Source organism: Sphingomonas sp. (genome assembly GCF_041661825.1).
Taxonomy (GTDB): Bacteria; Pseudomonadota; Alphaproteobacteria; order Sphingomonadales; family Sphingomonadaceae; genus Sphingomonas.
On sequence record NZ_JBAZTU010000003.1, the window covers coordinates 169250 to 281877 of the forward strand.

A 112628-nucleotide genomic window follows, 5' to 3' on the forward strand; every position below is an offset into this window, starting at 1 on the left:
GCCATGGCCGTGCAGGGAGCCCGTCCGGAGCAGCGTTTCCGCGAAATCGCCGCACTGCAGAAGTCGACCCTGGAGAACTGCCTGACCTCGCTCGGCTATGTCCGCTTCCGCCTGACCGAGGAGCAGCGGGACCACCTGTCGAAACTGCGGTCCGGCACGCCCGAACGCCATGCCTATCTCCACTCCCTTGCCAGCGACCCGAAAATCCTGTCGACGCAGCACAGCTGATCGAGAGGAAGAATGATGATCAATGTCGGGGTGATCGGGTTCGGGCTGGCCGGCAAAAGCTTCCATGCGCCGCTGGTCGATGCGGTCGAGCGGCTGAAGCTTGCAGCAATCGTTACGTCGCGCAGCGACGAAGTCGCCGAGACCTTTCCCGGCGTAACCGTGGTGCCGACCGCGGAAGCGCTGATCGCCGACCCCTCGATCGATCTGATCGTGATCGCCACGCCCAACGAACTGCACGCGCCGCTTGCCAAAGCCGGGCTGGAGGCGGGCAAGCATGTCGTGATCGATAAGCCCTTCGCGGTCGACCCGGCCGACGGCGCAGCGCTGATCGAACTTGCGGCCGCGCACGGCCTGGTGCTGTCGGTGTTCCACAATCGGCGCTGGGACGCGGACTTCCTGACGGTGCTCGACGTGCTGGGCGGCGGCGCACTGGGCGAGGTGATGCTCGCCGAGCTACGCTGGGACCGGTTCCGCCCGGCGATCAAGCCCGGCTGGCGCGAGGCGACGGTGGAGCAGGGCGGCGGCATGCTCGCCGATCTGGGGCCGCACCTGATCGACCAGGCGCTGCAATTGTTCGGCACGCCGGAGGCGATTACCGCCGATATCGCCGCGCAACGCCCGGATGTGGTGGTCGACGATTATTTCGAGCTGACCCTGCATTACGGCGCGCGGCGTGTGATCCTGTCGGCTTCAACGCTGGTGGTGGCGCCGCGCCCGCGTTTCTCGCTGCACGGAAGCGCGGGCAGCTTCGTGAAGTTTGGCCTCGATCCGCAGGAAGCGATGCTGCGCGCCGGCGCGAGTGCCAATGACGCCGGCTATGGCGAGGAAGCGCCCGAGGCGTTCGGCACGCTGACCGTCGCGGACGGCCAGCCCGAGCTGGTGCCGTCGATCCGCGGCGACTGGCGGCGTTATTATGAGGGCGTGGCCGATGCGATCCTCGACGGTGCGCCACCGCCGGTCGATCCGGCCGATGCGCTGATGGGGCTGAAGCTGATCGCACTGGCACGGCGGAGTGCCACGGAGGGGCGCAAGCTGGCCGTCTGATCCAGGTCGTGAACCATCGACCGGAATGACGGGATGGGCGGAAAGCACGCATTCGAACGATTGTTGCGATCTCCCTTGAGAACGTTCACAAAGGCGCCTCGTCCCTGCCGACATTGGATGAACATGACGATAAGCGCCACCGCCGCCTCGACCAACGCCACGGCACCGGCGAAGAGTCACTATGTTATTCTCGACGGCCTGCGCGGCGTCGCGTCGCTTCTGGTGGTCGTCTTCCACCTGTTCGAAGCCTATGCCGGCAACAATCCGCAGAAGCAGATTATCAATCACGGCTACCTGGCAGTCGACTTCTTCTTCCTGTTGTCGGGCTTCGTGATTGCCTACGCCTATGACGATCGCTGGGGGCGCATGGGACAATGGGAATTCTACAAGCGGCGATTGGTCCGGCTCCAGCCGATGGTGGTGTTGGGCAGCGTGATCGGCGCGGCATTGTTCCTGTTCCAGGATTGGACCATCTTCCCGAAGATTGCGGGTAGCTCCACCTGGCAGGTCATCCTCGTCATGTTGATCGGCTGCACGATGATCCCGCTGCCCAAATCGGCGGACATCCGCGGCTGGGATGAAACCTACCCGCTCAACGGCCCGGCATGGTCGCTGTTCTACGAATATTGCGCCAATATCCTGTACGCGGTCGGGCTGCGAAAACTGTCCAATCGCGGCCTCGGCGTGCTCGTTGCGCTGTCCGCGGTTGCGCTGCTGCTCCTCCTCGTCCTTGGCAAGCGGGGCGATCTGATCGGCGGTTGGTCGCTCGACGCCGCCGGCCTCACGATTGGCTTTACGCGCGTGATGTTCCCGTTCTTTGCCGGCGTCCTGCTGATGCGGCTCGGCAAGCGGATCCGGCTGCCCGGCGCTTTCTGGCTCTGCAGCCTGATGCTGATCGTCGCCCTGTCACTGCCTCGCTTCGGGGGCACAGAGCGGCTCTGGGTCAACGGGCTCTACGAGGCGGGCTGCGTGATCGTGCTATTCCCGTTGATTGTTGCGATCGGCGCTGGTGAGAAGCGGATTGACGGGACGTCGGTACGGGTCGCGCGGTTCTTCGGTGACTTGTCCTATCCGCTCTACATCACGCATTACCCGCTGATCTATATTTACACTGGTTGGGTGATCGATCGAAAGGTCCCGCCCTTACAGGGGGCATTGGCTGGACTGGGCGTGTTCGTCGTTGCCGTCACGCTGGCGTACGGGTCGTTAAAGTTATTCGATGAGCCGGTCAGGCGCTGGCTCGCGTCGAGGTTTTTGACCAGGCGAACCTAGGTCGCAATGCCCGCTATCGGGCGGCATGGCCCCATCGGTTCTCGAAAATCGGCATCGCGCTAGACCAGTCGTGCGGCCTGCTTCCGGAAGCGGATCCGTTACGTGGCTATTTCGTGCCGCCCGGAGACCATCCGACCGGCAATGTGCGTGCAGGGAGCCGAATGGCCCGTTTTTGCGCCACATCGCGCGCGGAAGCGCCAAGTACTACATCGTAACGTCCGGCCGCGATGCGCCATTGACGCCCGGCCTCGTCCCAGGTCGCGAGCAGGCGCGGATCGACCTGCACGGTCACCTGCTTCGAGGCGCCCGGCGCCAATGCGACCTTGGTGAAGCCGCCAAGCCGTTTCGGCGCCTCCCAGCCGGCACCCGCCACATAGATCTGCGGCACTGCCTTGCCCGCGACCTTGCCGGTGTTGCGCACCGTGAAGCGCACGCTGACGCCGTTGCCGGAGGGCGCTGCGCTGAGCCCGGTAAAGGAGAAGCTGGTGTAGGAAAGCCCGTGACCGAAGGCGAATTGCGGATCGAGGCCCCTCGCATCATACCATTTATACCCGACCGCAGCGCCCTCGGTATAGGTCGTGTCGCCCTTGTTGGGCTCGGCCGGGTGGGGCAGTTGATCCAGGCTGCGCGGGAAGGTCGCGGGCAGGCGGCCCGACGGATTGACCTTGCCGAACAGCAGGTTGGCGATCGCCGTGCCGCCCTCGGTGCCGGGATACCAGGCCGCCAGCGCCCCCGCGACGCGGTCGATCCAGGGCGTGAGGACCGGTCCGCCCGTTTCCATCACCACGACGGTCTTCTGGTTCGCAGCGGCGACTGCGTCGACCAGCGCATCCTGATTGTCGGAAAGCGTCAGCGGCACGTCGAACGCTTCGCCGGCCCATTGCGTGACGAAGACGATTGCGACGTCGCTGTCGCGCGCCAGCGCCGCGGCTGCCGTCGGATCGCTGCCGTCAGCGAAGCGAACCGTTGCGCCCGGCGCCAGCTTCGCGATCGCGGCGAGCGGGGAGGACGGGTAATACATGATCGGGCCCGGCCAGCTTGTAGGCTTGAGGCCGGGCACCGCATTGCCGCCTCGGGGATAGACCAGCGACGATCCTCCGCCCGCAAGCACGCCCTTGTCGGCATGGCCGCCGATGATCGCGATCCGCTTCGTGGAAGGCGACAGGGGGAGGACGGTGCCGGCGTTCTTGAGCAGGACAGTGCCTTCCTCGGCGTCCTGCCGCGTCACCACGGCATGCGCGGCATAGTCGATCGGGGCTTCGGCGACAGGATGCTCGAACAGGCCGTGCGCGATCATCGAGCGGAGGATGCGCGTCACCATCGCATCGAGCTGCGCGTCGCTCACTGCGCCGCTGGCGATCGCCTTGGCGAGCGGCTCGCCGAAATAGGGCGCGTCGTCGAACGGGAAGCCCGATTCCTGGTCCAGGCCGGCCTTCACCGCGCTGGTCGTGCTGTGCGTCGCACCCCAGTCGGACATGACGTAGCCCGGCCATTTCCAGTCCTTGCGCAGCACCTGGTCGAGCAGGAAGTCGTTCTCACAGGCGTATGTGCCGTTGATCCGGTTGTAGGAGCACATCACCGAGCCGGGATTCGACCGTTCGATCGCGAACTGGAAGGCGAGCAGGTCGGAGGTGCGCATCGCCGCTTCGCCGAGGATCGAATTGCCGGCGAAGCGATCGGTCTCCTGATCGTTGATCGCATAATGTTTCACGGTCGAGATGATATGGTTCGACTGGATGCCGGCGATCTGCGCGCCGACCATCGTGCCGGCGAGCAGTGGATCCTCTCCGCCATATTCGAAGTTCCGGCCGTTGCGCGGCTCGCGCATCAGATTGACGCCGCCCGCCAGCATCACGTTGAAGCCGGATTTGCGCGCTTCTCTGCCGATCATCGCGCCGCCGGCAAAAGCGAGCTCGGCGTTCCAGCTCGCCGCGGTAGCGAGGCCGGACGGCAGGGCAGTCCGCTCGCGCTTCACTGCCGCGCCGCCCTGGGTCGCGACGCCGACTCCCGCGTCGGTCTGCCATTGCGGCGGAATGCCGAGGCGCGGGATGCCGGGAATATAGCCCGCGGAACCGGGGCGCGATTCCTTGGGCGTCAGGAATTTTTTCGACGGAAAGTCAGTGCCGAAATAGCCGAACACCAGGGTCAGTTTCTCTTCGCGGGTCATTCGCCTGACCAGCGCGGCGGCGCGGTTGTCCGGAGAGGGCGCGGCCGCTCGAACCTTTTTCGGCGCGGCGGCGATCGGCGTGCCTGCACTCGTCAACAACGCGACCATCAGGGCCGCTCCACAGGCACGCTTCATCGTCTCTTGTCCTCAGTTCTTGGGAAGTTTGGCCGGATCGTAATTCTGGCCGAAATCGAGCACGAACACCGGCCCGAGATCGATCACCTGCTTGTCCGCGGCGAGATGAGCGGTGGCGCGCATGGTCCCGCCGGCAAAGGCCTTTGTCGCCTTGCCGGAGGCGTAATAGAGCTTCCATTCCTTGTTGATCGTCACGCCGTTGCCGACGAGGTTCTCGTAAGGCGCCGCCACCCCATTCGCACCGATATAGGGAATGGAGGCGGTCTCGCCGTCCTTCAGTTCGGGTGCGCGCAGGTACATCGCGACCAGGATCGTGTCGCCGGCCGCGATCGGTTTCTGGATCGGCGAGCTGGAGCCGACGTCCCAGGCATTGGTGCCCTTGGCCGACACCGTCACGCGGATCACCTGGCCGCCCGGCACGCCGCCATCGTTCAGTGCCTTGGCCTTCTGGTTCGGGCCATAGACCTGCCAGTTGGTGCCGGGCTGATTGACCGCCTTCTTCATGATGTCGTCGGACGCATCGCTTTTCGCCGCCGGGGCCGCCGCCTGTTGCGCGAGCGCCGGCTGGGCCAGCATGGCCGCGCTGCCGGCAAGAAACATCGTCAAAACCTGTCGCATATTGCTCCGCTCCTTTTTGGCCGCCTCGCGCGGCTCGTGTCAGGTCCGCGCCGGTGCGGCCGCGAACGCCTCGGCGAAGGCGGTGCGCATCGGTTTTGGCTTGAAATCGCTGTCATAAGGGCAGGGGCGGCGTTTCGCCCCGTCGCTGCGCGGCTCGAATCCCTCGATCCAGCTGTACCGGTCGCACATGCCCCAGACGAGTACGTCCGAAAGCTGGGGATAGGCGAACATCACATCGAGATAGGCGCGGCTGTAATCGGCCACCGCCCGGTCCCGCGCAGCTATGTCGGCCGGCAGATTATTGTCGCGCACGTCGAACTCGGTGATCAGCAGCTTGTAGCCCATCGCCACGACCTGATCGAGGAAGCGCCGCCAGTCGGCCTGTTGTGTCGAGACGCTGGCGGCGGTGTCGGCCCTTTGCGTGATCAGATGCGACTGGACGCCAAGCGCATCGACCGGAGTGCCGCGCGTCCTGAAGCCTTCGAGCAGGCGGAGCACGCCGGCGCGGTGGTTCGCGTTACCGGGCTCCCAGCTCATATAATCGTTATAGACGAGCTGCGCGTGCGGCGCGGCGGTGCGGGCGGTGTGGAAGGCGAGGTCGAGCGTCGCCGTCGCCCCGCCGATCGCGCGCGACAGTGCCGTTTCGTACAGGCTGGCATCGGCCGGGTTCACGGCTTCGTTGACCACGTCATAGCTGCCGATCTTCGCGCCGTAGCGGGCGCAGACGGTGCGGATATGCTCGGTCAGCACGCGATCGCCCTCGATCGCGGGGTTGGGGCCATAGTCGTGGCTCTCCGCCCAGGCCGGCATCCATTTGGGCTGGTGCCACAGCAGATTATGGCCGCGCACGGCCAGCCCCTTGCTCTCGGCATAGGCGATCATCGCGTCGGGCCGGGTGAAGTCGAACGCCGTCGCGCTCGGGCGGAGGAACTGCCATTTCATCTCGTTCTCGGGAACGAGGATGCCGCAATCGGCCTCGAGCAGCGCGGCATAGGGCGGGTTGGCAAAGGACCCGCGATCGGCGCCGGGCGTGCTCCATGCGTAGGTCGACCCGAAACGCATGCCCCTGGCGCGCGCCGCACTGTTCAGGGAGGCGGTCGGCGATGTCGGGCTCGTGGGTGTCGGCGCGGGCGTTGGGCTGGGCCCGGTCATGGTGCCGGTGGCGGAGGAGGGGCCGCTGCCGGCGCAGGCGGTGAGCACCATCCCGGCCGCGATCATCAGCCCCTCGCGACGCGATATTCCGCTCATCGTCCCTCTCCGCTGCCCCGCCGCAAAGGTCCTGGCGGCCCTGATAGCGGTATCATGATGGCGGTTTGACCAACCTTGTCAATAGGACGTGCGACCCCTTCAGGATGGCGGAAATCCGGGGTCGCGGGGCGCCGGATACGATCTTGCATGCAGATATGGTGCGGAATCGAAATAATAGGCTATTAGCGGACAAGAGGAGACCCAAACTACCGTGAACGAGAAGAACTCCCGCCGCCGTAGAACGGCACCGACGATCAGAGACGTTGCTCGCATGGCCTCGGTTTCGTCCATGACCGTTTCCCGAGTCATCAATGGCGAAGCCAATGTCCGCCCGACGACGCGCGATGCGGTCAATGCCGCCATTGCTGCGCTCAGCTATTCGCCCAACCCCGCCGCACGCAGCCTTGCCGGCGCGGCGCCGGTTCGGATCGGCCTGCTCTACAGCAACCCGAGCGCTGCCTATCTCAGCGAGTTCCTGGTCGGCAGCCTGGACCAGGCGAGCCGCAGCGACGTGCAGCTGATCATCGAGAAATGCGAGCTCGGCGACCACGAGATCGAGGTCGCCAAACACTTGATCGACAGCGGGATCGACGGACTGATCCTGCCGTCGCCGCTGTGCGATTCCCCCAAGCTGATCAAGACGATCGCCGATGAGGGCGTACCCGCAGTGCTGGTCGGCAGCGGCCGTCCCGCCGAGGAGTTGAACGCGGTCAGCATCGACGAATATTCGGCGGCCTATTCGATGACGGGCCATATCGTCGCGCTGGGGCATCAGCGCATCGGGTTCGTCGTCGGCAATCCGGAGCAGACCGCCAGCGACGAGCGCTTGCGCGGCTATCGCGACGCCCTGGCCAAGGCGCATATTGCGGTCGACGACGCGCTGATCGTGCAGGGGCTGTTCACCTATCGGTCGGGCCTGGATGCGGCAGAGAAGCTGCTCGATGTGGTCGATCCGCCGACCGCGATCTTCGCCAGCAACGACGATATGGCGGCCGCCTGCGTTGCCGTGGCGCATCGCCGCGGGCTCGACGTGCCGGGCGACCTGACGGTGTGCGGCTTCGACGACACGACGCTCGCGACCGCGATCTGGCCCGAACTGACCACGATCCACCAGCCGATTGCCGACATGTCGCGCGCGGCGGTGGAGATGCTGGTCTCGACGATTCGCCGGCCGCGCGCGAACGACGACAGGCAGCAGCATGTCGTGCTCGATTTCACGCTGGTCCGGCGTCAGTCGGACGCGGCACCGCGGCGTCGGCCGCCCTCGCGATCGGCCCGCCCGGCCTGATTTTCCGTTAGCGGTAACAGTCCTGCGCTTGCGGATGGTGGCGCGTTGTCGAGCTTGGAGCTAACAGGTTGCCATGTCTTTCGATGTCAAACCTGTGACCGACACCCGCGTTGCCGAGCGCCCGGCGGTCGATGCCGAAACCTTCGCCCAGGAGATCGCGCCGAGCTACGCGCCGGTCGTGTTGCGCGGGCAGGTGGCGGATTGGCCGGCGGTTGCGGCCGGCAGGCGCGGCGAGCGGGCACTGGCCGAATATGTCGCCGGCTTCGCGGGCGGCAAGCCGCTCGAGGTGCTGCTGGGACCGCCGGAGATCGCGGGCCGCTTCTTCTACCGCGACGACATGCGGGGCTTCAACTTCACCCGCCAGCAGGTGCCGCTGGGGGCATTGATGGGGCAACTGCTCCACCTGGCCGAGGAGGGGGCGGCTGATCCACCGGCCATCTATGCCAATGCCGCCGCGGCGCCCGATCATCTGCCCGGCTGGGGCGAGGCGAACCAGCTCGACCTGCCCGCGACCGGCGCGACGCCGCGGGTATGGATCGGCAATGCGACGCGCGTCGCGACGCACTACGACGCGTCGCCCAACCTTGCCGCGGTGGTAGCGGGGCGGCGGCGCTTCACCCTGTTCCCGCCCGAGCAGGTGGCGAACCTCTATGTCGGCCCGCTCGACCGCACCCTGGCGGGGCCGCCGGCCAGTATGGTCGACCCCGACGAGCCCGATCTGGAACGCTATCCGCGCTTCGCCGAGGCGTTGCGCCATGCCCAGGTGGCCGAGCTCGGGCCGGGCGACATGCTCTTCATCCCGGCGATCTGGTGGCACCATGTCCGCGCGTTCGATCGGATCAACGTGCTGGTCAATTATTGGTGGGCCTATGACACCTCGGCCACGCCGTTCGTCGCGATGGTCCATGCGTTGATGAGCATTCGCGATTTGCCGCCGGCGGAGAAGCAGGCGTGGAAGGCATGGTTCGACCATCTCGTCTTCGGCGAGGACGCCGCACGGGCAGGCGATCATTTGCCCGAGCATGTCCGCGGCGTGCTGGGCGCGCCGGGCAAGGAGCGGACCGAGCGGATCCGGGCCTATCTGCTGGGGATGTTGTCGGCGCGGAGCTAGGAATGTCGCTACGGGCCCTCTCGCCACCAACCCTGGGCCGGCCTAGTCTGCGAGGATGCTAAAACATCTTCTGGCTGCCGGCGCGGCTATCCTCTGCCTGTCAGCACCCGCAGCGGCGCAGCAGATCGCCGATCCAGCCTATGCGCCAAAGCTGGAGGCCCCCGCCTATACCGAACAGGGACCGAGCGTCGCGATCGACGACGCACACAGGAATTTCCATACGCTGGAAGGGCGGTACGCACCGTTCGGCAAGCTGCTGGAGGCAGACGGTTACAAGGTTTCCGCCCTCACGATGCCGCTGTCGGCCGAGGCGCTGGCGACGGTGACTGTCCTGGTGATTGGCAATGCCCAGTCGGCACCGCCCGAGACGTCGGCCTTCACGCTGGAGGAGATCGCCGCGACTCATGCTTGGGTCGAGGCCGGGGGATCGCTCCTGTTGCTCGCCGACCATGCGCCGTATGGCGGCGCGGCCGCCGATCTGGCGCGCAGCTTTGGCGTGGAGATGGGGCAGGGCTATGTCGCCGCGCATCAGGAGGGGAAGGTTACCTTTGCCATCGATTATTCCGGTCAGCAGCTTGGCGACCATGTCATCTTCCACGGCCGCAGCGAGAAAGAGGAAGTCCGCCAGGTGCGGACCTTTACCGGCCAGTCCCTCAGCGTTCCCGATGGCGCCGTCGCACTGCTCGGCTTGCCGGCGGACGCGATCGAGGTCGCGACCCCATTGGAAGCAGGAGCGCTATTGAAGGGCGAGACGCCACCAGGCAGGGCGATGGGCGGAAGAGCTCAGGCGGTCGCCATGACGCTAGGCAAGGGCAGGGTAGTGATTGCTGGAGAGGCAGCGATGTTCTCGGCCCAGACGGTATCACGTCCCAACCAGCCGATCAGGTATATGGGCCTGACGGTCGCCGACGATCAGCAGTTCGCGCTCAACACGCTGCACTGGCTGTCGCATCTCATCGACTGACGCTCAACGATCGAGCAGGAAGCGATAGCGACCGGTTAGTTGGTGCGTGAACAGCGCGTCCTCCTCGCGCGCGCCGGCGCCGATATTGTGGATGACGGCCCAGCTCCCGCTCCGGCCGCGCCGATCGGAGACGAGGCCGATATGCGGCAGGGTCCCGCCGATCAGGCAGGTGAAGATATCCCCCGGCCGCCAGCCTTCAGCCGATACGGGCAGGGGCAGGCGCGCACCCTTGCGGGCCAGGAAGGTCTGCAGATTGGGGACGCGGCGATGGTCGATGTTGCGATCGGGCCCGCGCAGGCCCCAGCGGCGCGGATAGGCGGAAAAGGCCGCGCGCATATCGGCATTGACCAGCGCCTGCAGATCGATGCCGAACGCATCACGATAGGCGCGGATCAGCACATCGGTGCAGACGCCCCTGGTGCGCGGTACATCGCCGCCCGGAAAACCGAGGCGGCTATACGCCGAGTCGTACTGCAGCGTGACGCCGATCTGAGCGCGCGCCGCGCCGATCAGCATCGCTGCTGGGCGGGCGGGCGGTTGCGCTTGCGCCGGTACGGCGGCGAAAGCACCCAGCCCGAGCAGCATGGTGCGGCGGTCGAGGGTAAAATTCATGTCCAGAGGATACGCCCAATTCCGGCGGCGTCACAGTCAATCGAGCGACTGCAGCTCGATCTTCTTGAACTCGACCGGGTTACCCTCACTCTGCAGCGCGATATAGCCACGACGCAGCGTCAATATTCCTCCCGCCGCCGCGACGAGCGGCTTTGCGTCCGCGTCGTCAGGGTCGAGCTGGGGATTGGCGTAGCGCAGGACGATTTTTCCGTTGATGCGATGCGTGATCTGCCCGCTCGGAAGAACCTCGAGTTCGGCGTGGACCCAGCGCCCGAGAGGTATCAGCGGCGAGGACGAAAGGATGCAATGCCGGGGATCCAGCTTCCCGGCTATCTCCACCGTCGTGCCAGGCGTGCAGACATTGGCGGTTGGCTCCCGCACGGCGCGCGGAACGGCAAGCAACTGCATCTCGAGGCTGACGGGGAATGCCTGATCGCGCCGCATCGTTTCGGGCGCCTGGGCGTGGAACATCAGGCCGCTGTTTGCCTGCTGCCATATCTTCACACCCGGCAGGGGCTCGCCGAACAGGCGATACTGGAAGCGCAGGCGATAGGCATGCATCGGCGCCCTCCAGAACAGGTGGCCGAACTCGCCCTCGAAACGCGGATAGCCGGCATGGGACACGCGAATCGCGCCGTTCTTCACGATGAACATGCCGCGCGGATCCTCCCCGACCGCGCGGCCGGTAATCTTCGGCGTCCAGCCATCAAGTGTCCGGCCGTCGAAGATCGACTGCCATCTGGGCTCAGGCGCTGCTCCGGCCAGTGCCAGCATCGGCAGCAGCAACCATGCCTTTGCTACGGGTCCGATCGGATGTGCCCTGTTAGTCATCGACGTTCCTCGTCCAAATAAGCGGACACCCAGAACAAAGGGGCGTTCCAGTTGATCGCCACTTCGTTCAGCGCATAGGCGTGCACATCGTCGCGCCAGCACCGTTGCGGCGCACATTTGCCCTTCAGCGTCCTGGCGACGTCGTCCACCAGCGACGTCGAGTTCGGCCCGCCGGAGAGAACGCCTGGCGGCGGCCCCGGCAGTTTCGGGTCGAGCGAAGGTGCCCAGAAGCGATGGTGCGGGTTGCGCATCGGGTTGGCGCCAAAGCCGCTGACATAGCTCTGGTCGAGCGGGTTGCGGCCGAGGATATAGTCCATCGCATCGACCACCCCGGTCCGGTAACGCGCCTCGCCGGTGAACTGACCGGCGAGCGAAAGGAGGATCGCCCGGTTGAGGATGTTGGAGTTGGAGCCCCAGGGATAGGCCATGCCGCCAAAGGGAATGCGGTAGCCCGAGCCCTTTTCTTCGGCGAGGAAGCGGTCAGCCGCCGCGACGATCAGGGCGCGTTGCGATCCGAGTTCCTTCGTCGTCAGCGTGTTGGGCACGGTCGCCAGCGTGATCGTGCCGAGCGCTGCCGTATTGGGCCAGCCCGGTTCGCTGAGCGGGGCGGAAAAGGGTGCCATGCGAGTCGCCGCGTCACGATATGCCGGCTTGCCGGTGGTCACGAACAGCTCGGCCGTTGCCCAATAGAATTCGTCGGCCAGGGTGCGATCGCCATAGCCGCCGCTGCCGGTGAAGGTGTCGGGCGCGTATACGTCGGGATTGCGCAATGCGGCGTTGAAGGCGCGTTCGCTGGCGCTGAGGCAGCGCGCGGCGAAGGCCGGGTCGATCTTGCGCCAGATCCGCGCACATTGCGCCGCGGTTGCGGCGAGGTTGAGGGTCGCGCCGGTGCTGGGCGGATAGAGCAGGCGGGGCTGAGGATCGTCGGCCGGCTGCATCGGCAGGCCGGTCCATGCCCGGTCGGCGACCTTGTGGTGCGCCATGCCGGATGCGTCGATCTCGGTGAAGGCGAGCTTCGCGCCGGGCGCCTGCGGGCCAACGGGGACGCGGATATGCTTGCCCTCGGGCACCTGCATGGCGAGCATGAAGCGCATCTGCCAACGCGCTTCGTCGAGCAGGTCGTTCACGCCGTTGCCGGCCTCGGACAGCCTGGCCTTGCCGTCTGCGAAGGGGGAGGGGCCGGTCTTCGCCGCCTCGCGCTCCGCGACATTTTGCAAGGTCCACAGCGCGATGCCGCCGTTGACGACATATTTGCCGTGGTCGCCGGCATCGTACCAGCCGCCGGTCACGTCGAGGCTGTAATCGCAGCCGGGCCAGTCATTGCCCTTGTCGTCCTTGCCCGAGAAGCAGGGGGCGATTTCCTTCGGATGGCCCGCAGGGCGTGCCCAGGGCGCACCTCCGGCATAGCGCGCCTCGATCGGGATTCCGGCGCGGGTCTGGTAGAAATAGTTGAGCGCGGCATATTTGAGCGGGGCGTAGATACCGCGGGCGATGGGAAAGGGACGGCTGTCGGTGTCGCCAACCCTGAGTCGATAGGTGCCGGGCGCCCTGACGCTGCCGAAATCGACTTCATGGACGTGATCGCCCGAGGCGGCGTCGTTGCCGGTGACCAGGGTCTGGCCTTGCGCGACGGTGGCGCCGCTTGCGTCGAGCAGGCGCCAGGGCAAGGGTGTGATTGCCGGATCGGCGACGATTGCGCGTTTGGGCTCGTCGGGTTCGAAGCCGAGCTGGTTCAGGTGGATTCCGTTGGGCGGGGCGTCGGCCGATAGTGACGGGCTCGCGACTACAAGCGCGGCTGCTGCTGCCGCATGGATCATGGCCCGCACCTCAGGCCGCGGCGCAGTGGCGATTGATGAAGTCGCGGTGGCTCGGCATATAGCCGACCGAGGCGGCGATGGTCTCCTGGATGTTGGTCAGCCGAGCCCGCAGCACCTCCGGGCTCAGCGTGTCGGCAACCGGATCGTGCGTCGCGGCTTTCATGCACTGGCCATTCATCACGGCGAACCAGCTCGTCTCGTTGAACAGCTCGTCATCGTCACGGAAGGTACGGCCATATTCCTCGAAGCAGCGCATCTTCTCGTTCAGCCGATCGGGGATCTCCATCGTCCGGCAATAGTTCCAGAAGGGAGAATCATCGCGTTCCGTGGCGTGGTAATGGAGGATGATGAAGTCACGGATCTGGCGATACTCGTTGAGTAATATGCGGTTGTAACGGTCGATTGTGCCTGGCGCGAAGCTGCGGTCGGGGAACATGCCCATCAGCCGGGCGAGGCCGCTCTGCACCAGCCAGATACTGGTCGATTCGAGCGGCTCCATGAAGCCGGATGCGAGACCCAAAGCGACGCAGTTCTTGATCCACATCTTCTGCCGGTGACCGCTCTGGAACGGGATCGCGCGCGGCTCTGCCAGCGCCTCGCCGTCGAGATTGGCGAGCAGGATCGCGGTCGCCTCATCCTCGCTCATATAGTTGGTCGAGAAGACATGGCCGTTGCCGATGCGGTGCTGCAACGGGATGCGCCATTGCCACCCGGCGGTGTGAGCGGTCGCCCGCGTATAGGGGCTGAAATGCGATCCGTGCGCGCAGGGCACAGCGACGGCGCGATTGCAGGGCAGCCAGTGCGACCAATCCTCGTATCCGCCGCCCAGTGCCTGCTCGATCAGAAGGCCGCGGAAACCGGAGCAGTCGATGAACAGTTCGCCCTCGACGCGCGTGCCGTCCTCCAGCACGACCGCTTCGATGAAGCCGTCGCTGCCGCGAAGCGCAACATCGACGATCTTGCCTTCCTGACGGACAACACCGCGCGCTTCGGAATAGCGCCGCAGATAGGGGCCATAGAGCGACGTATCGAAATGATAGGCATAAGCGATCTCGCTAAGCGGCGAGTTCTTGCCATTGTCGATCGAGCGCATGAACTTCGCCTGCTCGCCGGCGAGTGCCTGGAGCGAATATTCCTCGATCGGCCTGGCGTCGCCGGCATGGTGCGCGCGCAGCCAGTGAGCGTGAAACGATACCCCCGCCATATCCACGCCGAACTTGCCGAACGGATGGAAATAGGTGCGGCCGAGCTTGCCCCAATTCACGAACTCGATGCCGAGCTTGAAGCTGCCTTGAGTCTCGCGCAGGAACTCGTCCTCGTCGATGCCGAGCATGCGGTTGAAGATCGCCATTTGCGGGATCGTCGCCTCGCCCACGCCGACGATGCCGATCTGGTCGGACTCGATCAGGGTGATCTCGGTATAGTCAGTGCTCAGCAGCTTGGCGAAGGTCGCGGCGGCCATCCAGCCGGCGGTACCGCCGCCGACGATGACGATCTTGCGGATGCGATTGTCGGTCATGCGGTCTTTCTCGTGACGGAAGCGGTGGGAGCGGGGCAGTTGCGCGCGAGCCAGTCCTCGTGGCGCGGCATTGCCTCGGCGGCGCGGCGGAAGACCTCGCGGATGCGGTCGAGCCGCTGGCGGACCAGCGCCGGATCGACGGCGTCGGCGAGCGAATCCCAGCCGGCGGGCATCACATTCTGGCCGAGCAGCACCGCGATCCAGCTCGAATCCGCGAACAGCTCGTCGTCGTAGCGGAAGAAGCGGCCGCGGTTGCGGAACAGGTCGATCTTGCGCTGGAGCGTCTCGGGGATGTCCATTTCGCGCACGCGCCGCCACAAGTCGCCATCGGTACGTTCATTGGCGTGATAATGCAGGATCACGAAGTCGCGAACCTGCTCCATCTGGATTTGAGTCTGGCGGTTATATTCGTCGCGTTCGACGGGCGAAAAGTCCCGATCAGGCAGCAGCGCCATCAGCTTCGATACGCCAGTCTGGATCATGTGGATGCTGGTCGACTCCAACGGTTCCACGAACCCGGACGCGAGGCCGAGCGCGACCACATTGCGGTTCCAGGCCAGCTTGCGGCGGCCGGCCTCGAACCTGATCAGCATCGGATCGCGCAACGGTTCGCCGTCGAGATTGGCCATCAGCGTCGCGGCCGCCTCGTCGTCGCTGATATCGTCGCTGCAATAGACATAACCGTTGCCCACACGGTGCTGCAGCGGGATGCGCCATTGCCACCCAGCACGACGTGCGGTCGACCTGGTATAGGGTGTGATCTCCCTGCCTGGGTTTGCAGACGGCACCGCCCAGGCCCGGTCGCATTGCAGCCAGTGCTTCCAGGATTCGAAACCGGTCTTGAGCGCGCCCTTGATCAGCAGCCCGCGAAAGCCGGTGCAGTCGATGAACAATTCGCCCGTGATACGGCGGTCGCCCTCAAGCGCGATCGCATCGACATGACCGTCTTCGCTGCGCAGCAATACATCGACGACCTTGCCTTCGGTCCGCACCACCCCGCGCGCCTCGGCATAAGCGCGCAGATAGGCGGCGTAGAGCGACGCGTCGAACTGATACGCGTAGGTGAGGCGCGACAGCACTGAGGCGGGATCGGCGACCGGCGTGGTGTACCGCCCGAGCTTCTGCGCAGTGGCGCAGAGATTATAGTCCTCGATCCAGCTCGCCTTGCCCTCGGCATAGAGCTTTCGCCAGTAATGGTGGAATTTGACGCCCTCGATATCGAAGCCGAATTCGCCGAACGGATGCGTGTAGCGGTGCCCCTCGCGCGTCCAGTCGATGAAATCGATGCCGAGCTTGATCGTACCCTGAGTCTTCGAGAGAAAGTCGTTCTCATCGATTCCGAGCAGGCCGTTGAAGTTGCGGATCGGCGGGATCGTGGCCTCGCCCACGCCGATCGTGGCGATCGCGTCGGATTCGACGAGGGTGACCGAAACGCCGGTGCGGACAAGTCGCGACAGGGCGGCGGCCGCCATCCAGCCGGCAGTGCCGCCGCCGACGATGACGATGCTGCGGATCGGTTTCGGCGCACTCATGCGGCAGCGCCACGCGGCGGGGCGCTATAGGCACGACGGAGATACTCGCCGTGTGGCGGCATGGCCTTCACCCCGGCGATGATCGCCTCGCGCAAACGCGCGAGATGCTGTTCGATACGCTCGACCGGTATGCTGCCCGCCAGCGCGTCATGGCGGCGCGGGTGGAGGCCCTGGGCGTCGAGCAGGCCGATCCAGTCCGCTTCCTCGAACATGTCGTCGTCAAACATCGGCATGCGCCCGGCGCTGGCGAATTGGGCAACCTTGTAGGCAAGGCGGTCGGGCGGGCGGATCGAACGAACCGCATTCCAGAAGGGGTCGGCAAGGCGGCCGTTGGTGGCATATTGCGCGATCAGGAAGTCGCGGGCGCTTTCGGTCTCGTTGATCGTCATGCGATTATATTCGGCTGACTCGACCGCTGCCTCCGGTGAATCGGGGAACAGGGTGACGAGCCGTGCGAGCGCGCTTTGCACGAGGTGAAGCGCGACCGGGTGTAGCGGCTCCAGGACGCAGGCGGCCGCGCCGATAGCGACGCAGTTGCGATACCAGGGCGCGGCACGGCGGCCATTCTCGAATGCAATAAGATGCGGCAGCTCGCCGCCCTCGACGCCGAGGGCTGCGGCACCGCCTGCATCGCCGAAAGCGCTGCTCCAGCACAGCAGGCGCCCGGCCTCTCCCGCAAGCGGCGTACCGCTGCGCCAGCCATTGGCCAGCGCCTCGACATGGCCGAGCGGCGGCGGATCCGACGGATCCGGGACCAGAACGGCCATTGCCTGATCGCATGGCAACCATTGCCGCCAGCTTTCGAAACCGACGCCGAGCGCGGCCTCGCTCAGCAATGCGTCGGAACCGGTGGCATCGACGAACAGCAATGCCGCGAGGGAGTCGCCGTTGGCGAGTTCGAGCGCCGCTATCTCGCCCGAGGTGCCCAACAGCGCCCGGCGGAAAGGCGCGGCGGCGGCGCGGGCGCCATGCGCCTCAGCGGTCGCGCGCATCGCCGCGAGATAACCCCAGGCGTCGAGATGGAGGCCATAGGCATAGTGCGATGATATTGAGTGCTGGTCAGTCGAGGGGCGCGCGAAACGCCCCGCTTGGGCGGCGATCGCGGCGATCGCATAGTCCGCCGCCCTGACCGGGCGACCCAGTTGCCGCAAGCGGGTCAGCAATTGGTGGAAGGCGACCGGACCGAGCGGCGCGCCGACCGTGCCGAAGGGGAGGAAATAGGCCGAGTCTCGTTCGGCCCAGCCGGCAAAGGCGACGCCCAGGGAAAAGCTGCCGCGGGTGGCGCGCAGGATGAGGTTCTCGTCGATGCCGAGGGAGTCGTGGAACGGCCTGATCGACGGCAGCGCGGTCAAGGTCGTGCCGAAATCGCCAAGGCCATCACCATCGCGATCTGTCTCGACGACGATGACGCGATAGTGCCGGCGCGGCAGGCGACGGGCGAGGGTGGCGGCCGCCATCCAGCCTGCAACGGTACCACCCAGGATCGCGACCGTGCGCATCTCGCCGACCGTCATGCGCGCACCGGATCGGCAAGGCCAGAAAGCTGACGGAGATAGGCGGCATGATCGGGCATCGTCTCGGCGGCGTGGCGGAATGCGACCATCATGGCCTCGGCGCGGGCGGCGACCTCATCGATCGGCAGTGCCTCGACCAGCGGGCTGACTCGTTCAGGTTCGATGCGCTGGCCATAATAGACGGCGAGCCAGCTCGGCTCGAGGAACATGCCCTCGCGATATTTCACGACGACGCCGCGCTCCCGGAAGGCTGCCATTTTGTAGATCAGCGAGTCGGGCAGGCTCATCGTCCGGCAATGGTTCCAGAAGTCGGTGTCGGTCCGTTCCGTCGCGCAATAATGCAGGATCAGGAAGTCGCGGACCCGCTCATATTCGACCCCCATCGAGCGATTGAACTCCGCGGCGTCGAGCGGATCCCAGCCGTCGAGCGGCAGCAGTTCGATCAGCTTGGTGATACCGAGCTGGATCAGATGGATGCTGGTCGATTCCAGCGGTTCCAGGAAGCCTGAGGACAGGCCGATCGCGACGACGTTGCCGAGCCACTGCGCCTTGCGCTTGCCGGTGGCGAAGCGCAGCAATTTGGGCTCGGCCAGCGCTTTGCCCTCCAGGTTCGTCATCAGGATATCGCGCGCCGCATCGACGTCCGTGAACGCAGTGCTGAAGACATGGCCGTTGCCGACGCGATGCTGCAGCGGAATGCGCCATTGCCAGCCGGCGTCGCGTGCCGTGGCGCGGGTATAGGGGGTGAGCGGCCCGCCATGCACGCAGGGCACCGCGAGCGCGGCGTCGCAGGGCAGCCAATGAGTCCAGCTCTCATAACCGGCCCTGAGCGTGCCTTCGATCAGCAGGCCGCGAAAACCCGAGCAGTCGACGAACAGGTCACCGGCCAGCTCTTCGCCGCTTTCGAGCGCGACCGAGCGGATAAAGCCGGTTTCACCGTCCTGGCCGACCGACATCACCTTGCCCTCGACCCGTCGTACCCCGCGCTGTTCGGCGTAGCTGCGCAGATAGGCGGCGTAGAGGCCAGCATCGAATTGATAGGCGTAGGAGAAGGTCGACTCGATCGTCGACGGATCGGGCGAGGGCGGCGCGAAGCGATCGGCGCGGGCCGCCATGATCGGGAGCGAGAAAGCCTCAAGCGCGGCATTGGTGCGTCCGGCGCGTTTTAGGCGGAGCCAATGCTGGTGGAAGGGCAGCCCGGCGATGTCGCGGCCGAAATCGCCGAACGGGTGGATATAGCTGTCGCCGATCCGCGCCCAGTCGCGGAATTCGATGCCGAGCTTGAAGGTGGCGTTCGTGCGCCGCATGAAATCGGCTTCGTCGATGCCGAGCCGCTGATTGAAGAAGCGGATGTGCGGGACGGTGGCTTCGCCGACGCCGACGGTACCGATCTCTTCCGACTCGACCAGCACGACCTCGATCGGGAGTGCCGAAAGCGCCCATCCAAGCGACGCCGCGGTCATCCAGCCAGCGGTTCCACCGCCGACGATGACGATTCGACGGAGTCGCCTGTCCGAGTCGGCCCGTGCCGCCTGTGCTTCGATCATTGCCCCTCCCTGTGCGTCCGCCGCGACAGATGTGTGTTTCCGATCACACTATCTGTAACAAATGTCCCACGTGAGACTTTTTGCGGGGCGCCTCTTGCTTTTTATATCCGATACGGCATCATGACCGCAGCTACGAAGATAGCCAAGAACAAATCGCACCAAAAATTGGTAGCGGTACCATAACAGGGGGGTGACCTGATGAGGTATGTTTCACGCACTGGTGGAATCGTGAATCGCGGCGGAATCGGCCGTTCGCTGAGGGGTGGCGTGTCGATGGTGGCGCTTTGCGCTTTCTCGATGGCCACGCCTGCATGGGCAGATGAGGTCGCTCCCAAAGTCGCGGATTCGGCTCAGCCGGTATCGGGCTCACAAGATGCGACCGGCCAGACAACGTCGGACACGCCGGCTCAGGATGATGCGGATATCGTCGTCACCGGCATCCGCCAGAGCCTCAAGACGGCGCAGGCGCTGAAGCAGAACGCTGAAATCGTCAGTGACTCGATCTCGTCGGAAGATATCGGCGCGCTTCCCGATCGCTCGGTCACCGAGGCATTGCAGCGCGTGCCGGGCGTGGCGATCAGCCGCTTCGCGGCGGGTGTCGATCCCGATCACTTTTCGGTCGAGGGCTCGGGCGTCGTTGTCCGCGGCCTGACCTACACCCGCTCCGAACTGAACGGGCGCGACACCTTCACCGCCAATAACGGCCGCGGTCTGAGCTTTGCCGATGTTCCGTCAGAGCTGCTTGCGGGCGTCGATGTGTTCAAGAGCCCCTCGGCCGACATGGTCGAAGGCGGCATTGCCGGTACAGTCAACCTGCGCACACGCGTGCCCTTCGATTCGAAGGGACTGCTCGTCGCGGGTACGCTTGAGGTCAATTACGGCGACTTCATCCACAAATCAGCGCCGACCGTGTCGCTCCTCGCCAGCAATCGTTGGCAGACAGGTATCGGCGAGGTGGGGCTGATGGGCAGCTTCGTCCGTTCCGAACTGGTCTCGCGTGCGGACGGCCTTCAGATTTCGAATTGGGGTCAGCGCACACGGCACGTGGATGCCCAAGGCGTGGTGAGCTATGGCCAGCCATCTCCGACCAATACCGACCCGATCGTTTATATTCCCCGCGGTGCCGCGATCCGCAGCCAGGAATTCGACCGCGTCCGTTACGGATATTCGGCAGCGGCGCAGTGGCGCAGTAACGACGAATCAATGTCAGCGACCTTCCAGTTTTTACGGTCGGATTCGCGGGAGACCTGGACCGAGCATGCAGTCGAGATCGCGACGGACAACGTCACCAGCAATGGCGATTCTCAGCCGCTGCCCGGCACCAGCTTCAGCTTCGACAGCCAAGGCATCTTTACTGACGGCACAATCACGGCGCCCAATGGATATCGCGCCGATCAATGGGGTGATGCCGCCAACAGGCGCACGCCCATCAATGGGTTACAGAGCAACAATATCACTCGGGCAGTCGATCAGCGATATCTGACCGACGATTACGGTGCCAACTTCAAGTGGAAGGTTACCGACCGGCTTGGTGTCAACGTCGACTATCAGCACACCAAGTCGCATGTGACGAACACCGACTTCGGCATCTGGACGTCGACCTTCCAAAATGCGGAGATTCACCTGAATGGCGACGACCCCGCCAAGGTGAACTTCCTCGCGCCATCCAATGTTGGGGGGCCGCTGTTCATGAACGCGCAGCATTCGAGCTATCTGGACCCCTATAACAGCTATTATCGCTCGGCGATGGATCACATCGAAGACAGTGATGGCAATGAGGATGCCGCCCGTATCGACCTCGATTATTCCTTTCCTGAGGATAGTTGGCTAAATTCGATCCGTGCAGGTTATCGTTTCTCCGATCGCGAAAATACCGCACGCTTTTCGACGTACAATTGGGGTGTTCTGAGTGAAATCTGGGGTGGGGGTACCGACGCCACACCGCCATCGGGTGTCAGCATCGGTCGCGGTGGGCCGGTATGGCTCGATACCCCCGTCAATGGCAATCCAGCATCGGCTTCCAACGGTGGGTCGCCAGGGCCGAGCGAACCATTCTCATTCGCGAACTTCTTTCGCGGCAGCGTCAACCTGCCTACGGGCGCCGGTCGTTTGTTTGTGCCCGACGAACTGATCAGGAATTATGCCGCCGCTAGTACGGCCGCGCTGGCAATCGGTGACGAATGGCGCGCGCGCGCCATTACCGGTCAATGCCCGCAGAACTGGGTGCCGCTCGCCATGCGCTGCGGTGTGGTCGCCGGGACGCCCTTCCTGCCAGGCGAGATCAATCCGGTGCACGAGCGTAACAACGCCGTCTACGCTCAGATCCGTTTCGGCAACCCGATAGGCGAGGGTGGCTTGAGGCTCAGCGGCAACGTCGGTGTCCGGTATTCCAAGACAACGCGGGAGGCGCAGGGCTTTTTCTCTTATCCCACCCGCAGCTTCACCTGCGCGCCCCTGGTGGATGGCAATGGTAATCCGATCATCGATCCTAACACTGGCCTCCCCGTAGTTCCCACGCCATTCTGCGCGTTGGGGCCGACTGTCGTGGCCAATGCAAACAAGTTTCAAAATGGTGCACTGACGCCAATCAGCGCGAAACTGGACTATCATTACTTTCTGCCGAGCGTTAATTTGAAGCTGGAAGTGGGCGGTGGACTACAATTTCGTGCGGCGTTCAACCAGGGCGTAGCTCCACCTGATTTCGGCCTGACTCGAGCCTTTTACAACATCACGCTCGATACGCTGGACACCACGATCAGGACGAATGGCGCGCCGATTGCGATCTTCAACGTCGGTAATCCGTACCTCAAGCCGATCAGGTCCAATAACTATGATGTCACGGCGGAATGGTATTTCTCGAGCGTGGGCCAGCTGACACTGTCGTTGTTCAAGAAGGATCTGTACGGCGTGCTTACCAACGGCACGCAGCGCCTGACCTTCACCAATAACGGCGCGACGTTCGGGGCGTTGGTGACCACGCCGTTCAATTCGCCCGACACGGGGCGAGTGAAGGGACTCGAGGTCGGCTATCAGCAGACCTTCACCTTCCTGCCCGGTTTCCTCAGCGGGTTCGGCTTGTCTGGCAACTTCACCTATGTCGACTCCAAGGGTGTGAAACAAAGCACGCTCTCCGCCACCGACCCCGATGTGGCAGCCGGGCGTGTTGCAAATGTCGACACCAGCAAATTGCCGTTGCAGGGACTGTCGAAATATACCGTCAACATTGCGCCTTTTTATCAGGCACATGGACTGGAAGTCCGTGCCGCTTATTCTTGGCGCTCGCGTTATCTGCTGACGGTACGCGATGTTATTGTGCCCTATGCTCCGGTGTTCAACGAAGCGACCGGACAGCTGGACGCCTCCGTGTTCTACAACGTCACGCCCAACATCAAGATGGGCTTCCAGGGCGTGAATCTGCTCAACGAGACGCTCAGGACATCGCAGGTGATCAACAACGATCTTACACGGCGGCCGCGGTCCTGGTTCATGAACGACCGGCGCATCATCTTCTCGTTGCGCGCCAAGCTCGGGGGTTAGGGGGCCCGCCTTCGGCAATGCCTCCGCTGCGGGAGGCAACGCCATCGGCGGAGAATCATGGGGCTCCAATCCAAACGGGATTGGAGCCCCTTTTTTCGGCCCTGGCCAGTGCTTGCCGGATATTGGCAAGCGCCATAGACCTTGCGGATGAGATCGCGATGACGCCCGCTCCGGCCCCCACCTACGATCTGAGCGTCAATCCGCGCCCCCGGGTGACGCTCGACCGCGTCGGTGCGGTGCAGGAGCCAGTGCTGATCGTCGACGGACTGCTCAACGACGCGGCCGGGTTGATCGACTATGCGACGTGGGAAGTGGCGTTCACACCCGCTGGCAACCCCGAGGGCGGCTATCCCGGCGTCCGCGCGCCGGCGCCGCTCAACTATGTCGAGGCGGTAGTGCGGGCGCTGAGCCCGTTGATCGAGCGGGCGTTCGGCCTGGGCGATGTCGTGCTGTCCAATGCCGAATGCAGCTTCTCGCTGACGACGACCCCGCCGGAGCAACTCACGGTGCAGCAGCGCACGCCGCATATCGACACAGTCTATCCGCTGCAGTTCGCCCTGCTCCACTATCTGTGCGATCCGGACTATGGCGGCACATCCTTCTACCGCCATCGCGCGACCGGCTATGAGACGATCGATGAGGAACGCGCTGTGATCTATGACGCGGTTCGCGCGCGCGAACTGGCCGAGGAGGCACCGCCCCAACATTATGTCGGTGAGGACACCGGCCATTACTCCAGGATCGGGGGGTGTGAGGCGGTGTTCAACCGGATGGCGATCTATCGCAGCTGCCTGCTCCATTCGGGCCATATCCGCGAGGAGAAACCGCTTGTCGCTGATCCGCGCAATGGGCGGCTGACGGCCAATATCTTCGTCAATTACCGGCCGCGCTGAGATGGGCGAGCCCGAGCGGCTAAGCAGCATCGTCATCGCCGGAGGCGGCGTGACCGGGTGGATGGCGGCAACCGCGCTGGCGCGCTTCGCGCCGATGATGCGCGTCACCGTGATCGATTGCCCGGTGGATGACGTCGCGGTTCAGGCCACGCTGCCGGCGTACAAGGATTTCCACGCTTTGATCGGCGTGGACGAGCATGAGATGCTGGCGCGTTCGGGCGGGACGATGCGGCTGGGCACGCGCTTCGCCGACCTCGCGCGGCCAGGCGGCTATCTGCATGCGTTCGGCGATTTCGGGCTCGAGGTGGGCGGGGTCGCCTTTTATCAGCTGTGGTTGCGTGCCCGGGCGGCCGGTCAGCCGGTCGATCTCGACGACTATAACCTTGCGGCCATCGCAGCGACGATGGGCCGTTTCGCGAGACCCGCTGCCGACAAGCGGGCGATGATGGATTATGGCTATCATCTCGACACGGCACTGTACGCGGCGTTTCTCAGATCGCTCGCGCTGGCGCAGGGCGTCGGCTGCGAGGCTGGGGAGATCGGTTCCGTCACGCGAGACGGAGAGAGCGGGCGGATCGCCGCAATTCTGCTCCGGGACGGGCGCTCCATCGAAGGGGACTTCTTCGTCGATTGCACCGGTGCCCCTGCAGTATTGATGGAAGCGCTCGATATCGGGTTCGAGGACTGGAGCGGCTGGTTTCCCTCCAGCCGTGAGGTTGCGGTCGACGCCGGTGTCTTGCCCGACCTGCCGCCCCTGTCGAGCGCGACCGCGCATTTGTCCGGCTGGGAGCGACGGTTGCCGTTGCAACATCGGACCTGGCACAGCTTCAGTTTCGCGCCCGGCGAGACCGCGGAAGAGGCCGTGCCCGAGGCTTTAGGCGATCGCGGGGAAGGCGACCCGCGCTTCACGACGCATCGCAGGGGGCGGCGGCAGCGCTTCTGGGCAGGCAATTGCGTTGCCCTGGGGGCGGCGGCCGCCTCGATCGAGCCGATCGAGGCCGGCGAACTCGACATTGCGAGCGACGGTATTGCCGCTCTCCTGTCGCTGTTTCCTGATCGCGGCGACGCAGACGCGGAAGGGGACGAGTTCGATCGCATCATGTCCGCGTCGATCGAGGCGCAACGCGACCTGACGCTGCTCCATCATGTCGTGATCCTAGAGGGGAAGGCGGTCCTGCAAATGAGCGGGGAGGCGCGCGCATTGCCCGACAGCCTGGCTCACCGGATCAAGTTGTTCCGCGGAAGGGGGCGGCTGCGGCCCCGCGATGCGGGCGGTTTCGGCCCGGCGGACTGGCTCGCCGTCCTGATTGGACGGGGTGCGATTCCCGCGTCTTGGGCCCCGCTGGCCGACACGATCGACATTCCGCGCGCTCAGCAGAATTTCCTGCGGCTGGCCGGGCTGTTCCGGCAATCAGCCGAAACCATGCCCGGTCACGCCGCCTATATTGCCCGCCATTGCGCTTACCGGCCATAGGTACGGCGCAAACAGGACGTTCGACGGGCTGGCGAGATGGTATAGCGACCGCGCCGACGTCCGGCGCTGAATGCCTCGATTCGTCCCACAGGAGTTCCCGGTGCCCTATCCCATGCCCTATACCGCCGATCCCGCCCGCTATGATGGACGCATGCTTTATCGCCGGTGCGGCAGGAGCGGGCTGGACTTGCCGGCGATCTCGCTGGGCTTGTGGCAGAATTTCGGCGGGGCGGACGTGTTCGAGACTGGCAGGGCGATGCTTCGTCGCGCGTTCGACCGCGGCGTCACCCATTTCGATCTCGCGAACAATTACGGGCCGCCCTACGGGTCGGCCGAGGAGAATTTCGGCCGCGTGCTCGCCGCCGATTTTGCCGGCCACCGTGACGAGCTGGTCATCTCGACCAAGGCCGGGTGGGACATGTGGCCCGGGCCGTATGGCGATGTCGGCGGATCGCGCAAATATCTGATCGCGAGCTGCGACCAAAGCCTCAAGCGCATGGGTCTCGACTATGTCGACATCTTCTATTCGCACCGCGTCGACCCGAAGACTCCGCTGGAGGAGACGATGGGCGCGTTGGCGCACCTGCACCGCCAGGGCAAGGCACTCTATGTCGGTATCTCCTCCTATTCACCTGAGCTGACGCTCAAGGCTGCCGCGATCCTGCGCGAGGAGCGGGTGCCCTTGCTGATCCATCAGCCAAGCTATTCGATGCTCAATCGCTGGGTCGAGAACGGGCTGCTCGATACCTTGGGCGAGCTGGGCACGGGCTGCATCGCTTTCTCGCCGCTCGCCCAGGGGATGCTGACCAGTAAATATCTGGGCGGGGTACCCGAAGGCGCTCGGGCGACCAAAAGCGGCTCGCTGGGCCAGCGGATGCTGTCCGACGAGAATCTCGGAAGGATTCGCGCGCTGAACGCGATCGCCGGGCGGCGCGGCCAGACCTTGGCGCAAATGGCGATTGCGTGGGTGCTGCGCGATCCGCGCGTCACCTCTGCCCTGATCGGTGCGCGGACGGTGCAGCAGCTCGACGATTCGCTCGATGCGGTCAATCGGCTGGGGTTCGACGAGGCCGAGCTGCGTGAGATCGACCAATATGCCGGAGAGGGTGGGATCGATCTGTGGAAGGTCTCCTCGACGCTCGGAAGCGAACAGGTGGACTGATCGTCGATCGCAAGGGGCGCCCAAACGAAAAGGGCGCCCCCGAAGGGACGCCCTCTCGAAACAACCGACCGGGCCGAGACCCGATCGAGCCGATTACATGTTCGACGTCACGGCGTCGGCTGCATTGTGCAGGCCATCCGCAGCGTTCTCGAGCGCGTCGGCGGCAACTGCGTTCGACGTGTTGTCGGCAACCTCATCAATGTTGTCAGCGACTGCTTCCAGGTTGTCCCCAATCGCTGCCGTGTTGTTTTCAGCAGGAGTGGGCTTGGTGCAGGCGGCGAGCGACATCAGGCCGGCGGCGGCGAGAACAAAGGCGATCTTCTTCATGCGGATGCTCCCAAGCATAGCAAACTTCGCGGCCAGCCCGATTGCTACCACGAGCCGCTTTTCATAACGAAAGGTGCAGGTGCGTCAATCGCAATTCATCTTGCAGAAAGGTTCGGTCACGGTTTTCCGTCATTTCTTGATCGGAACCGGCCCAATCTCCTCCGGCGCGTTCGCAACCACGGCAAGCATCGTCGTCCAAGCGGCGACATTCTGGCGGAGCTGACCCAAGTCGATGATGTCGATCGTGTCCTCCGGCGTGTGGTGATAGTCGAAATACCGCAGGCCATCCTGGTTGAGGTCGATCCCCGCAACCCCGGTCGCCAGCACCGGTTCGACATCGGTGCCGCCGTTGGCGACGCCCGGACCGCGGATCACGCCAATCGGGGTAAGTGCCGCCGCCAGCCGGTCAGCGACTGGCTTGGCGCTGTCGGGCAGGTTGGTCTGGAAACGCCAGACCCGGTCAGCGCCGAAATCGGATTCGGTCGCGATCGCGTGGCGTTCGCCGGCATGGGCCTTGGCATAGGCCGCGCCGCCGAAGCCACCCGTTTCCTCATCGCCGAACCAGACGACGCGGATCGTGCGGCGTGGGCGGGTGCCCGAATCCAGCAGCATCTTCGCCGCCGCAGTGGTGATGCCGACGCCGGAGGCATCGTCGATCGCGCCGGTGCCGAGATCCCAGCTATCGAGATGGCCGCCGATCAGGACGATCCCCGCGTTGGGATCGGTGCCGGGCACTTCAGCGACGACGTTGCCGGATTCGCGCAGGCCGACCCGCTTCGGCGTGAGCAGCAGGTGGAGCGTAACGGGTTTGCCGCGCTTGACCATGCGTTCGAGGTTCGCGGCGTCAGCCACCGAGAGCGCGGCGGCCGGGATCGGGGTGACGCCCGCTTCGAAATTGGTGACGCCGGCGTGCGGCCCACGGCCGTGATCGGTGCCGATCGAGCGGATGACGATCGCGCTCGCGCCCTTCTTCGCGGCGATGCTCGGCCCCTGGCGCCGCGCGGCGCCCTGGCTGCCATAGCTCGAGCCATCCATGGTGCGCTGCATGGTGTTGGAGACGAAGGCGATCTTGCCCTTCAGGCTGCCGTCAGGGGCGGCGCGCAGGTCGTCGATGCTGGGGAAGAAGACGATCGGCAGGGTCAGGCCTTCGGGCGGCGTCGCACCCGAATTGCCGAGCGCGGTGAGGCGCAGCGGCTGGGGAAAGGGCGAGACGACCTCGGCGCTCTCGAGTCCGCGGACCCAGGTGTCGAGCTGGTAGGTCTCGATGCGAACATTCTGGAAGCCGAGGCTCTTGAGCCTGGCCACGGCCCATTCTCGCGCCTTGGCCTGTTGCGGCGATCCGTCCGGTCGCGGGCCGATCTCGGTGGTCAGGCCTTCGACGATATCCCAGGCGACATCATCGTTGAGCGCTGCGTCACGCAGCTTGCCGATAGCGGGATCGAGCGGCGCCTGTTGCGCAGCGGCCGGAAGAGCGAAAGCAGAGGCGGCGAGTGCCGCGACAAGGGAGACATAACGCACGATCGGGTCCTCCGTTCGCCCCGAAAAGATGCAGGGCCGTCGCATCGTCGCTTAGAAGCAAGCATGGTGTTTCGACAAGCGCCGTGCGCGCCGATTTTCGGACATGATCCGGTTTGCCAAGCGGCCCCGCAATCACTACATGCGCCAGCGAAATTCCCCGCATTCAAAGACGGAGCCAATCGGCGATGGCCGTGCAGTACAGCTATGTGATGAAGGGTCTGACCAAGACCTTCCCGGGTGCCGCCAAGCCGGTGCTCAACAATATCCACCTCCAGTTCCTTGGTGACGCGAAGATCGCGATCATCGGTCCGAACGGTTCGGGCAAGTCGACGCTCATGAAGATCATGGGCGGGATCGACCCCGATTTCACCGGTGAGGCCTGGGCGGCGGAAGGCATCAAGGTCGGCTATCTGCCGCAGGAGCCGCAGCTCGACCCGACCAGGACGGTGCTGGAAAACGTCAAGCTGGGCGCCGGGCCTGTCGCGACGATGGTCGAGCGCTTCAACGCGATCAGCGCCGAGATGGGCGATCCCAAGGACGACACCGATTTCGACGCGCTGATGACGGAGATGGGCGAGCTGCAGGAAAAGATCGACGCAGCCGATGGCTGGGCGCTCGACAGCCAGCTGGAGCAGGCCATGGAGGCCCTGCGTTGCCCGCCCGGCGACAGCCCGGTCACCAATTTGTCGGGCGGTGAGAAGCGCCGTGTCGCGCTGTGCAAGCTGCTGCTCGAAAAACCCGATATCCTGCTGCTCGACGAGCCGACCAACCATCTCGACGCGGAGAGCGTCCAGTGGCTGGAGAATTACCTCAAGGAATATACCGGCAACGTCATCCTGGTGACCCATGACCGCTATTTCCTCGATAACGTGGTCAACTGGGTGCTCGAGCTCGATCGCGGCCGCTACTATACCTATGAGAGCAACTATTCGGGTTATCTCGAAAAGAAGGTGAAGCGGCTCGAGCAGGAAGAGCGCGAGGAGCAGGGCAAGGCCAAGGCGATCGCCGACGAGCTCGCCTGGATGCGCCAGACCCCCAAGGCCCGCCAGACCAAGTCCAAGGCGCGTATCCGCGCGTTCGACGAGTTGATGGAGAAGCAGGAGAATCGCTCGGTCGGCAAGGCGCAGATCCTGATTCAGCTGCCCGAACGGCTCGGCGGCAAGGTGATCGAGGCCAAGGGGCTGACCAAGGCTTATGGCGACAAATTGCTGTTCGAGAATCTCGATTTCGTGCTGCCGCCCGGTGGTATCGTCGGCGTGATCGGCCCGAACGGCGCGGGCAAGTCGACCCTGTTCAAGCTGATCACTGGCCAAGAACAGCCCGATGGCGGCACGATCGAGGTCGGCCAGACGGTCAAGCTCGGCTATGTCGACCAGAGCCGCGACGATCTCGACCCCAACAAGAATGTCTGGGAGGAGATTTCCGACAAGCTCGAGGTCTTCCGCTTCGGCAAGCAGGAACTGGGCACGCGGGCCTATGTCGGCGCGTTCAACTTCAAGGGCCAGGACCAGCAGAAGAAGGTCGGTCAGCTGTCGGGCGGTGAGCGCAACCGCGTCCATCTCGCCAAGATGCTGAAGGAGGGTGGCAACGTTCTGCTGCTCGACGAACCGACCAACGACCTCGACGTCGAGACGCTGCGCGCGCTCGAAGAGGCGCTGGAGAGCTTCGCCGGCTGCGCCGTGGTGATTAGCCATGACCGCTTCTTCCTCGATCGCCTCGCGACTCATATCCTCGCTTTCGAGGGCGACAGCCATGTCGAATGGTTCGAGGGCAATTTCGAAAGCTATGAGGCGGACAAGCGCCGTCGCCTGGGCGATGCGGCGGACCGGCCGACGCGGCTGGCATACAAGAAGCTGACGCGCTGAATCCTGGGAACTTCTCGTCGGCCCGCGTGATGGCGGGTCGACGATCCCCGAAGCGCTAGCGAAGTGGGTTTGTCTCGATGACGAGCCCGGCGATCGAGGCTGCCTCGATGGGATTGCCAAACGCAGTCGCGCGCCTTTCCGCATAGGTATCGCCTCGGGGATGCCACATCTGGTGGATCACCTTGGCGTTCACGTCCGCGACCCAATATTCGGGCACGCCGGCTGCGGCGTAGATGCACAGCTTTTCTTCGAGGTCGAACGCAAGTGTTGCGTCGGACACTTCGATGATCAGCCGCACCGACGCGAGCGGGATGAGGCCATCGCCTTCCGCTTCCATCGTCAGCACGATGTCGGGTTCCGGCGCGTTCGTGGGCGGTATCGCCACCGAACCTTCGACCACGGCCTCGATTCCGGGATTCGTCTGCGCCAGCGCGCCCGCCAGCAGCACATGAAGGCGCGACTTGATCCGCGCATGCGGTCGATGCTGGGCGTTCATGAAATAGACGTCCCCCCCGATCAATTCGGTCTTGCGATAGGCGTCGAACGCGCCGGCGTCGTCGAGAAGCAGATAGTCCTCGACACGCAGCTTCACGGGAAGGGGCGAGATATTGAGGGGCAGAAGCTCCGTCATGGCAGGAAGATATCACGGAAGGCGTGATTTTCCACCAATGGTTGATTGGTCACAGCGTAAACCGCTTGGTGAACCCCTTGGGCGGGCGTTCGCTGTCGGCATGGGCCTCGATATGCTCGACGCGTGCGAGCGGCGGGCCCTCGCGGCATTTGTCGATCAGGGCCGTGGAGGCGTCGCTGTCGCCGATGACCAGAACCTCGACCCGGCCGTCGGTACGGTTGCGGACCCAGCCGATCAGGCCGAGCGCCTTGCCGTGGCGGACCACCCAGTCGCGGAAACCCACGCCCTGGACCTTGCCGGAGATGAAGACGCGTTGAGTCGTGCTGGTCATTGGCTCATTCCCTGAGGGCGGGCGCTGACGGCGGCGATCCTAGCATGATCAGTCCGCAAGGTCGGCGCCGGTTGGGGCAGATATCGGAATCGAGGCAGTTTTCGTCGCGCTCTCGACCGGGCCACCGGACGGCGATAGCCTGCGCCGATGAGCGACCTGCATGCCCCTTTCGTCACCCGTTGCTTCGAGCTGGCCGACCAGGGGCGCTCCGAGGGCGGCTTGCCGATCGGATCGGTCCTGGTCGGCGACGGGCGGATTCTGGGCGAGGGCTATAACCGGCGCGTTCAGCAAGGCGATCCGATCGCGCATGGCGAGATGGATTGCCTGCGCAATGCCGGCCGCCGGCCGCATTATCGGGGCACGATCCTCTATACCTCGCTCAGCCCCTGCATGATGTGCGCGGGCACGATCGTGCAGTTCGGCATTCCTCATGTCGTGATCGCCGAGAACCGGAATTTCGGCGGCAACGAGGACTTCCTGCGCGAACGAGGGGTGCGCGTGGACGTGATCGACGACCCGCGCTGCATCGAGCTGATGGCACGCTTCATCGCCGAGCATCCGGCGCTGTGGAACGAGGATATCGCCGAGGGCTGAGGCAGCTATGCCTGGATCCCGAGGCGCTTGTTGAAGCCCTTGAGGTGGATTTCACCGACCGGCTGCACCTCGATATCGTCGACCCGGGCAAGCTGCGGTCCCTGGCGGCAAGCCTCGACCAGTGCGTCGAGCGCCTGATCCTCGCCCGATGCCATGATTTCGATGCTGCCGTTCTGGACGTTGCGGACCCAACCCGTCACGCCCAGCGCATTGGCCGTCCAGATCGTCCAGTTCCGGTAACCAACGCCCTGCACCTTGCCGCTCACGATCATTCTCTGTGTCGCGCTCATTTGTCGTTTCTCGCTTTACACGACCGTGCGACCCCCGCCCGGCCAGACGCAAACCCTAACAGCGGCCGATCCGGCCAAAAGCCGGGCACAAACGGATTCACCGCGATTCCGGCAGCTTCCGGCGTGAGATGACTGATTTTCGAGACGGTTAGCGGAGCCTTCTCACATCCCGATGCTCGACCTGGCCGCGCCTTGCGAAATCAGGCGCGTGGCGTATTGCCTGAACAACACGGTTCGATCGGGGAGGAATGCCGCCATGATTCTGGTAACGTTGATGGCGGTTGCGCTCGCGGTGCAGGCCAACCCGACACCCGCAGTGCCGCACGAGAATGCGGCGGTTGTGGTGACATCCGCAGATTTCACCTCCCATACCGCTGCCTTCACGGCGTTTGTCGACGAGACCGCGACAATGCCGGAGGCAGAGCGAGTCCGGCTGTTCCGCGCGCGCTTCAATGCCCTGTTCCCCGGCTTCTACCAGCCCCATGGACGGACCGAGGCGGAGTATGACGCCACCGTCGCGGCGGCCTTGATCGGTTTTCCGGCCATTCGCGAGAAATATACCGCCGCATCCGATGCGTTCGCCCAGGCCTTCACGACCGGCCAGACGCGCTTCCTCAAGACCTTCCCCGACTACGAGCTCAACATGCCGGTCTATCTGGTCCACTCGCTCGGCCAGATGGATGGCGGATCGCGCACCATCAACGGGCGCAACGTGATGATCTTCGGCGCTGACGTGATCGCCAAGATCCATGACGAGACGACGATCGCACCGTTCCTCGATCACGAGCTGTTCCATCTCTATCACGCCACCTGGTTTCCCGACTGCGACGCGCTCTGGTGCTCGCTGTGGCAGGAAGGGATGGCGGTGTACGTCGCGTCGCGGATGAACCCGGGGGCGAGCGAGCGTCAGCTCCTGCTCACTATTCCCGAGCCGCTGCCCGCCGCAGTCAATCCGCGGCTCCGCGAGGCGATGTGCCTGGCACATGCCAAGTTCGACGCCACCGAGCAGGCGGATTATGCGCCCTTCTTCTTCGGTCGGCCGAGCGGCGGTCCGTTCCCGCCGCGTTTCGGCTATTATCTCGGCTATCTGCTGGCGCAGAAGATCGGCACGACGATGCCCCTGACCGAGATGGCGCATATGCCGCCGGCCATGGTCAGGCCGCTGCTCGAAAAGGCGATCGCCGAGTACGGGGCTTGCCCGCCGCCGGCCAAGGGGTGATCACGCCTTGGTGCGGGCGGCGTCCGCGCTCCATGCACCACCGCCGGCGGCAGCGAGGTACAGGAAGATGAAGCAGTAGAGCATCGCTGCTTCACCGCCATTGGCGGCCGGGAAGAAGCCCTGTGGGAGATGCGCCATGAAATAGGCGATGGCCATCATGCCGGAAAGGACGAAGGCGACCGGCCGGGTGAAGAGTCCAATCACGATCAGCGTGCCGCCGACCAGTTCGAGTCCGCCGGCAACGTAGAGCAACGGGTTGAGCGGTGCGGGGAAGGGCGGGATGCCGAAGAACTTCGAGACGCCGTGCTGGAGAAAGCCCAGGCCAGCGACAATGCGCAGGATGCTGAGGAGCTGGGAAGACCAGGTCGCGGGGATCGGCATGACGGTTCCTCTCGGGTCGTTTCGTCGCGCGATCGTTTCATGACGAGTGGGTGCCGTCAATCTGTCCGCAGGAAACGCTAGGTTGCCGGGTAGGCGATGCCGGTGACCTCATATTCGCGTTCGCCCGCGGGCAGGGTGACCCGACGCAGGTCGCCGATGGCTGCACCGCGTAGCGCGCGGGCGAGGGGCGCGCTCCAGCCGATGCGGCCAGCGCCAGCGTCGGTCTCATCGTCGCCCACCAGGGTGAGGACCCGCTCGGTATCGTCTTCATCAGCGATGGTGACGGTGGCGCCGAACCACACGCGCGAGCGGTCGGGCTGGGCGGCGGGATCTATCACCACCGCTGCCTTCATCCGCTTGGCGAGCCAGCCGAGCCGGCGGTCGATCTCGCGCAGGCGTTTGCGGCCATAGATGTAGTCGCCATTCTCGGAACGGTCGCCATTGCCGGCGGCCCAGGAGATCACCTCGACCAGCTTGGGGCGTTCGTCGCCGAGCAGGGCGCGGTATTCGGTGCTGAGGGCGTTATAGCCCGAGGGGGTGATGTAGTTTGGGCGGTCCATGGGCTTCCGTCATGCCGGGCTCGTTCCGCAGACGCGGCGAAGAATGTGTGTGCGGCACGATGGACCCCGGGACAAGTCCGGGGTGACGGATCCAGCTCAGCCCGGTGTGCTCTTGCCGAGATACCAGCTGATCCGCCGGTTGCCGCTGGAGCGCGAGCGGGACGGGTTCATCAGATCATAGACCACCGCATTCTCCAGCACGCGCTGGACGTAGTTCTTGGTCTCGTAGATCGGGATCGCCTCAATCCAGTCGATCATGTCGACGCCCGGCGTACGGGGATCGCCATTGGCGCGCAGCCATTTGTTCACATTGCCGGGGCCGGCATTGTACGCCGCCACGGCCAGCGGATAGCTGCCATAGAGCCGGTAGATCCGTTCGAAATAGCTCGAGCCCAGCATGATGTTGTAATCGGTATCGTTGGTCAGCGAGCCCGGATCGTATGACATGCCGAGCTTGCCCGCGGTCTCGCGCGCGGTGCCCGGCATGAGCTGCATCAGCCCGCGCGCGCCGGCATGGCTGACCGCGGCGCGATCGAACTGGCTTTCCTGCCGTGCGATGGCGTGGATCATCGTCCAGCTGTCCTGGCTGGAGGCCGGCACGCGGACATTGGGGAAGCCGACGGTGCTGTATTCGCTGAGACCGTTCTGCAGCGCGCTGCGCCCGACCATCACGCCGAGATCGGGCCGGCCGAGGCTGCGCGACAATTCCGTCGCGAGGACGTGGTCGCTGTCGGTCTTCGCATCGATCGCGATCTGGCGGACGAACGCGGTCTGGTCCTGCCACGCGCCGACCGTACCGAGATATTGCGCGGCGCGCACCGTCTCGCGGCCGTAAAAGGCAGCGCGGAGGGCTGGATCGACCGGCTTCATCAGCGGGTCGCCCGGCGGGGTCAGCGCCATGCCGAGCCGTTCGGTCGCGAGCTGGCCGTAGAACAGGTCGCGGAAGCCCGCGGCGCGCGCATAATAGCTGTTGGCTTCATCGCGGCGCCCGGCCGCCTCGGCGGCCCGGCCGGCCCAGTAAAAGCCCTTCGATTGAGTCGTCGGGGTCTTCGAGGCGCCGGCATAGCGGGTGAACATGCCGATCGCTTCGGCAGGCCGCCCGAGCTGTTTCATCGCAGTCTGCCCGGCGAGCCAGGCGAGGCTCGTATAATCGTCGCGCTCGCCATAAGGCTTTTCGCTGACGTCCGTCCCGGCGGGATAGGCATCGTCCAACAGGTGGGCGATATCGAAGGCAGTGGAATATTGCGCATCGGCGGCGGCGCCGCGTGCGTTGGTGAGCAGCGTCTCGAACCATTTCTCCGGGCTGCCGGGACGCGAGACGAGCGCCTGGCGCCGGGCGAGCAGGCTGCGCGCGCTGGGCGAAGCATTGTTGGTGCGGAACCAGGCCGCGCGGTCGGCGAGATAGCCGGGGTCGCCGGCGCCAACGCCATTGCTGTCGGCGGCGAGATCCGCCGCGTTCGGCGCGTTGGTGCGAAGGGCTAGTCGCGCCTCGAACAGCGGTCGCTTCGATGGGCTGACCAAGGCAAGTTGCCGCTGGGCCGACGGGATCGAGCCCTGCCAGAGCAGCATGTCCATCCGCGCGTCGTGATCGGCCGGAGTCAGTGCGCCGGAGAAGCTGCCGATCAGCTTCGCCTCATCGAGCGCCGAGAGGGTGCCGGACACCCAGGCCTTTTGGGCGGCCAGGTTTGCTTCGTCGCGCGCGCCGGTCGCTGCCAGCGCCTCGGCAAAGCGGGTCTTGCCCGCGCCGGTGAGCGGTGCGTAGCGGCGGAAATAGGTGACGGCGGTGCTGGGCGACCAGTTGCCGACAGACAGCGCATTCTCGGCGCTGCGGCGCATCGCCATCTCGCCGGGCCAGCCGGGATGCGCGAGCAGGAAGCGCGCATAGGTCTCGAACGGATAGCTCGCGCTGTCCTGAAGCGATTTCCATTCGGTGATCGTCGCGGAGAGCGCGCTGTTGGCGGCGGCGGAGCCCTGCAGCACCTGCTGCGCGCGGCCCCAGCCGAGTTGATCCTGTGCTACGCCTGACGTGACCGCGAGGCCCGAAACACCGGCGAACAGCAATCCCGACTTGATCAATGACGGTATCATGTGGACAGGATATGGGAGCCGACCTTATTTGTCGCTGAACAATTTACGAAAATGCGACGGAATCACCGTCCCGCAGGAGCACATCAACCATGTTTTCGGGTTCGATCCCGGCGCTCGTCACGCCGTTCGAGGAAGATGGGCGTTTCGCCGAGGGCGCCTATCGCGATTTCATCGAGTGGCAGATCGCCGAAGGGTCAAGCGCGCTGGTGCCCTGCGGAACGACCGGCGAGGCCGCGACCATGTCGGCGGAGGAGCATTTCCACGCCGTTCGGGTGTGCGTCGAGCAGGCCGCGGGCCGGGTGCCGGTGATCGCCGGTGCGGGTTCGAACGACACGCGGGTCGCGATCGAGAACATCAAGGCCGCGAAGGAAGCCGGCGCCGAGGCGGCGCTGATGGTGCCGCCTTATTACAACCGCCCCAATCAGGAGGGCATCTTCCGCCACTTCGAGGCGGTGGCGAACAGCTGCGACCTGCCGATCATACTGTACAATGTGCCCGGGCGCACCGTGACCGACATCGCAGTCGAGACGATGGGCCGGATCGCCAAGGCCTTTCCGAGCGTCGTCGGCGTCAAGGATGCGACGGGGATCATCCAGCGCGTCTCCGCCCAGCGCGACGCGTGTGGACCGGATTTCTGCCAGATCTCCGGCAATGACGACATGGCACTGGCGTTCAACGCGACCGGGGGCAGGGGCTGCATCTCGGTAACCGCGAATGTCGCGCCGAAGCTCTGCGCCGAATTCCAGGCGGCGTGCCACGCGGGTGATTACGCCAAGGCGCTCGGCTATCAGGACCGCCTGTTCCAGCTCCACGTCTCGCTGTTCACCGACGCGTCGCCCGGGCCGGTCAAATATGCGCTGAGCCGGGTTCGTCCAGGCTTCCCGCAGGCGCTGCGCTTGCCGATGACCTGGCCGGGCGAGGCGAGCCAGCGGGTGGTGGACGCGGGGCTGGCACGCGCTGGGCTGCTGTAGGACGCGTCACGGCGGACGAAATTCCCTGTTATTCGATAACAGGGAAATCTCGCGGGTTATCAGGGGAAAATCCGGCCGGAACAGGGATTCCGCGTCGCGCCGGTCCTGCGTTCCTTTAGTAGGCCCGCCCGTGAGAAACAGCGAACCGCGGCGCCACCGACACCTCGACCGTCACGGGATACCGCGGTTCTTCCTATGGTTGAATCGATCGGCACTGAGGCGCTCGATCCAATAGCCTAGCGGCTGGACGCTGCGAAGGTTGGCAGCTGCGGCCCGCCATTCGCGGTTGCGCTATAGTCGATCACGCACATGTAGCGCACCGTCGGATGCGCACCGCAGCCGACGCCGGCGAAGCGGTTGCTGGTTGCGAAGATCAAAGCGCGGTGGCCACGGCTGGCCACGCCGTCATCGATGACGAGCTGCCGGACCACGGCGTGGTGCTCGCTATAGCCATAGGAGATGGTCTCGCTCACGAAGATGTCGCCGCCGTGGCGCTTCACCCGGTCGCCCGGCATGGCGCCATCGGCCGAGCGATGGCCGTTGCGGCCCGTTTCGCCCTGCTCTTCGGCAAGGTCGTGTGCGGCACGCTCGAGCAATGCGCCGCGAGCGAGCGGGGGCAGGGGTTTCTGGCGGTCGAGAAAGGCGATCGCTTCGTCGACCGCATAGGCGCCTTCACGCGTCATTTCGCCCACCGGATCGCCGGGGAGGCGCACTACGCGGCCGTCGAACAGATCGCGATACTGGCGCAACTCGTCGGCATATTTCTGGGGGTTGGCGCGGACATAGTTGATCTCGTCGAGGACCGAGTCCTCCAGCGATTCGGGCCCATCAGCGGCGACCAGGGCGAGCCAGCCCAGGCCAAGCGCCGCAACGGTGCGACCGATCCCCATCTTCCGAAGCCCCCAAGGCGTGATCGCGACATGATTGCAGCGACTATCAACGACTTAGGGATGCTAGCTTGTCGAATGGGAAATGCAATTGGCTGACGTGGCGGTAACCGTATGTGGGCGTTGCCGGGCGCCCGACAGAGGCCCGAATTCTGTCCATTTGCTGAACGGATCTGGCCCCGGGGATGTCGAATTCCCGCCCCACGAATCGGTTCGTCGCTGGAAAGTTCCGCTTCGCCGTAAAAATATTCCCGTTCATCCTGTTGAAACCTTCCGGCCTCGTGCGCATTTCCCCTTTCAAGTTCCACGAACACGAAACGAACCAGGCCATGAAATCCGTCGTTCCGATCTTCCTCGCCCTGATCCCGCTGGTTGCGGTGGTGGGTGCGTGCGTCGCAGCGCCGTAACGCCGAAACAACCCGTTACCCGCTTCAGGGCGGGGCAAAAGAAAAGGGCCGCCCGGAGAAACTCCGGACGGCCCTTTTTCTATGCGAACCTTGCGGTCGTTCAGCCTTCGGCCGACTCTTCCGCTTCGGGTGCCGCGTCGGCCTGGACCTCGGCGGTCGCGCCCGGCTCGGCGTTCGGATCGTACGCCTCGACAAAGCCCGCTTCGTCCTTCTCGAACATCGCGGACATCACGTCGACGCCCTTCGCCTGCATCTCGGCCTCTTCAGGCGAGCGTGCGACGTTGACCTTGATGGTCACGGCGACTTCGGCGTGCAGGGCGACCTTCACGTCATAGACGCCGATGGCCTTGATCGGCTTGTTCAGCACGATCGCCGACTTCGGCACCTTGTGGCCTTCGGACTCGAGCAGCTCGAGCAGATCGCGCACCGCGACCGAGCCGTAGAGCTGGCCGGTGTTGGACGACTGGCGGATCAGCGTCAGCGTGATGCCGTCGATCGTCTTGGCTTCGGTCTCGGCTTCGCCACGACGCGCGGCGTTGTCGGCCACGATCTTCTCGCGGTTCTTCTCGAAGACCTTGCGGTTGGCTTCGTTCGAACGAAGCGCCTTCTTGTTCGGCAGCAGGAAGTTACGGGCGAAACCGTCCTTCACCTTCACCACGTCGCCGATGTTGCCGAGCTTTTCGACTCGTTCCAGCAGGATCACATCCATGAGTCCGGCTCCTTACTTAACGATGTAGGGCAGCAGGCCCAGATGACGGGCGCGCTTGATCGCCTGGGCGAGCTCGCGCTGCTTCTTGCCGCTCACCGAAGTGATGCGGCTCGGGACGATCTTGCCGCGCTCGGACACGAAGCCCTGCAGCAACCGGACGTCCTTATAGTCGATCCGGGGGGCGTCTTTCGCGGAGAACGGGCAGCTCTTGCGGCGGCGGAAAAATGGGCGTGCCATTGTCTATATGCTCCTTATTCGCCGTCGAAGTCGCGACGCGGGCGCTCGGGCCGGTCACCACGGTCCGGACGGTCGCCACGGCCCTCGCGGTCACCACGACGCTCACGGTCACGATCGCTCTTGCGCATCATCACCGACGGACCCTCTTCGAGGGCGTCGACCTTGACGGTCATGTAGCGGATGATGTCTTCGTTGATCTGGGTCTGGCGCTCCAGCTCGGCGACAACACCGGCCGGCGCGTCGATTTCGAGCATCACATAATGCGCCTTGCGGTTCTTCGCGATCTTGTACGCGAGGCTGCGCAGGCCCCAGGACTCGGTCTTCACGACCTTGCCCTTGTTATCTTCGATGATCTTGGTGGCGGTTTCCGCCAGCGTGTCCACCTGCGCCTGTGCCAGATCCTGGCGCGCAAGGAACACGTGCTCGTACAGAGCCATGCTGCTTTCTCTTCTCTTGGCCGATCGCTGACGTACGCACCATGCGCAACGCCCCTCCGGCTATCGTCTCTCAATGCAACCGGGGCGGAAAGCTGGCGCTTCCCACCCCGATGGCGGTCCCTTAGCGGAAATCGGGCGAAAGGCAAGCCTTCCGCCCGATCTTTGGGTGTTAGCGGAGCGCGCCGGCCAGGATGGCCGCGATCACGCCGCTCGAGATGCCGACCAGCAGCGCGTCATTGCCCGACTGGACATAGCGGTAGCCGCGGGGCGGGGCCTTCAGATGGCGACCGCGATAATCGTTGATCACGCGGTAGTTGCGTGCCTGGCGATAGTCGAACCGCTCGCCCCGGCGCCAATCGTTGCGATAGTTGTTCCGGTACTGAGGGCGGCTCTGGTGATAATCGCGCTGGACGATCGTGGTCCTGCCCGGCTGATGACGGACGACTGTCTCATGGCGCTGCTGGGGCTGGTACTGACCGGCCGAAGCGGCGGTGGCGGCAAGCGGGCTTGCGACCATCGAGACGGCGATCGCGCTCAGGATGAACTTCTTCATGATACTCACTCCTCGGTGTCGTTACGGCGCCTCGCTTGGCGTCGAACACCTATCTAGGAGTCGCTTGTCGCAGGCCCGTGCCGATAAAGGGCCGAAATGGTCGCCATTTGTCGCGGCTTGCCTAAGTCCGTTCAGCTTTCTAGTCCCACCCGCCTGATCTCACAGGAGCCGGCCCATGCGTGCATTCATCTTTCCCGGACAGGGCAGCCAGGCGGTCGGCATGGGCCGTGCGCTCGCCGAAGCCAGCGCCGTCGCCCGTGCGGTGTTCGAGGAAGTCGACGAGGCGCTGGGCCAGCATCTCTTCAAGCTGATGAGCGAAGGGCCGGAGGACGAGCTGCAGCTCACCGAGAATGCCCAGCCGGCGATCATGGCGAACGCCATCGCGACGCTGCGGGTGTTGGAGAAGGAAGGCGGCATCCGCCTGGCCGACAAGGCCGATTATGTCGCGGGCCATTCGCTCGGTGAATATAGCGCCTTGTGTGCAGTGGGGGCGATCGACCTGCCGACCACGGCGTTGCTGCTAAAGCATCGTGGGCTGGCGATGCAGGCGGCGGTGCCGGTTGGCGTCGGCGCGATGGCCGCCCTGCTCGGCGCCGACCTCGAAAAGGCGCGGATCATCGCCAACGCTGCGGCGGAGGGCGAAGTCTGCACCGTCGCCAACGACAATGATCCGAGCCAGGTGGTGATATCGGGCCATCGCGGCGCGATCGAGCGGGCTGTCGCTATCGCCAAGGAATATGGTGCGAAGCGCGCGGTGTTGCTGCCGGTATCGGCGCCGTTTCATTGCCCCCTGATGCAGCCGGCGGCCGACGCGATGGAGAAGGCGCTGGCCGAAGCGCGGATCGATTCGCCGCTGGTGCCGGTGTTCGCCAATGTGACGGCGACGGCGGTCGGCGATGTCGACACGATCCGTCGGCTGCTCGTCGAGCAGGTGACCGGCATGGTGCGCTGGCGGGAATCGGTGCTGGCGATGTCGGATACCGGCGTCGAGCGTTTCATCGAGTTCGGCGGCAAGGTGCTCGCCCCGATGGTCAAGCGCATCGTGGCCGATGTCGATGCATCGAGCGTGATCTCGATGGACGACATCGAAGCACTGGCGAAGACGCTTTAAGTTTTGTTCGCGCAGAGGCGCGGAGGCGCAGAGGAGTCGCGGTGAAGGATATCGATACGATCTCCGGGGACGTGATCGACGTATCCTTGCGTCTGCATCGCGACCTGGGTCCGGGATTGCTTGAGACCGTCTACGAAACCGTCCTTGCTGCGAAGCTAGCTGCGATGGGTTACGAAGTTGCTCGACAGGTGGCCGTACCTATCGAATTCGAGGGCCTGCGGTTCGACGCCGCTTTCCGGATCGACCTGTTGGTAGATCATCGTTTGATCGTGGAAATCAAATCAGTTGAGCAGTTGAATCCGGCGCATGCGAAGCAATTGCTGACATATCTCCGTTTGACCGGGCAGCCCGTTGGGCTGCTTCTCAATTTCGGTGGCGAGACGCTAAAGGAAGGCATCCGACGGCTCGTCAACAACCATAAATCCTCTGCGCCTCCGCGCCTCCGCGCGAACAAAATTAATGGAGAATAAGATGTTCGACCTGACAGGCATGACCGCGCTGGTGACCGGCGCTTCCGGGGGAATCGGTTCGGCGATCGCGCAGGCGCTGGCGGGGCAGGGCGCGCGGCTGGCGGTTTCGGGGTCCAATGCCACGAAGCTCGACGCGTTCAAGGCGAGCCTCGGCGGCGATCATGTCGCCTTGCCATGTGATCTTTCCGATGGGGCCGCGGTCGATGCCTTGGTGCCAAGCGCGGTCGAGGCGCTCGGCAAGCTCGATATCGTCGTCAACAATGCCGGCGTTACCCGCGACAATCTGGTCATGCGGATGAAGGATGACGAATGGGATCAGGTGATCCGCGTCAATCTGGAAGCGGCGTTCCGGATCGCGCGGGCTGCCGCTCGGCCGATGATGAAGGCCCGGTTCGGGCGAATCATCTCGATCACTTCGGTGGTGGGCACCACCGGCAATCCGGGTCAGGCCAATTATGCTGCATCCAAGGCGGGGCTGGTCGGCATGTCCAAGGCGCTGGCGCAGGAACTCGCCAGCCGCGGCATCACGGTCAATTGCGTGGCGCCGGGCTTCATCACCTCGCCGATGACCGACGCCTTGCCCGATGCGCAGAAGGAGGCGCTCAACGCGCGCATTCCCGCCGGCCATATGGGCCAGGGCGGCGATATCGGCGCGGCGGTCGTCTATCTCGCCAGCAAGGAGGCGGGTTATGTCACGGGCCAGACGCTGCACGTCAATGGCGGCATGGCGATGATCTGATCGTTCGCGATACCGGTTCTCGCACCTGCGCCCCCTTGCAAGGGCACAAAGCGCGTTCTACGTGCGTTCAGGAAATGAAACCCCCAGCGATAGAGGGACGATAACAATGAGCGAGACCGCAGACCGGGTTAAGAAGATCGTCGTCGAGCATCTCGGCGTCGAAGCCGACAAGGTCACCGAAGACGCGAGCTTCATCGACGATCTGGGCGCGGACAGCCTCGATATCGTTGAGCTGGTGATGGCGTTCGAGGAAGAGTTCGAAGTCGAAATCCCTGATGACGCCGCGGAGAAGATCACGACCGTCAAGGACGCGATCACCTTCATCGACGAGCATAAGGACTGATCAGGCCGATGGCGCCCCGGCGCCTCGCCTGGCCCTTTTCGGGCAGGAATGCATGAACGGCTCCCCGTCCCAGGGCAACCAACAGGGGCGGGGGGCCGTTCCTATTTGACGAATGAAGAACGGAGATGGCCATGCGCCGTGTTGTCGTAACCGGGCTCGGGCTTGTGACGCCGCTGGGTGCCGATGTGGAAACCGCCTGGGCGAACATCATCGCCTCCAAATCGGGCGCAGCCACGATCACGCGCTTCGACGCGACCGACTATGCCTGCCGCATCGCCTGCGAGGTGAAGCCGCCGGAGCATGAATATGGCTTCGATCCGGGCAAGCGCGTCGACCATAAGGTGCAGCGCCAGGTCGATCCATTCATCATCTACGGCATCGATGCCGCCGGCCAGGCGCTCGAGGACGCCGGCCTGACCGACATGACCGAGGAGGAGCGCTTCCGCGCGGGCTGCTCGATCGGCGCGGGCATCGGCGGTCTGCCGGGCATTGCCAGCGAATCGATCGTGCTCCACGAAAAGGGCCCGCGCCGCGTGTCGCCGCATTTCGTGCACGGCCGCCTGATCAACCTGATCACGGGCCAGGTGCAGATCAAATATGGCCTGATGGGCCCGAATCACGCCGTCGTGACCGCCTGCTCGACGGGCGCGCATTCGATCGGCGATGCCGCGCGGATGATCGCGATGGATGATGCCGATGTGATGCTCGCAGGTGGCGCCGAGGGCGCGATCTGCCCGCTCGGCATTGCCGGCTTTGCCCAGGCGCGCGCGCTGTCGACCAATTTCAACGATACGCCTGAAAGGGGCAGCCGCCCTTATGATATCGATCGCGACGGGTTCGTGATGGGCGAGGGCGCCGGCGTGGTCGTGCTCGAGGAATATGAGCGGGCCAAGGCACGCGGCGCGAAAATCTATGCCGAGGTGATCGGCTATGGCCTGTCGGGCGATGCCTATCACGTCACAGCACCGCATCCCGAGGGCTCGGGCGCGTTCCGCTCGATGGAAATGGCGATGAAGAAGTCGGGTCTGGCGCTGTCGGACATCGATTATATCAACGCGCACGGCACCTCGACGCCGCTCGGCGACGAGCTGGAGCTGAACGCGGTGCGCCGCCTGTTCGGCAACAACATCGACACGCTGTCGATGAGCTCGACCAAGTCGGCGATCGGGCATCTGCTCGGCGGCGCAGGCGCGGTAGAGAGCATCTTCTGCATCCTGGCGCTGCGCGACCAGATCGCGCCGCCGACGCTCAATCTCGACAATCCGAGCGAGAATTGCGCCGGCGTCGACCTGGTGCCGCATGTCGCCAAGAAGCGGTCGATCAAGGCAGTGCTGAACAACAGCTTCGGCTTTGGCGGCACCAATGCCAGCCTCGTCATGCGGGCCGTCTAGGGGGCCGTGCGCAAGCTCGGATGCCTTGGCCTGCTCATCGTCCTTGCGACGATCGCGGCGGCGTTCTTCGGACTGCAGATTTGGGCCGGCCCAGGGCCGTTGAAGCGCAACACCACCGTCACGATCGCACAGGGCACCAGCCTGGCGACCGCGTCGGCCCAGCTTGAAAAGGCGGGCGCGATCGGATCGGCGAACCAGTTCCGGCTGTTCGCCCGGTTCCTGGGCTCGGGCGATCCGATCAAGGCCGGCGAATATCGCCTTCCGGCGCATCTCAGCCAGGCCGATATCCTGAAGGTTCTGCAGGGCGGCAAGACGCTGCAGCGCTTCGTGACGATCCCCGAGGGCTGGCCGTCAGTGATGGTCAAGGCGGCGCTGGACAAGACGCCGGGGCTCGAAGGCACTGCGACCGTGCCGGTCGAGGGCACGGTGCTGCCCGACAGCTACAGTTTCGAACGCGGCTATACCAAGACCTTCATGATCGAGCGCATGCAGCGCGCGATGGTGCGCTACCTCGCTGCCGCCTGGGAGAGGCGCAAGCCGGGCATTGCGGTGAACACGCCGCGCGAGGCGCTGATCCTCGCCTCGATCGTCGAAAAGGAAACCGGCAAGCCGAGCGAGCGGCGGATGGTGGCGGCGGTCTATTCCAACCGGCTGAAGCGCGGGATGATGCTCCAGGCCGATCCGACCGTGATCTATCCGGTGACCAAGGGGCGCCCGCTCGGCCGGCGCATCCTGCGGTCCGAGCTGCAGACCAACAACGGGTACAACACCTATGCGATGACGGGTCTGCCCGCTGGCCCGATCTGCAATCCCGGCCGTGCCTCGATCGACGCGGTGCTCGATCCCGAGCAGTCGAACGCGCTGTATTTCGTCGCTGACGGCACCGGCGGCCATGTATTCGCCGATACGCTCGAACAGCATAATGCGAACGTCCAGAAATGGTATGCGATCAGGCGCGCGCGCGGCGAGATGTGACGGCGGCGCAGACGCGCCTTTCCCGGTGGCGATCGAGACGATAAGGGGCGCCGGAGCAGTCGGGGGGCGTCGTGACGATCGGTTTGGACACGACGAGCAGGCAGCGCTTCAGGCCGAACCGGCTGTTGCTTATGCTTTTGCTGACGACCTTCCTGACCTGCAGCCTGGGCTGGCTGTTCAAGGCGCAGTGCAGTTTCGACGGCGGCTGGTCCGCGTCCGAGCAATATACCACCGGCTGTTATTCGGACGCGATGCCCTTTTGGGGCGGGCGGGAGATCGCGGCCGGCAAGCTGCCCTATTTCGAGGCGCGGATGGAATATCCCGTGCTCACCGGCGCGCTGATCTATCTCGACGGCCGCATCACCGCCGGGCTGTTCGGCAAGACGGCGTCAGCGCCTTATTTCCTGTTCGTCGTCGCCCTGGTCAACACGGCCATCGCGCTGCTGGTGACGGCGCTGCTCTGGTCGATGCGCCTTGCGCCGGCGCGGCTGTGGTGCTGGGCGCTCGCCCCGCCGCTGGTCCTCTATATCGGGCATAATTGGGATATATTGGCCGTGGCGTTGGCGGTCGGGGCGCTGGCACTGGCGCAGCGCGGACGCCTGACCCACGCCGCCGGACTAGCGGCGCTGGGCGGAGCGGCCAAGCTCTTTCCGCTGCTGTTGCTGCCCCTGCTGGCCTTGCGCCCCTTGGTCGAACGGCGGATCTTCACGACGACTGCGATAATGGCGACCGCCATCGGCGCCTGGGGGCTGGTCAATGCCCTACCGGCCCTGCTGGCGCGGACGAACTGGCTCGATTTCTACACCTTCTCGACCAGCCGGAGCGGCACCGCTGCCTCGATCTGGGAACTGGCGGGCCAGTTCGGCTGGTTGCAGACCGATATCGCGCAACGCAACCTCTGGTCGGCCGCCCTGTTCGTCGCGGGCACCGGCGTGATTGTCAAACTGGGTGCGCGGCGCCACTGGGGGCATCTGTGGGTATTATTCACGCCGGTCGCTACGTGGTTCCTGCTGGTCAACAAGGTCTATTCGCCGCAGTTCGATCTGTGGATATTCCCGCTCCTGCTGATCACGTCGCGCCGGATGGGGCCGGTGGCGCTATTCCTGGTCGGCGATCTGCTCGCCTATTTCGCTGAGTTCTGGTTCTTTGCCGGGCAGGAGGGGGCATGGCCCGCCATGGGCCAGACCGGGATCCTGATCGCCGCTTCGGTGCGCGGCGCGGGGATGCTGTGGATCATCGGCGACGCCGTGTTCGCCGCGGCACCGGCATGGGTCGACCGGCCGGGCGGCGCCGGCGATCCCGTCTGACGGGCGTCGATTCAAGTATCGGAAAGGCTCGCTACCTTGCCGACCGATCCGGCCGCACCAGCGCGATTCGGATCGGCTCTTTCTCAGTGTCGGTAAGGACAAACTCTCCCTGTTACGGCGCCCAGTCCTCCCTGTTCCGCGATAACAGGGAGGGCCGCATCAAGTCGCTGTTATAAAAGAGAAAAAATGCAAGATTTCGACGAAAATAGCGCCAAAACGACAAAAAACTAAAATAACAGGGAGGAACAGGGAGGAACAGGGAGAGCGTGCTCCTAGCGTGCCAGCGCTGCCGCAGCGCGCGCTTTTGCCTCGATCTCGGCCACGGTGCCGCCGGTCACCCAGCTGCCACCGACGCACAGCACCGGGCCGAAGGAGAGCCAATCGGGCGCGCTTGCCTCGGTGATGCCGCCGGTCGGGCAGAATTTGCATTGGTAGAAGGGTGCGGCGAGCGCCTTCAGCGCCTTGAGCCCGCCCGAGGTCTCGGCGGGGAAGAATTTGAAATGGTCGAGGCCGAGATCGAGGCCGCGCATGATGTCGCCCGCGGTCGCGATGCCCGGCAGATAGGGCACGCCGCTGGCGATGATCGGCTGGGCGAGCCGCTCGGTCAGGCCGGGCGAGACGATGAACTCGGCGCCCGCATCCATCACCTGTTCGAACTGCTCGGTCGAGACGACCGTGCCGGCGCCCACGATCGCGCCGGGGACCTGCTTCATTTCGCGGATCGCGTCGAGCGCGGCGGCAGTGCGCATCGTGACCTCGAGCACCCTGAGCCCGCCAGCGACCAGTGCTTCGGCAAGCGGTCGGGCGGTCGACGCGTCCTCGATCACCAGCACGGGGATGACTGCACTCGTCCGCATGATCGTTTCGATACCGCTCATCGGGCATGCTCCTGGGCAAAGGCGGCCGCGGCGCCGAACAGGCCGGGCTGGGGGTGAGTGATGAGCTTCACCGGTATCGACTTCATCAGCGACTGGAAACGGCCCTTTGCGGTAAATCGCTGCTCGAAGCCGGATTGAAGCAACCGATCCTTGAGCCGCAGCCCGAGCCCGCCGGCGATCACCACGGCAGTGGGGCCATGGGCCAGCGCCAGATCGCCTGCGACCGCCCCCAGGCTCAGGCAGAATCGGTCGAGCGCGGCGAGCGCCAGGCTATCGCCATCGTCCAGCGCGAGGCTCCAGATCTGTTTGTCGTCGAGCCGCTGAAGCGCGCGCCCTTCGATTTCGCCAAGTGTTTCGTAGATGGCGACGATGCCGGGGCCGGCGACGATCCGTTCGACCGACACGCGGTTATACGCCTTGCGGAGGCGCTTGAGGATGGCGTCTTCCAGATTGTCGAGCGGGGCGAAATCCATGTGACCGCCCTCGGTCTCGATCACGTGATAGCCGTGCCGCATGCGCAGGACTTGCGCGACACCCAGGCCGGTGCCCGGACCGCAGACGGTGATCGAGCCGTGACCGGGCAGCGGTGTATCGGGCCCGCAGAGATGCTGGAAACAGTCATGGCCAACCTGCGCCACAGCGTGGCCGATCGCGCCGAAATCGTTGATCAGGGCGAAGGTGTCGACCTCGAGCCGTTCCTGGACCAGCGCTGGACGAATGATCCAGGGATTGTTGGTCAGCTTGATGATCTCCCCGCCGATCGGCGATGCCACCGCGATCGCCGCGGCGCGGGGCAGGGGACGGTCGAGCGACGCGCCGAAAGCCTGCCATGCGGTCTGCAGGCTGGCATATTCGGCGGTCTTGAGCGTCTCGGGCTCGCCAAGGGAAAGAACGCGTCCATCCGCAACCTCGGCGATGGCGAAGCGCACATGCGTCCCGCCGATATCGACCGCCACAACTTCCATGCTTACCACCCCATTGCGGCCAATATTGCCGACGCACCTTTTTCGGCTTCGTTCGCATTGCCACGGAACAGGCCGAACAATTCGCGGCCCATGCCCTCGGCCGCAGGCGGCGCCTCGACAAAAGCGCGCGCTGCCCATACTTCCGGATCGACCAGTGCGGCGAGTTCGCCGGTATCGGCCGACATGCGGATGACGTCGCCGTCGCGCAGTTTCGCAAGCGGGCCATGGCCGAGCGCCTCGGGCGAGCAATGGATCGCGCACGGCACCTTGCCGCTCGCCCCTGACATACGCCCATCGGTGACCAGCGCGACGCGGAAGCCGCGATTCTGCAGCACGCCGAGCGGCGGGGTGAGCTTGTGCAGTTCGGGCATGCCGTTCGCGCGCGGGCCCTGGAAGCGCACCACCACGACGACATCACGATCGAGTTCGCCCGCCTTGAAGGCGGTTTGCACTTCGGACTGGTCGGCAAAGACGCGGCACGGCGCTTCGATCGTCCAGCGATCGCGTTCGACCGCGCTCACCTTGATGCAGGCCCGGCCGAGATTGCCGGTGAGGATGCGGAAACCGCCCTCGGGCGCGAAGGGCGTGGCAGCCGGGCGCAGAATCGTTTCGTCACCACTGGCCCCGACATCCCCCCATACCAATGCCTCATCCTCGATGGCGGGGCGTTTGGCGTACGTTGTCATGTCATCCCCGGCGACTGTCATCAAGTCCCGGTGAAGCATTCCTTCGTCGAGCAGCTCGCGAATGACATAGGGCATGCCGCCCGCATCCTCGAAGCCGTTCACATCCGCCGAGCCGTTGGGATAGACCCGCGCGATCAGCGGTACCGCGCGGGAGAGGCGGTCGAAATCCTCCCAGTCGATCACGATGCCAGCCGCCGCGGCGATCGCGGGGAGGTGGATCAGGTGATTGGTCGATCCGCCGGTCGCGAGCAGGCCGACCGCCGCATTGACGATCGCCTTTTCATCGACGCATTCGCCGAGCGGCCGGTAATCGGCGCCGTTCCAGCCGATGCCGGCGAGCTGGTGCACGGCGGCGCGAGTCAGTTCCTGGCGCAGCTTGGTGCCCGGATTGGCGAAGGCGGCACCGGGCATGTGGAGGCCCATCACCTCCATCATCATCTGGTTCGAATTGGCCGTGCCGTAGAAAGTGCAGGTGCCCTTCGAATGATAGGCGGCGATCTCCGCCTCGAGCAGATCTTCTCGCGTGGCCTTGCCTTCGGCGAACTGTTCGCGGACCGCGGCCTTCGCCTTGTTGGCGAGGCCGGAGCGCATCGGGCCGCCGGGGATGAGGATCATCGGCAAATGGCCGAAGCGCAGCGCGCCCATCAGCAGGCCAGGCACGATCTTGTCGCATATGCCGAGCAGCGCCGCGCCTTCGAACATGCCGTGGCTCAGCGCTACCGCAGTCGACAGCGCGATGGTGTCGCGGCTGAACAGCGACAGCTCCATGCCGGGATAGCCCTGGGTCACGCCGTCGCACATCGCGGGCACGCCGCCCGCGACCTGCGCCGTGGCGCCGGCCTCGCGCGCCCAGACCTTCATCTGCTCGGGGTAGCGATAATAGGTCGCGTGGGCCGAGAGCATGTCGTTGTAGGCGGTGACGATACCGATGTTCATACCGCCGCCGGCCTTCATCGTCTCGCGGTCCTCCTCGGTGCCGGCATAGCCGTGCGCGAGGTTGGCGCAGCCAAGGGCGGGGCGGTGGATGTGGTTGTCGCGCTCGCGCCGGATCAGCGCCAGATAGGCGTCGCGGGTCGGCCTCGACCGGGCAATGATCCGGTCGGTGACCGCGCTCACATCGGCATGAAGGGTCATGCAGGGCTCCAATGGATATCGACCGGCAGCTCCGCGTCAGCGAGCACGCGGCCGATCGGGTAGCTTGACGACGGGCCCTGCTTGATCGCCTGCTCGATCACCTGGCGCTTCTTGTCGCCGGTGACGGCGATCATCAGTGCCTTGGCCGAGACGATCGCGGCGCGGCTGAGCGTGATGCGCGCGACGGGCGCGTCGGCGGGCATGGGATCGGGCATCACGCCGAGCGCGCGGCGCTCGCGCGGGCCATTGATCGCTTCCTCGAAATCCGGGCCGGGGAAGATCGAGGCGGTGTGTCCGTCCTCGCCGACGCCGAGCAGGCAGAGATCGAGCGGCCAGTGATGGTCGGCGAGCCGGGCATCGGCGGCCTTGCCGGCGGCGCGATAATCCTTTGCCGCTTCGCTGACGATCGGGATGACGCGCGCGCCCTTGGGCAGGAAGGTCTTGCCGATCGCGGTGATGTTGGACAGCGGATCGCCCAGCGGCACGATGCGCTCGTCGGTCGGGATGATCGTCACGCGCTTCCAGTCGAGCTTGGTCGCGGCAAGTTTTTCATAGATCGGCAGCGGGGTCTTGCCGCCGGCCAGTGCGATCACACACCCGCCGCGCGCATCGATCGCGCTTTCGATCACGAAGGCGATATCGCCCGCGACGGCAGCGGCCATCTCGGCCGCGTCGTCATAATCCCACCATTCGATTTCTTCGCTCATACATCACCTTAAAGTTGTTCATTGCGAGCGGCGCCGCCGCTTCGCGTATCAATCGTCCTGCCAGGTCACCCCGTCGCGCTCGGTCAGCGCTATCGCTGCCGACGGGCCCCAGGTGCCCGAACCGTAGCTTTTGGGCTTCACGTCGTTCGCCACCCAACCCGCGCGGATCGCGTCGATCCATTCCCATTGCGCCTCGACCTCGTCGCGACGGACGAACAATGTGGGGTCGCCCTCAATCAGGTCGAGCAGCAGCCGCTCATAGGCAATGCGGCGGCGGGTGCCGGCGAATTCGGCGTCGAGGCTGAGGTTCAGCGGCACCTCGCGCAGGCGGATGCCGTCACGGTCGAGGCCGGGCTCCTTCGCCATGACCAGCAGCTGGACATATTCCTCGGGCTGCAGGCGGATGATCAGCATGTTGGGCTGGAGCAAACCGCCGCGGCTCGCGAACATCGAATGCGGCACCGCCTTGAACTGGATCGCGATCTCCGAATGACGATTCGGCATGCGCTTGCCGGTCCGCAGATAGAAGGGCACGCCCTGCCAGCGCCAATTGTCGACATGCGCCTTGATCGCCACGAAGGTCTCGGTTGTCGACGGCTTGCCCAGCTCCTCGATATAGCCCTTCACGATCTCGCCGTTGACCGCACCCTTGGTATATTGGCCGGTGACGGTGACGTGCGGCACATCCTCGGGTTTCATCTTGCGGAGCGAGCGGAACACTTTGGCCTTCTCGTCGCGGATGGCGGTGCCGTCGAAGCGGGCAGGGGGCTCCATGGCGATCAGGGCAACCAGCTGCAGGATATGGTTGGCGACCATGTCGCGCAGTGCTCCCGCCGTATCGTAATAGCCGGCGCGATCTTCCAGCCCGACCGTCTCGGCGACCGTGATCTGGACGTTGTCGATGCCCTGCGCATTCCAGACCGGCTCGAAGAAGCTGTTGCCGAACCGCAGCGCCAGAATGTTCTGGACGGTTTCCTTGCCCAGATAGTGATCGATCCGGAAGGTGCGGTCCTCGGGGAAGGCAAAAGCGACCGCGTCGTTGATCTCCTTGCTCGAGGCGAGATCATAACCGAGTGGCTTTTCAAGGCCGATGCGGGTCTTCGGACCGGCCAGGCCGGCGGATTCGAGGCCCTTGATCGTCGGCTCGAACAGGAAGGGTGCGGTCGACAGGAAGATGGCGAGCCCGCCCGAGACGTCGCCGACCTTCTTGGCTAGCGCCGGAAAACCTTCGATCGAGGAGGCGTCGAGCGCCTGATAGCCGACGCGATCAAGGAAGCTCTTGACCGCCTTCTCGTCCTTGCGATCCTCGGGCAGGAACTCGTCAAGCGCATGCCTGGCGAACTTGCGATAGCTCGCATCGTCATGCTCGGACCGTGCCGTGCCGGTGATCGTCAGTCCTTCAGGCAACAGCCCGTCGGCATGCAGCCCGTAAAGCGACGGCAGCAACATGCGTTGCGCGAGGTCTCCCGTCGCGCCGAACAGCAGCAGCTTGCCCACCGGATCGCGCATAATATCTCCTGGATGGCGATGTCGCCCGTGCGACTAACAGACGCGGGTGCGCCGGGCCAAGGCCAATACGCAGTCAGTCCCCAGGATTAAAGCGTCAATCCGGCGACGGGATCGAATCCTGCCATGATGTTCAGGTTCTGGACTGCGGCGCCGGCGGCGCCCTTGCCGAGATTATCGAGCGTCGCGACCAGGCGCGCCTGACCGGTTTCGGCATTGCCGAAAACGCGCAGGGTCAGCCGGTCGGTGCCGGCATCGTCCTCGATCGCGACCGTATCGACATCGGCGTCTGCCACCCTGACGATCGACGAATCCTTGTACGCCTCGCGCAATGTCGTCTCGAGCGCGACGGGAGTCGGGCGCCGCACGAACATGTGGAGGGGCAGGGGCACCTCGACGATCATGCCGCGATAGGTGTTCACGACCGACGGCATGAAGATCGGCGGATGCTCGACGCGCGCATGCTTTTGCATTTCGGGCACATGCTTGTGTGCGAGGCCAAGCGCATAGGGGCGGGCGGCAGGGGGCGGATTGGGGCCCTCGAACTCGGCGATCATCGATTTTCCGCCGCCCGAATAGCCGGACACGGCATTGACGGTGAGCGGCCAATCCACCGGGATCAGCCCGGCGCGGATGAGCGGCCGGACAAGCGCGAGGAAGCCGGTCGGATAGCAGCCGGGGTTGGAGACGCGCTTTGCCTCGGCGATCGCGGCCATCTGGCCGGGTTCGAGCTCGGGGAAGCCATAGGTCCAGCCATCGCCGGTGCGGTGGGCGGTCGAGGCGTCGATCACGCGTGTATGGTCGTTCTCGATCAGCGTAACCGCTTCGCGTGCGGCGTCGTCGGGCAGGCACAGGATGACGAAATCGGCATCGTTGAGCAGCTTTGCCCGCGCTTTCGCATCCTTGCGGCGCGATTCGCTCAGGCTCAGCAGCTCGATATCGTCACGACCGCTCAGCCGCTCGCCAATTTCCAGGCCGGTCGTGCCGGCGGCGCCATCGATGAAGACCCTGGCCGTCATTGGGCCGGTTCCAGCGCGGCTGCGTCGATATAGCCGACCAGAGTGTGGGCAACGGCGATTCCCCATGCCTTGCCGCCGGCGAGATCCAGGACCTCGAAAATCTCGCCCGGACGCAGCATCTCAAGGACCGCCGACTCATCGGCACCGGTCGCCAGCAGCGACGCCTGAACGGCAATTCGACGCGGCATGGGGGCAGCATAATGGGGCGCGAACACGCGATCTGCGAGACGAATGTCCGCCACGTCGCGCCGTACGGCGTCGTGCAACGGATCCAGGACGACGGACGGGCCGAGGAGCGCGAAGCTCCTACGCGGAGGCCCGCCTGGCGACCGGCTGCTCGGCGTCGTCGATAAACTGGCCAAACTCTTCAAGAAATTCTGCCCCTTCAGACGTGCGCGCGACGAATATGTTGCGCTTGTCGGTTTCGTCGCGCTGTCGGCGCAGATAGCCGAGCGAACCGAGCCTGTTCAAGGCGCGCGTCACAACAGGCTTTGAAACGTTCAGCACACGGGCGAGCCCGCGGACAGTATGCGGCCCTGGATTAAGATATACCACCAACAACAGCGCCATCTGCCGATTGGTCAGATCGGGCTCGCCCGACCGCACATAATCCACCAGCGTCCGCATCCAGCCGCCAAGCGATCGATCAGGTAGTGTGGCCACGAAAAAATTCCACATTTTGCCCAGGCCCCGCACGTTGGGGCACCGGACACATAACGTTCATAATCGCTGCTGGTTTCAGTGCGGAAGCGAAATGTCCGGTACAGCGTGCCCCGTGGCGGTTGATCGGAAGCCCCGGCTCGCCTATGTGCCCGCCTTCCCAAGCCACAGGTTGCGCCTTTTCATGTTCAAGTTCCTTCTCGTCCTCCATGCGATCATCGCCGCCAGCCTGGTGACCGTGATCCTGATGCAGCGCTCGGAAGGCGGCGGGCTTGGCATGGGCGGCAGCCCCTCCGGCCTGATGTCGGCACGCGGCGCGGCGGATTTCCTGACGCGCGCCACCTCGGTCCTCGCGACCTTGTTCGTCGGTCTCGCCATCATTCTCGCGGTGATCGCGGCTGCGGGCCACAACACGGCCAAGATCGACCCCAGCCTGGCACGGACGCCGCCGGCAACCGGCCAGCTGGCGCCGCCGGCCCCTCAGCCGACGACCGCCCCGGCGCCCGGCGCGCCGGCTGCCCCCGCCGGTAACAGCGCGGTTCCGCTCGCGCAGTAAGCGCGAACTACCCCTCGCCACTTTTTTGCAACGATATTGGAGTCGCGCGCTTGTCGCGCGCCCCCTGATGACGCTAGGCCTTTTCTCCCATGGCGCGGTTTATCTTTATCACCGGCGGCGTGGTCTCCTCGCTCGGCAAGGGTTTGATGGCGGCGAGCCTTGCGGCTCTCCTTCAGGCGCGCGGCTATCGCGTGCGTATCCGCAAGTTCGACCCCTATCTGAACGTCGATCCCGGAACGATGTCGCCGTACCAGCATGGCGAAGTCTATGTGACCGACGACGGGGCCGAGACCGATCTCGATCTCGGCCATTATGAGCGCTTCACCGGGGTCGCGTCGCGCCAATCGGACAATGTCACCTCGGGCCGCATCTATCAGCAGATCATCACGCGTGAGCGTCGCGGCGACTATCTGGGCGCGACCGTCCAGGTGATCCCGCACGTCACCGACGCGATCAAGGAATTCGCGCAGGCCGAGACAGACGATCTCGATTTCGTGCTGTGCGAGATCGGCGGCACCGTCGGCGACATCGAATCGCTGCCCTTCATCGAAGCGATCCGACAGCTTCGCAACGATCTCGGCCGGGGCCAGTCGGTCAGCATCCACGTAACCCTGGTGCCGTACATCGCGGCGGCTGGCGAGCTGAAGACCAAGCCGACCCAGCATTCGGTCCGCGAGCTTGCCGCGCTCGGCGTTCAGCCCGACGTGCTGGTCTGCCGCTGCGAACAGCCGCTTCCGGCGAGCGATCGCGCGAAGATTGCCCTGTTCTGCAATGTGCGCAAGGAAGCGGTGATCCCCGCGCTCGACGCGAAGAGCATCTATGCGGTGCCGATGCAATATCATGCAGAAGGTCTGGATGCCGAAGTGCTCCGGGCCTTCGACATCGAGCCGGGTGACGCGCCCGATCTGTCGCGCTGGGCCGATATCGTCGATCGCCTGACCAATCCGGAAGGCGAGGTCACGGTCGGCGTGGTCGGCAAATATGTCGGCCTGCAGGACGCGTACAAGTCGCTCAACGAGGCGCTGGTGCATGGCGGCATCGCCAATCGAGTCAAGGTCAACATCGAGTGGATCGATGCCGAGCTGTTCGAGGCCGCGGACAGCGATGTCGCGGCGAAGCTCGAGCCGCTGCATGCGATCCTGGTGCCCGGCGCGTTCGGTGAGCGCGGCGCGGAGGGCAAGATCGCCAGCGTGCGCTTCGCGCGCGAGCGGGAAATTCCCTATTTCGGCATCTGCTTCGGCATGCAGATGGCGTGCATCGAGGGTGCGCGTGATCTGGCGGGCATCAAACATGCCAGCTCGACCGAATTCGGCCCGACCGCCGAGCCGGTGGTCGGCATGATCACGGAGTGGATGACCGAAGCCGGCATCGAGAAGCGTGAAGAGGGCGGAGACCTGGGCGGTACGATGCGCCTCGGCGCCTATGATGCGAAGCTCGACGGCAACAGCGTGGTCGCCTCCATCTATGGCGGCACCGATATCTCGGAGCGGCATCGGCATCGTTATGAGGTCAATACCGGCTATCGCGATGCGCTGGAAAAGGGCGGACTGGTCTTTTCGGGCATGTCGCCCGACGGCATGCTGCCGGAAATCGTCGAGCGGCCGGACCACCCCTGGTTCGTCGGCGTGCAGTTCCATCCGGAGCTGAAGTCGAAGCCGTTCGATCCGCATCCGCTGTTCGCGAGCTTCATCGAAGCGGCGGTACGTCAGTCCCGGCTCGTCTAGAACAGGCCGCGTCCATGCAACCGTCGTGCAACGGGTTGCGTGCGCCGCTGCACCTGACGCTGCACCTCGACCCTCGCTAGAGGACCGCATCCCGCCCGCCATGAAGGCGCCGCGGCCCATCGAGGATTCATCATGTCGAAGCTCGTCACGATTTCCGCCGCGCTTGCCGCGACGCTGATGCTCACCGCGGTACCCGCCACCGCGCAGCGGCATCCCGGTCCGTCGGACCTGAGGGACGCCGACCGCCAGCCACAGACCGCCATCGCCATTCCCGCGCTGATCCGGTCGCGCGCCGAGGCCGAACCGCCGGCGCCTGACGCTGCCGCCGGCAAGGTCAAGGTGTTCGACGGGGCGGGGCAGCCGGATATCCGGGCCGCGGCCGAGCCGACCAGTACTGCAAAGGCCACGCTCTATGGTCGCAAGGCCGGGGACGACAAGCGCCTCGATGCGCAGCCCGAAGGCGATGAGGCCGCCGCAGCGCGGATGCAGAGTTCGAACAATCTGAAGCAGGTCGGTCTCGCCAACCACTGAGGCAACGCGAGGATGGGCCGCAGCGCCAGTGGCGCGCGGCCCGCCTTTCTTAGTGAGACGTCTCCGCCCGGTCGGCCTGGGCTTCATATTCCCTGGCCATCGCGATGAGCGTTTCGACCGTATGGCGGTCGCCGACCGCCAGGGCGAGCCGACGGCAGCGGTCCGCATTGCCAAGCAGCATTTCGATATCGGGCTTTTCGGCAAGCATCTCGTCGGATCCAGTGACCGCCAACAGGGCCGGATCGGCCGGCGATTTTGCAGAGTCGGTACGCGCTCTCATCGGATTCCCCCGGGTCGAACAGACCTTCTATGCGTCAAGAACGTTGATCTGAATCAACGGTTCCCGTTTTGGACAAAAAAGAGGCGCCCGAGGCACACTTGGCCCGGGCGCCTCTTCCGCGCGCGTGGCGTCGGGGTTACGCCGCCTCGCTATCCTTGCCGCCGTCGATCGCGGCGAGCGGTGCGCCCGTCCTGATCGCGATCGTCTTCGGCTTCATGGCCTCGGGCACTTCGCGGACGAGCTCGATCGTCAGCAGCCCGTCATTGAGCCGCGCATCGTCGACTCGGACGAAATCGGCGAGTTCGAAGCGGCGCTCGAAGCTGCGATTGGCGATGCCGAGATGCAGGAAGGCGATGGCGCCGCCTTCTTTCTCGGCCTTGTTGCCCTTCACCTGGAGCAGATTCTGCTGCGCGACGATCTCGATCTCGTCGCGGCTGAAGCCAGCCACGGCAAGCGTGATCCGGTAGCGGTCGTCCGAGAGTTTTTCGAGGTTGAAGGGGGGATAATTGTCCGCGGCCGACTGGCGCGCGCTGGTTTCGAGCATGTCGAACAGGCGGTCGAAGCCGATCGTGGAGCGGCGATAGGGGGTCAAATCGAACTGACGCATGTTGGTCTCCTCATTCGAAGCGAGATGGTCGTCATGGGTGCCCGCAACGGCGCGACACCCGGTTTTCACGCGGCCCAAATGGCGCCGCGCACCGCAAATCTGGGGCGTTCTGGCGCTCGTTCAAGAGGTGAAATGGCGGATTTGCGTGGGTGAAAGCTCAGCTTTGCGTTCGCCAAGTTCTTACGATGGTGAAACCATAGCAATTAGATGGGAATTATAGTCGCGACTCGACTAACGAGCGAAAAAGGGGACACCAATGCTCGCTACTCTGCCCATGCTGTTGCTTGCCCAGACCGCGCTCTCAACCCAGGTCGTCGCGCCCGAGCCGGTTCCGGCCGCCGCCGCTGACGCTCCCGACGTCCAGGATGCGGCCGCAGCTGGGGGACGGGCCGATCCTGCGCCTGCTCCGGAAGTCAGCGGCGATGTGGTCGTGACCGCCCGGCGGCGCGAGGAGCGGGCGCAGGAAGTGCCGCTTGCCCTATCGGTGATCAGCGGCAGCGATATTGCCGCAACCGGCTCGTTCAACGTCAACCGACTTCAGCAGCTCCAGCCGGCGCTTCAGTTCGTCTCGAGCAACCCGCGCAACTCGGCGATCAACATCCGCGGCCTGGGCGCTCCGTTCGGTCTGACCAATGACGGCATCGAACAGGGCGTCGGTTTCTATCTCGACGGCGTTTATGTCGGGCGGGCGGGCGCCGCGACGTTCGATTTCGTCGATGTCGCGCGCGTGGAAACCCTGCGCGGCCCGCAGGGCACGCTCTACGGCAAGAACACGACCGCCGGCGCGATCAACGTCACCACGCGGCCGCCCAGCTTCACGCCCGAGGCTCGTTTCGAGGTAACCGGCGGCAATTATGATTTCCTGCAGATCAAGGCATCCGCATCGGCGCCGATCGCCGCAGACAAGCTTGCGGTGCGGGTGTCGGTCTCGCGCACCAGCCGCGGCGGGACCATCGAAAATGTCCGGACCGGCGAGGATCTCCACCGGCAGGACAATTTCAGTACGCGCGGACAATTGCTGTGGCGTGCGAACCCCAATCTGGATTTCACGCTGGCGGGTGACTTCAACGTCCAGAACCCGCTTTGCTGCGTGCAATATTATGCGCGCGTCGGCGCGACGCAGCGCCCGGTGGCGCGCCAATATGCGGCGCTCGCCGCTGCCTTCAACTATGTGCCGCCGAGCACCAACCCGTTCGACCGCGTCACCGATCTTGATGCCGATCTGAACTCCAAGCAGGAGATGGGCGGCGTTTCTCTGGTCGGGAACTGGGATATCGGGCCAGCGACGATCACCTCGGTCAGCGCGTGGCGCTACTGGGACTGGAAGCCGGCGAACGACCGCGACTTTATTGGCCTGCCGATCACTACCGTGTCCGCGAACCCCTCGCACCAGACTCAGGTGACGCAGGAGTTCCGCATCGCTTCGAATGGCAAGAATCGCCTCCAGTACACGCTGGGCGCCTTCTTCTTTAATCAGAAGATCCACACCGATGGCCTTCAGGTGCAGGGACCGGCGGCGAGCCGCTGGCTGCTCAATCCCGGCAATCCGCCCTTCCTGGCCAACGGCTGCTCCAGCCTGACGGCCAACGCGTGCAACCCGGCGATCCTCAACGGACTGACCAGCAGCAATACGATCGACTTCGACAACACCAGCTTCGCGGTGTTCGGCAAGCTGAACTGGGAGGCATTTTCGGGTTTCCACATCCAGCCCGGCCTTCGCGTCAACTACGACAAGAAGAGCGGTTCTTATATCGCGGTGGTGACCACGGGCTCGGGCAGCACGGTGCTCAACTCGGATCAGCGCGGTGTGCTGGCACCGCAAAGCTATGCGCCGCATTTCAGCGCCTGGAACGTCTCCGGCGACGTGACCCTGTCCTATGATTTCACGCGGGACGTGCACAGTTATGCGACCTATGCGCGCAGCTTCAAGTCGGGCGGCATCAACCTGTCGGGCCTGCCGCTCGATGCGGCCAACAATCCGATCCTGGCCGTCCAGACGGTCAAGCCGGAGAAGGTCGATCACTTCGAAGTGGGGTTGAAGACCCAGTTCTTCGACCGCAAGGTGACCTTTAACCTTGCCGGCTTCTGGACCGAGATTCATGACTATCAGGCGACCGTTACCAACGGCCAGCTCGGCGTGATTCGAGGCTATCTCGCCAATGCGGAAAAGGTGCGGGTGCGCGGCGTCGAGTTCGACTCGTCGTTCCGCCCGAGCGAGCGCTTTAATGTCTATGTCAACGGCGCCTTCACCGACGCGAAATATGCCAAATTCCGCGACGCGCCGTGCCCGCCGGAGCTTTCGGGCGGCACCACGGCCACGAGCGCGCAGACGCCGAGCGCGCCGGGTACGCCTGGTGGCCTGAGCCCCGCCTTTTGCGACATTTCGGGCCAGATCCTGCCCGGCGTGTCGAAATGGGCCTTCTCCTTCGGCGGCGAATATAATGTGCCGGTCGGCGACGGTCAGGTCTATCTCGGTTATGACGGCAGCTATCGCTCGAAATTCTCGTCGAACCCGTCGCGCTCGGCCTATATGGACGTTGCCGGCTATTCGCTGTCGAACTTCCGTCTCGGCTACCGGCATGACGACCTCAACGTCTACGCCTGGGTCCGCAACGCCTTCGCCAAGGATTATTTCGAACTGCTGAGCGCTCAGTCGGGCAGCACTGGCCTGATCGTCGGCCAGCCAGGTGATCCGCGCACCTTTGGCGGCACCATCAGCAAGTCTTTCTGAGGATCGAGAGCGACCCCGGCGCGAGCTGGGGTCGCAGCTACCGGCAAACTTCTGGCGAAGCGGGGCTATCCCCAAATACAAACGCCCGGGCTGTTTCCAGCCCGGGCGCCTGCGTGACGACTGCTCGTCAGCCCCCTTGTCCCGCTTCCGCTACCAGGCCCTTGAGGGCGGCGCTGAAAGCATTCCCCGAACCACGGCCGTTGCCTGTGTCTCAGTGAGGTGATTGCTAGGAGCGGACCCGCCGATTGTCACCGGGAATGTGGCACCTCCGAACGGATTACGGCGACCCTGTGGCGATTGCGCAACACGCGCGTTCAGTTGCCAGCAATGCACACCGGCCTTAGAGCGATCGGACCATCACCATCGGGCGGGTTGTTCCCAACATCATGATCCTGTCGCGCTACGAACGCATGATCGCCCGGCGTTATCTGCTGCCGGGCAAGGGCGAGGCGTTCATCCTGCTCGTCGCCGGCTTCAGCCTTGGCGCAGTGATGCTCGGCGTCGCCGCGCTCGTCATCGTGATGAGCGTGATGAATGGCTTCCGTGCCGAGCTGTTCGACAAGATCGTCGGGCTGAACGGCCACGCGGTGGTGCAGGGCATTGGGGGCCAGCTCCCCGACTGGCGCAATGTCGTGAAGATCGCCCAGGCGACTCCGGGCGTGACCAGCGCGACTCCGCTGATCGAGCAGCCGCTGATGACCAGCTATAACGGCCGGGTCGAGGCAGTGCTGGTGCGCGGCATGCGGGTGGAGGACATCCGCCATAACCCGATCATCAGCTCCAAGGTCGTGATGGGTTCGCTCGCCAGCCTCACCGACGGCAGCAATCAGATCGCCATAGGGTCGCGGCTGGCCGAGGCACTGGGCGCGCAGGTCGGCAGCGAGATCTCGCTGATCAGTCCGCAGGGGCAGACCACGCCGTTCGGCACAGTGCCGCGCATCGTTTCCTACACTGTCGGCGCGATCTTCGAGATCGGCGTCTATGACTACGACAAGGCCTATGTCGTCATGCCGATGCAGGACGCCCAGACCTTGCTGATGATGGGCGACTCCGTCGGCATGATCGAGGTGCAGACGGTCAATGCCGATCAGGTCGGGACGATCCTGGCGCCGCTGGCCGACAAGGTCGCGGGCAGGGCGGTGCTCGCCGACTGGCGGACGATGAACGCGCAATTGTTCGAGGCGCTCGCGATCGAGCGCGTGGTGATGTTCTGCGTGTTGTGCATCATCATCCTGGTCGCAGCGTTCAACATCGCCTCGTCGCTTATCATGCTGGTGCGAGCGAAGACGCGCGACATCGCGATCCTGCGCACCATGGGCGCAACCCGGAAGAGCATGATCAAGATCTTCATGACGGTCGGCACGACAATCGGGTCGCTCGGCATCCTGGCCGGGCTCGTGCTTGGCTTCACTTTCCTGGTCTTTCGCCAGAACGTGGTCGATTTCGTCCAGTGGGTCAGCGGGCAGAATCTGTGGGATCCCAATATCCGCTATTTGACGCTCCTGCCGTCCAAGACGGATCCGGTCGAGATGATAGCGATCGTGTTGATCGCGTTCCTGCTGACCTTCCTCGCCACGCTCTACCCCGCCTTCAAGGCGGCGAGCACCGATCCCGTGCAGGTGCTGCGTTATGAATAAGCCCGTACTGGCCGTGACCGGCCTGACCCGCAGCTTCACCCAGGGCGGCGAGACGATCGAGGTGCTGCGCGGCGTCGACCTGACGGTGGAGAAAGGCGAGATCGTCGCGCTGCTCGGTCCTTCGGGATCGGGCAAGTCCACCCTGCTTCAGGCGGTCGGGCTGCTCGAAGGCGGGTTCAGCGGATCGATTCGCATCGCGGACGAGGAAGCGGCGAAGCTCGATGCGCATGGCCGCACGATGGTGCGCCGCGACTATCTGGGTTTCGTCTACCAGTTCCATCACTTGCTGCCCGACTTCAACGCGACCGAGAATGTCGTGCTGCCCCAGCTGATCCGTGACCGGACCCGCGCCGAGGCGGACGAGCGGGCCAAGTCGCTGCTGACCTCGCTTGGCCTTGGCCACCGGCTGACTCACCGGCCGAGCCAGCTTTCCGGCGGCGAGCAGCAGCGTGTCGCGGTCGCCCGGGCGCTGGCCAACAAGCCGGCGCTGGTGCTGGCTGACGAACCGACCGGCAATCTCGACGAGGCGACCGCCGATGTGGTGCTCGCCGAGTTCCTCCGCCTCGTCCGCGGCGAGGGATCGGCGGCGCTGGTCGCGACTCATAACGAGCGGATGGCGTTGAAGATGGATCGGGTGGTGAGGTTGCACGAGGGCAGGCTCGCATGAATGTCTGGCGCGATGCGCCGACCCTGATCGGCAAGCATGTCACGCTCCGCCCGCTGACACTGGATGATCGCGACGCGCTGCTCGAGGCGATGGCGGACGGCGACCTGGCGTCTTTGTTCTACACCTTCGTTCCGACGCCGGAGACAGTCGACACCTGGTTTGCCAAGCTGTTCGCGGAGCGCGATGCGGCGCGCGTGATCCCATTCGCGGTAATTGCCGCCGATGGCAGGCTGTCGGGCACGACGCGCTTCATGCGGATGAGCGAGTCGGACAAAAGGGTCGAGATCGGCGGGACGCTCTATGCGAAGAGCGTACAGCGCACCGGGCTCAACACCGAGGCGAAACGGATGCTGCTTGCCTATGCTTTCGAGACGATGGGCGTCCAATGCGTCCAGATCCGCACCGGGTGGCATAACCACGCCTCCAGGCGGGCGATCGAGCGGCTGGGCGCAAAGCTCGACGGGGTGCTGCGTGGTCACAAGATCATGCCGGATGGCCATGTCCGCGATACCATGGTCTATTCGATCATCGCCGGCGAATGGCCGGGCGTCCGCTCCAATCTGGATTACCTGATGGCGCGTCACGAGGAGAGGCAGCGATGAGCGCGATTACCGAGATGAGCGTGAAGGCAGCCGATGGCACCCCAGCCGATCTTTCGGCCTATGCGGGGCAGGTGCTGCTGATCGTCAACACCGCATCGAAATGCGGCTTCACCCCGCAATATGAGGGGCTTGAGGCACTGCACCGCAAATACAAGGATCGCGGGTTCGAAGTGCTGGGTTTTCCGTGCAACCAGTTCGGTGCGCAGGAGCCGGGCGACGCGGCCGAGATCGCCAATTTCTGCACGCTGACCTATGACGTGACCTTCCCGGTCTTCGCCAAGATCGACGTCAACGGATCGAACGCCGATCCGCTGTTCGAGCGGCTGAAGAAGGACGCACCCGGGCTGATGGGATCGACGTCGATCAAGTGGAATTTCACCAAGTTCCTGGTCGACCGCGCCGGCAAGACGGTCTCGCGCTATGCACCCACGACCAAGCCCGAGGACATCGAGAGCGATATCGAGAAGCTGCTTTAGCATGAGAAAGAGCGTCGGGATTTACCCCGACGCCCGATCTACCCGCTCGAACGAACGGTTTGAATCGCTGACGCGGTGTTGGAAATGTCAGTAGGGTCACTGACATTTCGGCGTAATTTGTCCGACAATTTGGCCTGGCCCTCAAATCTCTCCGGTCAGCGTCAAGGTGAAGGCGCGGGGGCTGTTGACGGTGAAGAGACCGGCGCTGTTGGCATTCCACACGAAGCGGTTGAACAGGTTGGTTACGCGCGCCCGGAGCGTCACCGGCTTGCCCTCGATCGTAAAGCGCTCCCTCAGGCCGGCCTGGGCGATCGCATAGCCGGGCAGGGTCGCGCTGTTCTGGCGGTTGGCGAAGCGCGCTCCCCGATAATTGACCCCACCATCGATGGTGAGGCCTTCAACGCCCGGTACGCGCCAGGTGAGGTTGGCGAGCGCGATCCGTTCGGGCCGACCGATAGGATGCGACCCGATCACGCCGGCATCGACCAGCTCGCCGCTGATCTGCGCGTCGAGAAAGGTGGCGCCCAGGACGGCGCTGAGGCGCGACGTGATCGGCCCGGCGACCGACAGCTCCGCCCCGCGATGGCGCACCTCGCCGACGAATTCATAGACGCCGTTCGCGTTCAGGCCGGGCATCGGCTTGGAAATGGCGAACAGGCCGGCGATCAGCGAGGGGCCGCCGGGAATGGCGTATTTCACGCCGAGTTCGGCCTGGCGAGACATCGCCGCGGGCAGCACCGCCCCGCGGTTGAGTGCATTGCCGGGCGCCACGCCCGCTTCCTCAAGCCCCCGTGCGTAGCTGGCAAAGGCGGTGAGCTGGCGGGTGAGGGCGCCGGTGACCGAGCCGCTGTAGAGCCAGGGGCGCGTCGTCTCGCGGGTCGTCTGTCCGTCAAGCGCCCGTACCTGCTTGGTATATTCGGCGCGTTGCACGTCGCCGCGCACCTCCACCGCGCTGCCGATCGAGAGGCGATAGCCCAGGCCGCCCGCCCATTGGCCGACATCGTCACGGGTGCGGCGCGGGTCGAAGCTGACGGCCGGTTTCGGGATTGCGGGCGGCGCATCGACATCGGGGAACTGGCCGAGTGCCAGTGGCGCACCGGGGTCGCTGCGCGTCATGCTGTCGCGTCGCCGCGCCATGGCGATCAGCCGGTGGTCGAGGTTGCCGGTCGAGAAGCTCTTCGTTGCGACCACCTCGGCGGAAAAAGAGCGGACTCGCTCGTCGCGGAACAACAGGCCGCTTTCCTCGGCCGGCGCGCCGCCCCCGGGAAAGCGGATCAGGTTGAACACGCCGCGCTCCTTGATGATCTCGGAGACGAAGGCGGAGGCGCCGAGTGTCCAGCCCCGGCCGGCATCGACATCGGCGATCAGGCCCGCGACATTGGTCTCGTCGCGCGGCTCCATCCATTTCTGCGAACGCTCGACATCGCGCTTCACGCGCGGCGGCGCTACGCCGCCGACGGTCGCGAACACGGTGTCCGCCCCACGCTCGTACCAGGTATGGCCGGCAAGCGCGGTCAGGCGGACGCCGGGCAGGGGCGACCAGCGCGGGATGGCCCCGACCGCGAAGAAATCACCGCCGGTGCCATCGGTGTAATCCTGTTTCGGAGCGAGATGGACACCGCCGGCGATACTGAGATTGCCGTCCTGCGTCCCTGCGGCGAAACGGGCGAGGGTGACGGGGCCTGTGCCCGCCCACCAGCCGCTCTCGATCGTCGCGTGCAAACCGGGCGCTGCATCAGGCAGGTCATATTGCACCACGCCCGAAGGGGCGGCGAAATCGGTGCGTAATCCATTTGCGCCTACGCGGATCGCGGTACCTTCCGTCAGCGGCTGGATGAGCCCCGCCGCGCGGACGAAATAATGATCCTCGATGCGGTAATTGCCGGCACTCTGCAGGTCGAAGCCGCGCACCTCTCCCTCGCTGTACAGCCCCACATCCTCGACCCCGATCCGCCGACCAAAGGCATCGTCGGCGGCGCGGACCACGTCCCGCCCCTGTGGCGGCGGTGCCGATTGAGGCACCGTCCGGGGCGTCGTCAGCGTCTGGGCATGAGCGGCCGGGGCGGCGAGCAGCGATAGGCAACAGATGGAGAAACGCATCGTCGATAGTCCCTTTCCTTCGCCCCTGTCGGCGACCGGATGCGCCCACCAACGGCGCGTTCGGGAGGGGCTTGGGACGAACGTCACGCGGGCGTGACGAACGGACATTCGCGCGCGCGCGTACGTGAGCTATCGTCCGGCCATGGCGACACGGCCCCGCGATTCGATTCTGGACTTTCGGCTTTCTGGCGGCGGCGCGGCCGTGCTGGCGGCGCTGGCGTTCCTGCTGGGTTACGGCATGCGCGGCGGCGAGAGCTCGTTCGATCGGCCTTCAACCGTGACGCCGACCGAGGCCGGGTTGCTCAATACGCTCATCTGGGGCGGCATGATGACGCTCGGCTGGGCGTTCCGCGACCGGCTGCGTGACTTGATGCTGGGGTCGGTATTGGCTCCGTCGCAGGCGCGGTTGCCGCTGGTTGCGCTGGCCTTCGTGCCAGTGATGATCGCCGACCTCTTCTCGACTCAGCTTACAGCCGTGCTGTGCCCGGATCCTGGATGCCCGAACCAGATCCTGTCGATCCCGCCGCTCTACACCTTCCTGCCGCGAGCAGCTGTCCTGGGAACGACAGTGCTGCTGGTGCTGCTTGCCTGGGAACGGCATCTGGCCGATCGCGCGCCACGCCAATCCTACGCGCCGCCACTGCCGTCCGAACCGGCCACCGTCCCGAGCAGTGGCGAATGGCTCGATTTCCCCGAGGCGCCGCTGTTGCGCGTGCGCGCAGACGATGTCGTGCTGATCCGCTCAGCGGGGAATTACAGTGAGATCGTCGCCCAGGGCCGCGCCCATCTCATCCGCGCCACCTTGAGCGAGCTTGCCGAGCGCCTCGCGCCGATGGGGTTCGTGCGGGTCCATCGCCAGACGATCATCAACATGCGCAATGTACGCGAGATCTGCCGAGATGCGGCCGGCCGAGCGCTGATCCATCTCGCCTGCGGCAACACCGTTCCCGTCGGGCGGCGCTACATGGCCGCGATCGACGCGCTGACGCGATAGCACGTCTAGTAAAGCTCTCGCCGCAGCCAGACCTCATCGGGGCCCTCACCGGCGCGCTGGAGCAACTTGGCGAGAGTGAGCTTGTACTGGCGCAGCTCGGCGAAGCTGAGCGATCCGAACCAGGCACGTTCGTGCGCGCTGGCCTCGGCGTCGAGTAGTGGCACCAGATCGGCACCCGCTTCAGTGAGCGACAGCCGGACTGAGCGCCCATCGGTGGGGTCGGGCTCGCGTGCCACCAGCCCTTTCGCCTGAAGGCGATCGGCGAGCCGGGTGACTGCGGCGCCATCGAGCCGCAAAGCGGCGGCGATGCCGCGAACCGTGTCCGCATCATGTCGCGCCAGCGCCGCGAGCAGACGGAATTGCGAGGGTGTCACGCCGAACGCCCCAAACCGCCGTTCGAGATCGCTCTGCAGCGCCTGCGATACGCGATCGTGCCAATGGAGCACCCGATCCGCGTCTTTGTGGATAGTTAATGTCATGACAACCATTTACATTGTCGTGACATCGAATGCAATCCACAGCTAATTTATCGTGTAACACTTCCCCGAATCGCACGGGACACCCATAGTCGCAGGATGCCGCATTCTGCCTTCGTGCCCCTGCGTATCTTTTCGTCCTACACGATGCTCGATGGCGCGATTGAGCCCAAGGCGATCGCCAAGCGCGCGCAAGAGCTGGGCTTTCCCGCCGCCGCGTTGACCGATCGCAACGGCCTGTATGCGGCGATGGCCTATTCGGACGCGTGCCAATCGTCGGGCGTGCAGCCGATCATCGGTACGATGCTGGGCATCGCGCGGCCCGATATGCCCGAGGGCGTCGATGCGCCGATCGACTGGATCGCGCTCTACGCGCAGGACGGGCAGGGGTATGAGAATCTCTGTGCGCTCGTGTCGCGCGCGCATCTCGATCGGCCGCTGGAATTGTCGCCCCATGTGGACTTCGCCGCGCTGGAAGGCAGGACCGACGGGCTGATCGCCCTGACCGCGGGGGGCGAGGGCGGGTTGACCCGGCTGATCGCCGAGGGCCAGACCGAGCGGGCCATGGCCTATGCCGACCGGCTCCAGTCCTTGTTCTACGACCGGCTCTATATCGAGCTGGTGCGCCGGCTCGACGAGACCGAGGGCCGGGCGGAGGCGGGGCTGCTCGACCTGGCCTATGAGCGCGGTTTGCCGATCGTCGCGACCAACCCCTGCTGCTATTCCGACCAGGATTTCGGCAACGCGCATGACGCGATGCTGTGCATCGCCAATTCCACCTATATCGCCAGCGAGGACCGCCCGCGCAGTTCGCCCGACGCGTGGATGAAGCCGGCCAAGGACATGCGTCAGCTGTTCGAGGACCTGCCCGAGGCGATCGCCAATACGCTGGTGGTGGCGCAGCGCTGCGCGGTGATGGCGCCCTATCGCAAGCCGATCCTGCCGAGCCTGGCCGGCGATCCGGCGGCGGAGGCCGAGGCGCTGCGCGTCGATGCGCGGGTGGGGCTGGAGAAAAGGCTCAAGCGGATCGAGGAACTGTCGGCGCATGCGCCGGTCGTGCCGGGCGAAGCGAAAGACGAGGACTGGCGCGAAGTCTATCGCAAGCGCCTCGAATTCGAGCTCGACGTCATCATCCAGATGGGCTTTCCGGGCTATTTCCTGATCGTCGCGGACTTCATCAAATGGGCGAAGGATCACGACATCCCGGTTGGGCCGGGCCGCGGTTCGGGCGCGGGCTCGGTGGTCGCCTGGTCGCTGACCATCACCGATCTCGACCCGATGAAGCTGGGCCTGCTGTTCGAACGCTTCCTCAACCCGGAACGCGTGTCGATGCCCGACTTCGACATCGATTTCTGCGAAACCCGGCGTGGCGAGGTAATCCGCTACGTCCAGGAGAAATATGGTCGCGACCAGGTCGCGCAGATCATCACCTTCGGAAAGCTGAAGGCACGCGCGGTGCTCAAGGACACCGGCCGCGTGCTGCAGATGAGCTATGGCCAGGTCGACCGCCTCGCCAAGCTCATCCCGAACCATCCGACCGACCCGTGGACGCTCGAGCGCGCCATGAACGGCGTGTCGGAGCTGCTCGCCGAATACAAGAGCGACAGCGGGGTGAAGCATCTGCTCGACCTCGCGATGAAGCTCGAAGGATTGCCGCGCCACAGCTCGACTCATGCCGCCGGCGTGGTGATCGGCGACCGGCCGCTGGCCGAACTGGTGCCGCTCTACCGCGATCCGCGATCGGACATGCCCGTCACCCAGTTCGACATGAAATATGTCGAGGGCGCGGGCCTGGTAAAGTTCGACTTTCTCGGCCTGAAGACGCTCTCCGTTCTCAAGAAAGCGGTTCAGCTGCTCGAGAACAGGAACATCATTATCGATCTCGACGCGCTCGAATGGGAAGACGAGGGCGTCTATAAATTGCTCCAGAAGGGCGACACGGTCGGCGTGTTCCAGCTCGAATCGGAAGGCATGCGCCGAACCCTGTCGGCCGTGCGCCCATCCAATTTCGGCGACATCATCGCGCTCGTCTCGCTCTACCGCCCGGGCCCGATGGACAACATTCCGAGCTTCGGCGCGCGCAAGAACGGGCGCGAGGACATCACCTATCCGCACCCGCTGCTGGAAGGCATCCTGTCCGAGACCTATGGAATCTTCGTCTATCAGGAACAGGTGATGCAGGCCGCGCAGATCCTGGCCGGCTACAGCCTGGGTCAGGCCGACCTTCTGCGCCGCGCAATGGGCAAGAAGATCAAGGCGGAGATGGACGCGCAGCGCGCCGGGTTCGTCGAGGGCTGCCTGGCGGTCAACAAGATTCCGGCGGGCAAGGCGAACGAGCTGTTCGACTTGATCGACAAGTTCGCCGGATACGGTTTCAACAAGTCGCACGCCGCCGCCTATGCGCTGCTCGCCTATCAGACGGCGTGGCTGAAGGCGCATTATGCGGAGGAATTCTACGCCGCGTCGATGTGCTTCGACATGACGCTGACCGACAAGCTGGGCGTATTCGCTGACGATATGCGGCGCATGGGCGTTGCCTGCCTGCCGCCCGACATCAATCGCAGCGAAGCGGAATTCTCGGTGGAAAGCACCGAGGACGGGCTGGCAGTGCGCTATGCGTTGGCCGCGCTGAAGAGCGTGGGCGAGGGAGCGATGGAGAAACTGGTCGCCGAGCGCGACGAGAACGGACCGTTCGACTCGCTCGACGACCTCGCCCGCCGCGTCGACCCGCGGCTGCTCAACAAGCGGCAGCTCGAGACACTGGCGGCGGCGGGCGCGTTCGATTCGATCGATCCCAATCGTGCGGGCATCTTCGCGACGGCGGAGACGATCCTGGCCACTGCGGCGCGCGTTCACGACATGAAGACCAGCGGGCAGGGCGGGTTGTTCGGTACCGCCGATGCGGTCGAGCCGGCGATCAAGCTGCCGCTTTCGGCGCGCTGGACCCTGGCGCAGCGCATGGATCAGGAGAAGGAGGCGTTCGGCTTCTACTTCTCGGCGCATCCGGTCGACCGGCACGGGCATCTGGCCAAGATGCATGGCGCGCGCAGCTTCGCGGCGCTGGGCGAACTGTCCATTCCCGATGACGGCACGCGCGCCGGGGCGACGATGGCGGCTTTGGTCGAGGATGCGCGCTGGCGGACCTCGGCGCGGGGCAAGCGCTATATGATGGCGACGCTGTCCGACCCGTCGGGCCAGTTCATCGCCACCTGTTTCGACGACATGGTCGCGGCCGACCTGGAAGAGGCGGCGCGCAACGGCGGTTGCGGGTTGCTGACCGTCGAGCTGGATCGCCGCCCGGGCGAGGACAGCCCGCGGGTGAGCATCAAGCGCATCCAGCCGTTCGAGTCGCTCGCCAATACGGCGCGCTTCGTGGTCGAGCTGTCGGTGGAGACATCGGCGGCGATGGCCGCGCTTGGGGCCTTGCTCGCCGAGGCGCGCGGGGCGCGGGGCGAGGTATGGGTCAATGCGGCGCTGCCCGAGGGTGGCGCGGCGCGCGTGCTGCTCGGCCGGGACTTCCTGCTCGACGGCGAGCTTGCCGCGCGGATCGAGACGTTGGACGGCATCAGCAACGTCGTGCTGAAGACCTCCGAGACGAGGCTCGCGCTGGTCGGCTGATCGGAAAGCATGTTGCCGCTCCGTGTCCGCCTTGACGATGCGACGGACATCCATGACGTTCGCTTCGAGCGCGTCGTGGTGAACGCGGCGGAATCGAAATAGGGCCGGGGCTGTACAAACACGCTTAAAGCGGACGACAGTACCGGTAGAACAATGCCGGGAGAGGGCGAATGCTGGGCGGGATGCAGGATTTCGAGCTTCGGGTGCCGCGGCTCCTGGAGCATGCCGAGCGGGAGCATGGCGGGCGGGAGATTGTCAGCGTCTGGGCCGACGGGCGCGAGACGCGCACTGACTGGGCCGGCATCGCACGCGATTCGAGAAAGCTATCGCAAGCCCTTGAGAAGATGGGTTGCAAGCCCGGCGATCGTATCGCGACCCTGGGCATGAACCACAGCCGTCATCTCGTCGCCTGGTATGGCACGATCGGGATGGGCGGGGTGATCCACACCATCAACCCGCGGCTGTTCGACGAGCAGCTGGTCTATATCGCCAACCATGCCGAGGACCGGGTGCTGTTCTACGACAAGGTGTTCCAGCCGATCGTCGATCGCTTGAAGCACCAATGGACCAGCATTCAGCATTATGTCGTGTTCGATGACGATGGTCCCGACGGCTTCGAGGCGCTGATCGGGCGCGAAGACGGGAATTACCTTTGGGTCGAGGGCCCCGAGCGCGATCCGTGCATGCTTTGCTACACCAGCGGCACCACCGGGAACCCGAAAGGCGTGCTGTACCAGCACCGGTCGACGATGATTCATGCAATGGCCGAGGTGGCGCCGGCGGTGTTCAACCTCTCGTCGCGGGCCGTGGTGCTGCCGATCGTGCCGATGTTCCACGCCGCCGCCTGGGGCCTGCCCTTTGCCGGCGCGCTGGCGGGGGCGAAATTCGTCTATTCCGCGGTCAACGATCCGGTGATCCTGTGCCGGTTGATGAACCAGGAAAAAGTGACTCATTCCGCGGGTGTGCCGACGGTGTGGCTGTCGATGTTCCAGCATATGGATGCGACCGGCGAAGTGCCCGGGCATCTCCAGCAGGTGACGATCGGCGGATCGGCAGCGCCGCGCGCGATGATCGAGCGGATCATGGGCATGGGCGTGACGGTCAAGCACCTCTGGGGCATGACCGAGACCTCGCCGATCGGCACCGCGGGTGCGCCGCCGCCGCATTGGGACGAGATGAGCTTGTCCGACCAGCTCGACCATGTCTCCAAGCAAGGGCAGATCCCGTTCGGTGTCGAGTTGCGCGTGGTGAATGACGACAATGTCGTGCTGCCGCGCGACGGGCTCAGCTCGGGGCGACTGCAGATCCGCGGGCCCTGGGTGATCAAGCGCTATTTCAAGGCCGATGCCGATGCGGTGGATGCCGACAACTGGTTCGATACCGGTGACGTGGCTGTGCTGCATCCCGATGGCACGATGCAGATCACCGATCGCGCCAAGGACGTGATCAAATCGGGCGGCGAATGGATCAGCTCGGTCGATCTGGAGAATGCGGCGGTCGGCTGTCCCGGCGTAGCCGAGGCCGCGGCGATCGGCGTGTATCATCCCAAATGGGACGAGCGCCCCTTGCTGGTGGTCGTGCGCAAGGCCGGCAGCGCGGTGACCCCGACCGAGATCACCGCACATCTGGCCAACCATGTCGCCAAATGGTGGCTGCCCGACGAAATCGTCTTCGTCGACGACCTGCCGCACACCGCCACCGGCAAGCTGCTCAAGACCGAGCTTCGCGCGCGGTTCAAGGACCACAAGCTGGCGGCGGCCTGACGGGCCGGATCATGCGGTGAAGGTGTAGACCCCCACCGCCGCGCCCGACAGCAGCAGGAACATGATCGCGCCGAGCAGGGCGGAGAGGCCCGGCCGGAGCTTGGAAAAGGCATCTGCCATTGCCTTGATGATCGCGAGCAGGTCGATTGTGGGCGCCAATGTCTGCATCCGCTTCGCGACTTCGACCGTCTCCGGTTTCGCGCCGACCGCGTCCTTGACGAACAGGTAGAAGCAGCCGAGCGAGAAGCCCAGCGCGACGGCGGCGATGATGTTGGGCCAGGTGATCATGCGTATTTCCCTTCGCTTGAAGGGACCTGCTACCTGGACGGTGCGGACCGGCCGCTCGCCTGCAAATCCCCCGTTTCCCGACGGACCGGACCGGGTCGTTGTGAGATCCGGTCGATGCCGACAGGGCGGGGATAGGACGGGAGGGAAGGCCGCGCGCGTGACGGGTGTCACGCCGCACATCGACTCAAGCAGAGCGATCCGCCTCGGCGATGGCGATATTGGCGGCGCGCAGCTTGTCCTTCACCGCGTTGGAAAAGCTCCGCTCGATCGCGCTGCGCAGACCTTCGTGATCGTCCAGGAAACGCGTCACCGTCGGCGTGGACGCGCACCAGAAGGTGGATGGTTCGGTCAGCGTGACGGTCGCGGTGGCATCGTCGCCCGACATGATGGTCGCTTCGCCGATCAGGTCGCCGGCACGGCAGGTGCCGACCTCGCGCCCCTTGATCGTCGCGCAGGCTTCGCCGCTGACGAGATAATAGAGGTTGGTCACTGGTTCGCCCTCATTGGTCAGCACGTCGTCGGCGGCGCCGCGCAGCCACAGGCCGAGATCGATGAACTGACGCGCCGCGCCGCGGGGCAAGGCCGCGAGATAGGTGCGGCGCATTGCCTCTTCGACGGGCGTGAAGCGAATCTTCCTGCCCTCGGTGCGGTCTCCCCAGAGCTTGACCAGCCAGACCCCGAGCAGGAGCAGCATCCAGCCCAGCCCGGCATAATCACCAAGCAGGATGGCATGCGCCAGAATCGCCATACCCGCGGCGGCGATCATCATCCGCATGCGCCGCGTCGTGCGCGCAAGCAACGCGACGACGAGCAGAGCATAGCTTAGCTGCAACACCAGGGCATCGGTTGAAATCATGCGTGCGCTCCCTCGTTGGAAAGCGACCCGTGATCACATCATGGGCAAAGCGCGGGCGCGGTACAAGCCAGCTTGCGACGCTTGCGACGAAGGCGCGAGTGGTTCAAGTTCCCCGGCTGGATTCATCGCCTTGTGCGCGGGAGTTGACGAGTGACGGACGAAGGCGCGACGGTTGAAGTGGGCACTCCGGCGGGGGCGGTGACGCTGCCCGCCCGACCCGAGGCGCTGCGCCTGTCGCCCGGGGAAACCGCGGTCGTCGTGATCGACATGCAGAATGCATATGCCTCGCCCGGCGGTTATGTCGACCAGGCGGGCTTCGACATCTCGGGCGCGGCAGGCACGATCGGCAAGATCGCGACCGTGCTCGACACCGCGCGGCGGGCCGGGGTGCAGGTGATCTATCTGCAGAATGGCTGGGACCCGGACTATGTCGAGGCGGGCGGGCCGGGGTCGCCCAACTGGCACAAGTCCAATGCGCTGAAGACGATGCGCAAGCGCCCTGAGCTGTCAGGTACGCTGCTTGCGCGGGGTGGCTGGGATTATGAGCTGGTCGACGCACTGAAGCCGCAGCCGGGCGATATCAGCCTGCACAAGACGCGCTATTCCGCCTTCTTCAACTCGCAACTCGACAGCACGCTGCGCTCGCGGGGCATCAGGAACATCGTGTTCGTCGGCATCGCGACCAATGTCTGCGTTGAATCCACCCTGCGCGACGGCTTCCATCTCGAATATTTCGGGGTGATGCTGGAGGATGCGACGCATCATCTCGGGCCGGACTTCATCCAGCAGGCGACCGTCTACAATGTCGAGAAATTCTTCGGCTGGGTCTCCACCGTCGCGGATTTCTGCGGCAGCTTCGGCCAGTCCCCCAAGGAGTAGAGCCATGCCTTTCGAACCGATCAACCCGCCGCAATTCCCGACCCCGATCGCGCCCTATTCGGCCGGCGCGAAGGCAGGCAACACTGTCTATGTCTCGGGCGTGCTGGCGCTGGGCGAGGGCGGGACGGTGCTGCATGTCGGCGACGCCGCCGCGCAGACCCGGCATGTGCTCGACGTCATCCGGATCACGCTCGAGGCGGCCGGGGCGACGCTGGCGGATGTGGCGATGAACCATATCTTCCTGAAGGACCTCGCGGATTATGCCGCGTTCAACGGGGTCTATGCCGAGTATTTCCCCGGCGCGAAGCCCGCACGCTATTGCATCAGATGCGATCTGGTGAAGCCCGATTGCCTGGTCGAAATCGCCAGCGTGGCGCATATCGGCTGATGCAGGCCGCCGGGCTCTGGTACGAATGGCACGGGCCCGAGCATGGCGAGGTCGTCATCCTCTCGCCCGGCATGGGTGGCTCGGCGGGATATTGGTTGCCCAACCTGGCGGCCCTCGCCGCAGACTATCGCGTGCTGCTCTACGATCATCGCGGGACGGGGCGTAGTGACCGGACGCTGCCCGATGACCTCACCATTGCGAGCATGGCCGCGGATGTGCTGGCCCTGCTGGAGGAGATTGGGGTCGAGCGCGCGCATTTCATCGGCCATGCGCTGGGCGGGCTGATCGGGCTCGAGCTGGCACGGATCTTCCCGGGGATCGGCAAGATCGTCGTTATCAACGGCTGGGCCAGCCTCGATCCGCATTTCGCGCGATGCTTCGAGACGCGGCTCGAGTTGCTGCACAGGAGCGGGCCGGCCGCCTATGTCCGCGCCCAGTCATTCTTCCTCTATCCGGCTAACTGGATTTCGGAGAATATCGCGCAGCTCGATGCGGAAGGTGCGCATCAACTGGCGCATTTCCCGCCTGTCGAAACTCTCGAAAAGCGAATCGGCGCGGCGCGGATGTTCGAACTGCCCGCCGATGTGGCGGCAGATATTCTGGTGTTGGTGTCGGAGGACGATATGCTCGTGCCTTCGCATTGCGCGCGGCAGCTGGCCGATCGGCTGCCGCGCGCAATGCTCGCGACGATGGCGTGGGGCGGCCATGCCTGCAACGTCACCGATCCAGCTACCTTCAACTCACTCGCGCTCGAATTTCTGGGGAGCTAACAACATGCAAGTCGGCGTTTTCGTGCCCATCAACAACAATGGCTGGCTGATCTCGGAGAATGCGCCGCAGTACAAGCCGAGCTTCGACATGAACAAGGAGATCGCGCTCAGCGCCGAAAAGCACGGGCTCGATTTCCTGCTGTCGATGATCAAGCTGCGCGGGTTCGGCGGCAAGACCGAGTTCTGGGAATATGGTCTGGAGAGCTTCACCCTGATGGCCGGGCTCGCCGCCGTTACCGAGAAGATCAAGATCTACGCGACCTGCCCGACCCTGGTGATCCCGCCGGCCTTTGCCGCGCGGATGTGCAACACGATCGACTCGATCAGCCATGGGCGGTTCGGGCTGAACCTGATCACCGGCTGGCAACGGCCCGAATACAGTCAGATGGGCCTGTGGCCCGGCGACGAGCATTTCCGTAATCGTTACCAGATGTTGGACGAATATGCGCATATTCTACGCGAACTCTGGGCTGAGGGTGTCTCGGACTATAAAGGCCAATATTACCAGATGGAGGATTGTCGCGTCCGGCCCAAGCCGACCGGCGACATGAAAATCATCTGCGCGGGGTCGTCCGACGACGGCCTCGCCTTCTCGGCGAAATGGGCCGACTATGCCTTTTGCCTGGGCAAGGGCGTCAACACACCCAAGGCCTTCGCCTTCAACAATGATCGCCTCGCCGCCGCGACGGCCAAGACCGGCCGCGACGTCTCCGTCTTCGTGCTGATCATGATCATCGCCGCCGAGACCGACGAGGAGGCGATGGCCAAGTGGAAGTCGTATAATGACGGCGTCGATGTCGATGCGATCTCCTGGCTTGCGGACCAGGGTGCCGCCGACAAGCACAATGCCACCACCAATGTCCGCCAGCTCGCGGCGCCCGAAGGCGCGGTGAACATCAACATGGGCACGTTGGTCGGCAGCTATGAGAGCGTCGCGCGCATGCTCGACGAGATGGCGGAGGTGCCGAATACGGGCGGTGTCCTGCTGACCTTCGACGATTTCATCGAGGGGGTGGAGACGTTCGGCACCCGCATCCAGCCGCTGATGAAGTGTCGCGCCGGCAAGGCGTGACGCCGAGACTTCACATCCTGGCCGTCATTGCGCTCCTCTCGGGCGCACCGGCCTGCGCCGAACGGCGGCAAGCCGCGCCGGTCCCTGTTTATGTCGGAGGCCGCGCCGTGACCGAGGCGGACGGGTCGATGCGGTTCGGCTGGCCGGGTGTCTATGTCGAGGGGCGCTTCAAGGGGACCGGCCTTCTCGTCAGGCTGCACAACGGCTCGGGACGCCTGCGCCTGCTGATCGACGGGATGGAGAAGGGGCGGTTCGACCGCACCGGCGACGTGGATGTGCGGATCGGCGGCCTCAGCGACGGCGAGCACGGCTTCCGGCTGGAGAAGCTCAGCGAGACCCAGGGTGACGCGACCCGGCTGATCGGCTTCTTCCCGACGGATGGCGGCGTCCCGCTCTCGCCACCGGCCCGAACCGGACGGCAGATCGAGTTCATCGGCGATTCCCACAGTGTCGGTTATGGCGACACGTCAGCCAACCGCATCTGCACGCCGACCGAGCTGCGCGATACCACCGACACGCAGCAGGCCTTCGGGCCGATCCTCGCGCGGCGGCTCGGCGCGGACTATCGCATCAACGCCTATTCCGGCTTCGGCATCGTGCGGAACTATGGCGGTAGCCGGCCGGGCGAGAGCATGCCGGGGCTTTATGAACGGATGATCCCGAGCGATCCCACACCGGTCGAGACTGACCCCGGTGGCTGGCGCCCGCAGATCATTGTCATCAATCTCGGGACCAATGATTTCTCCACGCCGCCCCATAAGGGCGAGCCATGGGCAGATCAGAACGCGCTGCGTGCCGCCTATCGCGCCCGCTATGTGCGGTTCGCGCGCGACGTGATGGCTCGGCAGCCGGCAGCGCGGTTGATCCTGATGGGATCGGATGCGTTCATCGCCGATGTCGAGCTGGTCGCGTCGGCGCTTGGCAGCGGGGCGCGCGGTCGGGTTTCCACCGTGCATGTCGTCGGACTCGATCTTGGCGGGTGCGACTGGCACCCCTCGCTGAAGGATCACCGCCATATGGCCGACCTGCTCCATGCCGAGATCACACGGGTTGCTTCGGAAAACTAGGGTCCATTCCGGTCCTTCGCTCCTTGAAATTGCCACAGATCAGGTTGCTTGTCGGCGTTCCGGGGGCTCCTCAAGCGAGCGGGTGAGTAATGCGTCTTGTCCTTCTAACGTCTCTGGCCCTCCTGACGGCCGGATGCGCCGGCGATCAGCATCCCAAATTCAGGCACGGTCCGCCTCATGGGGGCTTTCGCAGCGGCGGCGCGGCAGGTGAGGGGCCGCGTGGGCGGCTGTTCATCAGCCCGATGGGCGAGCCCTTTCGCGGTGAGCGCGGCGGCGGCGATCCGGCGGATACCTGGTTCCAGAACGCCGACACCGACCATGACGGCGCGTTGAGCCGGGCGGAATTCTCGAAGGATGCGTCGCGATTCTTCGCTGTGCTCGATCGCGGCCATGACGGCGAGATCGATCCCGACGACATCGACTATTATGAGACCGTGCTGGCTCCTGAAATCCGCGTCGGCGGTGGCGAGGGCGGCGGTCGCTTCGCAGGCGCAGGCGGCCGTGGCGGCGGCGGGCATAGGGGCGGCGGCGGTCGAGGCGGCGGTGGCCATCGTGGCGGTGGTGGCCCGGGTGGCGGTGGGCAAGGCCAGAGCGAAGGGCAGGGCGGCGCAACGCGCGTGACCTATGGCAAGCAGGGCGCGGCCCGGTTCAGCTATTTCGATTTCCCGGAGCCAGTGACGATCGCCGACACCAACTTCAACCGCGGCGTCGACCCGGCTGAATTCCAGCATGCGGCCGATGTCCGCTTCGCGCTGCTCGACAAGAATGGCGACGGGAAGATCGAGCGCAAGGAATTGCCGCGCATCTCGAGCGGCCCCGCCGGCGGGCGCGGGCGGCCAGGGGCGGTGCCAGTGGGGGGAGACGAGGCGCCGGCCGACCGGGCCGATGCTGCTCCGTGAGGCAAGGAGCCGGGATCAGGACGGGTTCTTGCGTCGCTCGCTCTTGCGGCGCTCGTCGCCGACGTAAAGCGGGTCCTGCTCGCGGCGGCGATCGCCGGTTCTTTTGTCGTTCGACGGACGATCGTTCGTGCTCGCCTTATCCATCAACCCCTCCCGTAAAGAGCCTGGCTGCAACAATAGAGGCGCCGATGGTTCGACGAAGAAGCGGCGCGGCGCAAGAAATGCCCCTGTCTTCGCGAACCATTCTGCCGTGCGAACAGCTAAGGCGATGTTAAAGCGCCGTATAAGCGGCCTTCACCATGTTCGCGTTAGCCGAACAGCTCGCCCTGACGACCGGGCGGAGGCCGAAACAAGTCGGTACGGAGCGGTTTCCATTCGCCGAGCAGGCCATTCTTGCGGCAGGCGATCTTGAAGCGAGTTCGGAGCAGTTCGGCCCAGGGGCCGCTGCCGCGCATCCTGGTGTGGAAGTTTGGATCATTGTCGCGCCCGCCGCGGATCGACTGGATCGTCGCCATGACCTTGCCGGCTCGATCGGGGAAATGCATGTCGAGCCAGGCCTTGAACAACGGCGCGACCTCAAAGGGCAATCGGACCGGGATGAAGGTGACGCCGTGCGCGCCCGCCTGTGCCGCGCGTTCGATCAGATGCTCCATCTCGTGATCGGTGATCGCGGGGATGACCGGGGCGATCGAGACATAGGTCGGGATGCCGGCATCGACGAGCTTGCGCACCGCGGCCAGTCGCCGCTCCGGTGCCGGGGCGCGGGGCTCGACGGTCATGGCGATGCGCGGATCGAGTGAGGTGATCGACACGGCGACTGCAGCCAGCCCCCTGGCCGCCATCGGGCTGAGCAGGTCGATGTCGCGGGTGACTCGGTCGGACTTGGTGGTGATGGTCAGCGGATGCCCGGTTTCCGAAAGCACTTCGATGCATTGCCGGGTGATGCGCCATTCCGCCTCGATCGGCTGATAAGGGTCAGTGTTGGTCCCGAACGCGATCGGCCGCACGACGTAACCGCGCTTGGCCAATTCGGCGCGAAGCAACATGGCGGCATCCGGCTTGGCGAATAGCCGGCTCTCGAAATCGAGCCCGGGCGACAGATCGTGGAACGCATGAGTCGGCCGCGCAAAGCAATAGATGCAGCCATGCTCGCAACCGCGATAGGGGTTGATCGAGCGATCGAAGCCGATGTCGGGCGAGGTGTTGCGGGTAATGATGGTGCGTGGGGTCTCGACCGTCACCGTGGTGCGCAGGGGCGGGGGCCCTTCGTCCAGCCATTCCCGATCGTCCAGCCAATCACCATCCGCCTCACGCTCGGGCAAGTTGAACCTGACGCTTTCCTGGTTCAGCGTCGCGCCACGGACGGCGCGGGATTTGGCGGGTGATTTTGGCCCGGAATTTGGCCCGGAATTTGGCCCGGAATTTGGCCCGGAATTTGGCATTGACTCGATCTAGTCGATCGGTGAGAACATAGCAAGAACACTGGATCCTTTGGGAGGCAATATGGCACGCTTCAACTATCTCGAGCTGCCGGTGCGCGATGTGCCGGTGACGAAGGCCTTCTATGCATCCGCCTTTGGCTGGACCTTCACCGATTTCGGACCCGACTATGCCGCGACGATGACGGGCGACACGGATATCGGCCTAAACGGCGACTCGTCGCAATCGACCGCGCAGCTGTTGCCGGTGATCGAGGTCGACGACCTTGAGGCGGCCGAAGCGGCGGTACAAGCGGCGGGCGGCACGATCACCTTGCCGATCTTCGCCTTCCCGGGCGGGCGGCGCTTCCACTTCCGTGATCCGGCGGGCCATGAACTCGCGGCGATGCAGCCCGACGCCCATGCGTAAAGGCGGGTGTGGCATGTCGCCGCAGGGCCTCTTATGACCTGATTCACGCCGATCTGGCTTGGGGGAACAGGAATATGCGGACTGGACTATTGGCGCTGGCGCTCGCGGCGATGACGACCCCTTCGGTGGCGATAGCGGCTGACCGGGTGGTGGACGTCAGCAGCGTGAAGGGGGTCGCTGCGCTCCTTCAGGAGGCGGGGTACAAGGCCGAAATCAAGAAGGCGGACGACGGCAGCAGCTATATCCAGAGCGGCGTCAACGGCGGCGATTTCCAGCTGACCTTTTACGGCTGCACGAACGACGCCGGGTGCGACTCGTTCGAATTCTACAGCTATTTCAAGAAAGAGCCCTTCTTCTCGAGCGATATGGCGAACGAGTGGAACGCGAAGAAGCGCTTCCTGAAGGTCGCCATCGACAGCGACGGGGACCTTGCGGAGTATCTCTACGTCTCAACTTTGGGCAACATGACCTACGAGAATTTCAAGGACTATATCGACTGGTACGCATCGATGGACGCGCAGCTTGGTGCCTTCATCAAGGAGAAGCGCGATGCGGCGGGCGGCAGCAAGCCGAAAACCTAGAGGTTCCTGAAGTCGCGCGCTAAAGAGCCACCCTGGTGCCGCTTTCTTCCGCGATAAAGGCAAGAAGCTCCTTTTCCAGCGGGTCGAGCGTCGTGTCGGCATCGATCTTGGCCTTGAGCCAAGCCCGCTCGTCTGGGGCGATGGCGCGATCAGCGGCTACTGCCTCGTCATGATGCTCCGGCGCTTCAGGCGCCGCGAACACGGCGCGCAAGCCGTCGGCAAAGCCAGCCCGGCTCATCCGGCTGAAGAAGCCGCCCACGTCGGAATGCGTGTCGTTCATCGACGCATCGAGCCTGACGGCCTGATCGCGTGCCAGGGGTCGATAATCGCTGTGCGCCATCAAGTGATTGCCGACCGCCTGGACGAACAGCTTTTGCCATTCGGGTGCGTTGGCGCCGGCCAGGGTTGCGTCCTTGATCCGGAACAGCATGTCGGCCTCAGCCCGGCTGACCGATGCCGGACCATCGCTCGCCTGCGCGAACAACAGGCGGCGCAGCAGGTTCACTTCGGCCGCGCTGATCGATCCCGCGTCGAGCGAGCCGCCGTCGCGAGTGGGCCCGGTGCCGGTCAGGACAATGAACTCGATCTGCTTCAGCGCGTAGATCTTCAGCGTCTCAGGCGCGTTGGTCGCATCCTCGAGGATCTTCACCAGCGCTTCCAGTTCGCCCAGCGAATCCACTTTTCCGTCCGAGTCGATCCTGCTCATCAGCCAGGCCGCCTTCGCATCGTCGACATAGCCCTCAGGCGCCTGCTGACGAACGACATAGGCGCTGATCGCCTCGACGAAGAAATCCACCCACTCGCGCGATGTATCCCTCACGCTGGTGTTCAGATCGAAGATCGCATCGGCCTCGGGCGCGTCGATCCAGCCATCGGGCCAGGCAATGCGACGGATCGCAAGCGTATCGTCGGCGTCGATGCTCGCCTTGGCCTTGAGCGCGGCGGAGAGATCTGAAATCGGCGCGGTCATGTAGGATGCCCCCTCACTGGATGTGCGGGGTGTAGCGGCGGAGATTTAATACTCGCTTACGGACGCTGGCTTCCGAGATTGACGAATGGCCCGGCTTGCGGTCTGCTGCCCTAGCCGTCGCACGTGGGGGCGGCGCGACCGGGGGAAAGACCATGCGTCGACTGATAGCGATATCCGCCCTGCTCTATGGAATGACCAGCGCCATCCAGGCGACAGCCCAGGATCGGCTGCTCGACCTGCGTCAGCCGCCGGTCGTCGTCACTGCACTCAAGGACGCTGGCTACAAGGCCGAGTTGAAGAAGAACGACAAGGGCGAGCCCTATATTCTCAGCAGCGCCAGCGGATCGGATTTCACGATCGAATTCTATGGCTGCACCGGGCAGGTCGATTGCGGATCCTACCAGTTTTCAAGCTGGTACAAGGCCGAACCGATCTTCACGATCGCGCTCGCCAATGAGTGGAACGTCACCAAGCGTTTCCTGAAGGTCGCCGTCGACAAGGAGGGCAACCTCAACGAATATATGGATTTTACCGCTACCGGAAAAACAACCCAGGCGAATTTTGCCGATATCGTCGACTGGTATCAGGTGATGGATGCCGAACTGGCGAAGTTCATTGCCGCGAAGAAAACGCCGACAGCGCAGAAATAGCGATTAGCGCTCCATCAGGCGCGGCATCAATTCGACGAAGTTGCAGGGCCGGTGGCGGCTGTCGAGCTGGTCCTTGAGGATGCCGTCCCACCCGTCCTTCACTGCGCCGGTCGATCCGGGCAGGGCGAAGATATAGGTGCCGCGCGTCACGCAGGCGCAGGCGCGCGACTGGACGGTCGAAGTGCCGATCGTCTGGTAGCTGAGCCAGCGGAACAGCTCGCCAAAGCCGGGGATCGGCTTGTCCTGGACTCGCTCGATCGCCTCGGGCGTCACATCGCGCCCGGTGACGCCGGTGCCGCCGGTGGTGATGACGCAATCGACTTGCGGATCGTCGATCCAGGCATGGAGCCGGCTGACGATCGCGCTGACGTCATCGGTGACGATCGCACGATCGGCGAGCACATGGCCCGCCGCGCTCAACCGCCCGACGAGCGTGTCGCCCGAGCGATCGTCGGCCAGGGTCCGGCTGTCGGAAATGGTGAGTACCGCGATCCTGACCGGCAGGAACGCGGCTTCCTCGTCAATTGGCACTGGCGACCGATGTCGGTACCGAAGCGGAGCTGAACGCGCCTGGATTCATCGCACTCGAGCTGAGCCGTACCGAGCTGGCGCCTGCCATGCCGGGGAAGCGCGGCCACAGGCCCTGCGACAAGGCGATGCGGCTCGGCGATGCCGTCTTGCCGGTCTGCCCCTCGTACATCCAGTAATTGCGCAGCACGGTAATGACATAGCCGCGCGTCTCCCAGAACGGGATGGATTCGATATAAAGCAGCGGATCGCCGCCATCGCGCGCCTGGGCGTTCCATGCCTCGACGGGTACCGGCCCGGCATTATAGGCAGCGATCACCTTGGGCAGCAGGCCGCCCGTACAAGGCTGGTCGCGCAGCTGCTCGAGATAGCTCTGGCCGACTTCCATATTGGTGCCGGGGTTGCTGAGCGCCGAGCGGTCGAAAGTGCGACCCTGCTTGCGGGCAATATCAGTGGCAGCGCCCGGGCGAACCTGCATCAGGCCATAGGCTCCGGCCGCGCTGACCACGTCAGTGCGGAAGCGCGATTCCTGGAGCGTGTGCGCAAAGACCAACGCCTTGTCGACCCGCCAGCCGCCATCGGGCGTCCAGTTGGGTGCCGGGAAGCGTGCCTCGACCGGCGGGGTCGAGCCGACCGGGCCATTGTGGGAGAGCCAGACCAGGGTCGAGGGCAGGTTGAGCGCCCCGGTCAGCCGGACGAGCGCCGGGAATTCGGACGTATCGCCGATCCGCGCCTGCTGGCGGATGACCTCGTCGGCCAGACTGTTCTCGCCGATTTCCACCAGCGCGGCCGCGACGCGGATATTGGGACGGCGCGCCAGCGACTGCCAATCATTGGCGAGCATCGTCTCGGCAGGATGACCGGCCGGATCGCGGATGCCGAGCGTCTGGCGGGCGAGCAGGCCGTAAAAGGTCTCGCGATATTGTGCGGCATTCTTCAGCCGGCCCTCGACCAGATCGGGGCGACCGCACTGCATGTCAGCGCGCGAGGCCCAGTAGAGGCCGGCCGCGCGAAGCTCGATATCGTTGGCGCGGGCCGCAACTTTGGTGAAGCCTTGTCCGGCGGCAGTGCAATCGCGTTGGCGCCATGCGGCGAGCGCCGCGACCCATTCGCCCTGCACGGCCCAGTCGCCGGTGCCGGCCGAAGCCTTGGTTGCCATGGTGCGGGCGTTGTTGTCGTCGCCTGCCAGGAAATACATCCAGGCGACCTTTTGCTGCCATTCGGTCAGCGCGTCGAGGGACAGGCCCTCCATCGATTCGAGCAGCGCCTGGGCCGAAACGCCGTCATCGGCCTTCACGAAGGGCTGCATGCGGATCGCGAGCTCGCCCGCGACCATGTCGCTCTTGATGCTCTTCGCGCGCAGCCGGGCAGGGGCACCATCGATCCAGGTGAGCCTGCGCGCTTCGGGCAGTGGCGGCAGGCCGACGGCGCCGCGCGAGCTGGCCAGCACCGCGATCTGTTGTGCCTGGGGAAGTTCCGGGGCCTCGCTCAGCAGCTTTACCAGCGGGTCGAGATCGGCCTTGGGCGAACCCTTGGCGGTGAGCAACTCGGCACGCGCGATGGCATGGAGCGGGCCCGGCTTCATCGAATCGAGCTGAATCTGTGCATCGAGCCATTTCTGGTCGCGGATGCTCTGGAACACGGCGCGGTAACCGGCGCGCTGCTCGGCATCGAGCTGCTCGGGCACGGCGCGGGCCGTGGCGGATCCGACACGCTGGGCATCGGCGGCATGCGCAACACCGAGCGGGGCCAGTGCAACGGCGCATGCCAGGATGAATTTCGAGGTCACTTTTCGAGGTTCCCGATCAGCATTTGCAGATCTTTCCATGCTTCGGCCTTGGCGGCCGGCCGCTCCAGCAGGAAGCGCGGGTGGAAACTCGCCACCGCCTGCGTCGCGACGTCATTTCCCCCCACTTGGTCCGTATCTGCCCCGGACCCTTTTCCGCCATTAAGGTTAATCACGTGTAAATTGCCGCGAACGCGCATGACATCCGCCCCGAGCAGCGCCCGGCTGGGGGCATTGCCCAGCAACAACAGCCGTTTGGGCGCGGCAAGTTTGACATGGTGGCGGGCGACCTCGTTCAGCCGCTCCTCGATCTCGGGGGCGATACGCCCGGCGACAGGGCGGCTTCCGCAGACCGGCACGAGATAGATCGAGGCGCGATCCCGCCCGATCGCGGCGAGCATGCGATCGAATAACCGGCCGGCAGGGCCGCTCATCAACATGCCCGATTCGCCATCCTCGCGTTCGGGAAGATCGATCAGCACCATGATATCGGATGCAGCGGAGCCCTGGGCCGCGATCGGTTCGCCGGGCCATCCAGCTTCGGGAGCGTCCGAACCCACGCGCCAGGCCTCGAACGCCGCCAGCGTATTGGGCAGCGGTGTCGCCGCCGTTGCTTCCGTTACGGCTTGCGCGCGGCGGGCCGGTTTGGGCGCCTCGACAGGAGCCAGCCAGTCGCGTGGCGCCTCGTCGATCGACGCATCGACGCCCGCGTCGCGCCACCAATCCAGTGCGCTCGCCGCTGCCGTCCGCCAATCGATATGCTGGTCCGCCCCCATGATGTTCCTATAGAGTCGAGTGTTGACGGCGCGGTCAATTCGCTGGCACCGCTGAATGGACAGGACGTTGCTGTGGCGCGACGAGAGCGCCCACTTCGTCCCTATTGGAGACGATGATGAGCGAACGCGAGTCCATGCCGTATGACGTCGTGATTGTCGGCGCCGGGCCTGCAGGCCTCTCCGCCGCGATCCGGCTGAAGCAATTGGCGGCTGAAAAGGGCGGTGAAATCTCGGTCTGCGTGCTCGAAAAGGGTTCGGAGGTCGGGGCGCATATCCTGTCCGGCGCGGTGGTCGACCCCAAGGGGCTCGATGAGCTGATCCCGGACTGGCGCGACAAGGGCTGTCCGATGGCCGAAGTGCCCGTGACTGACAACCAGCACTGGATTCTGACGAAAAAGAAGAAGATCGGCCTGCCGCATATCTTCACGCCGCCCTTCATGCACAACAAGGGCACCTATACCGGGTCGCTCGGCAATCTGTGCCGCTGGTTGGCGGGGCAGGCGGAAGAGCTCGGCGTAGAGATATTCCCGGGCTTTGCTGCCGCCGAGGTACTGTTCAACGAGGACGGATCGGTCAAGGGCGTGGCGACCGGTGACATGGGCGTGGCGCGTGACGGCACGCACAAGCCGGATTATACGCCGGGCCTCGAGCTGCACGCGAAATACACCTTCCTCGGCGAGGGCGTGCGCGGGCATCTGAGCAAGGAACTGATCCGCACTTTCGACCTGGCGAAGGACGCGCAACCGCAGGTGTACGGCCTGGGCATCAAGGAATTATGGGACATCAAGCCCGAGAACCATGTTCCCGGCCAGGTGATCCACACCCAGGGCTGGCCGCTGTCCGACGGCACCAGCGGGGGAGGTTTTTTCTATCATCAGGCGAACGGGCAGGTCGCGATCGGCTTCGTGACCTGGCTGAACTATACCAACCCCTATGTCTCGCCCTTCCAGGAGATGCAGCGCTGGAAGACCCATCCCGCGATCGCCGCGATGCTCGAGGGCGGCAAGCGCGTCTCCTATGGTGCGCGGGCGATCAGCGATGGCGGGCTGCAATCAGTGCCGAAACTGGTGTTCCCGGGCGGCGCGCTGATTGGGGATTCGGCCGGTTTCCTCAACGTGCCGCGGATCAAGGGCAGCCATACCGCGGTGAAGAGCGGCATCATGGCTGCGGACGCGGCCTATGACGCGATCCAGGCCGGCCGGTCGAGCGACGAGCTGACCGCTTATTCCGAGGCGTTCGAGCGGAGCTGGGTCAAGAAGGAGTTGTCGATCGTCCGCAACGTGGTGCCGCTGGTAAAAACCTTCGGCGATTTCCTTGGATCTGGCCTCTCGGGCATCGCCATGTGGCTTGAGTATCTCGGCATCAGGATGCCGTTCACGCTCAAGCACCACCCGGACAATGAGAGCCTGTGGCGCAAGGATCAGGTGCAGAAAATCGATTATCCGAAGCCAGACGGCGTGCTGACCTTCGACCGGCTTTCCTCGGTGTTCCTGTCGAACACCAACCATGAGGAGGACCAGCCAGTCCATCTGACCTTGAAGGACCCGACCATCCCGGTCGCGTATGATTTGCCGATGTATGACGAGCCGGCGCAGCGTTATTGCCCGGCAGGCGTTTACGAGATCGTGGGCGAAGAGACCGGCGATGCGAAGTTCGTGATCAACGCGCAGAATTGCGTCCACTGCAAGACGTGCGACATCAAGGACCCCACCCAGAACATCAATTGGGTGGTGCCGGAAGGCGGCGGAGGACCGAATTATCCGAACATGTGATCGACTGGGCATTGCGCTATTGGCGCTGACCGTCGCGACGCCGGCCTGGGCGGATCGCGGCGCGGACGATCTTGCTGCCTATGCCCGAGCCCGTGCCGCCGATGGCGACGGCCGGGTCGAGCAGGCGGCGGCGGGTTATGCCACGGCGCTGGCCGGTGCGCCGGGCAACCTCGCCATCGCGCGGCGGGCGTACCGCGAGGCGATGGAGGCGGGCGACGACGCGCTGGCTGACCGCGCGATCGTGACGCTGGATGCGGCGCGCGCGGCGCCGCCTGACGCGATCCTGTTCAGCTATGCCCGAGCGGTGCGCGCCGGGGACAAGGCGGCCGCCGCCTCGATCCTGACGCGGATCGGCGCCGGGCCGTTCGATTTTGTCGCAAACCTGCTCTCCGCCTGGGCAGTCTATGACGCCGGTGGCGATCCCATTGCAAAGCTCAGCGAAGGCAAGTCCAACCCGGTCGCGCGCCGCTACACCGCGGAGAACCGTGCGCTGCTGCTGATTGCGACTGGCAAGGTCGACGAGGGGGCGGTTGCGCTTCAGGCGCTGCTGGGCGCGGATCAGGCGAGCCTCGACCTGCGGATCAGTGCGGCTGAACTGTTCGCGGCCAAGGGCAGGTCGGATATCGCCAAGGCACTGCTGAGCGGCAACGACAGCGCAGTAGTCATCCTGCGCCGGACGATCGGCGACGGCGTGCCGCCGTCGAGCGCGTTCGGTGCCTCGCGGCTGTTTTCGCGGCTCGCCGCCGATCTTTCGGAGGGCGAGCCGACGCCGATCGTCGTCGCATTGGCGAGGGCCTCGCTGCGGCTCGACCCGGGCAACGATCGGGCGCGCATCCTGCTGGCCCAGGCGCTGTCGCGCGGCGGGGCGAGCGACCGTGCTTTGACCCTGCTTGGTCAGGTCGAGCCGTCCAGCCCGTTCCATGAGGCGGCGCTGCAAGCGCGGGTGGCGGTACTGAGCGGTGCGGGCGAAGGCACGGGTGCCCTGGCCGCGGCAACGACCCTGTCCAATCGCAAGGATGCCACCAGCACCGATGCGGCGCGAGTCGGCGACCTCCAGACCAGTGCCGGACGCTTCGATGACGCGGCGCGGGCCTATTCGCTGGCCATCAAGCGCGCGGGAGACAATCCGTCCTGGACCCTGTTCCTGCAGCTTGGCGGCGCGCTCGATCAGGCCGGGCGCTGGCCCGAAGCACGCAAGGCGTTGGAACGCGCCGTCGAGATGGCGCCCGACGAAGCGGTCGCGCTCAACTATCTGGGCTATGCGCGGCTTGAGCATGGCGAAGATCCCGCCGCCTCGATCGCGCTGTTGGAGAAGGCGAATTCCCTACAGCCGGGCGATGCATCGATCATCGATTCGCTCGCCTGGGCGTATTTCCAGCGTGGCGACACGCGCAGGGCGGTACCGATGCTCGAGCTGGCCGCGCGGGGACAGCCGGCCAATGCGGAGATCAACGAGCATCTCGGCGACGCCTATTGGTCGCTCGGGCGCCGGTACGAAGCGCGCTATGCTTGGCAGGCGGCCGCGATCGTCGCGGATACGGAGGACAGTAGCCGGATCGCCGCCAAGATCGCCAACGGGATGCGCGCAAAACCGTGATCGTCGAACAGGCTCCGGCCAAGATCAATCTGGCGCTGCACGTCCGCGCGCGGCGGGACGACGGCTATCATGAAATCGAAACGCTGTTCGCCTTCCTGCAGGATGGCGATGAGGTGCGGCTGGCGGACGGCCCGCCCTCTTTCACCGTCGAAGGGCCCTTTGCCGGCGCGCTGGCGGGGGAGGGCGACAATCTCGTCACGCGCGCTGCCTACGCCTATGCCACCGCCTTTGCCGGGCCGGCCGACGGGGCGTTTACGCTGGTGAAGCGGCTCCCAGTGGCGTCCGGCATTGGTGGCGGATCGGCGGACGCGGCGGCGGCCCTGCGCGCGCTGGCGCGGCGGGATGGTATACTGCTTGACGATCCGCGGCTGTTCGCCATTGCCGAAGGGCTTGGCTCGGACGTTCCCGCCTGCCTGCTCGGCCGCAGCGCGCTGGGGCGGGGCAGGGGCGAGCAGCTCGAGCCGGTGGACGGTCTGGTGGGCACGCCGGTGCTGCTGGTCAATCCGGGTGTCGCAGTCTCGACCGGACCGGTCTTTGCCGCCTGGGACGGCAGGGATCGCGGCGCGATCGGCGACGGCTCCCTGCTTGGTCGCGCCATTCTCGGCCGCAACGATCTCGAAGCGCCCGCCCGGCGGATCGCGCCGGCGATCGGCGACGCGCTGACGCTGCTGATCGACAGCGACGGCACGCGCCTGGTGCGGATGTCGGGCTCGGGCGCCACCTGCTTCGCCTTGTACAAACGGCCCGAGGACCGCGCAGCTGCGGCTCGTGCCATACGCGCCGCCCGCCCAGGCTGGTGGTGTCTCGAATCAGCACTCGCGTGACGGTTTCTGCCCCGAAATGATACGTTTTCTCACCGACACACGCCGAGTCTCACGGCAATCCGCCATTGGCACTGCTCTTGCTGGTCGAGGATCGAACGGGTCCGTCGCTCCAGGCGGTGCGCCCGCTGATGATCCCCGGCCCCCCCGGGCGTCATCCCCCCAAGGCGGCGGCGGGTGCGAACTCGTCGCCGTTTTGCGTGAGGCAGGCCGATGAGCGCGCCCGTCATCCTGCCCGGCGCACCCGGCGCCATCCTCCTGATCTGCGACCATGCCTCGAACCTGGTGCCCGAAGGCGTGGATCTCGGTATCGATGCCGCCTTGTTCGACAAGCATATCGCGATCGATATCGGTGCCGCACCGCTGACCGAAGCGCTGGCCGCGCGGTTGGAAGCGCCCGCGATCCTCGCGACGGTCTCGCGGCTGGTGATCGACCTGCACCGCCAGCCCGACCATGCCTCCCTGATCCCCGCCACGAGTGACGGGCATACGATCCAGGGCAATGTCGGTGTCGACCGGGTCGATCGGGTCGCACGCTTCCACGCGCCCTATCACCGCGCGCTGGCCACGCTGATCAGGGCGAAGCGACCAACCCTGCTCGCTTCGATCCACAGTTTCACGCCCGAGTTGGAAAGCGGCGGGGCAGGCGCGCGACCGTGGCACGCCGGTATCCTGTACAATCGCGATCGCCGGGCAGCGGATCTCGCCGTGGCGATGTTGCGCGCCGCCGGGATCGAGACGGGCGATAACGAGCCCTATTCCGGACGGGTGCTCAACGCGACGCTCAACCGGCACGGCGAGGCGAACGGCATCCCGAGTCTCGCGATCGAAATCCGCAACGATCTGATCCGCGATGCGGCAGGCGTGGCGCGCTGGACTGACATTCTCGGGCCTATTCTGATAAAAATCAGCAATAGTCTTGCGCGAAAGGCCCCTCTGGCGACATAGGCGCCGCATGACTCACCAGTTCGACAAATCCAAGCTCCCCAGCCGGCACGTCTCGGTCGGGCCCGAGCGCGCTCCGCACCGCAGCTATTATTATGCGATGGGCATATCCGAGGAGGATATCGCCAAGCCGTTCGTGGCGCTTGCCAGCGCGGGCAACGACAGCGCGCCGTGCAACACCACGCTCGACGCGCAGGCCGATGCGGCGCGCGCCGGCGTGATCCAGGGCGGCGGCATGCCGCGGCGGTTCAACACCATCACCGTCACCGATGGCATTGCGATGGGCCATCAGGGCATGAAGTCCTCGTTGGTCAGCCGCGAAGTGATCGCCGATTCCGTCGAGCTCAGCGTGCGCGGCCATTGCTACGACGCACTGGTCGGCTTTGCCGGCTGCGACAAATCGCTGCCCGGCATGATGATGGCGATGCTCCGTCTCAATGTGCCGAGCATCTTCGTTTATGGCGGGTCGATCCTGCCCGGCCGTTATCACGACCGGGACGTCACCGTGGTCGACGTGTTCGAGGCGGTCGGTCAGCATGCCGCCGGCAATTGCCCGCTCAAGGACCTGACCGAGCTGGAAAAGGTCGCCTGTCCGGGGCACGGCGCGTGCGGCGGTCAGTATACCGCCAACACCATGGCATGCGTTGGCGAGGCGATCGGCCTGTCGCTGCCCAATTCGAACATGGTGCCGGCGCCATACACGACGCGCGAGCAGATCGCGGTCGCGGCCGGTGCCCAGGTGATGGAATTGCTCGCCGCCAATATCCGTCCGCGCGACATCTGCACGCGCGAGGCGTTCATCAATGCGGCGCGGATCGTCGCGGCGACCGGTGGGTCGACCAACGGCGCGCTGCATCTGCCCGCCATGGCGCATGAGGCGGGCATCGATTTCGACCTGTTCGACGTCGCGGAGATATTCAAATCAACGCCTTACATCGCTGACCTGAAACCCGGCGGTAAGTATGTCGCCAAGGACATGTACGAGGCCGGTGGCGTCTACATGCTGATGAAGACGATGCTCGCCAATGGCCTGTTGTTCGGCGATTGCCTGACGGTCACGGGCAAGACGCTTGGCGAGAATATCGATCGGGTGACGTGGAATCCCGACCAGAAGGTCATCTACGACGTGAAGACCCCGATCAGCCCGACCGGCGGCGTGGTTGGCCTGCGCGGCAGCCTGGCGCCCAATGGCGCGATCGTGAAGGTCGCGGGTATGCACCGGCTGCAGTTCAGCGGTCCTGCACGGGTGTTCGATTGCGAGGAGGATACGTTCGCGGCGGTCGAGGCGCGCGAGATCAACGAGGGTGAGGTCATCGTCATCCGTTATGAGGGCCCCAAGGGCGGCCCCGGCATGCGCGAGATGCTCTCCACCACCGCTGCGCTTTACGGCCTCGGCCTCGGTGAGAAGGTGGCGCTGATCACTGACGGGCGCTTCTCCGGCGCGACGCGCGGTTTCTGCATCGGTCATGTCGGGCCGGAGGCGGCCGATGGCGGCCCGATCGCTTTGGTCGAGAATGGCGACACCATCAGCATCGATGCCGAAGCGGGCACGATCGACCTCGATGTGGCCGAAGACGTGCTTGCCGAGCGCCGCGCTAAATGGGTGCCGCGTGCGCATGACTATCAATCCGGCGCGCTCTGGCGCTATGCGGCCAATGTCGGGCCTGCCTATAAGGGCGCGGTCACGCACCCTGGAGCAAGCGCCGAAACCCATGTCTACGCGGATATCTAGCGCACTGGTGCTTGCCCTCGGCCTTGCCGCCTGTGGCGAGTCCAAAACGGATCACGGGACGCTCGCCAATGTCGAGGCGGCGCAGATCGCTCGCGCCGAGGAATCGGGCAATATCGTCTGCGCCAGGGCGGGATCGGCGGATTTTGCGCGCGTCTGCACCGTCGACCGCGAGCAGCGCGACGAAGGGCTGGTGCTGACCCTCCGCCATCCGGACGGCGCCTTCCACCGGCTGCTGGTGACGAAGGACGGGCGCGGGGTGATCGCAGCGGACGGGGCAGAACAGGCGGTCGTGACGGTGCTGGACAAGGAAAGCATCGAGGTGGCGCTGGGTGGTGATCGCTACCGCCTGCCCGCCACCGTGCGCGGGCCAGCCAAGCCGGCGTCATGACGTCACTTTCAGGCAAGCCTGTGCTGACGGCCGCGCAAATGCGCGCTGCCGAGGACGATGCCATTATTGGAGGAGCGACGGTCCAGAGCCTGATGGACCGTGCCGGCCGGGAGGTCGCTGAAATGGTCCGGCGCCTTGGCGTGGGCAATGAGGTCCTCATCCTGTGCGGACCGGGAAACAATGGCGGGGACGGCTATGTTGCCGCAGCTTTACTCCACGCAGCCGGTGTGTCGGTGCGCGTTGCCGCCAGCGGTGAACCGCGTACGGAGGCTGCGAAACACGCCCGCGCGCGGTGGAATGGAGCGGTCGAGACGCTCGACAGGGCGGCGCCAGCGCCGGTCCTGGTGGATGCGCTATTCGGAACCGGTCTGTCGCGTCCTCTTGATACGGCGGTTGCCGCCAACCTGGTCCGCCTGCGTGACCGGGCAAGATTGGCGATCGCGGTCGATCTGCCGAGCGGCATCGCGACCGATGACGGGACGGTGCTGAATCAGGTCCCCGTCTTTGACCTGACCCTGGCGCTCGGCGCAGCCAAGCCGTCGCATCTGCTGTATCCCGCCGCGAGCCATTGCGGCACTATCCGCGTGCTCGACATCGGCGTGCCCGTATCGAGCGATACGCTCATCCTCGGCGAACCGCACCTTCTGGCACCAGGTCCGGACTCGCATAAATATACGCGCGGCATGGTCGCGATTGTCGGCGGGGAAATGCCGGGCGCGGCCGAGCTCGCAGCCCTGGCGGCGATGCGCGCGGGGGCCGGCTATGTCCTGCTGCTCGCCGACGGCACTGGTGGACAGCCTCATGCGATCGTCCGCAGGCCGTTTGCGGCGGAGGCGTTGAACGACACGCGCGTCGGCGCGGTGGTGATCGGGGCGGGGCTCGGCCGCGGTGCGGTCGCCGGAACGCGGCTGGATCTGGCTCTGGCCGCGTCCCGCCCCCTCGTCATCGACGGGGATGCGCTCCACCTTCTCGACGCGACGCGCCTTGCACGGCTCCACGCCCATGCGGCCCCTGTCGTGCTGACGCCGCATGCGGGCGAATTCGATGCGCTGTTCGGCAAGGGTACCGGCAGCAAGATCGACCGTGCCCGCGCCGCGGCGGCTAGGGCGGGGGCGACCATCGTCTTCAAGGGGGCTGATACCGTCATCGCAGCACCCGATGGTCAGGTTCGGATCGCACCGGGCGCAAGCCGCTGGCTCTCGACCGCTGGCACCGGCGATGTGCTGGCCGGCGCTGTCGGTGCGATGCTGGCCGCGCGCGCCGGGTCGGCGATCGATGCCGCTGCGGCCGGCGTCTGGCTCCACAGCGCGGCTGCGCGAAAGCTGGGCGGCGCCTTCATCGCTGACGATCTTGCCCTGGCGCTCAGCGCGGCCCGGGCCGCGCTGTGAGCGACACGATCGTCCGGGTCGCCGCACGCGGCGATGGCATCACCGCCAATGGCCGTCACGCGGCGCTGGCGGCGCCCGGCGACACGCTGACGGCAGAGGGGCAGGTAATCCCCGGCCCGCACCATCAGGTGCCGCCATGCCGCCATTTTCCGACCTGTGGCGGCTGCCAGCTCCAGCATCTCGACGACGAGAGTTATGCGCGTTTCATCAGCGACCGCATCGCAGGGGCGCTGGAGGCGCACGGCCTTGCAACTGAGATACGCTCGCCCGCGCTGTCGCCGCCGCGCACCCGCCGGCGTGCGGCGCTGCAGGCCGAGGCGAAGGGCGGGCGCATCCGGATCGGCTTCAGCGAGGGGTCGAGCCATGCGCTGGTCGATTTGCAGGAGTGCTGGATCCTTACCCCCACATTGTTCGCGCTGGTGGCACCATTGCGGGGGCTGTTGGGGCGTTTCCTCAAGGCCAACAGGCGCGCCCGGCTGCATCTCACCGAAGCGGATCAGGGTATCGACCTGCTGATCGAGGGGATCGAGGCGGAGGGGCTGGAAGCGGCCGAGGCGATCACGGCGTTCTGCCAGCGCCACGGCGTCGCGCGACTGTCGATCGACAATGGCCTGGGCCCGGAAACGCGGTGGGAGCCCGAGCCGGTCACCATCACGCTGGCGGGCGTTCCGGTGCCGATGCCGCACAATTCGTTCCTCCAGGCGACACAGGAAGGCGAGGCATCACTGGTCGCTGCGGTACGCGAGGCGATCGGGCAGGCAGGGACGGTGGCCGATCTGTTCTCGGGTCTCGGCACCTTCGCGCTGGCGCTGCCAGGACGAGTCTATGCGGCTGAGGCGGCGCGTGACGCCATATTGTCGCTCAAGGGGGCGGGCGCCCGGACGGGTCGGCAACTCTTCGCCGATCACCGGGACCTGTTCCGGCGGCCGCTGACAGCAGCGGAATGCGACAGGTTCGAGGCAATCGTGCTCGATCCGCCCAGGGCTGGTGCGCGCGAGCAGGTGGCGCAACTGGCCGAAGCGAAGACGCCAGTCATTGCCTATGTTTCCTGTAACCCCAGTAGCTTTGCACGCGATGCGGAGATCTTGTGCAAGGGAGGCTATCGGCTGGAATGGATCCAGCCGGTCGGGCAATTCCGCTGGTCTACTCATGTGGAACTGGCGGCGAAGTTCAGCCGCTAACCTCTACTCCGTTCGTTTCGGGCGATAAGGCAAGGTCAGGGATAATCCGCCCGTAGGAAATACAGCCCATCCGGCGGCGCGTTCAGTCCGAGCTTCGACCGATCCCGCGCCTCGAGGGCCGCCTGCAACTCATCCGGCGACCATTTTCCCTGCCCGACCAGCGCGAGACAGCCGACCATCGACCTGACCTGATGGTGAAGAAACGACCGCGCCGAGGCGAACACACTGATCCGGTCGCCGCTGGCCACCACATCGAGTCGGTCGAGGGTGCGTAGCGGGCTGTCCGCCTGGCAATGCGCCGAGCGGAAGGTGGTGAAGTCATGCCGGCCGACCAGCCGTGCCGCCGCCTCTGCCATTGCCCGCGTATCGAGCGATGTCGGCACGCGCCACGCCAGCCCGTTCTCGAAGGTCAGCGGAGCACGGCGGGTGACGATCCGGTATTCGTAGTGACGCGCCAGGCAAGAAAAGCGGGCGTGCCAGTCATCCGGCACGACCTCGCACGCCAGGATCGCGACTGGCGCCGGGCGTACGACCGCATTGAGTGCCTCCATCAGCCGGAACGGCGTAATCGCCCGTGCGATATCGACATGCGCGCGCATGCCGGTTGCATGGACGCCGGCATCGGTGCGGCCGGCGGCGTGGACGGCGACGGTCTCGCCGGTGATCTTCAGGGCGGCAATCTCGATTGCTTCCTGCACGCTCGGACCGTGCGCCTGGCGCTGCCAGCCCATGAAGGGCCGGCCGTCATATTCCACCGTCAGCGCGAACCGCGTCATGAGAGCTGCGTTCCGGCCGGTATCGCGAAGCCGCGTAGCAATTCGGATGATGTCATGACGCCGCGGCCTGCCCGTTGCAGAAGGCTCGGGCGGATTGTGCCGTCGCTGCAGGCGATGGTGAGTTGATCGTCAAGAACCGCGCCCTGGCTGCCAGTGCCAGGGAGTATATCGGCTGCGAGCACCCGGATCCGTTCTGCGCCTAGCTCAAAAAAGGCGCCGGGGACTGGATTGAATGCCCGAATCTGCCGCTCGACCTCGACCGCGCCCTGCGAGAAATCGATCCGTGCCTCGGCCTTGTCGATCTTCGGGGCGTAGGTGACGCCTTGCTCGGGCTGTACCACCGGGGGATGGGCGGCGATATCGCCAAGCACCTCGACCATCAGCCGCGCGCCCATCGCGCTCAGTTCGTCGGTGAGGGCGCCGGCGGTCTTGCCGTCGATCGGCGTCCGCCCCTCGAGCCGTACCGGCCCTGTATCGAGGCCGGCTTCCATCTGCATGATGCCGACGCCTGTCTCGGCATCGCCGGCGAGGATGGCGCGCTGGATCGGCGCGGCGCCGCGCCAGCGGGGCAGCAACGAGCCATGGACGTTGAGGCAGCCCAGCCGGGGCGCCTCAAGCACCACACGCGGCAGGATGAGGCCGTAGGCCGCAACCACCGCTACATCGGCTTCAAAGGACGCGAACTCGGCCTGAGCGTCGGGATCGCGCAGCGACACCGGGGTCCGGACGACGATGCCCAGGGCCTCGGCACGTGTCTGGACGGGAGAGGGCGTCAGCGCCTTGCCACGGCCGGCACGGCGCGGTGGCTGGCTGTACGCCGCCACGACGTCATGGCCTGCATCGACAAGTGCCTGGAGCACCGGCACCGAGAATTCGGGCGTTCCCATGAAGACGATCCGCATGGTTACGCTCTGGCCGCTTGGCAGAGGGCCACGCAACCCCCTATCTGTTCCTCATGGCATCTCCCGAGATCGAAGCCCTCACCCAGGCGCTTGCCCGACTGCCCGGCCTTGGGCCGCGTTCGGCTCGCCGCGCAGTGCTTCACCTGCTCAAGAAGCGTGAAGCGGCGCTTGGGCCGTTACTGTCGGCACTCACCGCGGTGGAGGAACGGCTCTCAACCTGTTCTATTTGCGGCAATATCGATACGATAGACCCGTGCGGCATCTGTGCCGACCCGCGCCGCGACGCGCGGTCGCTCTGCGTGGTCGAAGAAGTCGCCGATCTCTGGGCGCTCGACCGGTCGCGGCTGTTCCCAGGGCGATTCCACGTGCTGGGCGGGCGACTGTCGGCGCTGGAAGGCGTCCGTCCGGAAGACCTCAGCATCGATTCGCTGGTCCGTCGAATCGAGGTCGGCGGCATCGACGAGGTCGTACTGGCGATGAACGCTACCCTGGAGGGCCAGACGACCGCGCACTATATCGCCGAGCGGATCGAACGCTTCCCGATCCGCGTCACGCAGCTCGCGCACGGTCTGCCGGTCGGTGGCGAACTGGACTATCTGGATGAGGGCACACTGGCCCAGGCGCTCCGCGCGCGTCGACCTGTCGCTTGACGGCGGGCTCGCGCTTTCCTAGCTCGCCTCCATGTCCGTTCTAGAAATCCTCGAAGTCCCGCACCCCGGCCTTCGCGCCGTCGCCAAGCCTGTCGCACGGATCGATGACTCCGTCCGTACGATCGTCGCCGACATGTTCGACACCATGTATGATGCGCGGGGCATTGGCCTCGCCGCGACTCAAGTCGGCATCGAGCAGCGCATCGTCGTGATCGACCTGCAGGAGCCGGAAAGCGATGCGGAGGACGCCAAGCCCGTCCGCACGCCCTTGGTCTATATCAACCCGGAGCTGGTGTCGGTCAGCGAGGAAACCTCGGTCTATAACGAGGGCTGCCTGTCGATCCCCGAGCAATATGCCGAGGTCGAACGCCCGACGCGATGCCGGGTGAAATGGCTCGATCTCGACGGCGCCGAGCGTGAGGATGATTTCGACGGGTTGCTCGCGACCTGCATCCAGCATGAGATCGATCATCTGAACGGCGTGCTGTTCATCGATCACATCTCGCGTCTGAAGCGTGACATTGTGCTGAAGAAGCTCGCCAAGGCCCGCAAGGCGGCCTGAGCCGCGGGCCTAGCCTTCCGGACCGCCCTCTCCCCCGGAGGGAGAGGGCTTAAGGTCAAAACAGCCCTTCGATCTCTCCATCGACTCCGAACCGGATCGATTCCGCCGCCGGTATGCGCGGCAGGCCGGGCATGGTCATGATCTCCCCGCAGATCGCGACCACGAAGCCGGCGCCCGCAGCCAGCCGCACTTCGCGCACCGGTACGACATGGCCGGTCGGCGCGCCCAGCTTGGCCGGGTCGGTCGAGAAGCTGTACTGGGTCTTGGCCATGCACACCGGCAAATGGCCGAACCCGGCATCCTCCCACCGTTTGAGTTGTGCCCGGACACTTGGGTCGGCGATAGCCTCCTCCGCGCGGTATATGCGGGTCGCGACGGTGTTGATCTTCTCGAACAGCGAGAGATCATCGTCATAGATCGGCGCGAATTGCGGGGTGGCGTGATCGCAGAGATCGGCGACCTTGGTCGCCAGCGCCTCGGCACCAGCGCCGCCATCGGCCCAATGCGTGCACAGGATCGCCTCCGACCCGTGGCTGGCGGCGATGTCGCGGATCACCTCGATCTCGGCATCGATGTCGGTCCCGAAGAAGTTGATTGCCACCACTGCTGGAACGCCGAATTGCCGTACATTCTCGATATGCCGCGCCAGGTTGACGCCGCCGCGCCGGACCGCCTCAGCGTCGGGCGTGGCAAGATCGGCCTTGGCCACGCCGCCGTTCATCTTCAACGCCCGCACCGTCGCGACAATCACGGCGGCGGCGGGCTTCAGGCCCGATTGGCGGCATTTGATGTCAAAGAACTTCTCCGCACCCAGATCGGCGCCGAAACCAGCCTCGGTCACGACATAGTCGCCGAGCCCCAGCGCGGCACGCGTCGCGATCACTGAGTTGCAGCCATGGGCGATATTGGCGAACGGCCCACCATGGACGAAGGCGGGGTTGCCCTCCAGCGTCTGGACCAGGTTCGGCTTGACTGCCTGGGCAAGCAGCACCGCCATCGCGCCGTCCGCCTTCAGGTCGCGTGCCGTCACCGGACGCTTGTCGCGGGTGTAGGCGACGACGATCCGGCCCAGCCGCTCCTCCAGATCTTCCAGCCCGCTCGCAAGGCACAGGATCGCCATCACTTCCGACGCGACGGTGATGTCGAACCCGGATTCGCGCGGGTACCCGTTGGCTGGCCCACCGAGCGATTGGGCAATGTCGCGGAGCGCCCGGTCGTTCATGTCGAGCACCCGGCGCCACACGATGCGGCGCACATCGATGTCGAGCGCATTGCCCCAATGGACATGGTTGTCGATCATCGCCGCGAGCAGGTTGTGCGCACTGGTGATCGCGTGGAAATCGCCGGTGAAATGGAGGTTGATGTCCTCCATCGGCCCGACCTGGGCATAGCCGCCGCCCGCCGCGCCGCCCTTGGTACCAAAGCAGGGGCCGAGCGAGGGCTCGCGCAGGCACAACACGGTCTTGCGGCCGATACGATTGAGCCCGTCGGCGAGGCCGACCGACGTGGTGGACTTGCCTTCGCCCGCCGGCGTCGGGCTGATTGCGGTGACGAGGATCAGCTGGCCGACCTGGCCGGTCGCGGGGATGCGTGCCAGATCGATCTTCGCCTTGAAATGCCCATAGGGCTCGACTGCCTCGGGCGGGATGGAGAGACGGGCGGCGATGTCGTTGATGGGTTTCAGGGTGGCGGCGCGCGAGATCGCGATATCGGTCAACATGGCGCGCAGTCGTAGCGAACGCCCGGCCAGCCGCAAGCCTTCCTCGATTTGCGACGATTATGTGAAAGCGGACGCGCCGAGCCGAAGGTTCCGCACCTTGTTAACCCTTGTCTTGGGCGGTAGGTTCGTGCTTCGTTCCATGGGAGCATGCTGTTGGATCCGGTTACCCTCGTCATCATCGTCATCGCCATCCTGGGGGCACTCGGCATCGGCTGGGGGCTGGGCAAGCGTGGCGTTGCCGAAATCCGGGCTGAACGGGACGCGCGTACCGAGGAGTTCAAGCGCGCCATCGTCGATCTTGCCGGTGCGGAGGAACGCGCCCGTGCTGCCGCACAGCTTCGCGATGAACTCGATGGCATCCGGGAGGAACGGGATGGCTTCCGCACCGAGAATGCCACGCTTCGCGCTCATGCCGAGGCGTTCGAAGCCCGGCTCGAGGAATTCAAGAACTCGCGCGAGGCGATGACCGGTCATTTCAACGAGACCGCCGCCAAGCTGCTCAACGACGCGCAGAAGCAGTTTCTCGAACGCGCCGAGGCACGGTTCAAGCAATCCGAAGAGACGGCGGGGCAGAATCTCAAATCGATGCTCCAGCCGGTTAGCGACCGTCTCCTGAAATATGAGGAGACCGTCACCAAGGTCGAGAGCGAGCGCCAGGGGGCCTTCGACCAACTCAAGGGCCAACTCGAGGGCCTTCGCATCGGCCAGGAGAAGGTCAGCAGCGAAGCGGCCAAGCTGGTCAATTCGCTGCGCAACGCCCCGAAATCGCGCGGGCGCTGGGGCGAGCAGCAGCTCAAGAATGTGTTGGAAACCTGCGGGTTGTCCGAACATACCGATTTCCAGACCGAAGTCAGCATCTCGGGTGGCGACGAAGGCGGGCGGCTCCGTCCGGATGCCATCATCAACGTGCCGGGCGGGCGGTCGCTGGTGATCGACGCCAAGGTTTCGCTCAATGCCTATCAGGACGCGTTCGGCGCGGTCGACGAGGCGCAGCGGACGATCGGACTCGCGGCTCATGCCGCTTCGATGCGTGCGCACGTCAATGGCTTGGGCAACAAGGCGTATTGGAGCCAGTTCGCCGACGCGCCCGACTATGTGATCATGTTCGTACCGGGCGAGCATTTCCTCTCCGCCGCGCTCGAGCATGATCCGACTTTGTGGGACTTCGCCTTCGAGAAGCGCGTGCTGCTGGCGACGCCGACCAATTTGATCGCGATCGCGCGTACCGTCTCCGCCGTGTGGCGGCAGGAGCGGCTGGCCAAGGAAGCGCGCCAGATCGGCGAACTGGGCAAGGAACTGTACGATCGGCTGGCCAAGGCCGCGGGCGATCTGCGCAAGGTGGGTGGAGGACTGACGTCAGCGGTCAACAACTACAACACTTTCGTCAGCAGCTTCGAAAGTCGTACGCTGGTGACGGCGCGCAAGTTGCGCGACCTCAACATCGAACCCGGCGCGCGCGAGATCGAGGGCGTCGAGCCGGTCGAGGCATTGGCGCGCTATGGCGACACGCCGATCCTGATCGACGGCTCGATGAACGAAGCTGCCGAATAACGCCGATACCTTGGGGGATTGACTATGTTGATGGCGTTGGTGCTTGGGGGCGCTGCGCCCGCAATTCAGCCGGTGCAGCACGAACCGACCGCCTCCATCGAAAGCTCGCGGAACGCCCGCCTCGGTCGGATCATCGATTTGATCAAGGCGAAAAAGGCCGATGAAGCCGCGCAAATCATCGATCCGTTGCTTGATGAATATGAGCGCGAACATACGGGCGAGAAACGCCCTATCTACTGCGCCGACGACACCGCCGAGGCCGATCGATATCGGCGCGCCGAGACGGATGCCAGGCGCCCTGTCCTGATCATCCCCGCTGGCTGGTGCACGGCATTATGGGCCAAGGGGTATCTGCTGAGCGATACCGGGCGCGGCGGGGAGGCGATTCCCTATCTGAAGCGCGCCGCCGCCATGCGGCCTGCGCGACCCAATTATCTGACCGAACTCGCCTTCGCCTATCAGGCGGTAAAGGACTGGCCGGCCATGCTGGACGCCAGCACCCGCCTGGCGACCCTGATAGCGGACGACAATAGCGCCTCATCCGTCGAGCTTTGCAAAGCGTGGCACGGCATGGCCTATGCACAGATCGAGCTGGGCAAATTGGATGAGGCAACCGCCTTGCTCAACAAGTGCCTGGCGCTCGATCCAGCCAATCAGAAGGCCAGGAACGAGTTGGACTATATCGCAAAGACCCGGTCGAAGATCTGAGACGATCGGAGATCGGGCTGGCGGAATAGCCGCCGATCCCCGAGAGATTTAACGCCGTCCGGGACCGGTCCGCACCAGCACCAGCGTACGCAGACCCGTGGCGCTCAGCACCAGCTTGCCGTCGCGGTTGGTGCTGACACTCAGGCGCTGGCCGAGCAGGCGCATGATCGCCTGTTCCTGCATCATGGCCGGGCCCATGCACGCCATCTTGGTCGACATTAGCGGGCCGGTGAGGAGAAAGCCGCGCTCGAAGCGGAACGACCCGCCGAAGCTGTTGCAGCCGCTATTGCCGCTGATCCGGTTGCCGGAAAAGGAGATGGTCGCTGCGCGGGGGCCGCGCACCGTATGGCCTTCGATCGCCTGGACCTCCCAATTGCCTTCGATCACCGGCGCGCGGGGCGGCGCGACGATCGGATCGCCGCCGCAGCCGCGCACGGTCTTGCGGCCGACCGTCACCGTCACGCTATCGGGATAGTCGCGGTCGCTCATCCCGTCGCTGCAACGCGCGCGCGCGACGTCGATCGTGATCCGCGGCGTGACATAGCGCAGGCCGTTGAAGCTCGGCCGGGGCACCGGCGCGGTCGCTGTGACGCGGGTGCGGCCGTAATCGCCGACATAGCGGATCAAGCCCTTCTCGATCGTCAGCGCCCAGCCGGGCTCAGTGCCGACGGCCTTGTAGGGCACCTCGCGCGGCTGCGCAGCAGCGGCACCGGCAATCAGCAAGGCGGGGATGGAAAGGGCAAGCGCGAACTTCATCTCGGGTCTCCTTGACGGCCGGATAGGCAAGCCAGGCTGAACCGGTCGTTACGCAACCGTTCAGCCGCGCGAAGGCTTTGTCTGGGCGAGGACTTCATAGGCCATGACGGCGGTCGCCACAGCGGCATTCAGGCTGTCGGCCTTGCCGAGCATCGGGATCTTCACCAGCAGGTCGCACTCGGCCGCATAGTCCGCCGGCATGCCCTGTGCTTCGTTGCCGGTCAGCAGGAAGGTCGGCGAGGAGTACGCAGCGGCGCGGTAATCATGCTTGGTATCGAGGCTGAGCCCGACCAACTGCCCTGGCCCGGCGCGAAGCCAGGGGACGAACTCGGCCCAGCCGGCCTGGACGATGGGTATGGTGAACAGTGCGCCCATGCTGGCGCGCACTGCCTCGAGCGAGAAGGGATCGACGCACTCGCCGATCAGGATCAGCCCGCCAGCGCCGACCGCATCGCCGGTGCGCAGGATCGTCCCGAGATTGCCCGGATCGCGCAGCCGCTCGGCGACAAGCCAGATAGTCGAGCTTGTGCGGTCCAGCTTCTCCAACGGCGTGGCGAATTCCGCGAACACGCCGACCACGGCCTGGGGATTATCCTTGCCGGAGAGCTTGGAGAGGATGTCGGGCACCGTCTCGATCGCTTCGCCGCCCGCCGCTTCGACATCGGCGATCAGCGCGCGGACGAGCGAATGGTTGGCGCTGTCGCGCGCGAAGAACAGATATTCGGGCAGGCGCCCGCTCTCGCGCGCCTCGGTGAGGATACGCAGGCCCTCGGCAAGGAACAGGCCTTCCTCGCGCCGGTGCCGTTTCTCGCGAAGCGCGCGTACCCGCTTGATGAGCGGGTTGGAATAGGCAGTGATCTCGCGGGGCATGGGAGGCTCAATCCTCCCCGAACTTGGCCTCGACCAACTCGCACAGCGCACCGACGGCCTGTTCGGCGCCTTCGCCTTCGGCGCTGATGACGATCGAATCGCCCATCGCCGCGCCCAGCATCATCAGGCCCATGATCGAGGTGCCGGTTACGCTGCCGGCGCCGTCCTTCTCCACCGCGACCTCGACCGGCTGAGTCGAAGCGAGGGTGACGAACTTGGCGCTCGCCCGGGCGTGGAGTCCGCGTTTGTTGGTGATCAGGACCGTGCGACTGACCGGCATCAGGCAGCAGCCTCGCCAAGGACTTCGGAGGCGACCGAGATATATTTGCGGCCTGCCTCGCGCGCGGCGGCGACGGCATCGACCACCTTCATCGCCTTGCGCGCCGATTCGAGCCGGATCAGCATTGGCAGGTTGATGCCGGCGATCACCTCGACGCGGCCGCGCTCCATCAACGAAATGGCGAGGTTGGAGGGCGTACCCCCAAACAGGTCGGTCAGCACGATCACGCCCCGCCCGGTGTCGACCGCGGCGATCGCCTTGGCGATATCGGCGCGGCGCGCTTCCATATCGTCGTCAGGGCCGATCGCGATGGTCGCGATCCGCTCCTGCTTGCCGACGACATGCTCCATCGCAGTCACGAACTCCTCGGCGAGGCGTCCGTGCGTCACCAGAACCAGGCCGATCATTGCCCCGACTCTTTCATTGCAGTTTCAATCACGGAAAGACCGTCCCCTTGGGCATTTTCTGCCACACCCTCGAGCGAGTCCTGCGGCGCCGCAGCGAGATCGCGGTGCGCGACCGTGGGCGAAAATCCTTCGTCGCGCAACCTTGCGGCGACTCGCTCCGCCACGTGCACGGAACGGTGCCGCCCGCCGGTGCAGCCGAACGCGATGGTGACATAGGATTTCCCCTCGGCGCGGTAGCGCGGCAGCAGGAACAACAGCAGCGACTCGATCTGCGTCATCGCCGTATCATAGGCCGGGTCGGCCGCGACATAAGCGCTGACATTCTTGTCCAGCCCCGTTCCGGGACGCAGATCCGGCACCCAGTGCGGATTGCGCAGGAAGCGCATGTCGAACACCAGATCGGCGTTGCGCGGCAGCCCGCGGGCGAAGCCGAAGGACATCACCGACAAGGTCGGTTCGCCCTGCCGCTCGCCCGAAAAGGTCGATCGCACCTGCTGCGCCAGCTCGTTGGCGCTGAGGTTGGTGGTGTCGATCAGCCGGTTGGCCCAGCGTCGCATCGGCGCGAGCAGCTCCCGCTCGCGCGCGATGCCGTCCGAGGCAGGGCGATCGAGCGCGAGTGGATGGCGCCGACGCGTCTCCGAATAGCGCCGTTCCAGCTCGCCGCCCGAGCAATCCAGGAACAGGGTGCCAATGTCGTGGCCATGCTCCTCGCGGAGCTTCTTGATCCGCTTCACGATCCGCTCGGGATCGAAATCGCGGGTGCGGGCGCCGATGCCGAGGGCGAGCGGCTGGGACGAGCGCTCCGCGCCTTCGGGCAGGGGCGCGCCGAGCAGGCGGTCAAGCAGGAGCAGCGGCAGATTGTCCACCACCTCCCAGCCCAGGTCTTCAAGCGTCCTGAGCACGGTCGACTTGCCCGCGCCGGACATGCCGGTGACGAGCAATATATCCTTGGGGTCGCGCTTCATGGCGCGCCCTCTAGCAGGTGCTTCAAGGCAAGTTCCACCTTGATCGGTGCGGAGGCCTCGCGCGGATCGAGCGCGATCGCCGGGACCGACACACCGTCGAACCAGCGCGACTCGGGCTCCGGCAGGCGTTCCACCGGGCCAGCGAGGCGGATCAGCAGCGCGACCGGCACTGGCTCAACATGGGTAACGGCGATGATCCCGACACCGCGAATCTCCATCCGTCCGGCAATCGTCGCGGGGGCACTGGCGAGCAGCAGCTCGTTGGACATCGTCAGCACGGTATAGTCGTCGCTCACCAGCAGCGCGCCACGATCGATCAGGCGCAACGCCAGATCGGACTTGCCGGCACCCGACGGGCCTTCGAGCAGCACTGCGTGGCCACCGATCGCCACGGTAGAGGCGTGGATCGTCTCGCTCATCTCTTGTCCGACATGGGGAGCCGGACGACAAAGCGCGCTCCGCTCAGCCGATCCTCGCGCGATTCGACTGCGATGGCGCCCTGGTGTCCCTCGACGATGGTCCGGGCGATGGCGAGGCCGAGGCCGCTATGCTTGCCGAATTCCTCGCCGTCCGGGCGCAGCGACTGGAAGCGGCTGAACACCTGTTCGCGTGCTTCCTCGGGCACGCCGGGTCCTTCGTCCTCCACCTTGACGACCAGATCGTCGCCGTCACGTACCGCCGACACCACGATCAGGCCGCCATCGGGCGAAAAGGAAATGGCATTCTCGATGAGATTCTCGAACACGCGTTCAAGGCGGGCACCTTCGCCCATCGCGATCAGCTTCTCGCCGATGCGATGGTCGAAGCGGATCTGGATGTCGCGTTCGACGCCGCGTTCGGCGCGCTGATCGAGCAGGGCGGCGATCATCGCGCCGACATCGACATCCTCGAACTTGGCCCGGCTGAGCTGTGCGTCGAGGCGCGAGGCCTCGGAGATATCGGTGATCAACCGGTCAAGCCGGTGGACGTCGTCACGCACGATCGCGAGCAGCCGCTCCTGCAGTTCGGGGTCCTTGACCGAGCTAAGCCCCTCGACCGCGGATCGCAGCGAGGCGAGGGGGTTCTTCATCTCGTGAGTCACATCGGCGGCGAATGCCTCGGTCGCGTCGATCCGGGCGCGGAGCGCGAGGCTCATGTCGGACAGGGCGCGAGCCAGCATGCCGAGCTCGTCGCGGCGCGAGGGCAGGCGAGGCACCACCACTTCGCGCGCGCGCCCCAGCCGTACGCGCACCGCAGCGCGGGCGAGCCGCCGCAGGGGTCGCACGATCGTCCGGGCGAGGAACAGTGAGAGCAGGATCGAGATGGCCGAGACGATCGCCAGCACGACGCTGAGGCGGAAGCGCTCGACCCGCACCGTCTGGGTGATGTCGCGGGCGTTGATCGTGGTCATCACCACCCCGCCGGTCGGCAGCGCCGCCGCGGCCGTGATCACGGGGGTGCGATCGGGCGCGCGCCATACCGTGGCGGGCACGCTCTCGGTACTACGCGCGGTGTGGACGTCGGGCCATTCCAGGCCCTCGACACGCTCGCGGTACAGCGGCGCGCGAGGCGCACCGACGACGGTGTCGATCACTGCGTCGAGGAAGCGTGCCGTATCCTGCTGCCAATCCTCCTTGTCGGGATCGCGGAGGATGAAATTGCGCAGCCCCAGCGCGCGCGTATCGGTGACCAGCTTGCCTTGGGTGTCGTAGAGCCGGATGCGGGCACCGGTGTCGCGCGCCAGCCGCAGCGCGAGGATGTTATGGCGCTCGGGCGCGACGGAGCCCATCGCCTCGGCGATCAGCCGCGCCTCGCGGCTCGCCTGGGCGACGCGGTTGTCGACGATCCGGCTGCGATAGCTATCGAGGTAGAAGAAGCCGCCCGCGAGCATCGCCAGCGCGATGATGTTGACCGCAAGGATGCGCGGCGTGAGCGATACCTGCCCGGACCAGCGAAGCGTCAGCTCGCGGTCGTCATTCCTCGGAGAATCGGTAACCCGCGCCATATAAGGTCTCTATGGCATCGAACTCGGGGTCGATCTGCCGGAACTTGCGGCGCACGCGTTTGATGTGGCTGTCGATCGTGCGATCGTCGACATAGATATCGTCGTGATAGGCCGCATCCATCAGCTGGTTGCGCGTCTTCACGATGCCCGGGCGCTGAGCGAGCGTCTCCAGGATCAGGAACTCGGTGACGGTCAGGGTCACGCCCGCACCGTTCCAGGTCACGCGGTGCCGGGCGGTGTCCATCGCCAGCCGCCCGCGGACCAGACTGCCACCGGGATTCTCTTCTTCACCCGACGCGCCTGCCACCGCCAGCTCCGACCGGCGCAGGATGGCGCGGATGCGGGCGATCAGCAGCCGGTGGGAGAAGGGCTTGGAGATATAGTCGTCCGCCCCCATCGCCAGGCCGAGCGCCTCGTCCAGCTCGTCGTCCTTCGAGGTCAGGAAGATCACCGGGGTGGTGCTCTTCTCGCGCAGCCGCCGCAGCAGCTCGAGGCCGTCCATGCGCGGCATCTTGATGTCGAAGATGGCGAGGTCGGGCGGATTCTCGATCAGCGCCTTCAGCGCCGTCTCCCCGTCCGAATAGACCCGGGTGACGAATCCCTCGGCCTGGAGTGCGATCGACACGGAAGTGAGGATATTGCGGTCGTCGTCGACGAGCGCGATCGAAGCCGTCATCGGCAGTGCAACCCTTGTGCTGTTGGGTAGGTGAGGTAGTCCAAACTGACCCAAGGCTCAACTCAATGCGATGTTCGATTGTCTCGACTGGACAATTGCCTGTCCCTGGCGATATGCGCGACTCGCATTCAGCGGCAACGCCCGCACGCCCAATATCAGGAGAGCAAGGACCGTGAGCGATCGTATTCCCGACGCAGGCCTCGAAGCGCAAGGCATTGAGACACGCGCTACCCTGCACTGGAATCTGGTTACGGCGCGCCTGATCGAGGCCGCCGTTGCCCGTAGCGAAGGCAAGCTTTCCGCCGATGGCCCGCTGGTGGTCGAGACCGGTCAGCACACCGGCCGCTCCGCGCAGGACAAGTTCATCGTCCGCGACGCCGAGACCGAGAGCACGGTCTGGTGGGGCAAGAGCAACAAGGCGATGACACCGGAGCATTTCGCCGCGCTCAAGACCGATTTCCTTGCCGCGCTGAAGGACAAGGAACATCTGTTCATCCAGGATCTGTTCGGCGGCTCGCAACCTGAGCACCGCGTCCGTGTGCGCATCGTCAACGAGCTTGCCTGGCACAACAGCTTTATCCGCACGATGCTGGTCCGCCCCGAAGAGAGCGAACTGCGCGGCTTCGAGGCCGAATACACGATCATCGACCTGCCGAGCTTCCGCGCCGATCCCGCCCGGCACGGCTGCCGCAGCGAGACCGTCATCGCCGTCAGCTTCACCGAGAAACTGATCCTGATCGGCGGCACCCGCTATGCCGGCGAAATGAAGAAGTCGGTGTTCAGCCTGCTCAACTATCTGCTGCCGCCGACCGGCGTGATGCCGATGCATTGCTCGGCGAACATCGGGCCAAAGGGGGACACTGCGGTGTTCTTCGGCTTGTCGGGCACCGGCAAGACCACGCTGTCGGCCGATGCGTCGCGCACGCTGATCGGTGACGACGAGCATGGCTGGTCCGACACGGCGGTCTTCAATTTCGAGGGCGGCTGCTACGCCAAGATGATTCGCCTCTCGGCCGACGCCGAACCGGAGATCTTCGCGACGACCAAGCGTTTCGGCACGATCCTCGAGAATGTCGTGATGGATCAGGTCACGCGCCAGCTCGACCTCGACGATGCCAGCCTCGCGGAGAATAGCCGCGGCGCCTATCCGATCGACTTCATCCCCAATGCCTCGGAAGAGAATATGGGGCCGGTGCCGCGCAACATCGTGATGCTGACCGCGGATGCGTACGGCATCCTCCCCCCGATCTCGAAGCTGACGCCGGACCAGGCGATGTATCACTTCCTCTCGGGCTACACCGCGCGCGTCGCGGGCACCGAGATTGGCGTGACCGAGCCCGATGCGACCTTCTCGACCTGCTTCGGTGCGCCGTTCATGGCGCGGCACCCGTCGGTCTATGGCAATCTGCTCAAGGAGCGGATTGCGAAGGGCGGCGTGGATTGCTGGCTGGTCAACACCGGCTGGACCGGCGGCAAATACGGCATCGGCCGTCGCATGCCGATCAAGGCGACCCGTGCGCTGCTCAACGCGGCGCTCGACGGCAGCCTGAACAATGCCGAGTTCCGCACCGACCCGAATTTCGGGTTCAAGGTGCCAGTGGCAGTGCCGGGGGTCGACACCGCAATCCTCGATCCGCGCGAGACCTGGCCGAACAAGGCCGAATATGACGCGACGGCGGCCAAGCTGGTCGACCTGTTCGTCGAGAATTTCGCTCAATTCGCGGACGATGTGGATGAGGGCGTGCGCCAAGCCGCTCCCCGAACCGCCGAAGCCGCCTGAAACGCCTGGTCATCGATCGGGCAAGAGAAAGCCCGATCGATGACCGACCTTCCCTATCGACCCTTTGCCGATGACGCCGCGATCCGCCGGATCGGGGAGGGGTTGCTCGCGTGCGCCCTGCCGCGCGCCGAGTGGACGCATGAAGCGCATCTCGCCGCAACGCTGTGGCTGATCCGCGACCGGCCCGATGTGGACGTCGATGTGCGGATCGCCGGAATCATCTCGCGTTACAATGAGAGCGTCGGCGGGGTGAACGACAACAGCCAGGGCTATCACGACACGATCACGCATGTGTTCGTGGCCGGCATCCGCCTGCATCTCGCTGGTCGTGCTGCCGACGAGGCGCTAGTCGATGCCGTTAACGCCTTGCTGGCGAGCCCGATGGGCAAGCGCGACTGGCCGCTCGGTTTCTACAGCCGCGGCCGGCTGTTTTCCGTGACGGCCCGGCGCAAATTCGTGACTCCCGACCTCGCGCCGCTTCCGACCCTGTGATAAACTGGACGGACATCCACACGGCCAGAGGAACGCACCATGGGAATGCTCGACGGACTGCTCGGACAGGTCACCCAGAATGTCGACATCAAGAACCTCGCGGCCAAGGTCGGGCTTACCCCCGAACAGGTCGAGAGCGCGGTGACGGCGCTCGGCCAGGCACATAGCGCTCCCACAGATACGGTCACGACGGCTGCCTCGGCGACCGGCCTTTCGGCCGACACGCTGCAGCAGATCGTCGGCCATATCGGCGGCGAAGGCGCGCTCGGCCAGTTCGCCGGCCTGCTGCAGGGCTCGGGCATGCTCGGCAAGGTCGGCGGGATGATCGATCAGGATGGCGACGGCAATCCGATGGATGAGATCGCCGGCTTTGCGAAGGGCCTGTTCGGGAAGAGCTGAGGCTTAGGTCGGCTCGACCAGCAACACGCTCCCCGAAGCACCGACGATCCGGACGAGCGCGCCAGCCGCTGCGTCCGGGCCGCGGGCTTTCCAGGCGCCGTCACCCACCTTCACCCGGCCTTCGCCCGCGGTGATGGCGTCGCACACTTCGGCCGTGGTGCCGATCAGGCGCGAGGTGCGGTCGTTGAGTTGAGGATCCTCGGTCGGCACTTCGCTCTGGTGATACCAGCGCCGGCCGAGCCCGACCGCCGCCGCTGTGAAGAGGGCGAACAACAGCGCCTGAACCAGCACGGGCAGCCCGGGGATCGCGAGCAGCGCGAAGCCGGTGAGCGCCGCGCCGGCCGCCAGGAAGATCATGAAGAAGCCGGGCGCGATCAGCTCGGCGATCGCCAGCGCCAGCGCTGCAGCGAGCCACAGCGCGCCGTGGCTCCAGACGAAACCGAGGAAGGTCATTTCTGGCCTCCCTCGAACGGACCACGCGGCCGTGCCGGCGGGCGCGGCGTCGATGAGTCGCCATATCCGCCGATCGCTTCACGCGCGAGCTCGCCGATCCCGCCCAGCGTGCCCATCAACTGAGTCGCCTCGACCGGGAAGAGGATCGTCTTGGCATTGGGCGAGGTGGCAAACATGCCGATCGCCTCGACATATTTCTGGGCGATGAAATAGTTGATCGCCTGGGTGCTGCCGCCTTCGATTGCGTCCGACACCATCTTGGTTGCCGCCGCTTCAGCCTGAGCCGAGCGTTCGCGCGCCTCGGCGTCGCGGAACGCAGCCTCCTTGCGGCCCTCGGCCTCGAG

Annotated in this window: 114 protein-coding genes (2 of these 114 running past the window's edge); 58 read left to right on the plus strand and 56 right to left on the minus strand. The window is 65.2% G+C overall.

Annotation, left to right across the window (positions count from 1 at the left end):
* The 3 genes from WC729_RS13700 to WC729_RS13710 all read left to right on the plus strand — a co-directional run.
* Positions 1-228, plus strand: partial view of a hypothetical protein gene (locus tag WC729_RS13700; RefSeq protein WP_372853632.1) — the 3' end only. The gene continues 276 nt to the left of window position 1, outside the view; only the last 228 of its 504 coding nucleotides appear in the window; the start codon falls outside the window, past its left edge; its stop codon occupies positions 226-228.
* A gap of 12 nt (positions 229-240) precedes the next feature.
* On the plus strand, positions 241-1272 hold the full coding sequence (locus tag WC729_RS13705; protein ID WP_372853634.1) for an oxidoreductase: 1032 nt from the start codon (positions 241-243) through the stop codon (positions 1270-1272).
* Between the two features lie 123 nt (positions 1273-1395).
* A complete protein-coding gene (locus tag WC729_RS13710) occupies positions 1396-2544 on the plus strand; it encodes an acyltransferase family protein (protein ID WP_372853637.1) in 1149 nt (382 codons plus the stop codon).
* Positions 2545-2650: 106 nt separating this feature from the next.
* On the opposite strand, the gene WC729_RS13715 is transcribed toward WC729_RS13710, so the two are convergent.
* Genes WC729_RS13715 through WC729_RS13725 form a run of 3 tightly spaced genes read right to left on the minus strand, consistent with a single transcriptional unit; the run spans position 2651 to position 6712 of the window.
* Complete coding sequence (locus tag WC729_RS13715) at positions 2651-4846, minus strand: glycoside hydrolase family 3 C-terminal domain-containing protein (protein WP_372853639.1); 2196 nt, start codon at positions 4844-4846, stop codon at positions 2651-2653.
* A 12-nt stretch (positions 4847-4858) separates the two neighbouring features.
* Positions 4859-5464 carry a hypothetical protein gene (locus tag WC729_RS13720; RefSeq protein ID WP_372853641.1) on the minus strand — a complete coding sequence of 202 codons (606 nt, stop codon included), beginning with the start codon at positions 5462-5464 and terminating at the stop codon, positions 4859-4861.
* A 39-nt stretch (positions 5465-5503) separates the two neighbouring features.
* Positions 5504-6712, minus strand: coding sequence for an endo-1,4-beta-xylanase (locus WC729_RS13725; protein ID WP_372853643.1), 1209 nt, complete (start codon positions 6710-6712; stop codon positions 5504-5506).
* A gap of 211 nt (positions 6713-6923) precedes the next feature.
* On the opposite strand from WC729_RS13725, the gene WC729_RS13730 reads away from it, so the two are divergent.
* From WC729_RS13730 to WC729_RS13740, 3 genes are all read left to right on the plus strand, one after another.
* A complete protein-coding gene (locus tag WC729_RS13730; protein WP_372853645.1) occupies positions 6924-8000 on the plus strand; it encodes a LacI family DNA-binding transcriptional regulator in 1077 nt (358 codons plus the stop codon).
* Positions 8001-8094: 94 nt separating this feature from the next.
* Positions 8095-9111, plus strand: a complete 1017-nt coding sequence (locus WC729_RS13735; protein WP_372853647.1) for a cupin-like domain-containing protein — start codon at positions 8095-8097, stop codon at positions 9109-9111.
* A gap of 55 nt (positions 9112-9166) precedes the next feature.
* Entirely contained in the window at positions 9167-10075 is a 909-nt protein-coding gene (locus tag WC729_RS13740) for a hypothetical protein (RefSeq protein ID WP_372853648.1), read from the plus strand.
* Between the two features lie 3 nt (positions 10076-10078).
* Here the strand turns inward: WC729_RS13740 and WC729_RS13745 are convergent, their stop codons facing one another.
* From WC729_RS13745 to WC729_RS13775, 7 genes are read right to left on the minus strand one after another with little or no spacing between them, the layout of a single operon-like run.
* Entirely contained in the window at positions 10079-10687 is a 609-nt protein-coding gene (locus WC729_RS13745) for a DUF1287 domain-containing protein (RefSeq protein ID WP_372853650.1), read from the minus strand.
* Positions 10688-10723: 36 nt separating this feature from the next.
* On the minus strand, positions 10724-11518 hold the full coding sequence (locus WC729_RS13750; protein WP_372853652.1) for a DUF1080 domain-containing protein: 795 nt from the start codon (positions 11516-11518) through the stop codon (positions 10724-10726).
* Positions 11515-13335 (minus strand): glycoside hydrolase family 9 protein, encoded by a 1821-nt coding sequence (locus WC729_RS13755; protein ID WP_372853654.1) that lies wholly within the window; start codon positions 13333-13335, stop codon positions 11515-11517. Before WC729_RS13755 ends, WC729_RS13750 begins: the two co-directional genes overlap by 4 nt.
* Before the next feature lie 10 nt (positions 13336-13345).
* Entirely contained in the window at positions 13346-14854 is a 1509-nt protein-coding gene (locus WC729_RS13760) for a tryptophan halogenase family protein (protein WP_372853656.1), read from the minus strand.
* A complete protein-coding gene (locus WC729_RS13765; RefSeq protein WP_372853658.1) occupies positions 14851-16386 on the minus strand; it encodes a tryptophan halogenase family protein in 1536 nt (511 codons plus the stop codon). The genes WC729_RS13760 and WC729_RS13765 overlap by 4 nt, the downstream gene beginning before the upstream one ends.
* The gene (locus WC729_RS13770; protein WP_372853660.1) at positions 16383-17900 is read right to left on the minus strand and encodes a tryptophan 7-halogenase; all 1518 of its coding nucleotides are present in this window, start codon (positions 17898-17900) and stop codon (positions 16383-16385) included. The genes WC729_RS13765 and WC729_RS13770 overlap by 4 nt, the downstream gene beginning before the upstream one ends.
* Positions 17897-19447, minus strand: a complete 1551-nt coding sequence (locus WC729_RS13775; RefSeq protein ID WP_372853662.1) for a tryptophan halogenase family protein — start codon at positions 19445-19447, stop codon at positions 17897-17899. The genes WC729_RS13770 and WC729_RS13775 overlap by 4 nt, the downstream gene beginning before the upstream one ends.
* A gap of 198 nt (positions 19448-19645) precedes the next feature.
* Here WC729_RS13775 and WC729_RS13780 point away from each other — a divergent pair, with 198 nt between their 5' ends.
* The 4 genes from WC729_RS13780 (at position 19646) to mgrA (ending at position 26513) form a co-directional block, all read left to right on the plus strand.
* The gene (locus WC729_RS13780; protein WP_372853664.1) at positions 19646-22984 is read left to right on the plus strand and encodes a TonB-dependent receptor; all 3339 of its coding nucleotides are present in this window, start codon (positions 19646-19648) and stop codon (positions 22982-22984) included.
* 158 nt (positions 22985-23142) lie between these two features.
* Entirely contained in the window at positions 23143-23877 is a 735-nt protein-coding gene (locus WC729_RS13785; RefSeq protein ID WP_372853666.1) for a DUF6445 family protein, read from the plus strand.
* A gap of 1 nt (position 23878) precedes the next feature.
* A complete protein-coding gene (locus WC729_RS13790) occupies positions 23879-25351 on the plus strand; it encodes a tryptophan halogenase family protein (RefSeq protein WP_372853668.1) in 1473 nt (490 codons plus the stop codon).
* Positions 25352-25451: 100 nt separating this feature from the next.
* Positions 25452-26513 carry an L-glyceraldehyde 3-phosphate reductase gene (gene mgrA / locus WC729_RS13795; RefSeq protein WP_372853670.1) on the plus strand — a complete coding sequence of 354 codons (1062 nt, stop codon included), beginning with the start codon at positions 25452-25454 and terminating at the stop codon, positions 26511-26513.
* Positions 26514-26606: 93 nt separating this feature from the next.
* Here mgrA and WC729_RS13800 read toward each other — a convergent pair whose 3' ends face one another.
* Together WC729_RS13800 and WC729_RS13805 are read right to left on the minus strand one after the other, a co-directional pair.
* Positions 26607-26840: a hypothetical protein gene (locus tag WC729_RS13800; RefSeq protein WP_372853672.1), complete on the minus strand. Its 234-nt coding sequence runs from the start codon at positions 26838-26840 to the stop codon at positions 26607-26609.
* 129 nt (positions 26841-26969) lie between these two features.
* Positions 26970-28358, minus strand: coding sequence for a M20/M25/M40 family metallo-hydrolase (locus WC729_RS13805; protein WP_372853674.1), 1389 nt, complete (start codon positions 28356-28358; stop codon positions 26970-26972).
* A 185-nt stretch (positions 28359-28543) separates the two neighbouring features.
* On the opposite strand from WC729_RS13805, the gene ettA reads away from it, so the two are divergent.
* Positions 28544-30223 carry an energy-dependent translational throttle protein EttA gene (gene ettA / locus WC729_RS13810; protein ID WP_372853676.1) on the plus strand — a complete coding sequence of 560 codons (1680 nt, stop codon included), beginning with the start codon at positions 28544-28546 and terminating at the stop codon, positions 30221-30223.
* 55 nt (positions 30224-30278) lie between these two features.
* Here the strand turns inward: ettA and WC729_RS13815 are convergent, their stop codons facing one another.
* Positions 30279-30854 carry a Uma2 family endonuclease gene (locus WC729_RS13815; protein ID WP_372853678.1) on the minus strand — a complete coding sequence of 192 codons (576 nt, stop codon included), beginning with the start codon at positions 30852-30854 and terminating at the stop codon, positions 30279-30281.
* Between the two features lie 49 nt (positions 30855-30903).
* Positions 30904-31185 carry an acylphosphatase gene (locus tag WC729_RS13820; protein WP_372853680.1) on the minus strand — a complete coding sequence of 94 codons (282 nt, stop codon included), beginning with the start codon at positions 31183-31185 and terminating at the stop codon, positions 30904-30906.
* A gap of 147 nt (positions 31186-31332) precedes the next feature.
* Between WC729_RS13820 and WC729_RS13825 the strand changes: the two genes are divergently transcribed.
* Complete coding sequence (locus WC729_RS13825) at positions 31333-31779, plus strand: nucleoside deaminase (RefSeq protein ID WP_372853682.1); 447 nt, start codon at positions 31333-31335, stop codon at positions 31777-31779.
* Between the two features lie 5 nt (positions 31780-31784).
* Here the strand turns inward: WC729_RS13825 and WC729_RS13830 are convergent, their stop codons facing one another.
* Positions 31785-32069: an acylphosphatase gene (locus tag WC729_RS13830; protein ID WP_372853684.1), complete on the minus strand. Its 285-nt coding sequence runs from the start codon at positions 32067-32069 to the stop codon at positions 31785-31787.
* A 256-nt stretch (positions 32070-32325) separates the two neighbouring features.
* Here WC729_RS13830 and WC729_RS13835 point away from each other — a divergent pair, with 256 nt between their 5' ends.
* Positions 32326-33288, plus strand: a complete 963-nt coding sequence (locus WC729_RS13835; RefSeq protein WP_372853686.1) for a hypothetical protein — start codon at positions 32326-32328, stop codon at positions 33286-33288.
* Here WC729_RS13835 and WC729_RS13840 read toward each other — a convergent pair whose 3' ends face one another.
* The 3 genes from WC729_RS13840 to WC729_RS13850 all read right to left on the minus strand — a co-directional run bounded on the left by WC729_RS13840 (position 33289) and on the right by WC729_RS13850 (position 36317).
* The gene (locus tag WC729_RS13840; RefSeq protein ID WP_372853688.1) at positions 33289-33669 is read right to left on the minus strand and encodes a DoxX family protein; all 381 of its coding nucleotides are present in this window, start codon (positions 33667-33669) and stop codon (positions 33289-33291) included.
* A 77-nt stretch (positions 33670-33746) separates the two neighbouring features.
* Entirely contained in the window at positions 33747-34229 is a 483-nt protein-coding gene (locus tag WC729_RS13845; RefSeq protein WP_372853690.1) for a GreA/GreB family elongation factor, read from the minus strand.
* Between the two features lie 96 nt (positions 34230-34325).
* Positions 34326-36317 carry a lytic transglycosylase domain-containing protein gene (locus WC729_RS13850; RefSeq protein WP_372853692.1) on the minus strand — a complete coding sequence of 664 codons (1992 nt, stop codon included), beginning with the start codon at positions 36315-36317 and terminating at the stop codon, positions 34326-34328.
* Between the two features lie 89 nt (positions 36318-36406).
* Between WC729_RS13850 and dapA the strand changes: the two genes are divergently transcribed.
* A complete protein-coding gene (gene dapA / locus WC729_RS13855; RefSeq protein WP_372853694.1) occupies positions 36407-37288 on the plus strand; it encodes a 4-hydroxy-tetrahydrodipicolinate synthase in 882 nt (293 codons plus the stop codon).
* Positions 37289-37524: 236 nt separating this feature from the next.
* Here the strand turns inward: dapA and WC729_RS13860 are convergent, their stop codons facing one another.
* Positions 37525-38178, minus strand: a complete 654-nt coding sequence (locus tag WC729_RS13860) for a CAP domain-containing protein (RefSeq protein WP_372853696.1) — start codon at positions 38176-38178, stop codon at positions 37525-37527.
* Between the two features lie 182 nt (positions 38179-38360).
* Here WC729_RS13860 and WC729_RS13865 point away from each other — a divergent pair, with 182 nt between their 5' ends.
* Positions 38361-38582 (plus strand): hypothetical protein, encoded by a 222-nt coding sequence (locus WC729_RS13865; protein WP_372853698.1) that lies wholly within the window; start codon positions 38361-38363, stop codon positions 38580-38582.
* A 100-nt stretch (positions 38583-38682) separates the two neighbouring features.
* Here WC729_RS13865 and rplI read toward each other — a convergent pair whose 3' ends face one another.
* The 4 genes from rplI to WC729_RS13885 form a co-directional block, all read right to left on the minus strand.
* Positions 38683-39291 (minus strand): 50S ribosomal protein L9, encoded by a 609-nt coding sequence (rplI, locus tag WC729_RS13870; RefSeq protein WP_372853700.1) that lies wholly within the window; start codon positions 39289-39291, stop codon positions 38683-38685.
* A gap of 12 nt (positions 39292-39303) precedes the next feature.
* Positions 39304-39528: a 30S ribosomal protein S18 gene (gene rpsR, locus WC729_RS13875; RefSeq protein WP_034158365.1), complete on the minus strand. Its 225-nt coding sequence runs from the start codon at positions 39526-39528 to the stop codon at positions 39304-39306.
* 14 nt (positions 39529-39542) lie between these two features.
* A complete protein-coding gene (gene rpsF, locus WC729_RS13880) occupies positions 39543-39965 on the minus strand; it encodes a 30S ribosomal protein S6 (RefSeq protein WP_372853702.1) in 423 nt (140 codons plus the stop codon).
* A gap of 169 nt (positions 39966-40134) precedes the next feature.
* Positions 40135-40518: an RcnB family protein gene (locus WC729_RS13885; protein ID WP_372853704.1), complete on the minus strand. Its 384-nt coding sequence runs from the start codon at positions 40516-40518 to the stop codon at positions 40135-40137.
* A gap of 175 nt (positions 40519-40693) precedes the next feature.
* Here WC729_RS13885 and fabD point away from each other — a divergent pair, with 175 nt between their 5' ends.
* From fabD to WC729_RS13920, 7 genes are all read left to right on the plus strand, one after another.
* Complete coding sequence (fabD, locus tag WC729_RS13890; protein WP_372853707.1) at positions 40694-41629, plus strand: ACP S-malonyltransferase; 936 nt, start codon at positions 40694-40696, stop codon at positions 41627-41629.
* A gap of 41 nt (positions 41630-41670) precedes the next feature.
* Positions 41671-42099, plus strand: a complete 429-nt coding sequence (locus tag WC729_RS13895) for a GxxExxY protein (RefSeq protein ID WP_372853709.1) — start codon at positions 41671-41673, stop codon at positions 42097-42099.
* Position 42100: 1 nt separating this feature from the next.
* Entirely contained in the window at positions 42101-42838 is a 738-nt protein-coding gene (gene fabG, locus WC729_RS13900) for a 3-oxoacyl-[acyl-carrier-protein] reductase (RefSeq protein ID WP_372853711.1), read from the plus strand.
* A gap of 106 nt (positions 42839-42944) precedes the next feature.
* The gene (locus WC729_RS13905) at positions 42945-43181 is read left to right on the plus strand and encodes an acyl carrier protein (RefSeq protein ID WP_272627031.1); all 237 of its coding nucleotides are present in this window, start codon (positions 42945-42947) and stop codon (positions 43179-43181) included.
* Between the two features lie 131 nt (positions 43182-43312).
* A complete protein-coding gene (gene fabF, locus WC729_RS13910) occupies positions 43313-44572 on the plus strand; it encodes a beta-ketoacyl-ACP synthase II (RefSeq protein WP_372853713.1) in 1260 nt (419 codons plus the stop codon).
* A 6-nt stretch (positions 44573-44578) separates the two neighbouring features.
* Positions 44579-45547 (plus strand): endolytic transglycosylase MltG, encoded by a 969-nt coding sequence (gene mltG / locus WC729_RS13915; RefSeq protein WP_372853715.1) that lies wholly within the window; start codon positions 44579-44581, stop codon positions 45545-45547.
* A gap of 71 nt (positions 45548-45618) precedes the next feature.
* Positions 45619-46854 (plus strand): hypothetical protein, encoded by a 1236-nt coding sequence (locus WC729_RS13920; RefSeq protein WP_372853717.1) that lies wholly within the window; start codon positions 45619-45621, stop codon positions 46852-46854.
* Between the two features lie 272 nt (positions 46855-47126).
* On the opposite strand, the gene eda is transcribed toward WC729_RS13920, so the two are convergent.
* From eda to WC729_RS13960, 8 genes are all read right to left on the minus strand, one after another.
* Complete coding sequence (eda, locus tag WC729_RS13925; protein ID WP_372853719.1) at positions 47127-47732, minus strand: bifunctional 4-hydroxy-2-oxoglutarate aldolase/2-dehydro-3-deoxy-phosphogluconate aldolase; 606 nt, start codon at positions 47730-47732, stop codon at positions 47127-47129.
* Positions 47729-48697, minus strand: a complete 969-nt coding sequence (gene glk, locus WC729_RS13930; RefSeq protein WP_372853721.1) for a glucokinase — start codon at positions 48695-48697, stop codon at positions 47729-47731. The genes eda and glk overlap by 4 nt, the downstream gene beginning before the upstream one ends.
* A 2-nt stretch (positions 48698-48699) precedes the next feature.
* On the minus strand, positions 48700-50517 hold the full coding sequence (edd, locus tag WC729_RS13935; RefSeq protein ID WP_372853723.1) for a phosphogluconate dehydratase: 1818 nt from the start codon (positions 50515-50517) through the stop codon (positions 48700-48702).
* The gene (pgl, locus tag WC729_RS13940) at positions 50514-51224 is read right to left on the minus strand and encodes a 6-phosphogluconolactonase (RefSeq protein ID WP_372853725.1); all 711 of its coding nucleotides are present in this window, start codon (positions 51222-51224) and stop codon (positions 50514-50516) included. Before pgl ends, edd begins: the two co-directional genes overlap by 4 nt.
* Positions 51225-51272: 48 nt before the next feature.
* Positions 51273-52733 (minus strand): glucose-6-phosphate dehydrogenase, encoded by a 1461-nt coding sequence (gene zwf / locus WC729_RS13945; protein ID WP_372853728.1) that lies wholly within the window; start codon positions 52731-52733, stop codon positions 51273-51275.
* 86 nt (positions 52734-52819) lie between these two features.
* On the minus strand, positions 52820-53749 hold the full coding sequence (argC, locus tag WC729_RS13950) for an N-acetyl-gamma-glutamyl-phosphate reductase (protein WP_372853730.1): 930 nt from the start codon (positions 53747-53749) through the stop codon (positions 52820-52822).
* Positions 53746-54015 (minus strand): SH3 domain-containing protein, encoded by a 270-nt coding sequence (locus tag WC729_RS13955; protein WP_372853732.1) that lies wholly within the window; start codon positions 54013-54015, stop codon positions 53746-53748. Before WC729_RS13955 ends, argC begins: the two co-directional genes overlap by 4 nt.
* Positions 54016-54055: 40 nt before the next feature.
* Complete coding sequence (locus WC729_RS13960; protein WP_372853734.1) at positions 54056-54376, minus strand: MarR family transcriptional regulator; 321 nt, start codon at positions 54374-54376, stop codon at positions 54056-54058.
* Between the two features lie 217 nt (positions 54377-54593).
* On the opposite strand from WC729_RS13960, the gene secG reads away from it, so the two are divergent.
* From secG to WC729_RS13975, 3 genes are all read left to right on the plus strand, one after another.
* Complete coding sequence (gene secG, locus WC729_RS13965) at positions 54594-54965, plus strand: preprotein translocase subunit SecG (protein WP_372853736.1); 372 nt, start codon at positions 54594-54596, stop codon at positions 54963-54965.
* Positions 54966-55054: 89 nt separating this feature from the next.
* The gene (locus WC729_RS13970) at positions 55055-56689 is read left to right on the plus strand and encodes a CTP synthase (RefSeq protein WP_372853738.1); all 1635 of its coding nucleotides are present in this window, start codon (positions 55055-55057) and stop codon (positions 56687-56689) included.
* A gap of 132 nt (positions 56690-56821) precedes the next feature.
* Positions 56822-57220: a hypothetical protein gene (locus WC729_RS13975; RefSeq protein ID WP_372853740.1), complete on the plus strand. Its 399-nt coding sequence runs from the start codon at positions 56822-56824 to the stop codon at positions 57218-57220.
* 49 nt (positions 57221-57269) lie between these two features.
* On the opposite strand, the gene WC729_RS13980 is transcribed toward WC729_RS13975, so the two are convergent.
* Both WC729_RS13980 and WC729_RS13985 read right to left on the minus strand, forming a co-directional pair.
* On the minus strand, positions 57270-57500 hold the full coding sequence (locus WC729_RS13980; RefSeq protein ID WP_372853742.1) for a hypothetical protein: 231 nt from the start codon (positions 57498-57500) through the stop codon (positions 57270-57272).
* A gap of 136 nt (positions 57501-57636) precedes the next feature.
* Complete coding sequence (locus tag WC729_RS13985; RefSeq protein WP_372853744.1) at positions 57637-58107, minus strand: Hsp20 family protein; 471 nt, start codon at positions 58105-58107, stop codon at positions 57637-57639.
* Between the two features lie 256 nt (positions 58108-58363).
* Here WC729_RS13985 and WC729_RS13990 point away from each other — a divergent pair, with 256 nt between their 5' ends.
* The 5 genes from WC729_RS13990 to WC729_RS14010 all read left to right on the plus strand — a co-directional run bounded on the left by WC729_RS13990 (position 58364) and on the right by WC729_RS14010 (position 64220).
* Positions 58364-60838 carry a TonB-dependent receptor gene (locus WC729_RS13990; protein WP_372853746.1) on the plus strand — a complete coding sequence of 825 codons (2475 nt, stop codon included), beginning with the start codon at positions 58364-58366 and terminating at the stop codon, positions 60836-60838.
* A 386-nt stretch (positions 60839-61224) separates the two neighbouring features.
* Positions 61225-62475: a lipoprotein-releasing ABC transporter permease subunit gene (locus WC729_RS13995; protein WP_372853748.1), complete on the plus strand. Its 1251-nt coding sequence runs from the start codon at positions 61225-61227 to the stop codon at positions 62473-62475.
* Positions 62468-63142, plus strand: a complete 675-nt coding sequence (locus tag WC729_RS14000; protein ID WP_372853750.1) for an ABC transporter ATP-binding protein — start codon at positions 62468-62470, stop codon at positions 63140-63142. The genes WC729_RS13995 and WC729_RS14000 overlap by 8 nt, the downstream gene beginning before the upstream one ends.
* Positions 63139-63744: a GNAT family N-acetyltransferase gene (locus WC729_RS14005; RefSeq protein WP_372853753.1), complete on the plus strand. Its 606-nt coding sequence runs from the start codon at positions 63139-63141 to the stop codon at positions 63742-63744. The genes WC729_RS14000 and WC729_RS14005 overlap by 4 nt, the downstream gene beginning before the upstream one ends.
* Positions 63741-64220, plus strand: coding sequence for a glutathione peroxidase (locus WC729_RS14010; RefSeq protein WP_372853755.1), 480 nt, complete (start codon positions 63741-63743; stop codon positions 64218-64220). Before WC729_RS14005 ends, WC729_RS14010 begins: the two co-directional genes overlap by 4 nt.
* 141 nt (positions 64221-64361) lie before the next feature.
* Here the strand turns inward: WC729_RS14010 and WC729_RS14015 are convergent, their stop codons facing one another.
* A complete protein-coding gene (locus WC729_RS14015; protein ID WP_372853758.1) occupies positions 64362-66320 on the minus strand; it encodes a TonB-dependent receptor in 1959 nt (652 codons plus the stop codon).
* A gap of 142 nt (positions 66321-66462) precedes the next feature.
* On the opposite strand from WC729_RS14015, the gene WC729_RS14020 reads away from it, so the two are divergent.
* Positions 66463-67314 (plus strand): LytTR family DNA-binding domain-containing protein, encoded by an 852-nt coding sequence (locus tag WC729_RS14020; RefSeq protein WP_372853760.1) that lies wholly within the window; start codon positions 66463-66465, stop codon positions 67312-67314.
* Positions 67315-67319: 5 nt separating this feature from the next.
* Here WC729_RS14020 and WC729_RS14025 read toward each other — a convergent pair whose 3' ends face one another.
* Positions 67320-67793 carry a MarR family winged helix-turn-helix transcriptional regulator gene (locus tag WC729_RS14025; RefSeq protein WP_372853762.1) on the minus strand — a complete coding sequence of 158 codons (474 nt, stop codon included), beginning with the start codon at positions 67791-67793 and terminating at the stop codon, positions 67320-67322.
* A gap of 96 nt (positions 67794-67889) precedes the next feature.
* Between WC729_RS14025 and dnaE the strand changes: the two genes are divergently transcribed.
* Positions 67890-71408 carry a DNA polymerase III subunit alpha gene (dnaE, locus tag WC729_RS14030; protein ID WP_372853764.1) on the plus strand — a complete coding sequence of 1173 codons (3519 nt, stop codon included), beginning with the start codon at positions 67890-67892 and terminating at the stop codon, positions 71406-71408.
* A gap of 170 nt (positions 71409-71578) precedes the next feature.
* Positions 71579-73171 carry a long-chain fatty acid--CoA ligase gene (locus WC729_RS14035; protein WP_372853766.1) on the plus strand — a complete coding sequence of 531 codons (1593 nt, stop codon included), beginning with the start codon at positions 71579-71581 and terminating at the stop codon, positions 73169-73171.
* Between the two features lie 9 nt (positions 73172-73180).
* Here the strand turns inward: WC729_RS14035 and WC729_RS14040 are convergent, their stop codons facing one another.
* Together WC729_RS14040 and WC729_RS14045 are read right to left on the minus strand one after the other, a co-directional pair.
* Entirely contained in the window at positions 73181-73459 is a 279-nt protein-coding gene (locus WC729_RS14040) for a hypothetical protein (RefSeq protein ID WP_372853768.1), read from the minus strand.
* A 184-nt stretch (positions 73460-73643) separates the two neighbouring features.
* Positions 73644-74315: a cyclic nucleotide-binding domain-containing protein gene (locus WC729_RS14045; RefSeq protein WP_372853770.1), complete on the minus strand. Its 672-nt coding sequence runs from the start codon at positions 74313-74315 to the stop codon at positions 73644-73646.
* A gap of 150 nt (positions 74316-74465) precedes the next feature.
* Here WC729_RS14045 and rutB point away from each other — a divergent pair, with 150 nt between their 5' ends.
* The 6 genes from rutB to WC729_RS14075 all read left to right on the plus strand — a co-directional run bounded on the left by rutB (position 74466) and on the right by WC729_RS14075 (position 79390).
* Entirely contained in the window at positions 74466-75194 is a 729-nt protein-coding gene (gene rutB, locus WC729_RS14050; RefSeq protein WP_372853773.1) for a pyrimidine utilization protein B, read from the plus strand.
* Positions 75195-75198: 4 nt separating this feature from the next.
* Positions 75199-75582, plus strand: a complete 384-nt coding sequence (gene rutC / locus WC729_RS14055; protein WP_372853775.1) for a pyrimidine utilization protein C — start codon at positions 75199-75201, stop codon at positions 75580-75582.
* Entirely contained in the window at positions 75582-76352 is a 771-nt protein-coding gene (gene rutD / locus WC729_RS14060; RefSeq protein WP_372853777.1) for a pyrimidine utilization protein D, read from the plus strand. The genes rutC and rutD overlap by 1 nt, the downstream gene beginning before the upstream one ends.
* Before the next feature lie 4 nt (positions 76353-76356).
* On the plus strand, positions 76357-77424 hold the full coding sequence (gene rutA / locus WC729_RS14065; RefSeq protein WP_372853779.1) for a pyrimidine utilization protein A: 1068 nt from the start codon (positions 76357-76359) through the stop codon (positions 77422-77424).
* Entirely contained in the window at positions 77421-78491 is a 1071-nt protein-coding gene (locus WC729_RS14070) for an SGNH/GDSL hydrolase family protein (RefSeq protein WP_372853781.1), read from the plus strand. The genes rutA and WC729_RS14070 overlap by 4 nt, the downstream gene beginning before the upstream one ends.
* A gap of 242 nt (positions 78492-78733) precedes the next feature.
* A complete protein-coding gene (locus WC729_RS14075; RefSeq protein ID WP_372853783.1) occupies positions 78734-79390 on the plus strand; it encodes an EF-hand domain-containing protein in 657 nt (218 codons plus the stop codon).
* Between the two features lie 15 nt (positions 79391-79405).
* On the opposite strand, the gene WC729_RS14080 is transcribed toward WC729_RS14075, so the two are convergent.
* A complete protein-coding gene (locus tag WC729_RS14080; RefSeq protein WP_372853786.1) occupies positions 79406-79534 on the minus strand; it encodes a hypothetical protein in 129 nt (42 codons plus the stop codon).
* A 164-nt stretch (positions 79535-79698) separates the two neighbouring features.
* A complete protein-coding gene (locus WC729_RS14085; RefSeq protein ID WP_372853788.1) occupies positions 79699-80712 on the minus strand; it encodes a PA0069 family radical SAM protein in 1014 nt (337 codons plus the stop codon).
* Position 80713: 1 nt separating this feature from the next.
* On the opposite strand from WC729_RS14085, the gene WC729_RS14090 reads away from it, so the two are divergent.
* From WC729_RS14090 to WC729_RS14100, 3 genes are all read left to right on the plus strand, one after another.
* Positions 80714-80845 carry a hypothetical protein gene (locus tag WC729_RS14090; RefSeq protein WP_372853790.1) on the plus strand — a complete coding sequence of 44 codons (132 nt, stop codon included), beginning with the start codon at positions 80714-80716 and terminating at the stop codon, positions 80843-80845.
* Between the two features lie 48 nt (positions 80846-80893).
* Entirely contained in the window at positions 80894-81238 is a 345-nt protein-coding gene (locus tag WC729_RS14095) for a VOC family protein (RefSeq protein WP_372853792.1), read from the plus strand.
* Between the two features lie 74 nt (positions 81239-81312).
* On the plus strand, positions 81313-81819 hold the full coding sequence (locus tag WC729_RS14100; RefSeq protein WP_372853794.1) for a YbjN domain-containing protein: 507 nt from the start codon (positions 81313-81315) through the stop codon (positions 81817-81819).
* Between the two features lie 19 nt (positions 81820-81838).
* Here WC729_RS14100 and WC729_RS14105 read toward each other — a convergent pair whose 3' ends face one another.
* Positions 81839-82789 carry a hypothetical protein gene (locus WC729_RS14105; RefSeq protein WP_372853796.1) on the minus strand — a complete coding sequence of 317 codons (951 nt, stop codon included), beginning with the start codon at positions 82787-82789 and terminating at the stop codon, positions 81839-81841.
* Between the two features lie 152 nt (positions 82790-82941).
* Here WC729_RS14105 and WC729_RS14110 point away from each other — a divergent pair, with 152 nt between their 5' ends.
* Entirely contained in the window at positions 82942-83439 is a 498-nt protein-coding gene (locus WC729_RS14110; RefSeq protein ID WP_372853798.1) for a YbjN domain-containing protein, read from the plus strand.
* Between the two features lie 3 nt (positions 83440-83442).
* Here WC729_RS14110 and moaB read toward each other — a convergent pair whose 3' ends face one another.
* From moaB to WC729_RS14125, 3 genes are read right to left on the minus strand one after another with little or no spacing between them, the layout of a single operon-like run.
* Positions 83443-83970, minus strand: a complete 528-nt coding sequence (gene moaB, locus WC729_RS14115; RefSeq protein ID WP_372853800.1) for a molybdenum cofactor biosynthesis protein B — start codon at positions 83968-83970, stop codon at positions 83443-83445.
* The gene (locus tag WC729_RS14120; RefSeq protein ID WP_372853802.1) at positions 83960-85795 is read right to left on the minus strand and encodes a lytic transglycosylase domain-containing protein; all 1836 of its coding nucleotides are present in this window, start codon (positions 85793-85795) and stop codon (positions 83960-83962) included. Before WC729_RS14120 ends, moaB begins: the two co-directional genes overlap by 11 nt.
* Entirely contained in the window at positions 85753-86529 is a 777-nt protein-coding gene (locus WC729_RS14125; RefSeq protein ID WP_372853804.1) for a uracil-DNA glycosylase, read from the minus strand. The genes WC729_RS14120 and WC729_RS14125 overlap by 43 nt, the downstream gene beginning before the upstream one ends.
* Positions 86530-86645: 116 nt before the next feature.
* On the opposite strand from WC729_RS14125, the gene WC729_RS14130 reads away from it, so the two are divergent.
* The 8 genes from WC729_RS14130 to WC729_RS14165 all read left to right on the plus strand — a co-directional run bounded on the left by WC729_RS14130 (position 86646) and on the right by WC729_RS14165 (position 96353).
* Entirely contained in the window at positions 86646-88301 is a 1656-nt protein-coding gene (locus tag WC729_RS14130; RefSeq protein WP_372853806.1) for an electron transfer flavoprotein-ubiquinone oxidoreductase, read from the plus strand.
* A 19-nt stretch (positions 88302-88320) separates the two neighbouring features.
* Entirely contained in the window at positions 88321-89898 is a 1578-nt protein-coding gene (locus tag WC729_RS14135) for a tetratricopeptide repeat protein (RefSeq protein WP_372853808.1), read from the plus strand.
* Entirely contained in the window at positions 89895-90722 is an 828-nt protein-coding gene (locus WC729_RS14140; RefSeq protein WP_372853810.1) for a 4-(cytidine 5'-diphospho)-2-C-methyl-D-erythritol kinase, read from the plus strand. The genes WC729_RS14135 and WC729_RS14140 overlap by 4 nt, the downstream gene beginning before the upstream one ends.
* A 210-nt stretch (positions 90723-90932) precedes the next feature.
* Complete coding sequence (locus WC729_RS14145; RefSeq protein ID WP_372853812.1) at positions 90933-91667, plus strand: N-formylglutamate amidohydrolase; 735 nt, start codon at positions 90933-90935, stop codon at positions 91665-91667.
* Between the two features lie 7 nt (positions 91668-91674).
* Positions 91675-93396: a dihydroxy-acid dehydratase gene (gene ilvD / locus WC729_RS14150; RefSeq protein ID WP_372853814.1), complete on the plus strand. Its 1722-nt coding sequence runs from the start codon at positions 91675-91677 to the stop codon at positions 93394-93396.
* A gap of 7 nt (positions 93397-93403) precedes the next feature.
* Positions 93404-93784, plus strand: a complete 381-nt coding sequence (locus WC729_RS14155) for a hypothetical protein (protein ID WP_372853816.1) — start codon at positions 93404-93406, stop codon at positions 93782-93784.
* Positions 93781-95172, plus strand: coding sequence for an NAD(P)H-hydrate dehydratase (locus tag WC729_RS14160; RefSeq protein WP_372853818.1), 1392 nt, complete (start codon positions 93781-93783; stop codon positions 95170-95172). Before WC729_RS14155 ends, WC729_RS14160 begins: the two co-directional genes overlap by 4 nt.
* Positions 95169-96353, plus strand: coding sequence for a class I SAM-dependent RNA methyltransferase (locus WC729_RS14165; protein WP_372853820.1), 1185 nt, complete (start codon positions 95169-95171; stop codon positions 96351-96353). Before WC729_RS14160 ends, WC729_RS14165 begins: the two co-directional genes overlap by 4 nt.
* 35 nt (positions 96354-96388) lie before the next feature.
* Here the strand turns inward: WC729_RS14165 and truA are convergent, their stop codons facing one another.
* Together truA and fmt are read right to left on the minus strand one after the other, a co-directional pair.
* Positions 96389-97129: a tRNA pseudouridine(38-40) synthase TruA gene (gene truA / locus WC729_RS14170; protein ID WP_372853822.1), complete on the minus strand. Its 741-nt coding sequence runs from the start codon at positions 97127-97129 to the stop codon at positions 96389-96391.
* Complete coding sequence (gene fmt / locus WC729_RS14175) at positions 97126-98031, minus strand: methionyl-tRNA formyltransferase (protein ID WP_372853824.1); 906 nt, start codon at positions 98029-98031, stop codon at positions 97126-97128. The genes truA and fmt overlap by 4 nt, the downstream gene beginning before the upstream one ends.
* Before the next feature lie 53 nt (positions 98032-98084).
* Between fmt and recR the strand changes: the two genes are divergently transcribed.
* Together recR and def are read left to right on the plus strand one after the other, a co-directional pair.
* Positions 98085-98681, plus strand: coding sequence for a recombination mediator RecR (recR, locus tag WC729_RS14180; RefSeq protein WP_372853826.1), 597 nt, complete (start codon positions 98085-98087; stop codon positions 98679-98681).
* Positions 98682-98712: 31 nt separating this feature from the next.
* On the plus strand, positions 98713-99243 hold the full coding sequence (gene def, locus WC729_RS14185; RefSeq protein WP_372853828.1) for a peptide deformylase: 531 nt from the start codon (positions 98713-98715) through the stop codon (positions 99241-99243).
* A gap of 55 nt (positions 99244-99298) precedes the next feature.
* On the opposite strand, the gene WC729_RS14190 is transcribed toward def, so the two are convergent.
* Positions 99299-100963 (minus strand): formate--tetrahydrofolate ligase, encoded by a 1665-nt coding sequence (locus WC729_RS14190; RefSeq protein ID WP_372853829.1) that lies wholly within the window; start codon positions 100961-100963, stop codon positions 99299-99301.
* Between the two features lie 147 nt (positions 100964-101110).
* On the opposite strand from WC729_RS14190, the gene WC729_RS14195 reads away from it, so the two are divergent.
* Both WC729_RS14195 and WC729_RS14200 read left to right on the plus strand, forming a co-directional pair.
* Positions 101111-102514 (plus strand): DNA recombination protein RmuC, encoded by a 1404-nt coding sequence (locus tag WC729_RS14195; protein ID WP_372853830.1) that lies wholly within the window; start codon positions 101111-101113, stop codon positions 102512-102514.
* Between the two features lie 24 nt (positions 102515-102538).
* A complete protein-coding gene (locus WC729_RS14200) occupies positions 102539-103222 on the plus strand; it encodes a tetratricopeptide repeat protein (RefSeq protein ID WP_372853831.1) in 684 nt (227 codons plus the stop codon).
* 48 nt (positions 103223-103270) lie between these two features.
* Here WC729_RS14200 and WC729_RS14205 read toward each other — a convergent pair whose 3' ends face one another.
* The 8 genes from WC729_RS14205 to WC729_RS14240 are packed head-to-tail and all read right to left on the minus strand — an operon-like array spanning position 103271 to position 109160.
* Positions 103271-103978 (minus strand): META domain-containing protein, encoded by a 708-nt coding sequence (locus tag WC729_RS14205; protein WP_372853833.1) that lies wholly within the window; start codon positions 103976-103978, stop codon positions 103271-103273.
* Between the two features lie 60 nt (positions 103979-104038).
* Positions 104039-104848, minus strand: a complete 810-nt coding sequence (locus WC729_RS14210) for a TrmH family RNA methyltransferase (RefSeq protein WP_372853835.1) — start codon at positions 104846-104848, stop codon at positions 104039-104041.
* Positions 104849-104855: 7 nt separating this feature from the next.
* Positions 104856-105128, minus strand: coding sequence for an HPr family phosphocarrier protein (locus WC729_RS14215; RefSeq protein ID WP_372853837.1), 273 nt, complete (start codon positions 105126-105128; stop codon positions 104856-104858).
* Positions 105128-105535, minus strand: a complete 408-nt coding sequence (locus WC729_RS14220) for a PTS sugar transporter subunit IIA (protein WP_372853839.1) — start codon at positions 105533-105535, stop codon at positions 105128-105130. The genes WC729_RS14215 and WC729_RS14220 overlap by 1 nt, the downstream gene beginning before the upstream one ends.
* Positions 105532-106500, minus strand: coding sequence for an RNase adapter RapZ (gene rapZ / locus WC729_RS14225; protein WP_372853841.1), 969 nt, complete (start codon positions 106498-106500; stop codon positions 105532-105534). The genes WC729_RS14220 and rapZ overlap by 4 nt, the downstream gene beginning before the upstream one ends.
* On the minus strand, positions 106497-106919 hold the full coding sequence (locus WC729_RS14230; protein WP_372853843.1) for an HPr kinase/phosphorylase: 423 nt from the start codon (positions 106917-106919) through the stop codon (positions 106497-106499). The genes rapZ and WC729_RS14230 overlap by 4 nt, the downstream gene beginning before the upstream one ends.
* Positions 106916-108484, minus strand: a complete 1569-nt coding sequence (locus WC729_RS14235) for a stimulus-sensing domain-containing protein (RefSeq protein ID WP_372853845.1) — start codon at positions 108482-108484, stop codon at positions 106916-106918. Before WC729_RS14235 ends, WC729_RS14230 begins: the two co-directional genes overlap by 4 nt.
* Positions 108453-109160, minus strand: a complete 708-nt coding sequence (locus WC729_RS14240) for a response regulator transcription factor (RefSeq protein ID WP_372853847.1) — start codon at positions 109158-109160, stop codon at positions 108453-108455. Before WC729_RS14240 ends, WC729_RS14235 begins: the two co-directional genes overlap by 32 nt.
* Before the next feature lie 172 nt (positions 109161-109332).
* Here WC729_RS14240 and WC729_RS14245 point away from each other — a divergent pair, with 172 nt between their 5' ends.
* From WC729_RS14245 to WC729_RS14255, 3 genes are read left to right on the plus strand one after another with little or no spacing between them, the layout of a single operon-like run.
* Positions 109333-110940: a phosphoenolpyruvate carboxykinase gene (locus tag WC729_RS14245; protein ID WP_372853849.1), complete on the plus strand. Its 1608-nt coding sequence runs from the start codon at positions 109333-109335 to the stop codon at positions 110938-110940.
* 39 nt (positions 110941-110979) lie between these two features.
* Positions 110980-111432 (plus strand): hypothetical protein, encoded by a 453-nt coding sequence (locus WC729_RS14250; protein WP_372853851.1) that lies wholly within the window; start codon positions 110980-110982, stop codon positions 111430-111432.
* A 39-nt stretch (positions 111433-111471) separates the two neighbouring features.
* Positions 111472-111831 carry a hypothetical protein gene (locus tag WC729_RS14255; protein ID WP_372853853.1) on the plus strand — a complete coding sequence of 120 codons (360 nt, stop codon included), beginning with the start codon at positions 111472-111474 and terminating at the stop codon, positions 111829-111831.
* A 3-nt stretch (positions 111832-111834) separates the two neighbouring features.
* Here WC729_RS14255 and WC729_RS14260 read toward each other — a convergent pair whose 3' ends face one another.
* Entirely contained in the window at positions 111835-112284 is a 450-nt protein-coding gene (locus WC729_RS14260) for an NfeD family protein (protein WP_372853855.1), read from the minus strand.
* Positions 112281-112628, minus strand: partial view of an SPFH domain-containing protein gene (locus WC729_RS14265; RefSeq protein ID WP_372853857.1) — the end only. It continues 627 nt past the right edge of the window; only the last 348 of its 975 coding nucleotides appear in the window; its start codon lies off the right edge, out of view — the gene reads right to left on this strand; it ends in the stop codon at positions 112281-112283. Before WC729_RS14265 ends, WC729_RS14260 begins: the two co-directional genes overlap by 4 nt.

Coding starts and splice junctions, on each gene's coding strand:
- WC729_RS13705 (WP_372853634.1), top strand. CDS start 241: ATGATGATCAATGTCGGGGTGATCGGGTTCGGGCTGGCCGGCAAAAGC.
- WC729_RS13710 (WP_372853637.1), top strand. CDS start 1,396: ATGACGATAAGCGCCACCGCCGCCTCGACCAACGCCACGGCACCGGCG.
- WC729_RS13715 (WP_372853639.1), bottom strand. CDS start 4,846: ATGAAGCGTGCCTGTGGAGCGGCCCTGATGGTCGCGTTGTTGACGAGT.
- WC729_RS13720 (WP_372853641.1), bottom strand. CDS start 5,464: ATGCGACAGGTTTTGACGATGTTTCTTGCCGGCAGCGCGGCCATGCTG.
- WC729_RS13725 (WP_372853643.1), bottom strand. CDS start 6,712: ATGAGCGGAATATCGCGTCGCGAGGGGCTGATGATCGCGGCCGGGATG.
- WC729_RS13740 (WP_372853648.1), top strand. CDS start 9,167: ATGCTAAAACATCTTCTGGCTGCCGGCGCGGCTATCCTCTGCCTGTCA.
- WC729_RS13745 (WP_372853650.1), bottom strand. CDS start 10,687: ATGAATTTTACCCTCGACCGCCGCACCATGCTGCTCGGGCTGGGTGCT.
- WC729_RS13750 (WP_372853652.1), bottom strand. CDS start 11,518: ATGACTAACAGGGCACATCCGATCGGACCCGTAGCAAAGGCATGGTTG.
- WC729_RS13755 (WP_372853654.1), bottom strand. CDS start 13,335: ATGATCCATGCGGCAGCAGCAGCCGCGCTTGTAGTCGCGAGCCCGTCA.
- WC729_RS13760 (WP_372853656.1), bottom strand. CDS start 14,854: ATGACCGACAATCGCATCCGCAAGATCGTCATCGTCGGCGGCGGTACC.
- WC729_RS13765 (WP_372853658.1), bottom strand. CDS start 16,386: ATGAGTGCGCCGAAACCGATCCGCAGCATCGTCATCGTCGGCGGCGGC.
- WC729_RS13770 (WP_372853660.1), bottom strand. CDS start 17,900: ATGACGGTCGGCGAGATGCGCACGGTCGCGATCCTGGGTGGTACCGTT.
- WC729_RS13775 (WP_372853662.1), bottom strand. CDS start 19,447: ATGATCGAAGCACAGGCGGCACGGGCCGACTCGGACAGGCGACTCCGT.
- WC729_RS13780 (WP_372853664.1), top strand. CDS start 19,646: ATGAGGTATGTTTCACGCACTGGTGGAATCGTGAATCGCGGCGGAATC.
- WC729_RS13785 (WP_372853666.1), top strand. CDS start 23,143: ATGACGCCCGCTCCGGCCCCCACCTACGATCTGAGCGTCAATCCGCGC.
- WC729_RS13790 (WP_372853668.1), top strand. CDS start 23,879: ATGGGCGAGCCCGAGCGGCTAAGCAGCATCGTCATCGCCGGAGGCGGC.
- WC729_RS13800 (WP_372853672.1), bottom strand. CDS start 26,840: ATGAAGAAGATCGCCTTTGTTCTCGCCGCCGCCGGCCTGATGTCGCTC.
- ettA (WP_372853676.1), top strand. CDS start 28,544: ATGGCCGTGCAGTACAGCTATGTGATGAAGGGTCTGACCAAGACCTTC.
- WC729_RS13815 (WP_372853678.1), bottom strand. CDS start 30,854: ATGACGGAGCTTCTGCCCCTCAATATCTCGCCCCTTCCCGTGAAGCTG.
- WC729_RS13820 (WP_372853680.1), bottom strand. CDS start 31,185: ATGACCAGCACGACTCAACGCGTCTTCATCTCCGGCAAGGTCCAGGGC.
- WC729_RS13825 (WP_372853682.1), top strand. CDS start 31,333: ATGAGCGACCTGCATGCCCCTTTCGTCACCCGTTGCTTCGAGCTGGCC.
- WC729_RS13830 (WP_372853684.1), bottom strand. CDS start 32,069: ATGAGCGCGACACAGAGAATGATCGTGAGCGGCAAGGTGCAGGGCGTT.
- WC729_RS13835 (WP_372853686.1), top strand. CDS start 32,326: ATGATTCTGGTAACGTTGATGGCGGTTGCGCTCGCGGTGCAGGCCAAC.
- WC729_RS13840 (WP_372853688.1), bottom strand. CDS start 33,669: ATGCCGATCCCCGCGACCTGGTCTTCCCAGCTCCTCAGCATCCTGCGC.
- WC729_RS13845 (WP_372853690.1), bottom strand. CDS start 34,229: ATGGACCGCCCAAACTACATCACCCCCTCGGGCTATAACGCCCTCAGC.
- WC729_RS13850 (WP_372853692.1), bottom strand. CDS start 36,317: ATGATACCGTCATTGATCAAGTCGGGATTGCTGTTCGCCGGTGTTTCG.
- dapA (WP_372853694.1), top strand. CDS start 36,407: ATGTTTTCGGGTTCGATCCCGGCGCTCGTCACGCCGTTCGAGGAAGAT.
- WC729_RS13860 (WP_372853696.1), bottom strand. CDS start 38,178: ATGGGGATCGGTCGCACCGTTGCGGCGCTTGGCCTGGGCTGGCTCGCC.
- WC729_RS13865 (WP_372853698.1), top strand. CDS start 38,361: ATGTCGAATTCCCGCCCCACGAATCGGTTCGTCGCTGGAAAGTTCCGC.
- rplI (WP_372853700.1), bottom strand. CDS start 39,291: ATGGATGTGATCCTGCTGGAACGAGTCGAAAAGCTCGGCAACATCGGC.
- rpsR (WP_034158365.1), bottom strand. CDS start 39,528: ATGGCACGCCCATTTTTCCGCCGCCGCAAGAGCTGCCCGTTCTCCGCG.
- rpsF (WP_372853702.1), bottom strand. CDS start 39,965: ATGGCTCTGTACGAGCACGTGTTCCTTGCGCGCCAGGATCTGGCACAG.
- WC729_RS13885 (WP_372853704.1), bottom strand. CDS start 40,518: ATGAAGAAGTTCATCCTGAGCGCGATCGCCGTCTCGATGGTCGCAAGC.
- fabD (WP_372853707.1), top strand. CDS start 40,694: ATGCGTGCATTCATCTTTCCCGGACAGGGCAGCCAGGCGGTCGGCATG.
- fabG (WP_372853711.1), top strand. CDS start 42,101: ATGTTCGACCTGACAGGCATGACCGCGCTGGTGACCGGCGCTTCCGGG.
- WC729_RS13905 (WP_272627031.1), top strand. CDS start 42,945: ATGAGCGAGACCGCAGACCGGGTTAAGAAGATCGTCGTCGAGCATCTC.
- fabF (WP_372853713.1), top strand. CDS start 43,313: ATGCGCCGTGTTGTCGTAACCGGGCTCGGGCTTGTGACGCCGCTGGGT.
- eda (WP_372853719.1), bottom strand. CDS start 47,732: ATGAGCGGTATCGAAACGATCATGCGGACGAGTGCAGTCATCCCCGTG.
- glk (WP_372853721.1), bottom strand. CDS start 48,697: ATGGAAGTTGTGGCGGTCGATATCGGCGGGACGCATGTGCGCTTCGCC.
- edd (WP_372853723.1), bottom strand. CDS start 50,517: ATGACCCTTCATGCCGATGTGAGCGCGGTCACCGACCGGATCATTGCC.
- pgl (WP_372853725.1), bottom strand. CDS start 51,224: ATGAGCGAAGAAATCGAATGGTGGGATTATGACGACGCGGCCGAGATG.
- zwf (WP_372853728.1), bottom strand. CDS start 52,733: ATGCGCGATCCGGTGGGCAAGCTGCTGCTGTTCGGCGCGACGGGAGAC.
- argC (WP_372853730.1), bottom strand. CDS start 53,749: ATGACGGCCAGGGTCTTCATCGATGGCGCCGCCGGCACGACCGGCCTG.
- WC729_RS13960 (WP_372853734.1), bottom strand. CDS start 54,376: ATGCGGACGCTGGTGGATTATGTGCGGTCGGGCGAGCCCGATCTGACC.
- secG (WP_372853736.1), top strand. CDS start 54,594: ATGTTCAAGTTCCTTCTCGTCCTCCATGCGATCATCGCCGCCAGCCTG.
- WC729_RS13970 (WP_372853738.1), top strand. CDS start 55,055: ATGGCGCGGTTTATCTTTATCACCGGCGGCGTGGTCTCCTCGCTCGGC.
- WC729_RS13975 (WP_372853740.1), top strand. CDS start 56,822: ATGTCGAAGCTCGTCACGATTTCCGCCGCGCTTGCCGCGACGCTGATG.
- WC729_RS13980 (WP_372853742.1), bottom strand. CDS start 57,500: ATGAGAGCGCGTACCGACTCTGCAAAATCGCCGGCCGATCCGGCCCTG.
- WC729_RS13985 (WP_372853744.1), bottom strand. CDS start 58,107: ATGCGTCAGTTCGATTTGACCCCCTATCGCCGCTCCACGATCGGCTTC.
- WC729_RS13990 (WP_372853746.1), top strand. CDS start 58,364: ATGCTCGCTACTCTGCCCATGCTGTTGCTTGCCCAGACCGCGCTCTCA.
- WC729_RS13995 (WP_372853748.1), top strand. CDS start 61,225: ATGATCCTGTCGCGCTACGAACGCATGATCGCCCGGCGTTATCTGCTG.
- WC729_RS14000 (WP_372853750.1), top strand. CDS start 62,468: ATGAATAAGCCCGTACTGGCCGTGACCGGCCTGACCCGCAGCTTCACC.
- WC729_RS14005 (WP_372853753.1), top strand. CDS start 63,139: ATGAATGTCTGGCGCGATGCGCCGACCCTGATCGGCAAGCATGTCACG.
- WC729_RS14010 (WP_372853755.1), top strand. CDS start 63,741: ATGAGCGCGATTACCGAGATGAGCGTGAAGGCAGCCGATGGCACCCCA.
- WC729_RS14015 (WP_372853758.1), bottom strand. CDS start 66,320: ATGCGTTTCTCCATCTGTTGCCTATCGCTGCTCGCCGCCCCGGCCGCT.
- WC729_RS14020 (WP_372853760.1), top strand. CDS start 66,463: ATGGCGACACGGCCCCGCGATTCGATTCTGGACTTTCGGCTTTCTGGC.
- WC729_RS14025 (WP_372853762.1), bottom strand. CDS start 67,793: ATGACATTAACTATCCACAAAGACGCGGATCGGGTGCTCCATTGGCAC.
- dnaE (WP_372853764.1), top strand. CDS start 67,890: ATGCCGCATTCTGCCTTCGTGCCCCTGCGTATCTTTTCGTCCTACACG.
- WC729_RS14035 (WP_372853766.1), top strand. CDS start 71,579: ATGCTGGGCGGGATGCAGGATTTCGAGCTTCGGGTGCCGCGGCTCCTG.
- WC729_RS14040 (WP_372853768.1), bottom strand. CDS start 73,459: ATGATCACCTGGCCCAACATCATCGCCGCCGTCGCGCTGGGCTTCTCG.
- WC729_RS14045 (WP_372853770.1), bottom strand. CDS start 74,315: ATGATTTCAACCGATGCCCTGGTGTTGCAGCTAAGCTATGCTCTGCTC.
- rutC (WP_372853775.1), top strand. CDS start 75,199: ATGCCTTTCGAACCGATCAACCCGCCGCAATTCCCGACCCCGATCGCG.
- rutD (WP_372853777.1), top strand. CDS start 75,582: ATGCAGGCCGCCGGGCTCTGGTACGAATGGCACGGGCCCGAGCATGGC.
- rutA (WP_372853779.1), top strand. CDS start 76,357: ATGCAAGTCGGCGTTTTCGTGCCCATCAACAACAATGGCTGGCTGATC.
- WC729_RS14075 (WP_372853783.1), top strand. CDS start 78,734: ATGGGCGAGCCCTTTCGCGGTGAGCGCGGCGGCGGCGATCCGGCGGAT.
- WC729_RS14080 (WP_372853786.1), bottom strand. CDS start 79,534: ATGGATAAGGCGAGCACGAACGATCGTCCGTCGAACGACAAAAGAACC.
- WC729_RS14095 (WP_372853792.1), top strand. CDS start 80,894: ATGGCACGCTTCAACTATCTCGAGCTGCCGGTGCGCGATGTGCCGGTG.
- WC729_RS14100 (WP_372853794.1), top strand. CDS start 81,313: ATGCGGACTGGACTATTGGCGCTGGCGCTCGCGGCGATGACGACCCCT.
- WC729_RS14105 (WP_372853796.1), bottom strand. CDS start 82,789: ATGACCGCGCCGATTTCAGATCTCTCCGCCGCGCTCAAGGCCAAGGCG.
- WC729_RS14110 (WP_372853798.1), top strand. CDS start 82,942: ATGCGTCGACTGATAGCGATATCCGCCCTGCTCTATGGAATGACCAGC.
- WC729_RS14120 (WP_372853802.1), bottom strand. CDS start 85,795: ATGGAAAGATCTGCAAATGCTGATCGGGAACCTCGAAAAGTGACCTCG.
- WC729_RS14125 (WP_372853804.1), bottom strand. CDS start 86,529: ATGGGGGCGGACCAGCATATCGATTGGCGGACGGCAGCGGCGAGCGCA.
- WC729_RS14130 (WP_372853806.1), top strand. CDS start 86,646: ATGAGCGAACGCGAGTCCATGCCGTATGACGTCGTGATTGTCGGCGCC.
- WC729_RS14145 (WP_372853812.1), top strand. CDS start 90,933: ATGAGCGCGCCCGTCATCCTGCCCGGCGCACCCGGCGCCATCCTCCTG.
- ilvD (WP_372853814.1), top strand. CDS start 91,675: ATGACTCACCAGTTCGACAAATCCAAGCTCCCCAGCCGGCACGTCTCG.
- WC729_RS14160 (WP_372853818.1), top strand. CDS start 93,781: ATGACGTCACTTTCAGGCAAGCCTGTGCTGACGGCCGCGCAAATGCGC.
- truA (WP_372853822.1), bottom strand. CDS start 97,129: ATGACGCGGTTCGCGCTGACGGTGGAATATGACGGCCGGCCCTTCATG.
- fmt (WP_372853824.1), bottom strand. CDS start 98,031: ATGCGGATCGTCTTCATGGGAACGCCCGAATTCTCGGTGCCGGTGCTC.
- recR (WP_372853826.1), top strand. CDS start 98,085: ATGGCATCTCCCGAGATCGAAGCCCTCACCCAGGCGCTTGCCCGACTG.
- def (WP_372853828.1), top strand. CDS start 98,713: ATGTCCGTTCTAGAAATCCTCGAAGTCCCGCACCCCGGCCTTCGCGCC.
- WC729_RS14190 (WP_372853829.1), bottom strand. CDS start 100,963: ATGTTGACCGATATCGCGATCTCGCGCGCCGCCACCCTGAAACCCATC.
- WC729_RS14195 (WP_372853830.1), top strand. CDS start 101,111: ATGCTGTTGGATCCGGTTACCCTCGTCATCATCGTCATCGCCATCCTG.
- WC729_RS14200 (WP_372853831.1), top strand. CDS start 102,539: ATGTTGATGGCGTTGGTGCTTGGGGGCGCTGCGCCCGCAATTCAGCCG.
- WC729_RS14205 (WP_372853833.1), bottom strand. CDS start 103,978: ATGAAGTTCGCGCTTGCCCTTTCCATCCCCGCCTTGCTGATTGCCGGT.
- WC729_RS14210 (WP_372853835.1), bottom strand. CDS start 104,848: ATGCCCCGCGAGATCACTGCCTATTCCAACCCGCTCATCAAGCGGGTA.
- WC729_RS14215 (WP_372853837.1), bottom strand. CDS start 105,128: ATGCCGGTCAGTCGCACGGTCCTGATCACCAACAAACGCGGACTCCAC.
- WC729_RS14220 (WP_372853839.1), bottom strand. CDS start 105,535: ATGATCGGCCTGGTTCTGGTGACGCACGGACGCCTCGCCGAGGAGTTC.
- rapZ (WP_372853841.1), bottom strand. CDS start 106,500: ATGAAGCGCGACCCCAAGGATATATTGCTCGTCACCGGCATGTCCGGC.
- WC729_RS14230 (WP_372853843.1), bottom strand. CDS start 106,919: ATGAGCGAGACGATCCACGCCTCTACCGTGGCGATCGGTGGCCACGCA.
- WC729_RS14235 (WP_372853845.1), bottom strand. CDS start 108,484: ATGGCGCGGGTTACCGATTCTCCGAGGAATGACGACCGCGAGCTGACG.
- WC729_RS14240 (WP_372853847.1), bottom strand. CDS start 109,160: ATGACGGCTTCGATCGCGCTCGTCGACGACGACCGCAATATCCTCACT.
- WC729_RS14250 (WP_372853851.1), top strand. CDS start 110,980: ATGACCGACCTTCCCTATCGACCCTTTGCCGATGACGCCGCGATCCGC.
- WC729_RS14255 (WP_372853853.1), top strand. CDS start 111,472: ATGGGAATGCTCGACGGACTGCTCGGACAGGTCACCCAGAATGTCGAC.
- WC729_RS14260 (WP_372853855.1), bottom strand. CDS start 112,284: ATGACCTTCCTCGGTTTCGTCTGGAGCCACGGCGCGCTGTGGCTCGCT.